Source organism: Mesorhizobium erdmanii USDA 3471 (assembly GCF_000472705.1).
GTDB lineage: Bacteria > Pseudomonadota > Alphaproteobacteria > Rhizobiales > Rhizobiaceae > Mesorhizobium > Mesorhizobium erdmanii.
Genome location: NZ_KI421455.1, coordinates 344,393 through 426,044 on the forward strand (window position 1 = coordinate 344,393; position 81,652 = coordinate 426,044).

Consider the following 81,652-nt stretch of genomic DNA (forward strand, 5'->3'; position numbering starts at 1 on the left):
TGCTGATCGGTCTGGACCTTGGCCTTGCCCTGGGCCTGCTGGTCCGTGGTGGCGCCGGCCTTGCCCTTGGCCTGCTGATCGGTCTGAACCTTGGCTTTGCCCTGCGCCTGCTGATCGGTTTGGGACTTCGTGTCCTGCGCGTGTTTGCCCGTCTTCGAGTCCGTCTGGCAGTTGGTCGTCCCGGAGGCACAATTCGCGTCTGATCCCGATTGGCCCGCGACCGGCTGTTGTGTCTGAGCCATCGCCGCTCCACAGCCCAGCCCGATTGCCAGCATGCTGGTCATGAGAACATGTTTCATAGGAAATCTCCCTGAGAAAAGTACGTCCCTTCGAGGGGGAAACTTCAAGCAGGAGGGTTTGTTCCGACCGTGATGCGGTTGCGGTAATAGGTAATGACAGAGGCGGCCCGCTGTCGCTGGATCCATGGAACGTTCGTGCGCCGATGGCCGTTTAGTGTCGGTGCCACCGCCATTTGGACCCGTGATCATGAAGAAGGCCTACGTCAAACCCACGCTTGTGAAACGCGCAAAACTGACCGAGCGCACGGCGCAAATCGTGGCGTCCGGGATCATACTGGGCGAGTAATCTTGCCTCTTGGCGTCCATGGCTATTTTTCCCGCATCGCTCGGCGGAAGTTCTGCGTGATCGGGGTCTCGGATCAAGATAGTAGAGTTTCGGGGCGACTTCGAGCGAAGGTCTCGGCGATCGCAAGAACCGCGGCGTGGATCGGTCCCGCGGTGAGACTGGGCATGATCGAAGCGTCAACGACAAAGAGATTGTCGAGCGCCTTGAGCCGTAGATCTGCATCAACGACCGCGTCCGGATCCTTACCCATCCTGCAAGTGCCGCAGGGATGATGGTGAGTGATGACCGACTGCGCGATGAAGTCGTCCATTTCAGCCGTATTGTTGAGGGTGCTTGGCAGGAGCTCGCGCTCTCGCCAGCCGGCCAGTTCATCTCGATGTCCGATCGTCCGGGCTGCCTCGAGCGCTTGGCGAAACAGCTCACGATCCTGACCGCTTTGTAGGTATGCGGGGTCGATGATCAATCGATCATCGAGTTCCGGCCCGCTTATCCGTACGCTGCCGCGGCTCGTTGGGTGGGTGATCCCGAATAGCAGCGAATATGCGGTGCCGGCGGCAGGCGCCTGAAAGTGTTCGGACACGATCGGCGCGACGCCGCAGCCAACGACAATATTGGGTCGACCGGTGGCGGCGAACCCGTCGGCGCGCATATAAGCCATCGATTCCGAATGTTGGAGGCGCGAGGGAGGGACCGGTTTGCGGGCAGCATAAAGGTTGCCCGCGCCAAGCAGATGGTCCTGAAGGTTTCGACCGATTTCCGGCATATCGATCAAACAGCCGACGCCCGCGGCGTCGAGGATGTCCCGCGGACCGATGCCCGAGCGCATCAGCAACGCCGGGCTTTCCAGCGCTCCGGCACACAGTACAATCTGATCCGCGAAGATTTCGACCGAACCCTGTCGCCCCACGACCTCGATGCAGCGGACCCGATTGCCCGCCAGCTTAAGCCGTCGCGCTCGGGATCCCGTAAGGATGGTCAGGTTCTTGCGGCCTCGAACGGCTTTTGTGAGCCAGGCGTCCGCCACCGTAACCCGCCGCCCGTAGCGAATGTTCAAGGAGTTCGGGGTAACGCCGATCATCTCTCCGCTATTGTGGCCCTTGAGGCGAGGCAAACCCAACGATGCGCCTGCCTCGATGAAGGCACGAGCAAGCGGACTCACTTCGTCCGCCGGCATATGGATCGGCAACGGCCCACCCTTGCCGTGAATGCCGTCGCCACCAAGCGGGTGGTTTTCGATAGCCTGGAAAACGGGCAGCAGTTCATCCCAACTCCATCGGCGATCGCCAGTCGCGTCGCACCAAGCCTGAAAGTCGGAAGGATGGCCGCGCATGTAGCCCATCGCGTGCAGGCAACTCGAGCCGCCGATCACGCGCCCACGCGTCCAGTGATGCACCCGGCCCGCGGTGCCGGCTTGGGGCTCCGTGCGATAGTCCCAATCGTAGCTGCGGCCCTGAAGCGCCGGCCATGCGGCGGGGTTCCAGATGTCGGGGTCCGTCGCCTCTTCGCCCGCCTCGATCAGCAGGATGCGACTGTCCGGCTCTTCACTCAGTCGCGCGGCAAGCAGCGCGCCAGCCGACCCGCCGCCGACAATGACGATATCGGAATTCGCTTTGTGCTCGACATTGGCACTGGTCATCATCACTCCATCTGCCGCTTGCTGGCTTCGACAGCCGGCATGTCTGACCCCGACGGGGTGAAGGCCCTTTCGAAAAACTCACACCTCACTGTCCATGGATCTCTTCGCTGCCGCTTTCGCCTTCAAGACATGCTGTTTGGACGCCTTGCGAGCGGCTTTCTCGTCGCCGGCGGCGATGCATTCGAATATCTCCCGCATCTCCGCCAGACTGCTTTGTGCTCTGCCCTCCAGCGACATCGATCGTCCTCGAAAGAAGCTTATCCTGGCCACCAGACCGCGGTGGACTTCCTCCAGGATCGGATTCCCGCAATTCGCCAGTATGATCGAATAGAAATCCGCGGCGGTCGTGACCTGCGCCAGACTGTCATTGCTGGATGCCGCCTCTTCGAACGCGGAAAGAGATTTCTCAAGTTCCCGCAACTGTCCGGGGGAGATTCTCAACGCACACCGTCCCGCCGCCTCGACTTCCAACAACTCTCGAACCTCGTAGATGGCGGTTGCCACCTCCCACGAAAGTGCCGGTATCGACGGTCCGCGGTTGGGTACGATCTCGATGAGGCGCTCGGCCTCCAGACTGCGCAAAGCCTCCCTTAGCGAGGGGCGGCTGATGCCGAGTTGTGCGCATAGCTGACTTTCGATGAGGCGGCTTCCCGGCTGAAACATTCCGGAGAAGATGGCGAGCCGTAACTTGTCGACGGTCTCCCGTTGCACTGTCCGTGGCGAAATTCGCAAATTCAAATCTGTGGGCATCGGTACATGGGCCTTTGGGTCGCGATCCTGAAGCGTCATACGCCACGCCGCGGAAATTTGATAGAAGGATAGCCAGATTGTCAAATCTGAAGATTGCAAGAATGTCAGACAATCTGCTTGACGCCCCCCCGGCGGATATGATCCTTTTGCTGGAGACAGGCAGCGGAGGCGAGGATCATGGACATGGCGGCGGACACACCTTCCGACCACTTCATCTCGCACGGCGTCGACATTGGCCGCATCACTTTGAACGTATGTGAGACAGGCAACGGGCCATTGATGCTTTTCTTCCACGGCATCACCTCCAACTCCGCCGTCTTCGCGCCTTTGATGGCTCGGCTGTCGGATCGGTTTAGGACTATAGCGGTCGACCAGAGGGGCCATGGTCGCAGCGACAAGCCGGAAGCCGGCTACGAGGCGAATGATTACGCGGACGACATCGCCGGCCTGATACGCACGCTCGATCGTGGCCCCGCGATCCTCGTCGGACATTCGCTCGGGGCTCGAAACTCCGTCACCGCCGCGGCGAAATACCCAGATCTGGTGCGGTCGGTCGTCGCTATCGACTTTACGCCATACATCGAGGTTGAAGTGTTGGACGCGCTGGAGGCGCGGGTGAACGCGGGGGACCAGCTTTTCGAGAATGTAGGGGCCGTCGAAGCATATCTCGCCGGCCGTTATCCGAACATACCAGCGCCCGCCATCAAGATCAGGGCCGAAAGCGGCTATCAGCCGGTCGACGGTGGATTGCGTCCCCTGGCATCGCCCTCGGCCATGGCGCAGACCGCCAAGGGCCTGCGATCGGATCTGGTGCCCGCCTACCGGGACGTGACCAAGCCCGTCCTCATCGTTCGCGGCGAGACGAGCAAGCTGGTGTCGGCGGCGGCGCTGGCGAAAACAAGTCGGCTGCGGCCCGATCTGCCTGTCGTCGTTGTTCCGGGCGCCGACCATTACGTCAACGAGGTCTCACCCGAGATCACGCTGAAAGCCATCACCAACTTCATAGACGCCTGACGGCCACACGCACCGTCTTTTTGTACGCAGCAGGATCCAGAAAATGTCCAACCTAAACAAAACTTCGGGAAAGGCGCGTCGTGCCGAGGTCGCCGGCGGCGGCTTTGCCGGCCTGACAGCCGCCATTGCTCTCAGGCAGAATGGTTGGGATGTCAGGCTGCACGAAAAGAGCTCCGAACTGCGGGCATTCGGCGCAGGCATCTATCTCTGGCACAATGGCCTTCGCGTGCTCGAAGGACTAGGCGCCTTGGACGAAGTTCTCCAGGGCTCCCACACGCCTCCGACCTACGAAACCTGGATGCACAACAAGTCGGTTTCCAAGGAGACGTTCAACGGGCTGCCCTGGCGCATCATGACGCGCAGCCATCTGCACGATGCCCTGGTCAATCGGGCCCGCGCCGTGGGTGTCGACATATCGGTCAATTCCGAGGCGATCGCCGCCGATCCGGAGGGGCGGCTGACCCTGCAGAGCGGTGAGGTTGTCGAAGCCGACCTGATCGTCGGCGCCGATGGCGTTGGCTCCAAGGTCAGGGACTCCATCGGCTTCAAACAGGACCGGTGGGTTTCGAAAGATGGTCTCATCCGGCTGATTGTCCCTCGCAAGAAAAAGGAACTCGGTCACGGCGAGTGGGACAACACCATAGACATGTGGAACTTCTGGCCGCGCGTGCAGCGCATCCTCTATTCGCCCTGCAACGAGAATGAGCTCTATCTGGGCTTGATGGCCCCGGCCGCCGATCCTCGTGGATCAAGCGTTCCGATCGATCTCGAAGTCTGGGTCGAGATGTTTCCGTTCCTGGAGCCATGCCTGATCGAAGCGGCGAAGCTTAAAACCGCCAGGTACGACAAGTACGAGACGACCAAGCTGGACAGCTGGACAAGAGGCAAGGTCGCCCTTGTCGGAGATGCCGCGCATGCCATGTGTCCGGCGCTTGCCCAGGGTGCCGGCTGCGCGATGGTCAACGCCTTCAGCCTGTCGCAGGATCTGGAAGCAGGCTCCTCGGTCGAGGATGCGCTTGTCGCTTGGGAAAAACGTATCCGCCCGATCACCGATCGCTGCCAGGCCCTATCCGGCGACTATGCGGCCAACCGTTCGCTCTCGAAGGGAAACATGTTCACGCCGGCTGCGCTGGAAGCTGCCCGCTACGACCCGCTGCGCCGTGTCTACTCATGGCCGCAGTAGGGTTCGGGCCACAATAGCGTTCGGACTGGCCGGTCAACGAATTAATCGGCGCGCGCGGAAGATGCGCGCTCCCTTCAGGAGATAAAGATGAATTATTCCAGTGCAGTCGAACGGGATTACGATGTCCGGGGGTGGTACGCGTCGGTCCAGGAGAGCCGCCATGACGGCGGCACTCCTGGCGAGACCCTGGTCAAGATCGCCACAGGCGTTGTGATACGCAATCCGTTCGCCGGAAAGTTCGTCGCCGAACTGTCCGATCTGACCGGTCCGAGTGCGGCTATCGGTCATGCGCTTGGCGAGCGCGCCGTGGCGCTGCTCGGCAACAGGCCGGTCGAAAGCTATGGCAAAGGCGGCATCGCGGGCACGTCGGGCGAACAGGAGCATGTCGTCGCCTGCATCACCACCGTATTCGGCGATCCGCTGCGCCAGCAGGTCGGCGGCGGCAAGGCCTGGATTTCGTCGGTCAGCAAGGTCGCCGTTGCCGGTACCACCATCGACATCCCGCTTGCCCACAAGGACGAGCTCTACATCCGTTCCCATTACGATGCCGTCACCTTTTCCGTACCGGACGCGCCGCGTCCGGACGAACTCCTGATCTGCGTCGCCATCGCGTCGGGTCCGCGCGTGCATCAGCGCGTCGGCGGCAAAACCGTCGCCGACCTCAAAGCCACCGCTCTTTAGTCGATCGAATTTCTGAAGGACGAATTTCATGCCCCTGAACATCAAGGACCTCAAAATTACCTCAGTGGATTTCCAGCCGCTCGGGAAATTGCGCGACGAACACGCCGGTGACAAGGGCAACGTGTTGCCTAAGCTGAAGGTCAGCGGCGTTCCGGCGGGGACGAAGGAACTGGCTGTCATCTGCCACGATCCGGACGCGCCGCTCGCCAACGGTTTCACGCATTGGGTCGTCTATGGCATCGACCCCTCGACCACGGACCTGTCGGACGCACAGGAAAAATTCCGCGTCGGCCCGAACGGCGCCGGCCACAAGCAGTATTACGGACCGCAGCCGCCCGCCGGCCACGGAGTACATCACTACTACTTCTGGGTCTATGCCCTCGATACCAAGGTCGAGGGGACGCCTACCCGGGAGGAGTTCCTGCAGAAATACGCCGACAACATCATCGAGCAGAACCGGATTGTCGGCCTCTACGAAAACAAGTGAAATCCGCAGGTCTTGGCGACCGATAACAACAACAAGAATGGTCGCCGTCGCCGCAATGGGAGAATCTGGAAATGAAAGACAACAGCGCCGCGCGCCAAACGGTCTTCGAAGAGCTGGTCACAGCGACGAAGATTCTTCTGAACGAAGGCATCATGGATACGTTCGGGCACATCAGCGCCCGTGACCCCGAACATCCCGAAAGCTTCTTCCTGGCGCAAAAGCTCGCTCCAAGCCTGATAACCGTCGACGATATCCAGCGTTTCAATCTCGACGGCGAGACGTCCGACAACCGGCCGTCCTATCTGGAGCGCTATATCCACAGCGAGATCTACAAGGCACGGCCGGACATTCAGTGCGTGCTCCACACCCATTCTCCGGCTGTCCTGCCGTACTGCTTCGTCGATACGCCGCTTCGGCCGGTCACCCACATGGGCGCATTCATCGGCGAGTCCGTCCCGGTCTACGAGATTCGCGACAAGCATGGCGACGAGACGGATCTCTTCGGCGGCAGCCACGATGTCTGTGCGGATATCGCCGAAAGCCTCGGCGGCCAGACCGTGGTCCTCATGGCCCGGCATGGCGTCGTCAATGTCGGCAACTCCGTGCGCGAGGTCGTCTTCCGCGCCTTCTATCTCGAGCAGGAAGCGAAGGCGCTCACGGCCGGCCTGCAGATCGGCAAAGTCAAGTATTTGTCGCCGGGCGAGATCAAGACGGCGGGAAAGCTTGTCGGCGCGCAGATCGACCGTGGATGGAATCACTGGTCGCAGCGTCTGAGAGAGGCTGGGCTGGCCTAGCGCCGGCCACCTTGAGGAATAGCGGGACCATCCCGGTCGTGGCCGGAGTGACCCGGGCTCGGTTTCAACAGTTCCCTGGCGCAGGAGCGCCGGACCAAGGCAACGAAACGCATCATGCCGCACGCTGAAAGCTACGACTACATCATCGTTGGGGCCGGATCAGCCGGTTGCGTGCTCGCCAATCGGCTGAGCGCCGACCCGAAATGTTCTGTGCTGTTGCTGGAGGCCGGCGGCTGGGACCGCGATCCCATGATCCACATTCCCCTCGGATGGGGCAAGATCCTGACCGAGCGCCGCCACGACTGGATGTATTTCTGCGAGCCTGAAGACAATGTGGGCGGACGCAGGGTCGAGTGCGCACGCGGGAAGGTTGTTGGCGGATCATCGTCGACCAACGCCATGGCCTATGTGCGCGGCAATCGCGGGGATTACGATCGTTGGGCGGCCTCTGGGCTCAGAGACTGGTCTTACGAGAAAGTGCTGCCCTATTTCCGCAAGCAGGAAAGCTGGGAAGGCGGCGAGAACCGGTTTCGCGGCGGCTCGGGTCCGCTCTCCACCCAGTTCTGCCGCTACAAGGACACGCTCATCGATGCCTTCGCGCAGGCCAGCGTGCAGGCCGGCTATGAACAGACGAGCGACTACAATGGCGAGCGGCAGGAAGGGTTCGGCCGCCTGCAGATGACAATCTCGAAAGGCCGGCGTAGCTCGACCGCGTCCGCCTATTTGCGCCCGGCCCTGAAGCGGCCCAACCTGACCGTCCTGACCGGAGCGATGGCTACGAAGATCACTCTGGAGGGCACACACGCCACCGGCGTCACCATCAACCATGGCGGCGGTACCCGCACGGTCGTTGCCCGCAAGGAAGTGCTGCTTGCCGGCGGCGTGATCAACACACCGCAACTGATGATGCTGTCGGGGATTGGCGCGCAGGACGAGCTTGCCGTGCATGGAATCCAGACACGGGTCAACCTGCCGGCGGTGGGCAAGAATCTGCAGGACCATGTCTCGGTCATCCTCATGTACCGTCGCCGCTCTCCGGGCGGCCCGTTCCTGCGCAACATGCGCGCCGACCGGATCGGGCTCGATTTCGCCAAGACCTACCTGACGGGACGAGGTTTTTCGGCCGACGTGCCGGGCGGCGTCGTCGCCTTCCTGAAGAGCGGCCCGGAGCGGCCATTGCCGGATGTGCAATTGCTGTTCACCGCGGCTCCGCTTGCCGCATGGCCCTATTTCAAGCCGTTCAAGGCGCCGTTCCCGGACGGCTTCGCAACGCGGATCGTGGCGACGCAGCCTGAGAGCCGGGGGGCGGTGAAACTGGCCTCGGCCGATCCCGCAGCGGCACCTCTGATCCACCAGAATTTCCTCGCCTCGCCGAAGGATTGGGAGTCGCTGCGGGCCGGCTTCCGGGTGGCGAGAAATCTCGCCGCGCAGCCCTCCATGCAGCCCTTCATTGAGGCCGAGTTCTTTCCCGGTCCGAAGTGCCAGAGCGACGATGAGATCGACGAGCATATCCGCAAGACCTCCATCACCGTGCACCATCCGGCCGGGACGTGCCGGATGGGAGCCGATGCAGCCTCGGTGGTCGATCCGCAATTGCGCGTTCGCGGCGTCGACGGCCTGCGAGTGGTGGACGCGTCGGTCATGCCCGATCTGGTCTGCGGGAACATCAACGCGGCGGTGATCATGATCGCCGAAAAAGCCGCCGACCTTATCGCGGCGTCAAATACAGCAACGGAAAGCAGGGCAGCGTGATGATCCAGCGCATCGCCATCATCGGTCTGGGGACGATGGGACCGGGCATGGCCGCCCGACTCGCCAGGGGCGGCCTTCAGGTCGTCGCCTACGATGTCGCCCCGGCGGCGATCGAGCGTGCCGGAACCATGCTGGGCATTGCAGAAGGCGTCCTCGATTCCCTTGGCATTACGCCGCCCGCGTCCGGCGCGGGAACGGTTCGCTTCACGGATGATATCGCCGACGCGGTGTCGGGTGCCGATCTCGTCATCGAGAACGTTCCCGAAAACATCTCGATAAAGGCCGATGTCTATCGCGCGATCGATGGTCTGATAGGACCGGAGACGATCGTGGCTTCGGACACGTCGGGTATCCCGATCACCAAGCTGCAGGCGCATATCTCGCATCCCGAGCGGATGGTGGGCATGCACTGGTCGAACCCGCCGCACATCATTCCGATGATCGAGGTGATCGCCGGTGAGACGACCGCGCCGCAAACCGTGGCGGCGATCCGCGATCTCATCCGTTCGATCGGCCTGCTGCCGGTGGTGGTGAAGAAGGACGTTCCCGGGTTCGTCGAAAACCGCGTGCTCTATGCGCTGCTGCGTGAGGCGGTCGACCTTGTCGAGCGCGGCGTCATCGATCCGGAAGATCTCGACACCTGCGTGTCCTGGGGCATCGGCTACAAGATCGCCGTGATCGGGCCGATGGCACTGCTCGATATGGCGGGCCTCGATATCTACAAGTCCGTCTCCTCCTTCCTCAACGCCGATCTTTCCAATCGCGACGATGTCGCACCCATGGTGCTGGAAAAGACGAACGCGTCGAAGTTCGGCATCAAGTCGGGGGAGGGCATGTTCTCCTACACGCCCGACCAGATAAAGGCGCTGCAAGGCGAACGGGCGCGCAAACTCGTCGCGGTGCGGCGCATCCTGGAAGGCCGGGAGTAGCCATGCGCATTGAACCCATTCGAGCAGCAGGCGGCCGGCCAGCCCATATCCGCCACGATGACGACCTGATCTCCGCCAAGGGCGTTTCGGTCGTCATGGCCAGGCAACTGATACTGCAGAATATCGATCTTGCGATACCGAAGGGGTCGTTCGTCTCCCTCATCGGCCCTTCCGGCTGCGGCAAGAGTACCCTGCTCAAGGTCCTCGCCGGGCTTGTGGATCCGACAAGCGGCAGCGTCGCGATCGCCGGACTTTCGCCGGTCGAGGCGGCGCGCAAGCGAATGATCGGCCTCGTCTTCCAGGACGCCAACCTGCTGCCCTGGAAGAATGCCGTCGACAATGCCTCCATGCTGCTCAGCATCGCCGACAAGTCGCTGTCGCGCGCGAAGTTGAAGGCGCGCGGGCAGGAGATGCTGGAACTGGTGGGGTTGGGCGACAGCGCCCACAAGCGTCCTCATGAATTGTCCGGCGGCATGCGCCAGCGTGTCGCTATCGCACGGGCTCTGGCGCTCGAGCCGGCGGTCCTGCTGATGGATGAGCCGTTCGGCGCCCTCGATGCCATTACCCGCGACCAGATGGGCCAGTCGCTGTTGGAGATCTGGCAGCGCACCGGCAAGACCATCGTGCTCGTCACCCATTCGATAGACGAGGCCATTCACCTGTCCCGCCATGTCCATGTGCTGGGGATCAAGCCTGGTCGGATCACCGAGAGCCTAGACGTTGATCTGCCCTATCCGCGCGATCTTTCGGTGACGGAAGATCCGGCGTTCGTCAGGCTGACTGTCCAGTTGCGAACGATGCTGCGTGCAGGCCATCAACCGGGAGCCGCGTCATGAGCGATCAACCCGTCACCAGTCTCTCCGAGCCGCGGCTGGCCTCAGGCTGGGGCGCGGCGACAGGCAGCTGGCTGCCAGCGGTCATCCTTTTGCTGGCAACGGTCATGGTGTGGGAAGCCGTGGTGCGGATTTTCGCCATATCCGCCTTTATCATTCCCGCCCCATCCGAGATCGCACAATCGCTGGTCGCGCAATGGCCAACGCTCTTGCAGGCGACGCTGGTGACGGCAGGCGAGATCCTGTTCGGTTTCGTTGTCTCCGTCTTGGTCGGTATTGCCATTGCACTGGTCATCGTGCGCTTCGACTGGCTGGGGCGGGCGCTTTATCCGCTGGTGGTGCTGTTCCAGAACGTGCCCAAGGTGGCGCTGGCGCCGATCTTCATCCTATGGTTCGGCTATGGGCTGGCACCCAAGATCGGCCTGATCCTGGTCATCGCCTTCTTCCCGGTGACATTGTCGATGTTGGCGGGCATGCAGTCGGTCGACCGCTCGCTGCTGTCGCTGATGAATTCGGTCGGCGCCAGCCGCACGCAGATCCTGTTCAGGATCCGCGTGCCGCATTCGCTGCCGAACCTGATGGCGGGAACGAAGATCGCCGCGACGCTCAGCGTCATCGGCGCCATCGTCGGCGAATTCGCCGGCGCCTCGGATGGGCTCGGCTACGTCATTCAGTTTGCCTCGACCCAGCTCGACACCGCGCTGGTCTTCGCGGCCCTGCTCCTGGTTTCGGTGCTGGGCATCGCCTTCTACTACGCAGCCGAAGTTCTCGAACGCATCATGGTGCCATGGGCACCGAAATTCAGCGGCGCCTAGGGTCCCTAGGACAGCCAGTCAACGACAGGAAGGATCGATCAATGCTGAGACGCTCATTCATCAAGGTAGCCACGCTTGCGGCGTTTGCCGGCGCGCTTGGTTTCTCCGGCGCGGCGCTGGCGGCGGACAAGGTCAGCGTCCAGCTCGACTGGGTGGTGCGCGGCAACCACGCCATGTTCTTCGTCGGCAAGGAAAAGGGCTTCTTTGCCAAGAACGACATCGACGTGGCCGAGATCCGCAAGGGTTCCGGTTCGCCCGACGCCATGCGTCTGGTCGGCAACGAGAACGCGGATTTCGGTTTCGGCGATCTTCCCACGCTCGCCGTAGCGCGGTCGCAAAATGTCCCGGTCGTGGCGGTGGCAGCCGTCAACCAGCACTCGCCGCTGGGCATCATCTCGCTGGCCAAGACGGTGAAGCTCACCAAGCCGGCAGACCTCAAGGGTCTCACCATCGGCATTCACCCAGCCGGTTCAACCTATCTCTTCTTCAAGGGCTTCCTGGCGGCCAATGGCCTGACGGAAAAGGACATGACGCTGAACAGCGTCTCGCCGCCCTATGAGAGCTATCTGCTTCTCGGCCGGGTCCAGACAGTGGTCGGCTATGTCGACGCCGAGGTTCCGGAGCTGGAGGCCAAGGCCGGCGGTCCCGGTTCGCTCAGCATCATGATGGGCGCCGACCATGGCTGGAAGGCCTACGGCTCCGGCCTGTTCACCTCCGAGAAGATGATCAAGGACAAGCCGGACCTCGTCGCCCGCTTCGTCAAGGCCTACAGGGAGGCCTTCGACTATGTCGCTGCCCATCCGGAAGAGGCGGCCGAGATCACGGCCAAGGCGGCTCCGGGCTATGCCGACAAGAAGGATGTGTTGCTGGCCCAGATCAACGCCGACATCGCGGCGACCTTCACCAGTTCGGACACCAAGGAGCACGGCCTCGGCTGGATGACGAAGACGCAGTGGGAGGAAACGCTGAAGACGCTCACCGATCAGGGCGTGCTCAAGACAGCTCTCTCGGCTGACGATGTCTTCACCGACAAGTTCCTGGCGAAGGAATAGGGTGCGCCATGCCCCGCGCGGACGGATCGATGAGCGCCTATCGGCATACCAGGCTGTCCTGCTCAGCGCCGCAGGACACGGCGCGCGCTCCCTTGGCCGCGTCGGCGCGGTCGAGCGTGATCTGCACCCGCGTGGCATATGCACGGCCCGACAGGCCGCACCACAACCGCTCGACGGGCAGGTTTTCGCGCTTGTCGTTGAGGATGGTGAATGTGCCTGTCTTGGCGTCGAACCAGAGTTCGAGGCGGGCGCTCTTGCCCGGCTCGATCGTCGCGACCCCGGCCGAATACCAGTGGGCGAAGTCGGCATTGCAGGACAGGCCTTCGTTGCCAGCATTCGAAATCGTCAATGGCACCATGTCGAGCCCGTCAGTTCCGGTGCGGACGGTGACATGGTGCAACTCAACCGCATTGGCGAAGGACGTGAACGCCAGCATCACCGGGAGAATATAACGAATCTTCACTTTGCCTGAGCTCCGTAGGGTGGGTTTGTGCAGGCAGTCTATCTCGCTTCCGCGCAATAACAATAAGAATAATGATTGGCAGTCAACCAGAGAGGGTAAAATGTTAAAGCTTCTTAAAAGCAGTGTAAGTGCATTTATATTAACCAGTGTCTTGCTTGGCGGCGCATTTGCCGGCGAAGTCAAGTCGATCGCCATCCTGACGCCCGAAGAAGGCACGGACTACGGCTGGAACCAGCAGGGTATCGACGCCGCCAAGGCAGCCGGCAAGGCCGCCGGCGTCGAAGTGGTCGTGGCCCAGGGCCTCGGCTATGGCGACGTCCGCCCGACACTGCGGGAACTCGCGTCGGACGGCGCCAGCCTGCTGATCGCCCACGCCAGCGGCTACAACACCTCGGCGCCTGAGATCGCCAAGGAATTGAAGGTTCCGGTGGCGATCGTCGATACGCCGAACGGCCTGGAGAAGGGTCTCGTCGCCGACTACACGCTGAGCGGCCACCAGGGCGCCTATCTCGCCGGTCGTCTGGCCGCCAAGATGTCGCGCTCGAAGTCGGTGGGCATCGTGGTGTCGGGCGAACCTCCGTCATGGAACTCGCAGTCGGCAGCGTTCGCGCAGGGCGTGAAGGCGGAGAACCCTGACGTCAAGATCACCTATGCGGTGATCGGCCCGGCCGCCTACAGCGATGCGGCCGGTGGCAAGCGCGTCACCGAAAGCGTGATCGCCTCGGGCGCCGACATCATCTTCGGCCAGGGCAACGGCTCCAGCTTCGGCATGCTGCAGGCGGTCGAGACGACCAAGGCCGCGGATGGCGGCAAGGTCTATTTCATCGACGTCATCGGTGACAAGTCGCCGATCGACAAGGGCTTCCTGCTGTCGTCGGTGGTGTGGAACATCGAGCCGGTCTACGCGGCGATGATCGCCGATCTGAAGGCCGACACTTTTGGCACCAAACACTATACGATCGGCCTCAAGGACGACTCCGTGAAGCTGCTGAAAACCGCTGCCATTCCGGACAATGTCTGGGCAGAAATCCAGACGCTGCGCGAAGACGTCATTTCCGGCAAGATCAAGGTCGATCCGGTCTATGACGCGGCCGCCGTCAGGGCGTTGATGACCAGCGTCGCCCAGTAAGGCGACCACGGTCAACTGTCGGAGGGGTGATCTGATCACCCCTCCAGACGATTCCAATTTTCGTGTTGGGCTTTCATGAGCAATGTTTCTTCATCGTCCGCCTTCAAGCCCGACATCGTCGCGCTCGAAGGCGTGACCAAACGCTTTCCTGGCATCGTTGCCAATGACAGCGTCGACCTGTCGATCCGTCCCGGCGAAGTGCATGTGCTGCTGGGCGAGAACGGCGCCGGAAAATCGACCTTGATCGGCATGCTGTCTGGACTGCAGCAGCCGGACGAAGGGCGCATACTGGTCGACGGCAAACCGACGCCGATAACCTCGCCGCGCCATGCGCTGGCGCTGGGCATCGGCACCGTGTTCCAGCATATGATGCTGGTGCCGACGCTGACCGTGGCGGAAAACCTCTTGCTTGGCGGGCCGTGGTGGCAACGGCCCAGAATCGAAGAGCTGGCGGCGCGTGTCGCCGAGATCACCAGCACGCTTGGCATCACCGTCAAGCTGCATGCCAAGGTATCGGAGCTTTCACTCGGCGAGCAGCAGCAGGTCGAAATCCTGCGCGCCATGGTGCGCAACAGCCGGCTGCTGATCCTCGACGAATCCACCTCGATGCTGACGCCGAAGGGCATCGAGGAACTCGGCGCGCTGATGCGGCGTCTGGTCGGGCAGGGGCTGGCGATCGTCTTCATCACCCACAAGCTCAAGGAGGCGGCGGCCTTCGGCGACCGGATCTCGGTGCTGAAGCTCGGCCGCAAGGTCGGTGAGATCCCGCCCGAACGTCTTCGCGCGCTCGACGAACAGGAGATCATTTCCGAAATCGTGGAACTGATGTTCGGCAAGCAGAAGGACGACCCCGAGGCTGTCGAGCGCCCAACCCGCACGGTTCGCACCGAGGCCGTGCCGCTGCTTCAGGTCGCCGGCCTGGCGGTCGCTTCGACCGAAAACGCGCCCGGCCTGACATCGATCTCCTTCGACATCCGCCCAGGCGAGATTCTTGGCATCGCCGGCATCGACGGCAACGGCCAGAAACAGCTGGCGGAGGCCCTGGCCGGGCAGCGCATGGCGACCGGCGGATCGGTGCGGCTCGAAGGCGTTGCCATCGAGACGCTGAGCGTCGGCGAACGCCGCCGGCACGGCCTTCGCTACCTGACCGACGACCGGCTCGGCGAAGGCACCGTCGGCACCTTCCCGGTCTCGATTAATTTCTTCCTCAAGCAGATCGGCGCGGCGCCGTTCTGGCGACACGGCGTCGAGCAGCGCTCCGAGATCGACAGGCGTGCGGCCGAGCTCGTGCGCGAATATGATGTGCGAACGCCGAGCCTGAAGACGCCCGTCGCCCGGCTTTCAGGTGGCAACATCCAGAAGGTGCTGCTGGCGCGAGAACTCGCCGAAGGGGCCAAGGTGGTGATCTTCAACAAGCCGACCTACGGGCTCGATCTCGCCAACACGCTGGCGTCGCGCCAGCGCATCCGCGACACGGCGGCGCGTGGTCTGGCCGTGCTGCTGATCTCCACCGACCTCGAGGAGTTGCTCAGCATGTGCGACCGCATCGCCGTCATCGCCAACGGCGCGCTCGTCGGCACCGTCGCCAATGCAGACGACGCCCGCACCAAGGTCGGCCGCCTGATGATCGGACTTGCCGCATGAGCATCGATACCGCACCCAGCGCCAGCGCTACCGCACTCGATGCCACGAGCGGCGCTGCCACCCGCCGCGATATCCTGCGCCGGCTGCTGATGACGCTTGGGCCGATCCTCGTCGCTCTCGTCATCGCCGGCTGCATCCTGCTTGCCGTCGGTGTCGACCCGCTCGCTTACTACGGCTATGTGCTGGAGAAGGGGCTGTTCTCGCCGCTCGGCATCCAGCAGACGCTGACGCGCATGGCGCCGCTCTTGTTTCTCGCCGCCGGGCTGATCGTGGCGTTTCGCGCCGGCATGTGGAATCTCGGCGGCGACGGCCAGTTTCTGCTTGGCGCGGTGACGGCGGCGGCCAGTGCTCCCGTGCTGGTGGAGATCATGCCAGCCTGGCTGGCGCTGTTCTGCTCGTTCCTCATCGCCATGGTGGTGGCGGTGGTCTGGTCGCTGGTGCCGGCGCTGCTGCGCGCTTACCAGGGCGTCAACGAGATCATCACCACGCTGATGATGACGTTTCTCGGCACGTCGCTCGCCAATGTGCTGGTCAAGCTGGCGTTCCGCGATCCAGGCACGACCGTGCCGCAAACCCGCACGCTGCCGGTGGAAGACAGGCTGCCGCGACTGTTCGAAACCACCATCACCAGCGGACTGCTGCTTGGGCTGGCGGCGATCATCATCGTGCATCTGGTGATGACGCGCACGGCGTTCGGCTTGAAATTGCGGATCGTCGGCGCCAATCCACGCGCCGCGGTTCACTCAGGACTCGGCGTCCCTGGCCTGACCGTCGCTGTCTTCGCCATTTCGGCGGGGCTGGCCGGGCTCGCTGGCGCCGTCGACATCATAGGCGTCCAGGGCAATGTCCGCGCCGACTGGAACCCGGCCTACGGGCTTGCCGTGATCCCCGCAGTGTTCCTCGCCCGCATGAACGGCTTTGCCGCGATCGGCTTCGTGTTCCTGCTTTCGGTGTTGTCGATCGGCGGCGAGAGTGCCGCGCGGCGGCTTGACGTGCCCAATCATTTCACGCTGGTGCTGGTCTCGATCGTGCTGATCGTGCTCGCTCTTGCCGAATATTTCGACCATCGTTTCAACCAGTCGAGAAAGGCCTGAGGCATGACCGGGCTCTTCAGCGAAGTCTTTCTCAGCGCGCTCCTGTTCGGTGCCGTCACTGCCGCGATCCCGCTGCTGCTTGCCGGGCTCGGCGAGCAGATCTCCGAGAAGGCTGGCGTGCTCAATATCGGCATCGAAGGCATGATGCTGGCCGGCGCCTATCTCGGTTTTGTCGGCGCGTTCTATTCCGGATCGCTGTGGCTGGGCTTTCTCACCGGTGCCGCGGGCGGCGCCGCGGTGGCGCTAGTCATGGCGCTGCTCTGCGTGCGCATCGGGCTGAACCAGATCGTCATCGGCATTGCGCTGACGCTCGGACTTGAAGGTCTGACGGCACTGCTCCACCACTTCCAGTTCTCACGTAGCTACCCCCGCTTGCCGGCGGCGGATGCAACGGTCATTCCGTTGCTTTCGGACATTCCGGTCATTGGGCCTGCCTTCTTCAAGCATCATCTGATCGCCTATCTGGCGGTCGCCCTGGTCTTCGGCATGGGCTACCTCTACCGGCGCACGCAACTCGGCCTCAACCTGCAGGCCGCTGGTGACAAACCGGCCGCGCTCGACGTTGCCGGCATCGACGTCATCAGGACCCGCACCATCGCCGTGCTGGCAACCGGCACGCTGGCCGGGCTTGGTGGCGCCTATCTCGCCAATGTCGGGGCGGGCCTGTTCATTCCATTCATCACCAATGGCGCCGGCTTCCTCGGCATTGTGCTGGCCATGCTGGCACGCGGCCGTCCAGTCTGGGTGCTCTTTGGTGCATTGCTGTTCGGCGTCTGCCTGTCTCTGACCACGGCCATGCAGGTGGCCGGCATCAACATACCGACCGACGTCATCCAGATGCTGCCATTCCTGGCGGTGATGATCATGCTGGTGCTGTTCGGCCGGCGGGCCAGCCTGCCGGCAGCACTTGGCATTCCATACGAGCGCGGCGCGCGCTGACAACAATCAGATGCGCGGACGGGACCCGCGCCAAAACAGGAGGCAAGAATGTCGGATACCAAGGTCTACCTGCTCGACGGCGGCTCGCTCGTTCTCGACGGGTATCATGTGTTCTGGAATCGCGGCCCTGGCGGCGAGGTGCGCTTCCCCGTCTATTCGATCCTGATCGAACATGCCGAGGGCCGTTTCCTCATCGACACAGGCTACGACTACGATCATGTGATGAAGGTGCTGCCGTTCGAAAAGCCGATTCAGGAAAAGCACCAGACCATTCCCGGCGCCCTGGCGCTGCTCGGCCTCGAACCGAAGGACATCGACGTCGTCGTCAATTCGCATTTCCACTTCGACCATTGCGGCGGTAACAAGTATTTTCCGCACGCCAAGAAGATCTGCCACCGGACCGAGGTGCCGCAGGCCTGCAATCCGCAGCCTTTCGAACATCTGGGCTATTCCGACCTGAGCTTTTCGGCGGAGGCGGCCGAAGCGCGTGGAGCAACCGGGCAATTGCTTGCGGGAACGACACGGGCGAATTCGACCTTCGAAGGTATCGACGGCGACGTCGACCTTGCCAGGGGCGTCAAGCTGATCTCGACGCCCGGCCATTCGATCGGTCATTACAGCCTGCTGGTGGAGTTCCCCAAGCGCAAGCCGATCATGTTCACGATCGATGCCGCCTACACGCAGAAGAGCCTTGAAACGCTGTGCCAGGCGGCCTTTCACATCGATCCGGTGGCGGGCGTCAATTCGATGCGCAAGGTGAAGAAACTCGCCGAGGACCATGGCGCCGAGCTGATGTATTCGCACGACATGGACAACTTCAAGACCTACCGGACCGGCACGCAATTCTACGGATGACCGTTACCATTGGGGAGACAAGACCATGCGCTATTCCGACCATGCCGAACCGGTCATCACGCTGACCGCAGGGCCGGTGAACGCCTATCCTGACGTACTGCGCGGCCTCGGCCGCACCGTGCTCTACGACTACGACCCAGCGTTCCAGCTCTTCTACGAGAAGGTGATCGGCAAGGCGCAGAAGGCCATGCGGCTGTCGAACAGGCCGGTCATCCTGCATGGCGAGCCGGTGCTTGGCCTGGAGGCTGCCGCCGCCTCGCTGATCGCGCCCGACGACGTCGTGCTCAACCTGGCCTCCGGCGTCTACGGCAAAGGGTTTGGCTATTGGGCGAAACGCTATTCGCCACACCTGCTCGAGATCGAAGTGCCCTACAACGAGGCGATCGACCCGCTGGCGGTCGCTGCAATGCTGAAGGCACATCCCGAAATCACCGTCGTTTCCGTCTGCCACCACGACACGCCGTCTGGCACCATCAATCCGATCGACGCCATTGGCGCCCTGGTTTCGGCGCATGGCGGTTATCTCATCGTCGACGCCGTTTCTTCCTTCGGCGGCATGAAGACGCATCCCGAGGATTGCAAGGCCGATATCTATGTCACCGGTCCCAACAAATGCCTCGGCGCGCCTCCCGGCCTCACGATGATGGGCGTCAGCGAGCGGGCCTGGGCCAAGATGAAGGCCAATCCCCTGGCGCCGCGCGCATCGATGCTGAGCATCGTCGACTGGGAAAATGCGTGGTCGAGGGATGAACCGTTTCCGTTCACGCCGTCCGTCTCCGAGATGAGCGGCCTCGACGTCGCGCTCGACCTCTACCTTGGTGAGGGGCCGGAGGCGGTGTGGGCGCGCCACGCGCTCACCGCCAAGGCCATGCGCGCGGGCGTCGCCGCGATGGGCCTGTCGATCTGGGCGGCCAGCGACACGATCGCGTCGCCAACCACGACCGCTGTCCGCACGCCTGAAGGCGTCGACGAGAAGGCGCTTCGCCAAGCCGCGCGGGCGCGCTACGGCGTGGTGTTCTCGTCGGGGCGCGGCGAGACATTGGGCAAGCTGACGCGCATTGGCCACATGGGACCGACCGCCCAGCCGATCTATGCGATCGCGGCGCTGACGGCGCTTGGCGGCGCCATGAACGCTGCCGGACAGAGACTTGCGGTCGGCAAGGGCGTCGACGCGGCGCTGACCGTCATCGACGCCGACGCTTGAACCATCAGATCACGGGATTGAGGGAGCATTTTTATGAGTGAACGGCTTGCGGGAAAGACGGCCCTGGTGACGGGCGCCGCACAGGGCATCGGCAAGGCGATCGCGACGCGGCTGGCGGCCGACGGCGCGACCGTCATCGTCAGCGATATCAATGTGGAGGGGAGCAAGGCGGCAGCCGCATCGATCGGCGGCAAGGCGAAGGCGATGGCCGCCGACATTTCCGATCCGGCATCGGTCAAGGCACTGTTTGCCGAAATACAGGCACTGACCGGCGGCGTCGATATCCTGGTCAACAACGCCAGCATCGTGCCGTTCATCGCCTGGGACGACGTCGACCTCGACCATTGGCGCAAGATTATCGACGTCAACTTGACGGGTACTTTCATCGTTACCCGCGCGGCGACGGACCAGATGCGGGCGATGAACAAGGCTGGACGCGTGATCAGCATCGCCTCCAACACTTTCTTCGCCGGCACGCCCAACATGGCGGCCTATGTCGCGGCCAAGGGCGGCGTCATCGGCTTCACCAGGGCGCTGGCGACCGAGCTTGGCAAGTACAACATCACGGCGAACGCGGTGACGCCGGGCCTGATCGAAAGCGACGGTGTCAAGGCAAGCCCGCACAACGAGGCGTTCGGTTTCGTCGAGATGCTGCAGGCGATGAAGGGCAAGGGCCAGCCCGAACATATCGCCGATGTCGTATCGTTCCTGGCGAGCGAAGACGCCCGCTGGATCACCGGCCAGACACTGAATGTCGACGCTGGAATGGTCAGGCACTAAACGAGATATAGCGGTTCGTCGTTTCCGTGAAACGACGAACCGCTATGGCGGCAATCGTCAAATCGATAGGCACGGGGATAGCGACCCGCCTAGGACTATGTGAATTGAATCGACTCGAACGAAGGCGGGCTTTTCCATACCCGTTCGACAAGACGATGCGCAGCCCATGGCTTGCCTGCACCTTCGGCCGGGCAGTCAGGTTTGACACAATGTCAGCAGATGCGCATGACCTCGAGCATTGAGATCATTTTGCATTTCCAGCGAGGCGCTGACATCCGGCCAGCAATTTCGCTATGATTCAATGTCCTATATGGATTTGGTAGCGGGAGAGGGACTTGAACCCCCGACCCCAGGATTATGATTCCCGTGCTCTAACCAACTGAGCTACCCCGCCAGGGCGGCGACAGGCCCGAAATCCTCCTCAAATGGAAAGGCATTTCGAGGCGTTCGCCAAGGTCGCGCGGATATAAGGTTGGGAGGGCGAGCCTGTCAAGCTTCGAAGCATTCCATATCACCGCATATTCTCATTGCCGAAAAAGCTTTGCCGTGCCGACATCTGGTTGCAACCGCCGGGGTTGAGTTCGAACGGGCACGTCGCTATGTCTCGGCCACGAGTTTTTAGAGTTTGAAACAGATGAAGCCGCGCATTGCAGTCCTCGGTTGCGGATACTGGGGCTCAAACCATATCCGCACCCTCAAGGCGCTCGGCGCGCTGCATGCGGTTTCCGACGCCAATAAGGCGCGAGCCGAAGGTTTTGCCAGCGAACAGGACTGCCTGGCGATCGAGCCTGACCATTTGTTTGGCCGGGACGATATCGACGCCATCGTCATGGCCTTGCCGCCGCAGTTCCATGCCGACCTTGCCGTACGCGCCGCTGAAAATGGCAAGGACGTGCTGGTTGAAAAGCCGATCGCGCTGACGGTGCCGGACGCCGAGCGCGCGGTGCAGGCAGCCAAGGACAATGGCCGTGTCTTCATGGTCGGCCACGTCCTGCGTTTCCATCCCGCTTTCGAGACGCTGAAGGGGCTGATCGACAAGGGCGAACTCGGCGAGGTCCGCTACATCCATTCGCACCGGCTTGGCCTCGGCAAGTTCCACACCGAGAACGATGCGCTGTGGGATCTGGCGCCGCACGATCTGTCGATGATCCTGGCCATTACCGGCACCGAGCCGATCGAGGTGCGCGGCGAGGGGGCGGCGCTGCTCGACAGCCTCAGCGATTTCGCGCATCTGCACATGCGCTTCCCCAACGGCCTGCGCAGCCATCTCTTCGCGTCGCGGCTCAATCCATACCGCGAACGTCGGCTGACCGTGGTCGGCACCAAGGCGATGGCGGTTTTCGACGATGTCGAGCCGTGGGAGCGCAAGCTTGCCGTCTACCGCCACGCGGTCTGGCAGGACAGCGGCCAGTGGGCTTTCACCACCAACGAGCCGTCCTATGTCGCCGTCGCGCAAGGCATGCCGCTGACGCGCGAACTGGAGCATTTCATCCAGTGCATCGAGACGCGGGCTGAACCGCGCACCAGCGGCGAGGAAGCGATCAGGGTGCTGCGCATCCTGACGGCGGGCACGGTCACCCACACGAAGTCCTGAGACGTTTTGGAAGTTCTGCTCCGGCGGCCATCGCCAGAGTGGATTTCGAACAGCGCCGAGGATTTACTCGGCGGGAACCTGCGCTGGCCGAGCGGCAAGCCGGCTCAGCATGGCCTCGGCTTCGGCGCCGCGCTCGGAGCGCTCGATGAAGCCGCCGCCGAAGACACGGGCCTCGTTGCCGTCGTCGGAATAGAGCACGCAGGCCTGTCCAGGGGCGATGCCGGACTCGCCGTCGGCCAGTTCGACCGACGTCACGCCTGCGATGTGACGCAGCACCGCCGGACGCGGCGGCCGGGTCGAGCGTACCTTGGCGAACAGCTCGAGGCCGCCGGTCGGAACATCGGCGAGCGGTCCGTCGCCAAGCCAGTTCATGTTGCGCAGATAGATCTTGTGCGTCTCCAGCGCCTCGCGCGGGCCGACAACGACGCGGGCCCGTTCGGCGTCGAGATGGACGACATAGAGCGGCTCACCCGACGCGATGCCGATGCCGCGGCGCTGGCCGATCGTGTAGCGCAATATGCCCTCATGGCGGCCGAGCACGCGGCCGTCGATGTGGACGATGTCGCCCGGATTGGCGGCGGCCGGCCTCAGCTTGGCAATGATGTCGGAATATTTGCCCTGCGGCACGAAGCAGATGTCCTGGCTGTCCTGCTTGGCGGCAACCGTCAGTCCCATCTCCTCGGCAATGGCGCGGACCTGCGGCTTCGAAAGGCCGCCCAGGGGAAAGCGCAGATAGTCGATCTGCGCCTGCGTGGTGGCGAAGAGGAAATAGCTCTGATCGCGGTCGGCATCGACCGGCCGGTAGAGCGCGCGGTGGGCACCATTGGCGCCGGAACGGATATAGTGGCCGGTGGCAAGGGCATCGGCGCCCAGGTCCTTGGCGGTGGCCAGGAGATCGGCGAACTTCACCGTCTGGTTACACGAGACGCAAGGGATGGGGGTCTCGCCGGCGACATAGCTCTCGGCGAAGGGGTCGATGACCGCCTTGCGGAAGCGCTCCTCGTAATCGAGCACATAGTGGGGAATGCCCAGCGTCTCGGAGACGCGGCGCGCATCGTCGATGTCCTGTCCGGCGCAGCATGAGCCGGCCCGGTGCGTTGCCGCACCGTGATCGTAGAGTTGCAAGGTGACGCCGACGACATCATAGCCTTCGCGCTTCAGCAGGCCGGCGACCACGGACGAATCCACGCCGCCCGACATGGCGACGACGATGCGGGTGTTTTCGGGACGTCCGGGAAGGTCGAGACTGTTCATGATGCTTTCATTCTGCGTGGCGTCTCAATGCCAATGTCGAGAATATAGGTCAAGCTTTGCGGCGGCGCCAGCTTGCGGACCCATTCCCTCATAGCCTCGGATTTTCGCAAGCTAGTGTATTTCTTCGCGCTAAATCACGGCTTGAGGGCCGATGAATCAAATGCCCGCGAAAAGACTAACGCGGCGTTCACGATCCTTACCTAGTCATTAGGGTCTGCTTAGGCAATTTTTAAAGCTGTGGCGGTAACGTGGCGGGGATTGGGTCTTTGAGTTTTTTGTAGAGAGTACGATGACCGATCTGGTTAGACCTAGAGTGAAGTATGTTATCGGGCCTGACGGCAGCCCACTTACGATTGCCGATCTGCCGCCGACGAACACGCGTCGCTGGGTTATCCGGCGCAAGGCGGAAGTGGTCGCGGCGGTGCGGGGCGGGCTTTTGAGCCTCGAAGAGGCATGCCAGCGCTATAAGCTGACCACCGAGGAATTCCTGTCCTGGCAGGCGTCGATCGACGAATATGGCCTTGCCGGGCTGCGCACAACGCGCATCCAGCAATACCGGCACTAGAACCGGTCTAAATTGCATCAAAGGGCGCGGCATGCCGCGCCCTTAAGTTTTCGAAGCAACCGTCGGCGCTCAGGCCGTAAGCACCACCTTGCCGATCGGCCTGGTGGCGAGAAACGCATGGGCGGCCCCCGCCTGTTCGAGCGGAAAGCTCTTCGCCACGTGGACGATGAGCTTGTTCTGATCGATCAGCCGGCCAAGTTCCACCAGGCCTTCGCGATCAGGCACGACGGACATGCGCTCGACCCGGATGCCGCGTGCGCTAGCCTGCGCCCTGGTGGCATCATTCACGTTCAGCAAGGACACCAGCACGCCGCCGTTCCTGATTACCCGCAGCGAGCGATCGGCATGCTCGCCGCCCACCGGCTCCAGCACCAAGTCGATATCGCTGACTTGGCTGGTAAAGTCGCCCTTGGTGTAGTCGATGACCTCGTCGGCGCCGAGCTTGCGCACAAAATCGAGCTTGTTGGGGCTGGCGGTGGCGATGACGTAAGCGCCGCGCGCCTTGGCGATCTGCACCGCCAGATGGCCGACGCCGCCAGCCGCCGCATGCACCAGCACGCGCTGGCCCGATCGCAACGCGCCGTGCCTGACAAGGCCTTGCCAGGCGGTCAGGCCGGCCAGCGGCAATGCGCCTGCGTGGATGTGGTCCGCCGCCTTCGGCTTCAGCGCGATCTCGTCGGCTGGCACCGCGGCCAACTCGGCGTAAGCCGCCGCCTGCTTGGGGAAGCGCGGCATGCCGAACACTTCGTCGTCGATCTTGAGGCCACCGACGCCGGCGCCCAGCGCTACGACGGTTCCCGACATATCCCAGCCAAGGATGAAGGGAGGCTCACCGAGCAGTGGATAATAGCCGGCCCGGACAGCGCCATCGACCGGGTTGATGCCGGCTGCCCGGACGCGAATCAGCACCTCGCCGTCTTTGGGCGAAGGGTCGGGCTGATCGGCAATGACGAGAACGTCGGGTCCACCGACGGAAGCCTGAGTAACGGCACGCATGGCGAGGTCTCCTGATTGGTGAGTACCGCTATCATTTGGATAGTAATGTTCCCTTGTCCAGTATGTACCTTATCGATATATAGGTACCCCATGGATAGTGAAGATAACTCCTCCTTTGGCTACGACGCGTTCCGGCGGACATGTCCGTCGCACACCGTGCTGGAGATGCTGGCCAGCAAGTGGGTCTATCTGGTCGTCTGCGCGTTGCGCAAAGGCCGGTTGCGCAATGGCGAGCTTGCCCGCAAGCTCGAGGGCATCACGCCCAAGATGCTGACGCAGACATTGCGTGTGCTGGAACGCGACGGCCTGGTGCGGCGCGAGGTCTTCCCGGTCATTCCGCCGCGCGTCGAATATGAATTGACCGAACTCGGCCAGAACCTGGCGGGACTGCTTACCCAGATCAGGTCATGGGCGGAACAGCACGCGCCGGACATCAAGGATGCCCGGGCGCGGGCAACCGCCGCGAATGAAGGGGAGTGGGCAGCCTGAAGGCGGATGCTTCCTGCTCGAGCGAGCTTGGCCCTACTCAACCGGCTTGGCCGGGGGCCTGACTGGAAGTCGGCATATCGCGCCCGCCCAAATGGCAAGCGCACTATCTGTAGCTCGGTGTCAGCCGATCATGGCGCTGCGGCCGCCGGTTTCGGCCTCGCGAACCTTGGTGTCGCGCGATTCCAGCATTTCGGCCTTGGAAAGCTCCGCTTCAGCTTCGCCGAGTAATGATTCGGCAGCGCTTCGCTGTTGGGCGAGGTCGCTTTGCGAATTTCTGAGGTTGTCGCGGCGCAAGCGTGCCGCCTTGGCGAAGGTCGGATAGGCGAAATGATTGATGTCGGTGATGCCGGCTTTCTTTTCCTCGGCGGTGATCTGAAGCTCCAGTTCGACGGCCATGCGTTCGAACTCGGCAATCATCATGTCGAGCTGCAGCAGCTGCCGCCGCTTCTCATTCACCTGAAACTGTTTCAGCCGAACGAGGTGTTCACGTGACTTCATGATTCGGTACTCCCGGAAACGCACACCCGCACATATCGTCCAAACCACCTGGAAAGGCCCAGGCACTGCCCGTGTCCACCGGCTTTCCCCCTACTATGGGAAACAAAACCCTAAAGTTTTTTGCCGGCGGTAACCATTCGTTTACGGGCATTGTTAATCATACGGGTCAGGACTTAAGGCCGGGTAAAAATTCCGGCCGCCGAAGCGAAGGCGCGTCGATGAGTCCCTGGAGTCGCTTAGTCCAGGTTGTTAATGTGTTGCATTAGGGATTTGGGTCTGGGATTCGTTATTAGATTCAAGAGGGTGTAGAAAGAGGTTAAAAAATCTGGTACCGTCGTGGGCGGGAAATTAGATTTTGTTAACCATTTCATGGCAGCCTCTGCACAAGGCAACCACTGCTCCGGTTCCGGACGGGTCGTGAAATGGTCCGGCAGCAGAAAAGGGGAATTAAATGCGTGTTCTGCTGATAGAAGATGACAGTGCAACCGCACAGAGCATCGAACTGATGCTGAAATCGGAAAGTTTCAATGTCTATACGACGGACCTCGGCGAAGAGGGTGTCGATCTGGGCAAGCTCTACGATTACGACATCATCCTTCTCGATCTCAACCTGCCCGACATGTCCGGCTATGAGGTGTTGAGAACGCTTCGCCTGTCCAAGGTAAAGACGCCTATCCTCATCCTCTCGGGCATGGCCGGCATCGAGGACAAGGTACGCGGCCTTGGCTTCGGCGCCGACGACTACATGACCAAGCCGTTCCACAAGGACGAGCTGGTGGCGCGCATCCATGCCATCGTGCGACGCTCCAAGGGTCACGCCCAGTCGGTCATCACCACCGGTGACCTGGTGGTCAACCTCGACGCCAAGACCGTTGAAGTCGGCGGCCAGCGTGTGCATCTCACCGGCAAGGAATACCAGATGCTGGAGCTGCTCTCGCTGCGCAAGGGCACCACGCTCACCAAGGAAATGTTCCTCAACCACCTCTATGGCGGCATGGACGAGCCGGAACTGAAGATCATCGACGTCTTCATCTGCAAGCTGCGCAAGAAGCTCGACGCCGCGTCCGGTGGTCAGAACTATATCGAGACGGTCTGGGGCCGCGGCTATGTGCTGCGCGAACCCGAGGATATCCGCGTCAGCGCCTGAGCGGCGAGCGCCGCCCGATTTTCGTCATCCACGACAAAGAACCCGGCCTCGGCCGGTTTTTTTGTCGTGGTTCTGCAGTGAGAATGGGCTGCCGTCGTTTTCAGGCGGCGATTTTCAGCGCGCGAAAGCGCTCGAGCAGCTGCGGGCGATTGAACGGCTTCAGAAGATAGCCCTGGGCGCCGGCGCGCTTGGCCCGCATGATCGAGGCGATATCGAGCTCGACCAGCGAGATCAGAATCTGCGGCCTTATCGGGCTTTCCATGGCGCGCACGCGGCGGATGAGGTCAACAGCCTGCACGTCCGGCAAGGCGCCGTCGACGACGATGATGTCGGGCATGTCGGCGGCGCACATCTCCAGTGCATCAAGCCCGCTGGCTGCCTCGATGATCATCATGTCGGAACCGCCCAGGATGCGTTTTGCAACCTTCCTGATGACGCTTGAATCGTCGACGAACATGCAGCGTTTCATTTCCGGGTCCTCTTTGCCCTTGGGCAATCCGGTCGTGCGGGCATCTGCCGAGCACCCTAGACCGATCTGGTAAAGAACCCGAAAATCCATTAGGTAAAATTTTTGTCAACAAGACGCCGGGAAGGCTTTTCTTCCCATCTGCTTCGACGCAGCCGATCGAGAGAAGCTCAACGCGTCCGATCAAGCCATCACGGCAATATTACGGCGCTGAAATACTTTGCGCTCCCGGAAAATCCGCCGGATGCTCAGGCCGCCGAAAGCACGATTTCTTCCGCTGTCGCATGGATCGATATCGTCATGCCGGCCTCTCGGGCCAGAAGCAGCGTGTAGTATGGCTGCACCGAATGCGCATCGATCGGCTCTTCCGGCTTGTGGCCGGAATGCAGTTCGAGGAATTTCGGCGGCACGCGCAGCATCGGGCCGCTCGCCGAAAGGGAGATGCGCGGCTCGGTGTCGAGATTCTCGAGGGTGACGGCCAGCTTGCCGCCGCGCGGAATGGCGGCGTTGGCGACCAGGATCAGATTGAGCAGCAGCTTGACCTTGTTTTTGGGCAGCAGCGCGCGAGCTCCGTTCCAGGTCAGTTCCGGCTTTTCATTCTTGAGGAAGGCAATGGCCACCGCCTCCGCGTCGCCGGTGTCGATCAGCATGCCGGCGGAGCCCGCCGCGCCGAAGGCTATGCGGGCGAACTGCAACCGGGCCGAGGCGTTCCTGGCGCTCTGGCGGATGAGCCGCATGGCATCTTCGTCGGCGCCGCCCTCGTCAAGCAGTTCGAGCCCGTTGTTGATCGCGCCGACCGGCGAGATGATATCGTGGCAGACGCGGCTGCACAGAAGCGCCGCGAGATCAGGCGCGGAAAGGGTGAACAGATCGGCCATCGGTGAAAATCCCTGCAAAATTCCACAATTCGTGGCCAAGCGATTGATTGTCGTGCCCGCCCAACACGAATCATGCTCAAACCCGAGGCTTTCTGAATACACAGCACTCGTACGTACAGCAACAAAACCAAAATTTTCGTTGGGGCAAATGGCGCGTTCGCGCAGGCTCCGGCGCCCCGTGATCCCAAAAGCCAGCCTTCGAACCGCCATCTTCCTGTGGGAGTTAATGGTTGAAAAAGGATTACGGCATAGTTTGCCCCTAACAGTCATCCTTAACGGCCGCCTAAAGAGCCGGACCGGATGCGAGGCGTCGGCGAAAGTGCTTCATGACGGAGATTGGAAGCATGTTTTCCCGATTCTATGACCGGAGTTTCCTCCGCGTCCTCTCAATGGCGATCACGCTCATGGGCGTTCTCGTCTTTTCCACCTCAGCCCTGCGGGCCCAGGAATATACCGCTCAGGAGATTATCGATTCCGGTCATAAGTTCTTCGGCGCGACATCGGGTGGGCTTGCCACCGTCGTCGAGAAGATCTTCGCCTCCTACGGCCTGCCCAATGGCTATCTACTTGGCGAGGAGGGGTCGGGCGCGCTGATCGGCGGGCTGACCTATGGCGAAGGCACGCTCTACACCAAGAATGCCGGCGACCACAAAGTGTTCTGGCAAGGCCCATCGCTGGGCTGGGATTTCGGCGGCGAGGGGTCCCGGGTGATGATGCTGGTCTACAATCTCGATGATGTCAGCAACCTCTACAACCGCTATGGCGGCGTCGCCGGCTCGGCCTATGTGGTGGCGGGCGTCGGCTTCAATGTGCTGAAGAACAACAACGTGCTCCTGGTGCCGATCCGCACCGGCGTCGGCGCGCGGCTCGGAGTCAATCTTGGCTATTTGAAGCTGACCGAGCGGGCGACCTGGAATCCGTTCTGATTCCCATCCATCCTGACCGCAATGCCAACTTTTCCATGGGAATTGTAGACCTGTGACCCTCCACGCGCCGCGGCAAGCCCTTGCCGCAGCGCCGGATTTCCGCCATGCCAGTATGATGCGGTTCAGTCCAAGCGGTTGCCGCCGATAGCGGGTTGTCCTTTGGTTCAGTCGGTCCTGTTCTTTGCCCTTGGCTTTCTGTGCGCCGGCTTTCTGGCGCTGATGGTGGCTCCAGCCGTCTGGCGGCGTGCCGTCGCGCTGACCCGCAGGCGGATCGAGGCGTCCATCCCGTTGACGCAGACCGAAATTCAGGCCGACAAGGACCGCATTCGGGCCGAGTACGCCATGGCCACGCGCCGCCTCGAAATGAACGTCAAGGCGCTGCGCGAAAAGGCGGCCGAACAACTGGTCGAGATCAATCGAGGCCGCGAGGCGTTGAAGGGGCTGGCAGTCGAGCGCACGGACAAGAACCACGCGCTCGCTGAACTCGGCGCCAAGAACGAGGCGCTGCGGCAGCGCGAAGAGGAGTTGCACCAGCTTTCGGAGCGGCTCAAGGAAACCGAACGCAAGCTGGAGAAGCGGGCGCTCGAGCTCGAAAAGCTGGAGCACATGTACGACGATGCCAGTTTTTCCTCCTCCAGCCGGCAGATCGAGCTCGTGGCGCGGGAATCTGAGCTGCAGAAGCTTGCGGGCGACATCTCGCTGCTGCGCGGCCAGCGCAAGGAGACGGATCGGCGCCATCAGGAGATCGCGGCCGAAAGCAAGGCCGCGCGCGATGCGTTGAAGGTCGAGAAGAAACGGGTGGCCGAACTCGACAAGAAGGTCGAACGGCTGCTGGCAACGCTGGCTGATCGCGAGGACAAGCTCGATCGCCGCGAAAAGGAGCTGGCGCGTATGCGCGAAAAGGTGAAGGCCGAGGACGGTGCAACGGCCTTGCGGCTGGTCGGCAAGCCAGATGAGATGGTCAGGCATGACGAGGCCAAGAATGACGAGGCTAGGCAGCGCGATGATCTGGATCAGGCGATCGCCAAGCTCGACAACGATCGCGAGCGGCTGGAGGCCAGGCTGACGGCACTGGCGCGCGAGAACAAGCGGCTGAAGGCCGATCTCGGCGCCATGGCATCGTCGGGCTCAGCGAATGGCAGTGCCGCGCTACGCGAGCAGATGAACGAGCTTGCGGCGGAAGTCGTCCACCTGACGGCCAAGCTCGAGGGCCCGGATTCACCGATCGCCAAGGCGCTGGCGGCACCTCAGGATTCACGGTCCGGTGACCGCAGCCTTGCAGATCGCGTGCGAGCGCTGCAGAAGGCTGACGCCAACTGAAGCAGGTGCGTGGCCTTTGCGCTTGCGCTCATAGCATGGCGCCACCACGTTTAACGCCATGATCCTCTATGCCGTTCCTGCGATTGCCTTGCTGGCCGTCTGGCATTTTCACCCAGTGCTTCTTGCGATGCTCGATGCTGGAACGTCGCTATTCGGTGCTGCGGAAATGGCGCGTGATGCGCGATCAAGCTCTACCGGCGCCCCGGTGCCATTGGCTGACGACATGGAAACCTTCAGGATGGATGTCGCGCCGAGCGTGGCCGGTACGACGCGTATCGTCGAACTGTCCAAAGCAAGTCAGCGGTTCGAGAAATGATGCAGCGCGATGGCTGACGCGGCCGCCACGTTCAAGCTGTCGAAGCCTTCCGACATGGTGATCCGCACCGTGTGCAGCCGGTCGAGCAGGCTTTCTGGGAGGCCTTCGCCCTCGGTGCCGAGATAGAGCGCCAGGCGTGCGGCCGGGTCTGCGTCGCGTATCTCGGTTCGTCCGCGCGGCGACAGGGCGAACTGCTCAAAACCGCGTTCGGCGAGCATCGCGCTAAAGCCAGCGCTATCGGGGAAGGATGCGAACGGGATCTTGAGCGCGGCGCCGACCGAAACGCGGATCGCCTTGCGGTACAGTGGATCGCAGCATGTCGCGTCCATCAGCACCGCATCCGCGCCGAATGCGGCGGCATTGCGAAAGATCGAGCCCATATTGTCGTGGTTGGCGATGCCGACGAGCACTACAATCAAGGCCTGAGCGGGCAAGGCATCCAGCAATGGCCCGGCAGCTTGCGGTGTCTCCTTGCGGCCGATGGCCAGGATGCCGCGATGCATGTGGAAGCCGGCGATCGCGTCCATCACCGTGCTGGTGACGACGTAGACCGGCAGGTCCGCCGGCGCCTTGCGCAGGATCTCCGTCAGGCCGCTGAGCCGGTTCTCCAGGACAAGAACGGATTCGGCACTGAGCCGGCCGGACGACAGAAGCAGGTCTAGCACCACCTTGCCTTCGGCGACGAAACGACCTTGCCGGCCGGCGAGATCGCGTTCGCGGATATCGAGATAGCCGGCGACCCTGGGATCGCGCGGGTCGTCAATGCGAATTGGGTCCATATCCTCCGCTCAAAAATCGAGAGCGCGGCATGCATCGAAAGAGACACACAAGCCACGCTCCGGAAATCGTCAGCGAGGTAAACGGCCGCAGGCGCGTCCGGTCAAGTCCCGGCGCGGCGCAATCTCTGTGCCATCTGGGACAGGTCTTCCCTGCCGGTGCCGAAAATACCATCCAGCACGACGAGTAACTCGCGCACCGCATCGGATTTGCAGGAGTAGTAGATCATCTGACGGTCGCGGCGGGTATCCACCAGGTCGAGCGCCCGCAACTTGGCCAGATGCTGCGAGAGAGCGGATTGGCTGAGCATCACCTTTTCGGCGATCGCGCCGACCGACATTTCACCGTCGATCAGATAGCTCATGATCAACAGCCGTTTTTCGTTGCCCATCAGCATCAGAAATTCGGCAGCAGATTCTGCGTTGGCGATTAGCTTTGTCGAGACCATGAATGCCCCATGCTGTTTGCTCATCGAGGCACCATGGGGGCAATGGCGCCTGAATCCATAAAGTCACTTGCGAAAGGCAACCGACGAGTCAGCGCCATCTCCGAAAGGTAGAACATTTCTTTCAAATCTCAAGTGTTGCTTTTGATCAAATGCAATTAAGTTTCACTATCTGCCTGCCCTGCAGCCCGGCCGCTCCTCGCCATCTCGACCAGAACGGGTCGCAATTCCCGCGCCGATATCAGAGGTTGTGGAAAAAATACCCGGCAAACAATGTCTCTCGCCACCAGATCCATGCCATCGGCGTCCAAACCAGCGATGCGCCAGCCGTCGCCAGATGCCCCGCCATAACGATACGCATAAACGGCGATCGCGTCGAGATGGTCCGTGTTCATGTGTTCGATGGCGGATTGTTCGCCCGCCGCAAGCTCTTCGACGATGTGGCCGTCGGTCACGAGATCGGAGCGATCGAGCAGATAGGCCTTGCCGAAGCCGCCATTGAGGCTCGCACGTTGTGGCTCGAGGCGAAAGATCGAGAAATCGCCGAGCCCGACATAGAGGCTCGCCTTGGGATTGCGGTTGAGATAACGGCGCTCGGCACGGCCATGCGCGTCCGAGCCGCGCTCGAGCCGCGACGCCTGGCAGGTCAACGTCAGGCGCGGATGCGCCAGCGGGTCGCCCTTGCCGGGCTCGCCGAGCAGCAGGGAGCAGCGTGGATCGGCAAGCATGGCGGGCGTATGCGCCGACAGCATCGAGACCAGGATCAGCGGCGTGCCGTCGATGTCGGTGGCGACGCCGACCCGGCTTGCCAGCGGCGAGCCGGTCTGCGGCTCCAGCACCGCCAGGGCGCCGAAGCGGGCGCTGCGCAGAAGCGTCTTCGCCAGCCGGATCGCCTCGGCGTCCGTCTCCCGGATCACGTCCTTCTTTTTTTCGTCCAAGGGTCTCGCTCTGCTACGTTGATTTCCTGTTCCACTTATAAAACGACGATGCCGGCCGGGCAGGTGGTCGATGCATGTCGTTGCCCCAAAGCCGCTCTGCGGTTCCGGGCAACATTCATTACTTCGGCGCCATGCGAATGGCGCCGTCGAGGCGGATGGTTTCGCCGTTCAGCATCTGGTTTTCGATGATGTGCAACGCAAGCGCGGCATATTCGGACGGTTCGCCGAGGCGGGACGGGAAGGGCACCGCGGCGCCGAGCGAATCCTGTACCTCCTGCGGCATGCCGGCCATCATCGGTGTCTTGAAGATGCCGGGTGCGATGGTGCAGACGCGAATGCCGGAACGGGCAAGGTCGCGCGCTACCGGCAGCGTCATGCCGACCACGCCGCCCTTGGAGGCGGAATAGGCTGCCTGGCCGATCTGGCCGTCATAGGCGGCGACCGAAGCGGTGTTGACGATGACGCCTCGCTCGCCGCCCTGCAGCGGCTCGAGCCTGGAGGCGCGGTGGGCCACGAGGCGGATCATGTTGAAGGTACCGATCAGATTGACCTCGATCACCTTGCGGTATTGATCGAGGGGATGCGGGCCGTCCTTGCCGACCGTCTTCACGCCAATGGCGATGCCGGCGCAATTGATCAGGATGCGTGGCTCCCCCAGCTTGCTTGCCGTCTCGGCGAGGGCGGCGGCGCCACTGTCGGCGCTGCTGACATCGCACTGGACGGCAATGCCGCCGATGTCGGCCGCGACCTTGGCGGCGCGGTCGATGCCGACATCGAAGATGGCGACGCGGGCCCCCTTGGCGGCAAGGGCACGCGCCGTCGCCTCGCCCAGGCCGGAGCCGCCGCCGGTCACGATCGCGATCTGGCCGTTCGTGTTCATGGCGTCATCCTCTCCTCTGAAACAGGGACGGATCAGGCCCGGATCGGCGGGCCAGATCAAGCCGTTTAGACGTGCTCGGCGATCCTGGCCCGGCTGGCGTGGCCGACCTCGCCGGTGAGCCTGGCAACCGCGCCCGGCGTGATCTCGTGCGACAGAAGGCGGTCGAGATCGACAGGGCGTGGCATCGAGATCTGGCCGCGCGGGATGCGCTTGAAACCGAGCGGCCCGTAATAGGGTTCGTCGCCGACCAGGATGACGGCTGGTGAGCCGGCCTTTGCGGCCGCTTCGAGCGCGATCGCCACCAGCCGGCGGCCGATACCCAGGTTCTTGAAGGCCGGCCGCACGGCAAGCGGCCCGAGCATCAGCGCGCGGCCGGCGCCGGCGGCGATGCGGGTCATGCGCACCGAGGCAACGACAATGTCGCCGTCGACCGCGACAAAGGACAGCGCCCGCTCGTGGCCACCGGCTTCACGGATCTTGTAGGCGGCCAGTACGAAACGGCCGGGCCCGAAAGCCTCGTCATTGATGGCTTCGATTTCAGGGTCGTGCGCCGGAGTTTCCGGCAGGTATTTCACGTCGGCAAGGCTCATGGTCTTTGCGTTCCGGTAAGGAGGAAAGGTTTGCTGCAAACGGCAGCATTCGCCAGTCAGCGCTTCATCAAGCGCGGGCGCCCTTTCGTCGTCGGTCAAACCGGATCAAAGCAAAGTCGAACATGCGGAGTGTCCGCTAGCATCAATTTTCGGCCGCCGCAATTGGCCGTTTTCGTCCGCCGTCTTCGTCGAGTGACGGTCTGTTCAGCGCCTGACGTCTTCGACAGCGCAAGCTTGCGCCTACATCTGACGAAAGGATGCGAGGAGATTTGCATGGGATTGCTGGTCGAAGGCAGGTGGCAGGATCGCTGGTACGATACGGCGGACACTGGTGGCAGGTTCGTCAGGACGCAATCGCAATGGCGCGACTGGATCACCGTCGACGGAGCGCCGGCCGAAGGCCGCGCGCGCGGCTTCAAGGCCGAGCCCGGGCGCTATCACCTCTATGTCTCGCTCGCTTGCCCATGGGCGCATCGGACGCTGATTTTTCGCGCGCTGAAGAAGCTGGAAGACATCATCTCCGTCTCGGTCGCGCATCATTTCATGGGCGCCAACGGCTGGACATTCCTGGCCGAGGATGGCGCCACTGGCGACACGCTTTACGGTCTCGATTTCCTGCACCAGATCTATGCCAAGGCCGAGCCAGCCTATTCCGGCCGGGTGACGGTGCCCGTGTTGTGGGACAAGAAGCAGCTGACGATCGTCTCCAACGAATCTTCCGAGATCATCCGGATGCTCAACACGGCGTTCGACGCATGGGGCGATGCAAGCCTCGACTTCTATCCGCAGGACCTGCGGCGCGAGATCGACGGCGTCAACGCGCTGGTCTATCCCGCGGTCAATAATGGCGTCTACCGCGCCGGCTTCGCCACCACGCAGCGCGCCTATGAGGAGGCGTTCGGCGAATTGTTCGAGGCGCTGGATAAGCTGGAGGAGCGGCTGTCAAGACAGCGCTATCTTGTCGGCGACCGCATCACCGAGGCCGACTGGCGGCTGTTCACCACCCTGGTTCGTTTCGACCCGGTCTATGTCGGCCATTTCAAATGCAATCTGCGCCGCATCGCCGACTATCCGAACCTGTCGAACTATCTGCGCGACCTCTACCAAGTGCCAGGCGTTGCCGGGACCGTGAACCTGCATCACATCAAGGCGCACTATTACGCGAGCCACGAGACGATCAATCCGACACGGATCGTGCCGGTTGGGCCGGAACTGGACTATACCGCGCCGCATGACCGGGCGTGGTTCGCGATCTGAGATCTCCCCGGCGGGCAAGTCGCTATCGGAAGGTTTCCGTGTTGAGGCGAGCCTGCCTGGCAAGTTCCGCTTTCAGGAAACTCTTGCCCATGCGGCTGGAGTAGCCCAGGGCATTGATGCCGAAAACCACAAGCCCGGCAAACAGCAGGACGAAACCCCAGACGAGAGCAGGCATGGTATCGCTTCCCGGCATGGCCCCGCCCGCGACAGCAAGGCCCACGAACACCAGTGAAAGCAGGCACGAGGCCAGAGACGAAAGAAGCGTTATCTTCCAATATTCGTCTCGATTGAAAAGCCGAAGGTTCCTGTTGACGAATTTGTAAGAGGCGAAAGAGTTCGACCCGAACGTGATGGCGAAGCCGCTTGCATTGCCGAAGCTGTCCGGTAGCGACCGAAACATCATCGCTATGGCGATAAACACGGCGGTCAAGCCCACCATCATCAGACTATAAAAGCCGACATAGGGCCAAACGCTCACTGATTTTACTTGTCCGACATCCATAGAATCGCCCCCATGTATTTTCTTGGTCAATACAGCTCGGGCTTTTTTGACAGCTGAGGCAAGCTTACCAATAGGGCGACGCAGGTTCGTCCCCAAAAACCTCGGCGATGCGCCGCAGCGTTGCCGGCGTCGTGCCCTCCGGCAAGCGGTCGAGCGGGAAGAAGCCGGCCTCGGCGATCTCATGGTCGGGTGGCTTCGGCGTGGCCTGGCTGAACTGCTCGATGAAATAGAAGCCGACATGGTCGCGGCGGCTGGAGCGGCGGTTGAAATGCATCGACTTCAGCACCGGCGGTGTGGCCAGCGCAATATTGCCTTCCTCGGCCAGCTCGCGCGCCAGCGCTTCGGCCAGCGTTTCGCCGACTTCGACGCCGCCGCCGGGCAGCTGCCAGCCGGGCACATAGGTATGCCGAATGAGAAAGACGGAATTCGTGGCGCCGTCATGGACGAGGCCGCGCACGCCCAGCGTCATCGGCCGCCGCAGCACGAAATAGAGATGGAACAGCCTGGCTCGCAGCCCCGCCCAACCGGTCTGGCGGAAGGCGGCTTCGGCATCGGTCGTCATCGGGAGCAAAACCGCGAGTGGAAAGCCAAGCTTTTGTAGCAAGGCGCGCGCGCGTCGCCTATGAAGGATGCATGTTCAGGCTCGCGCATATTTCCGATGTCCATCTGGGGCCATTGCCCGATGTATCCTATCGCGATCTCGCCTCCAAGCGCGTGCTCGGCTACGTCAATTGGCAGCGCAATCGCCGCCGCCACATGCATGACGCCGTCATCGACGCCATCACCGCCGATATCAAGGCGCAGAGCCCCGACCATCTCGCCGTCACCGGCGACCTGGTCAATCTGGCGCTCGACGGCGAGATCGAGATGGCCAAGCACTGGCTGGAGACGCTGGGATCGCCGCACGACGTCTCCGTCGTTCCGGGAAACCACGACGCCTATGTGCCGGGCGCCTTCGACAAGGTCTGCCGGTCGTGGGCGGCCTGGATGAGCGGCGACGGCGTCAATACTCCGGTCGACCGCAACGCATTCCCCTATCTGCGCGTGCGTGGCAATGTCGCGCTGATCGGTGTCTCGACGGCGCGCGCCACGGCACCCTTCATGGCCAATGGCTTCTTCATGGAAGGTCAGGCGGAGCGGCTCGGCAAGATCCTGCGCGACAGCGGCGGGCAAGGACTGTTCCGCGCGATCATGATTCACCATCCGCCGGCGCGCGGCGCCGTCTCGCAGCACAAACGGCTGTTCGGGATCGCCCGCTTCCAAAAAGTCATCCGCAAGCATGGCGCGGAGCTCGTCCTGCACGGACATTCGCATCTGCCGTCGCTGTTCCAGATCGGTCCGCGCGGCGCCAGGGTTCCGGTGGTCGGCGTCGCCGCCGCCGGCCAGGCGCCGGGCGGCAAGCATCCGCCGGCACAGTACAATCTGTTCGACATCGATGGCGAAAAGGGCAATTGGCGCATCCGCCTGACGCGGCGCGGCCTGACCGGGCCGGCGATGCCGCCCGCCGATCTGCAGACGCTGGAGATCGGCGCGGAAGCCGCTATGGCCGCAGGCTGAGCCCCATCGCCACGATGCGGTCCCAGAACAGGGCGACCGACACCGCCAGGCCGACAAGCGCGCCAGCGGCGACCAGGCCAATGCCCGACATGAACGCCGACCAGCCCTTGCCGCGTTGCGGTGATCGCAGCGGCGGCTCGGCTTCCGCCACCGCGGCGCGCTTCATGCCGGCGACGGCCGGTTCCGCCCCGCCCTCCATCATCCTCTGGCGCTCGACGATGCGTTCGGCGACGTAGCGGGTCACGGAATCGGCAACCGGCTTCATGTCGGTCGATTCGGCAAGCACCACGCGGCCGATGCGAGTGTCCTTGAGGAAGCGGTAGGTACGGCGGTCGCGCCCCATCGCGACATGGCTGACGGCATCGATCCACAGGCGCGGCTGCAGGCCAGAGGACACGACGAAGTCGAAATTGTCGATGTCGGCGGGCACGTCGGCAAAGACAGGTGCGAGTTCGGCGGCCAGAAGATCGAGGCGCATGCGATGCGCCTCGCGCATGTCGACGACGACATCGTCGCGGTCGGCGAAGGCATTCTTCACATCACGGATGGCATCGGACAGTTTCCTTGACGGATCGATCTTTTCGCCTGCGTCCTTCATCGGCGTCTGCCTCGCGGGTTTGGTTAACACGGGGTTAACACAGCCGCCGGCAAAATGCACTGGCGAGGTGGAGCGAGGCGCCGGCGATGATGGGTTAGCAGGAACTCAACCGGTGGCGGCGGCGAGTTTCGGGCGGACGGACCTGGCGCGACGGTTCATGTTGCGCAGGATGATGCCGGCGATCAGATCCGGCGCTTCCTCGATCAGCATATGGCCGGCCTCCAGCACGTGATGGACATGAAAGCGTGCCGGCAGGTCATCCGCCTGGGTGAAGGGCAGCACCGCGTCATCACTGCCCCACACCACCATCACCGGCATGGCCAGCCTGTCCAACTGGTCGCGCGGGATGACGCCTTGCCGGTCGTCCCTTGTCATGGCGGCGGCGATTTCGACGAGTTTTTCCAGTTGCCCGGGCCGCTTGCGCATGTCGCGGAGCGTATCGGCGGTGTGATCGAAAGGCCGCGCCCGTGGCCCCGACATGGCGGCAAGGCAGGCGAGGATCTCGGAAAGGCTCTCCGCGCCGGCATAGCGGCGCAACAATGGCCCGTTGATTTCCGGGCCGAAACCGCCGGGCGCCAGAAGCGTCAGCGAGGCCACTTTCTCAGGCCCGGCAAGCGCTGTCAGCACCGCCACCGCGCCGCCCATCGAATGGCCGACGAGATGAACACGTTTCAGCTCTCGGGCGGAGAGATCGGCAAGAACGGCCCGTGCCGCAACCTTTGCAGGGCCGGCGCCCGGAAAGTCGAGCGAGAGGCCGTGCCCCGGCAGGTCATAGGCAAGGGTGCGCGCGGAGGGGCCGAGCAGGGCTATCACGTCGCGCCAGACATCGTGGCAACCGCCAAAACCGTGCAGCAGGGCGATGGTCTTCGAGCCAACGCCCTGTTCGGCAACATGGAGCGATGAGATCATGAACGCAGAAAGGGGTCGAATTGCGAGAAAGCCTGAATATGGCTGGATTGCTCTTCGTCCGGCGCGATGGCCAGTAAAGTTTTCGCGATTATTTTGCGAGCAATGCGTGTGATTCAAGGGGATCGCCTGGCAAAAGCCGGCAAATCAACCATTTCGGCGCTTCGCCCTCCAAGCGCCAGCGCGGTGCAATTCCATTAGTCCAAACAGTCCCGGCCTGTCGCAGATCAGCTGGCGCTGCCGAGGCCCGCGGCGTGCAAGGCGCCGACCAGCCGCTCGGTCAGATCGGCTGGATATTTCCGCTCGACAAAGGTCGCGCGCGGATTGGCGGCGAATTTCGGGAACTTTGTGTTCAATTCGTCCAGCAGCATCCTCACCAAATCGTCCTGGCCAGCGGCCTTGGCGCCGATCAGCCGCGCCGCCAGATAATGCGACTTCGTCGCCGTCGTCCGCAGTGCCATGCTGGCCGCGACAGCCTTGTTCATGTCGCCGAGCATGAACTGGCCGACGAACAGCCCGTAATCCCACCATGTCGAATGACCACTGAACGTCTGGGCCGCATGGGCGAGGATCGGCGTTCCCTCGGCGTATCGGCCGGCGAAGATAAGCCCATAGCCGTAGGCCGCGGCCATGCCGAGATCATAGGGGTTGAGTTCGGAAGCCTTGCGCATCCAGCGGATCGCTTCGTCGGTATTGCCGAGCCGCGCACTGACGTAGCCGTAGGCGCGATGCGCATAAGGGCTGGTCGGTCCCATCTGCACGCCGCGATGGGCAAATTCGACCGCCTTTTCGATCGTTGCATTGGGCGGGTAGGCATAGTGATCGGAAACTGCCTCAACCTGTAGAGACGCAAGTTCCGAATAGACCAGCGAGGACTTTGCCCCGGAATTGGCCAAGGTTTCGAGGCAGCGATAGGCGGCCTCATGGGTTTTGGCATTCTGGTCGAGATAATATTTGTCGTTGAGCAGCAGGCATTCGGTCAGGCCGTCCGGTGTGCCCGTCTGCTCGATATAATTGTAGATCGTGCCCGAGGCGGGGAGCGCCGAACTCAGCAGGTCGGCAATCCGGTCCTCGACCGCGCCAGGAGCGCTGTCGGCCGGCGCGAGATTGCGGGAAAGAAGCACCCGCCCCGATGCCGCGCTTTGCAGTTCGATCGTGATGTCGCCGGCGTTCGGGCCAGGCAGGATGTCGAAGATGAAGCTGGTGGCCTCGTTGGCGGAATCTTGCCTTGCGTCTCGGCCGATGAAGTCGATCGTATCGAAGCCGCTCAGGCCGGCACGCAGCGACGCGCCGACACGGCTGGCAGCAGTGCCGTCAGCCTTGTTGTCGATGTAAACGAGCGGCAGCGCCTCGGACATCGCCGAGGGGGCAATGCTGCCGGTGAGGCCGGCGCTCTCGAACGTGGCCGGTATCTCGCCGCCGGCCAGCAGCGCGCCGCTACCCTGACGCAGGATCAGCACCCCGAGCATGGCGATGACCACTGCGATCGCCATCCAGAAGAACCGGAGATGGCGGGCCACCGAAGGTGCGGGTGCTGCCGACGGCGCCAGCAATGCGGCTGGAACGGCATCCTCGGCCACGCCGGGGTGCTCGGATGGAGCCGCAGCCGCTTCGGTCTCTCCGGCAGGTTTTGCGGCTTCCGGCAAGCGGATCGCGTTGAGTTCGTAGGCCGGCACGTAGCCGCCGCGTGGAATGGCGATGCGGACGGGCTCGGCAATGCCTTCATTGGCGAAATATTGCTGCAGCAACTCGCGCAGCCTGCCTGCCTGCACCCGCACCACGGCATCGGTCGACGGATCGAAATCGCCGTCCTTGCCAAAGACGTCCATGGCGATGGAAAAGCCCTTGAGCCTGTCGCCTTCGCCGGCCTGTTCGCGTTCGACGAGATAACGGATCAGCTTGCGCGCGCGCTCGGATCGTCCGAACGTTTCGCTGGCAAGCAGTCGCTCCAATGTTTCGCGCACTGCGGGGGCGGCAGGCGTGGCATGCTGCAAGTGTCGATCCTCTCGAAGTCGGCACAGGTTAGGACGCGATCATATAATGCCAGCAACGCCACGCAAGTGTAGAGCCATTATGTGATCGCGTACCTAACCGGATAATTTTCCGGTGGTTAATAGCCGCCTCAATGCCGGCGACAGAACGAGTTGGCCACTCGAGGCCAAAGCCTTGTTCGGGCTTCAAAAAAATGACTGGCGCGAGTTGTCCGATCTCTCGCGCCAATCCTCTGTAAACGCTACCGCGCCTTGCCGCCGATGATGCGGTTGGCGGCCGAAGTCACCGCTTCAAGCGAGGCGGCGACGATGTTGGTGTTGATGCCGGCGCCGAACAGCTTGCCGCCGGGGTACTCCATTTCGACGTAGGAAATGGCCGAGGCATTCGAGCCGCGCTGCATCGAGTGTTCGGAATAGTCGAGCACGGACATCTCGACGCCGACATGGCGTGAGAGCGCATCGACAAAGCCGTCGATCGGGCCGGTGCCGGTGCCTGATATGGTCACTTCCTTGCCGTTGTCGAGGATGATCGCCTCGATCACACGCCGGCCCTTGACCACGGTATCGGGATAGGTGTGATGGTCGAGGAATTTCAGCCGCGCGCCGGGCTGGTCGACATAGGCTTCGAGGAAGCGCTCATAAATGCGCCTGGCCGGCACTTCCTTGCCTTCGGCATCGGTGATCGCCTGGATCGCCTGGCTGAACTCGATCTGCAGATTGCGCGGCAGATTGAGACCGTAGTCGGCCTGCAGCACATAGGCGATGCCGCCCTTGCCCGACTGCGAGTTGATGCGGATGATGGCCTCGTAGCTGCGGCCGACATCGGCCGGGTCGATCGGCAGATAGGGCACTTCCCACAGGCTGGTGTTGGCCTTCTTCAGCGCCTTCATGCCCTTGTTGATGGCGTCCTGGTGCGAGCCGGAAAAGGCGGTGTAGACGAGTTCGCCAACATAGGGGTGGCGCTCGGGAATCTTCAGCTGGTTCGAGTACTCGTAGACGTCCTTCATCCGGTTGATGTCGGAGCAGTCGATGCCCGGATCGACGCCTTGCGTGTACATGTTGAGCGCCAGCGTGACGATGTCGACATTGCCGGTGCGCTCGCCATTACCGAACAGCGTGCCTTCGACGCGGTCTGCGCCCGCCATCAGGCCGAGTTCGGTGGTGGCGATGCCGGTGCCGCGGTCGTTGTGCGGATGCAGCGAAATGATCAGGTTCTCCCTGGCGTCGAGGTTGCGGCACATCCATTCTATGCGGTCGGCATAGATGTTGGGCGTCGACATCTCGACCGTCGACGGCAAATTGATGATCAGCTTGTTGTCCGGTGTCGGCTTGACGATCTCGGTGACGGCGTTGCAGATATCCAGCGCGACTTCGAGCTCGGTGCCGGTAAAGCTCTCCGGCGAATATTCGAAGCGGTAGCCGCCGCCGGCCTTGGCCGCCATGTCGGTGATCATCTTGGCGGCGTCGGTGGCGATGCGCTTGATGCCGCCGACATCCTTTTCGAAGACGACGCGGCGCTGCAATTCGCTGGTCGAATTGTAGAAATGCACGATCGGATTGGTGGCGCCCTTCAGGGCCTCGAAGGTGCGGGTGATCAGTTCCGGCCGGCACTGCACCAGCACCTGCAGCGAGACGTCGGCAGGCACGTTGCCTTCCTCGATGCACCAGCGGGCAAAGTCGAAATCGGTCTGCGAGGCCGAGGGGAAGCCGATCTCGATCTCCTTGAAGCCCATATCGAGCAGCAGGCCGAACATGCGCGCCTTGCGCTCATGGCCCATTGGGTCGATCAGCGCCTGGTTGCCGTCGCGCAGGTCGACCGAACACCAGATCGGCGCCTTGTCGATGACCTTGTTGGGCCAGGTGCGGTCGGTGAGGCCGACGGTTGGGTAGGGCTGGTATTTGCGGGCGGCTTCCGGCATGTGGCCGGCCGCGCGTTTTACGCCCTCGGGTTCGCCAGATCGGATGTCTTCTCGTGCGTTCATCGTCTTGTTCTCCCGGCGGCTCGCTGATCGGTCTTCGGACGGATTTAGGGCGAGCGGCGCCTTATAAGATTTTCGTTCGCTAGATGGAATTGCCAAGGAGCATGCGCTTGCGCGGCGGTTCGACCGCCGGGCGCTCCTTCAGCGAACCCGGCGATCGCCGATAAGGCCGAGAAGAAGCAGGGTCGAGGCAAGCGCGCGAACGGTCTCGCCGGCAAAGCCGGTCTGACGGGAAGCGGTGGTGGCGCGCGTGTTCATGCCGGCTCTCATACAGGAGCGGCTTGTGCGAGGCAAGCAGGGGCAGTGCCTGTCGCGCATTATCGCTGGTGCGGATGCTCTTCCCCATGCGCCGCAAATGCGCCAGACTTGGCGATGGCGGGGCTGCGGTGCGCCGTCGCCGGAAGGGGGTTGTCCATGAATTTCGTGTTCTTCTCGCCGCATTTTCCCGTCAACGGCGCCGATTTCTGTGACCGGCTGAAGAGGGCCGGCGCCACCGTACTCGGGATTGGCGATGCGCCCTATGAGGCGCTGGACGGCAGGCTGAAGGCAGCACTTTCGGAGTACTACCGGGTCGCCGACATGGAGGACTACGATCCGGTGTTCCGGGCGATGGGGCACTTCATCCACAAATGGGGCCGCATCGACCGCTTCGAATCGCTCAACGAGCACTGGCTGGAGCTGGAAGCCAACATCCGCACCGATTTCAACATCTACGGCACCAAGCTCGACTTCGTGAAGAACCTGAAGCGCAAGAGCCGCATGCGCGCCTTCTTCCGCAAGAGCGGCGTCGAAACCATCGCACAGCGCAAATGCTCCGACAGGGCGGGGGCCATGACGTTCATCCGCCGCGTCGGCTACCCCGTGGTGGTGAAACCCGACAGCGGGTCCGGGGCTTCCAATACCTTCAAGATATCCAACGCCAGAGAGCTCGACCAGTTCTTCAGGGACAAGCCCGAGGATGTGACCTTCGTCATGGAGCAGTTCATCGAGGGGCTGGTGGTGACCTATGACGGGCTGGTCAACCGCGACGGCGAGGTGGTGCTGGCGGCCAGCCACCGCTACGACCAGAGCGTCATGGAGGTGGTCAACAAGGACCGCCACATGAGCTACACCTGCTTTCCCCACATCAGACCCGTGGTCGAGGAGGCCGGCCGCAAAATCCTGAAGGCGTTCGACGTGCGCGAGCGCTTCTTCCACATCGAACTGTTCGAGACCAGGGACGACCGCATCATCGCGCTCGAGGTCAACATGCGACCACCGGGCGCCTGGATGACCGACGCCATCAACTACACGTTCGACATCGATGTCTACGCCGCATGGGCCGACATGGTGGTCAAGGATGCCGCCGGCGGACCTTATGAGGGCAAGTATTTCACCGCCTATGCCAGCCGCAAGCGGCACCTCGACTATTTGCACAGCCATGAGGACGTGCTAGCCGCCCACAAGGACAAGATCGTCCACCATCAGGCGATAGAAGAGGTTTTCAGCCGCGCCATGGGAAACTACGCCTACCAGATGCGCTCGAAGGACCAGGCTGAGCTGCGCGAGGCGGTCGCCTATATCCACGCGGAAAAGGCTTGAGGCCATGGACGTCTCCTACCACAAGGCCTTCGCCCGCAACCTCGGCCGCGACATGGAGTACAAGCGCTACGGCCATGCCGGCCGTCCGGTGGTGGTGTTCCCGACCTCGCAGGGACGGTTCTACCAGTTCGAGGATTCCGGCGGGGTGGGCGCGCTTGGCGAGTTCATCGACACGGGCCGCATCCAGCTGTTCACGGTCGACGGCATCGATTCGGAATCCTTCTTCGACAAGCGTGCCGACCCATCGCATCGCATCGGCCGCCACGAGGCCTATTTCCGCTATGTGCGCGAGGAGGCGCTGCCGGAGATCTTGTCCACCGCATCAGCGGCCAATGGCGGACGCAAGCTGAAGCCGCTCTTCTCGGGCTGTTCGATGGGAGGCTACCATTCTTCGAACTTCGTGTTCCGCTTTCCCGAACTCGCCAGCGGCGTCATCGCGTTGTCGGGTGTCTATTCGGCGCGCGATTTCTTCGGCAAGACGCTGGACGGCGACATCTTCTACAACTCGCCGCTCGACTATCTGCCCGGCATCGTCGACCCGAAATTGCTGGCTCGGCTGAAGGCGCTCAGGCTGATTTTCTGCTGCGGGCAGGGCGCCTGGGAAGAGCGCATGCTGGTCGAGACGCGCCAGCTGGAACAGATCCTGCGCGACAAGTCCATTCCGGCCTGGGTCGACTATTGGGGCGGTGACGTCAGCCATGACTGGCCATGGTGGCACAAGCAGCTGGTCTATTTCTTCGGCCGCTGGCTGGATGATGACCTGATGCACAGGCTGGACTAAGGTATGCTGATATTCAGGTGAGGCCGGCCTGCAAATGGCTGATACCTGAGCTTCCGGTGCTCACGTACGAAAAGTACGCTCCGCTCCGGCCTGACGATGCAATGGATCGACCATTTGTCTGATCTGGCCGGTGGCGCCGTGCTGACCAATGGCGTGCCGCATTTCGTCGACGGAGTGATGAGAAGGCCCTTTCAAACCCCTTCGCCAAACCGCATGGCCAGGGCAGTCTCGTCCACGGTGAGCGTGCTCTGGGCCTTCCGGCGATCGGCTACCTCCTGGTGATGCGTGTCGGTAGTTTCGATCTTCGCGCCACGGGCCATGTCGCCGCTCTGGGCCTGGGCGTCCTTCTCGTGGGCGTGGTGATGGCGCGCATGTTCGGGCGCTTCAATGGCGGCAACTTGCCAGTCGATGGATGAGCCTGGCACTGCTGGCCAGTTTTAATATGACAAATGCATTCAAGTTTTTGTGGAAACTCCGGCGCGGCTGTGGCATGGCCAAACGGTGACGGAGCCTTGCTGTCCTGGCGGCTTCGTCTGGACCGCCATTGAGGGATTTGAGCCATGGATCAGTTGAGCGCGCAGACCCGCATCAGCGATGAGGCAATAAGGTCGGCGATCGAGCGTCTGCGCGCCGAGCATGGTGAGTTCGAGATCGAAACCGGCGCCGCCGATCGATGGGAGCTTCGCCTGTATTACGGGTCGCTGAGTGCGACGCTCGACGGCGACGCCATGCTCGTCCGCGTCGCGGCGGACGACGAGACCTGCCTGTCCTACATGAAGATGACGGTGGCCGGTCACGTCGCCCAGCATCTCGGCACCGCCAGCGGGTTGCGCTGGCAGGGCGATGGCCGCGACGCCGGCACGCCCGTCTTCTTCCGCGAAATCACTGTGATGTCGTCGACGCGCATCTCTCCCCGCATGCAGCGCCTACGCTTCTCCGGCCATGATCTCGGCCGCTTTGCTCATGGCGGCCTGCATATGCGGCTGCTGCTGCCACCGCCCGGCCGGCTGCCGGTCTGGCCTATGGTCGGCGCGGATGGCCTGCTTGTCTGGCCCTCGGGCGAGGACGCGCTCACCATCCGGGTCTACACGATCAGGGCGATCGATGCGGCAAGCGGATGGCTCGATGTCGATTTCGTCCTGCATCCCGGCCAGAATACGCCGCCCGCCGCCTTCGCGCGGAATGCCCGCGCAGGAGACGTGATCGGCATGATCGGGCCTGGTGGCGGCGATGCGCCGGAGGCGGAGAGCCTGCTGCTCATCGGCGACGACACCGCGCTGCCCGCCATCGGCCGGATCCTCGAACATCTGCCGCCGTCAACCCGGGCCGAGGCGATCATCGAGGTCGACGGTCCCGACGACCGGATCGCATTGCCGCAAGGGGACAATATCGACGTTACCTGGGTCTTCCGGCATGGCCGGGCGGCCGGTGCCGCCGGCTTGCTGCCGGCCGCTTTGCGCGAACGCGGCCACATGGCACTGGCGGACGGCCTCTTTGTCTGGGCCGGATGCGAATTCGCCGACTTCCGCGAGATACGCAAGATCGTGCGCAAGGAGTGGGGCTTGCCGCGCGACCAACATCTGGTCACCGCCTATTGGCGCCGCGGCGCGCCAGGCGAAAACGGCGGCGGCGACGAATAAGCCGCCGAAGCAGGTCAGTCGCGGATGCTTCTGGCCACCAGCCGCGCGACGCTCGGGCCGACGAGCAGCACGATCAGGAAACGTGCCGATTGCAGCGCCATGACGAAGGAAATGTCGACGTTCTGTGCCGCGGCGGCGATGATGGCGACACTGTCCATGCCGCCGGGGCTGGTCGCCAGATAGGCGGTCAGCGGATCGATGCCCAGGAGATGGCTGATCAGGAAGGCGAGCCCGCCGCAAAAGGCAATCAGCGCTATGATCGAGGCGATTATCTGTGGCAAAGCGCGCGTCGCATGGCGCAGGATCGGCCTGGTGAAGTTCAGACCGATCGACCAGCCGACCATGGCGTAGCTGACCGCCAGCAGCCATTGCGGCAACTGCATCTCGACGCCAAGGCCGAGATGGATGACAGTTCCGAAGATGAAGGTACCGAGAAAGAAAGGCGAGGGCAGCCGGCACAGCTTTCCCGCCAGGCCACCGACCAGCGCGATGCCGATGGTTGCGGTGAAGGCCTGGGCATCGATCGGCGGAAACCAGATGATGGGCGGGATTTCGATGCCTGACGTGTCGACCCACATCTTGGCGACGACGGCCGCCGTCATGGACACGAAGATGACGCGCAGATACTGCATGAAGGCGACGAGCCGCTGGTCGGCGCCGAATGCACCGGCCATCAGCACCATGGCGGTGGCCGCACCCGGCGATGAACCCCAGACGGCGGTGGTGCCGGGCAGGATGCGCCAGCGGCTGATCAGCCAGCCAAGCAGGCTGGAGGCCGCGACCGTGGCGATCACCACGCCGAGGAACAACGGCCATTCCCGGTAGAAGACCGGAAAGATGTCGGCCGAGATCGAAGCGGCGACGAGACAGCCGACAATGGCCTGGGCGGAGCCGAAAAGCAGGCGCGGCACCCGCACCGTGGCGCCATTGGTGCCGGCGACGATCGCCGCCAGCATCGGGCCGATCAGCAGTGCCGCCGGCAGGGCGGCGAGCTCCAGCGCACCGGCGAACAGGGCCGAGATGGTGAGCAGGATCAGCCATTGCCAAGGCCTGCCTATCCGCGCCATGCGCTCGGCGGCGGGCTGGTCGGGAGATGGCTGTTCGGCCGAGGAATCCATTTTTCGGTCTTAGACCTGGAGCGTGAAAATGCGAACCGCGGTCCGCCGAAAAAATGAAGGTTCACGCGTTCAGATATCGAGTAACAGGTTTCATATATCCGCGTCGAACCGTTGCTCGATCTCGTGGCTACCCATGCGGTCGAAATCTTCGGGAATGAGAAGCCCGGTCATAAAAACGACCCGCCGCGTCTGCGTTTCGGGCTGATCGATAGGCACGATTCTGGCCACGGCTTGCCGGCATTGGTGATAATGAACGACTCACCTTTGGCTACCTGTCGAACGAGGCGCGACAGATGGGCTTTCGCATCACGAATGTTTACCGTTCGCGTCAAAGGTTGTTCCTCAAAGACTGCCACCGTGTGGGCATCGAGCCTCCGGGTCAGCCGGTCTTGCCGTCAACCAGACCGAAGCCGCCTACAGGATGGGTTTCCACTTGGAATTCGAAGCCGGCGATGAAGGGGCGGGCCTTGGCTATGGCCGCCTGGACCTCGGGAAGCTGCAGCGAGGCCTTGTGACTTGCCTGATCCATCCACACTTCAGTCACCCAGATGGCGTCGGCGTCGACGGGGTCGGTGGCGATGATATAGCTCAGGCAGCCGGGCAGGGCGCCGGTGCTGGTACGCAGCACGTCCATGACCGCGTCGCGCTGGCCGCGCGACGCCCGCATCTTGCCGATTAGTCCGTACATTCCTTGTCTCCCCTGGGGGTTGGCGCGAAAGGAGTATGTCGGTCCAGTATGCCGGGCGCCAGTCAAGGCATCAACTGGCCGCCATTCACCTCGATGATCTGTCCCGTTATGTAGCCGCTCAACAGGTCCGACGAGAGGAAAAGATAGGCGCCGACGCAGTCCTCAGCGGTGCCGGCGCGGCCCTGCGGAATGGTGGCGACCATGGTCTTTATCTGATCGTCAGTCGAATATCGTTCGTGGAAGGGGGTGAGGATTACGCCGGGCGCCACTGCGTTGACACGGATACCGAAGCCGATCAGTTCCTTGGCCATGCCGCGCGTCACGTTGGATACGAAGGCCTTGGCGGAGCCGTACAGGCCAGCGCCGCCGGCGGCGCCGTTGCGGGCCGCGATCGACGACGTGTTGACGATAAAGCCGCCTTGCTTCTTCAGCCAGGGCATAGCCTTGCGCGAAGCAGTAAGCACAGAGCGCGCATTGAGATCCATCACGGCGTCGTAATGCGCCTCGGTCTGGTCGGCATAAGGCACGCGGCCGAGCATGCCGCCGGCATTGTTGACCAGCCCGTCGAGGCGGCCGAAATGTTGCGCGCTGTCCTCGACGACGCGTTCGACATCGGCGGCCAGGGAAAAATCGCCCTGGACGAGGAACACCTCGCCGCCGCCGTCGCGAATGGTCTTGGCCAATTGCTCGGCGGCATCGCGGCTCGAATTGTAGTGCAGCGCGACGCGGCATTTCTGCGCGGCATAGGCCAGCGCCAACGCCGCGCCTATACCGGTCGAGGCGCCGGTGACCAGCACCGCCTTGCCGGCGAGATCAGGGATGCTGAGCCCAGAGGGCGTGGTCGTCGTCGCTGGCATTTTCGTCCTCCGGGGGCCGCCTGTTTGTCGCGGGCATCGCCACCCTTGCATTCAACGCCACGGCGCTTCAAGGCCTGAGATAGACATAGCCCTGGCTTTGCAGTTCCGCGAGCTTGACGACGCCACCCTTGTCGGCGGCATGAAAGCCGGCCAGCAGGTCGGCAAGCGTAATGTCCATGCCTTGCATGGTGTTGGCGCAGGCCTGCGGCTCAAGCCCATGGCTCAGAAGGCCGGCGAAGCGGCCGGAGACAGCGGCCGATATGCCTTTCGACTTGAAGGCGGCAAGGGCCGGACCATGCACCACCAGCGTGATGTCGACATTGCCGCCGGTCCCCTCATAATGGTTCTTGATGTTGCCGAGCACGAAATTGACCTTGTCGAGATCGCTCAGGTGATAGGCGACTTTCAGCCGGGCAGGCTCCGTGGCCGCTGCCCGAGTTGCCTTCAGCCCGATCAGCGCGCCGGCCCCGGCAAGAGCCGCGTGGAACATGTCGCGTCGGCGCATGGCATCCTCCCTGGTGTCGGCTCACCGCGATTTGCGTGGCTGTGGCCGCAATACTAGCATAAATTGACGTTACGTCCTGTCGATGCGGAGGAGGGATCACATGGCGTTCCAGGGGTGGAAGACACTTACCGGTGCCGGATTTGGCGTAGTACTGCTTGGCGGGCTCGCGGGTTCTGCCTTGGCCGATAATGCGCTGAAGCTGACGGAACTCAGCCCGAAAGGGGCGGACGCCTGTTTCGGGCGGGTCTATGACGCGAGCCATCTCAAGGCGCATCCGAAGCAGAAGGTGGCGCGGATCTTCTTCTATTATGGCCATGATCCGGTCAGCCGGCCGAACGAGGAGCCGACGCCTTCCGACACTTCCTACAATGGCTTCTTGACCACCACGGTGCGCGGCGCCAAGGCGCCGCAATGGGCCGGCGGCTGGTGCAATCACGAATCCGAAGACGGCACGACCGGCGCGATCCGTTGCGGGATGGATTGCGACCGTACGCTGGCGTCGCTGAAGGTCGACGACAAGGGCCGGCTGATCCTGTCGGACCTGTCGTCCGATATCTACCTCGATCCAGACGCGGAGGATGAGCTCGGCAAGGCGGAATACAACAGGCAGGCGCTTGGCTCGGAGGATGACAATTTCCGCCTCGACCCGATGCCGGCCGCAACCTGCCAGGCCGAGTTCGCGCGCATCGATCCGATCGATCCGGCGCTCGGGGATCCGTTGCGCGTGCGGTTGAAGCCCGACCAGGCCTTCTGCTACGGCCGCGATTACGATGCGGCGCATATGGGTTCGCATCCCGATCAGCTGACGCAGTCGATCCGGGTTTTCCGCGGGCCGGTGGAACTGGCTTCCTTCGCCTCGGGTGGCGACGCGGCCAACTGGCCGGATGGCGCCGACATCGCCGTCTCGGTCACGACGCGGCAGAAGGCAGCCAAGGTCACGCAGACCTATTCCTGCCAGGGCGAAGCCGACCAGTGGCGTTGTGCCGCCAGCTCCAAGATGAGCGATTTCTCCTGCGACATCGCGCAGAAGGAAATCTTCCTCAAGCGCGGCGCCAACGGCACGATGATGCTGGCCAATCCCAACAGCAGCGTGGCTATCGTCGACCTCTGCTCGAAGGCCGCCAACGGCAAGACGAAGTCGGACGACAAGGTTTATCGGCTCGAACCAATGCCGCAATCGGCTTGTGCGCCCTGAGCACCAGCGTTTCGTCATCCTATGGCGGAGCAAGGAGCGAAGCGACGCGGCGCAGACCATAGGATCCATGCCGAGAATACTGAGCGCTGTTGCGGTGCAGAATTCTGCACGGCTGCATGCGTCGTCCTAGGTCGCGGCATGGATCCTCGGGTCTCCGCGACGGAGCTTCGCTCCTGCTCCGCCCGTGGATGACGAAGTCGAGAGGTTTCGGCTAGTTTTCTAGGGTCGTGACGGCGAACCGGCTCACGCGAAAGGCACGGCGGTCGTGCCCTTGGGCAGCTTAGCCTCATCGTCGGGCTCGACATGGATGGTCACCCGCACCGAGGGGATTTCGGCCTTCAGCGCGTCCTCGATGCGGTCGCAGATGACGTGGCTGGCGCCGACCGACATGTCGGCGTCGACGACCAGATGGAACTCGATGAAGGTGGCGCGGCCGGCGATGCGGGTTTTCAGGTCATGCACCTCCAGCGCGCCCTTGCAGTTGGCCGAGATGATGTCGCGGATGCGCATGTGTTCGTGGGTATCGACGGCGCGGTCCATCAGCCCGTTCATCGACGAGCCGATGACGTGCCAGCCCTGCCACAGGATGTTGAGCGCGACGATGACGGCGAGCGCCGGATCAAGGATCTGCCAGCCGGTCAGGATTGCTCCGACCAGGCCGCCGAAGACGCCGATCGAGGTCACGACATCGGTCATGATGTGGTTGCCGTCGGCGACCAGCGCCGGCGATTTCTCGGCCCGGCCGGCGCGGATCAGCGTCCAGGCCCAGAAGGCATTGATGACCGTGGCGATACCGTTGACGGCAAGGCCGTTCCAGGGCTTTTCCAGCGGCGCCGGGGCTTGCCAGGAGCGCCAAACCTCGTTGAGAATCAACAGTGCGGCGACGACGATCAGCACGCCTTCGAGCACGGCCGAGAAATACTCGGCCTTGTGGTGACCGAACGGGTGATCCTGGTCGGCCGGCTTGTGGCTGACCTGGATCGCCCAGAAGGCAGCGACCGAGGCAATGACGTTGACGATCGATTCCAGCGCGTCGGAATAGAGCGCGACAGAGCCGGTGATGTACCAGGCAGCAAGCTTCAGGCCGAGCACGACAGCGGCAATGATGATCGACCAGAAGGCAAGGTTGGCAACCTTGCGCTTCGCGGCCGCCCTGGCCGCGGTCGCCATCGTGTTCTCGACTTCTGCCATATCGGTCAGGCTGCCTTTTCCTTGGCCTTGCGCGGCAAATGGGCGACGATGTTCTCGATGATGCGCATGCCGGCATTGTGGCCGAGCGTCATGATCGACTCCGGATGGAACTGGACAGCGGCGATCGGCTCCTTGCGGTGTTCGAAGGCCATGATGATGCCGTCCTCCGTCTCGGCGGTGACGATGAAGTCGTCGGGCAGCCGCACCGGATCGGCGAAGATCGAGTGGTAACGGCCGACAGTGACTTCCTTGGGGAGGCCTGAGAAGATGATGCCGGGCTTGGAGACGCGGATGCGCGACGGCTTGCCGTGCATGGGAATATGCAGCTGGCGCAGTTCTCCGCCATAGGCTTCGGCCAGAGCCTGCAGGCCAAGGCAGACGCCGAAGATCGGCAACTCGCGGGCACGTGCCTTTTTGATCGTCGCAGCGCAGTCGAAATCCTTCGGCGTGCCAGGTCCAGGCGACAGCACGACGAGGTCGGGCTTCAGCCGCTCGAACACTTCCTCCGGCACTGGCGTGCGCACGGTCGAGACGTTGGCGCCGGTCTGGCGGAAGTAGTTGGCCAGCGTATGGACGAAACTATCCTCATGGTCGACGAGCAGGATGTTGACGCCGTCGCCGACGCGCGCGGTGGTACGCTCGGTGCTGGCGGAATTGCCCGACTTGGCGTCGCGGATGGCGGAGAGCATGGCGGATGCCTTCAGTTCGGTTTCGGCTTCTTCTTCCTCGGGAATGCTGTCGAACAGCAATGTGGCGCCGGCGCGCACCTCGGCGATGCCATCCTTGATGCGGATGGTGCGCAAGGTCAGGCCGGTGTTCATGTCGCCGTTGAAATTGACCATGCCGATCGCCCCGCCATACCAGGCGCGCGGGCTCTTCTCGTTCTGCTCGATGAAGCGCATTGCCCACAGTTTCGGCGCGCCGGTGACGGTGACCGCCCAGGCGTGTGAGAGAAATGCGTCGAAGGCATCCATGCCTTCGCGCAGCCGCCCTTCGATGTGGTCCACGGTGTGGATCAGGCGCGAATACATCTCGATCTGGCGGCGGCCGATGACGCGCACCGAACCAGGCTCGCAGACCCGCGACTTGTCGTTGCGGTCGACGTCCGAGCACATTGTGAGCTCGGATTCGTCCTTCTTCGAATTGAGCAATTTCAGGATCTGCTCGCTGTCGGAAATGGCGTCGTCGCCGCGCTTGATGGTGCCGGAGATCGGGCAGGTCTCGACACGGCGACCATTGACGCGCACGAACATTTCGGGCGAGGCGCCGATCAGATACTCGTTTTCGCCGAGATTGATGAAGAAGGAATAGGGCGAGGGGTTGATCGACTTCAGCTTGCGCGAAATCTCGGAGGGCTGGGTCTCGCAGCGTTCGTAGAACATCTGGCCGGGCACGACCTCGAACAGGTCGCCGCGCTTGAACGAATCCATGGCGCGCCGCACCAGATTGGCATATTCGCCCGGCTCATGGTCGCCGCGCGGCGGGATGCGGTCGGCGGTCTTGAACGGCTCGGCGATCTCGTCGCGGGCCAAGCCTTCGGTCGAAAAACCCTCGCCGGAATAGTCGTAGCGGTCGGTCCAGGCCTTGGCCGAATAATGGTCGACGACAAGGATCTCGTCGGGCAGGAACAGGACGAGGTCGCGCTGGCTTTCCTTGCGAACGAGCGTGTAGTCGACCGGATCAAACTGGAAGGCGAGGTCGTAGCCGAAGGCGCCATAGAGGCCGAGATTGGCGTCCTCCTCGGTCTTGAACAGGGCCGTGATGGCGCGCAGCACGGTGAAGACGGAAGGGACGCGGCTGCGCTCCTCCTCGGTGAAGACACGGCCCGGCTTGGCGACGTCGAGGCGGATCAGCGTCTTCGACATCTCGGCGATGGTCACGTCGGTCAGGCCGCCGAGGGCCTTGCCGATGACCGGCAGCAGCGCCTCGCCGCGCTGGTTCAGCGCTTCGATGCGCATGGCGCGGCCACGCGCGGAGATGACCAAAGGCGGATCGATGATGGCGGTGTCCCAGCGCGTGTAGCGGCCGGGATATTCGTAATTCGAGGAAAAAACCGCACCCCGGCGCGAGTTCAAGCCATCGACATAGGCGTCGATCGCGCCCGCATAGGGCCGGTCGTGGCGCTCACGCGTAATGGTGATGCCACCCGCGGTCACGAAGCTTTCAGCGCCGTTTTCCAGAACCTTCATCGTCATTGCCGTCTCCATCAGCTTGTTGGGGCAACGGACCCGGGACTGGCTTTTAAAAAACAAATGGCCGCCCGGACTTTCCGTTGCGGCCACCCTCTCTTTTCACGCACGCGCGTTCGAACAGGCCCGCTGTCAGCAGGCCCACCACCAAATGGTCTTGGTCGAACGCATGTTCATGGCGAAATCCATAGCGGCGAAAGACCGGATGCGCAACAGGTTTGAAAAGTCTCTTCAGTGGCTGCCGCTTCCCGGTCTCTGGCACATCGCCACCGCCGATGGCGTTGCCTAGACTATGCCTTCAACATCCAGAGAACGGGAAAACACCAATGACCGATCAGGCCGAGCGCGCGCGGACGTTCCATTCCCTTCACGTCAAGGGCAATCCGATCGTTCTCTACAATGCCTGGGATCCGGGCTCGGCCAAGATCGTCGAGAAAGCGGGCGCCAAGGCCATCGCCACCGGCAGCTGGCCGGTCGCGGCCGCCTTCGGCTATGCCGATGGAGAGAAAATCCCGCTGGAGCTGGCGCTCGACAACATCAAGCGTATCGTGGCGGCGGTCGACCTGCCGGTGACGATGGACCTCGAAGGCGGCTATGCGGTCGAACCGGAGGTCGTTGCCAAGACGGTGACACGCGCCTTGCAGGCCGGCGCCATCGGATTCAATTTCGAGGACCAGATCGTTGGTGGTAGCGGCCTGCACGATATTTCTGTCCAGGTGAAACGCATCGAAGCCGCCGCCAACGCGGTCAAGGCCTCTGGCATCCCGGCCTTTCTCAACGCCCGCACCGACATCTTCCTCAAGGCCAAGCCCGATGCGCATGACGGCGTGCTGCTCGACCAGGCGATCGAACGGGCGCATGCCTATCAAAAGGCCGGGGCAAGCGGCTTCTTTGCTCCGGGACTCGGCGACGAGCGGCTGATCGAGGCGCTGTGCAAGGCAGTTGCGCTGCCGGTCAACATCATCGCGCTGGCGCATGTGCCGCCGCGCCAGCGGCTGGCCGAACTCGGCGTCGCCCGCATCAGTCATGGCCCGGTGCCTTACCGGCAGATGGCGGAGTGGCTGGAGGCCAAGGCGCGGCTGGCGATTTCTGGGTAAGTGGTTCTGCACGGGCAGCCGGTAAGGGATGACGCGCAGCCCTCCCGATTTCGTCATTCCTGGGCGGAGCAGGAGCGAAGCTCCGTCGCGGAGACCCTGGAATCCATTCCGTGACCTTCCTTGCGGGTGCAGCGGAGCAGATTCTGCACCGCAGCGGTGCGTTGAGGTCGCGGCATGGATCCTCGGGTCTGCGCCGCGTCGCTACGCTCCTTGCTACGCCCGTGGATGACGAAGCGTTGGATGGCTCTGCTAATTGTCAAGGTCTGTAGGCCAGCCTCGCGCCAGGCTCTTGCGCGGATTGATCATTCAATCCTCCAGCGTCCCCGACCGGGCATCGGCACTCTTGCTGTCGCCGACCAGTTTCAGCAGGTCCTCGCCGACACGGATGATGCGGCGCGAGCGGCGGGTCAGGATGATGCCGTCCTGCGGCGCGAACACTTCCGCGCGGCCGTCGGTCTCGCCCGGCGCGTGGACGATGGCGGCGAGGCGTGCGCCCCTGGCGACGCGGTCGCCGGGCTTGACGTCGTAGAGCACGGCGCCCGCCCGGGGCGCCGGCATCATGTCGATGTTTTCCAGGGGGGCGACGACACCCTTGAAAGGGCCGGGTGCGGCAAGCGCGTTGTCCGATATCACGCCGCGCGCCACCAGCAGCCGGTAGAGGCCTTCTGCGTCGGCTTTGGCGAGGGCGCCATCGACATCGAGGATACCGCGATATTCGACCGTGGTGGCGACGCGACGGTCGAACTTCGCCACCTCGGCGGGCACGTTCTGGTAGGGCATGATCGAGGCACCCTCGAAGGTGCCGTCGGTGTCCTCACCCCACAACACCACGGCATCGACGCCCATGGCGGCGGCGCAATCGGCCATGGCCGGCCACAGGCTGGTGTGGATGTAGAGATAGGCAAGGCCCTCGTCGTCGCAGTGCAGGTCGAGCACGATGTCGTGGCCGAGCGACAGCTGCACCAGGCGTGACTTCAGCCGCTGGTCGGCGCCGCCGAAGGTCGTGTCGGGCAACAGCTTGGCATCGGGGGCGGCAAGCAGCGGGAAGCCGCGGTTGAAATTGGTGCGGGTGCCCAGGTGAAAGCGGCCTTGGTGCTCGCCAAAATGATATTGCGCGCGGCCGATCGGATTGGCCCAGGGCACGATGGTGACGTTGCCCTTGATACGGCCTTCGGCCTGCGCCTTGTTCAGCGCCGGCATCAGCGCGTCGATGGCGACGACGCCCGGGAGTTCGCCGGCGTGGAGGGCCGCCTGCAGATAGGCCGAGGGCGCCGCCTTGTCGCTACCTGCGAAGCGCAGCACCGGGAATTCGTAGGAAACGCCGTCGCTGTCACCGGCGATGCGTTCGATCGATTTCTGCATGACATCCTCCCTCAACGGTCACCAGACATGCCCATTTGAGGGTGCCGATGTCGATTGGTCCAGCCTGCCGCGCTATGGGCGCAAGATTTCCGTCGCTTGGCGAATGGTCGTCTATTCAGCCGCCGCCTGAAGCGGAACGGGTGCCCGCCGGTCAAGCGTTTGCGACAGCACCGCGACGGCAACCGCCAGCAAGGCGAGCATCGCGCCGACCAAGGGCAGATGGGCATAGGACACGCCGGCGGACAGGGCGACGCCGCCGATCCAGGCGCCGCTGGCATTGCCGACATTGAAGGCGCCCTGGTTGAGCGTGGCGGCAAGGTTCGGCCCTTCCGAGGCGGCTTCGACGACGCGGATCTGCAGCGGCGGTACGACGACGAAGATCAGCAGGCCCCACAGGAAGACGATGCCGATGGCGACGCTGGCGATGGCGCCGAATTGCATGAAACCGACAAACAGCACGGCCATCAACAGTAGCGTGCCGATGACGGTCGGCATCAGCTTCCAGTCGGCCAGCCGGCCGCCGATTATGTTGCCGATCGTCATGCCGGCGCCGAACAGCAGGAGCACCCAGGTGACATCAGATGTGGACAAACCGGACACATCGGTCAGACAGGGTTTTATGTAGGTGAAGACGGCAAACAGGCTGGCCGAGGCGAGCGAGGCGATCAGCATCGCCAGCCAGACCTGGAGCTTGCCGAGTACGCGCAGCTCGCCGCGCAGGCCGCCGCCGCTCGGCTCGGCAACGTCCGATGGCACCAGCCAGGCGATCGCGGCGACCGAGATCAGGCCGATGCCGACAACTGCGACGAATGTGGCGCGCCAGCCGAAAGCTTCGCCAAGGGCCGTGCCGGCGGGAACGCCCAGAATGTTGGACAGCGTCAGTCCGGCGAACATCAGCGCCATTGCGCTGGCGCGCTTGTTGCGCGGCACCAGGCTGGCGGCGACGACCGAACCGATGCCGAAGAAGGCGCCGTGGCCAAAGGCGGTGAAAACGCGCGCGGCCATCAGTGTCCAATAGTCAGGTGCGATGGCGCAGAACAGATTGCCGACGACGAACGACGCCGTCAGCCCAATCAGCACCGGCTTGCGCGGCAGATGCGCTGTGGCCATGGCGACGACCGGCGCGCCGAAGACGACGCCGAGCGCATAGCCGGTGACCAGCAGGCCGGCCGACGGGATCGACACGCCAAGGTCGGCGGCGACCTCCGGCAACAGGCCCATGATGACGAATTCGGTGGTGCCGATGCAGAAGGATGCAATGGCAAGCGCGAGGATCGGCAAGGGCATGGAGCATCCAGACTGAATCGGTTCAATCTGAAATTGAACGAAGCACGCAACGGCGCACAAGCGTCATTGCCGCAATGCAGCAATGCAGAAAGTCCGGAGCTTGCCGGCAAGCCGCTAGACCAGCGGCTTCAGCTCCTGGGCGATGGTGGGCAGCAGTTCCGAGACGGTGGGATGGATGTGCATGGCGCGCGCCAGCGTGTCGACCGGCGCCTTGGCGTACATCAGATCGAGCACGCAATGCACCGCCTCGTCGCCGCCGGGGCCAAGCACCGAGCAGCCAAGGATCTCCCTGCTGTCGGCATCGACGAGGATCTTCATGAAGCCTTGCGTCTCGCCCTTTTCGACGGCGCGGCCGACGCGGGTCATCGGCCGCTGGCCGACCAGCGCCCGGCGTCCGGACTTCTTCACCGCCGCCTCGGTCATACCGCAGCGGCCGAGCGGCGGGTCGATGTAAAGCGCATAGGCCTCGATGCGGTCGCTGACCTTGCGGGGATCATCGTCGAGCAGGTTGGCGGCGACGATCTCGTAGTCGTTGTAGGAGGTGTGGGTGAAGGCGCCCTTGCCGTTGCAGTCGCCCATCGCCCAGATGCCGGGAACGTTGGTGCGCAACTGGTCATCGACAATAACGGCGCCACGTTTGTCGACTTCGACGCCGGCTCTGTCGAGGCCGAGGTCGTCGGTGTTGAGCGTTCGGCCGAGCGCCAAGAGCACATGCGAACCGACCACCGGCGCTTTGCCGGCCGAGAAGGTCACCGCGATGTCCTTGCCATGTCTGGCGAAGCCGATGTCGTCGGCGCCGACATGGACGGCGATGCCTTCGTTCTCCAGGATCGACTTGATGGTGGCCGAGACGTCCTCGTCCTCGCGGCCGGTGAGGCGCGGGCTCTTCTCGATGACGGTGACGTCCGAGCCGAAGCGGCGGAATATCTGCGCGAATTCGAGCGAGATGTAGCTGCCGCCGACGACTATGAGGTGGCGCGGCAGGACGTCGAGATCCATCATCGAGGAATTGGTCAGGTAGTCGATGTCATGGATGCCGGGCAAATCGGGCACGGAGGCACGGCCGCCGGTGTTGAGGAAGATCTTTTCGGCGGTCAAAAGGTCGTCGCCGACGCGCACCGTATTGGCGGATTCGAAGCGCGCATGGCCGCGATAGAGCGTGCAGCCCTTCATGCCGGCGATCCACGTCTCGAGATTGCCGCGGGAATCGTTCGTTACCTTGTCCTTGCGCGCCTTGATCCTGGCGTAGTCGACGCCAACGGGGCCGGAGAACGTCACGCCATAGTCGGCGGCGCGCCGCGCCAGATGCGCGGCATAGGCGCTGGCGACCATGGTCTTGGTCGGCATGCAGCCGGTGTTGACGCAGGTGCCGCCGACCAGCTTGCGCTCGATCAACGCCACGCTCATGCCGGCCGATGTCAGCCGGCCGGCCAATGGCGATCCGGCCTGGCCGGCGCCGATGATAATGGCGTCGAAGGTTCTTGCCGTCATGCCACCGCCGCCACGATCAGCAGGCCGCCGATGATCGCCACCGCATCCTCGATGAAGGCGGCGGGCGGGTCCTTGCCGAAGGCGGCCGCCAGCCGGCCGCGGGCTTCCGCGCCGCCAAGCGTGCCGATAACGGCGCCGATGGCGCCGGCGATCAGGCAGACGATGGTGGCGCCGCCAGCCGCGCCGATCACCGCGCCGGCGAAGGCGCCCATGATGATGCGGGCGGCGAACTGCTGCGGCACTTTACGGCTTGGCGTCGAGGGCAACTGGTCGGTGACGAGTTCGACGATGGCGAGGATGGTGAAGATGCCGACGGCGGCCCAATGGCTCATGAAGCTCGCCCAGGTGCCGGCAACCGGCAGCCAGCCGAGCCAGGCGCCCCAGGCGACGGTCGCCGGCGCGGTCATGGCGCGCAGGCCGGCAATCACGCCGATCAGAAGTGCGAGAATGTAAAGCATGGAAGATCCCCCTCGATCACCAGGCCAGCACGGCCTCAAGACGGCAGGCTACCATAGGTCCGATATTTGACCAGTACTTGGATTGGCGCTTTTGTGCTGTCCGCGACTATGCTTTGCAACGACGTCGATTTGGAGACCCCGCCATGGCTGGAAGCGAGCGCTCGAAAATGGCGGCCGGGGAATGGTACTCTTGCCTCGATGACGAGCTGGAGGCGTTGCGTGTCACGGCGCGCGACGCGGTGTTCGAGCACAACATGTTGCCGCCGCGCGAGCGCGGCAATCTCGGACCGGGCCTGAAGGCATTGCTCGGCGGCGTCGGCGAGGGCGCCCGCATCGAGGCGCCGTTCCACTGCGCCTACGGCTTCAACATCTTTGTTGGCGATGGCGTTTTCCTCAATGCTGGCTGCACCATCCTCGATACGGCAAGCGTGCGCATCGGCAAGGGAACGCTGCTTGGTCCCAATGTGCAGATCTATTGCGCAGAGCATCACAACGAGATGGCAGGCCGGCAGGCGGGACTGGAGATCGCGAGACCCGTCGAGATCGGCGCCCATGCCTGGATCGGCGGCAGCGCGGTCATCCTTGGCGGCATCAGCATCGGCGATGGCGCCATCGTCGGCGCCGGCGCGGTGGTGACGCGAGACGTGGCCGCGAACACCACAGTGGTCGGCAATCCGGCGCGACCGGTCAAGCGGGACTGAGTTTCCATTCCAAGCAATCAGGTGTGCGCCACGCGCGTGTCCTGATCGGCCCGCCTGGAAAATTCGCGCCGGTACCGCGCCGGCGATGTCCGGAGCCGTGCGGCGAAATGCTGGCGCAGCGAGGTAGCGCTGCCGAAGCCGGCCTCGAAGGCCACGATGTCCATCGATTTCTCCGTCGCTTCCAGCAGGCGCTGTGCCAGTTCGATCCTCTGGTTGGTCAGCCAGTCGCCAAAACTGGTGCCGATCGATTTCTGGAAGCGGCGGGTAAAGGTGCGCCGGGTCAGGCCGGCGGCCTCGGCGACGCTGTCGAGGCTGTGCGTTTCGCCGAGCGCGGCGCGCACGGCGTCGAGCGCCTGGGTGAAACGGTCGGCGTCGGCGCTCTTTGCCACCGGGCGCTCGATGAACTGCGCCTGACCTCCCTGGCGGTGCGGCGAGAGCACGACGTGCCGGGCGAGCCGCAATGCCACTTCCGCGCCATAGCGGGTGCGCACGATATGCAGGCAGCAGTCCAGTCCGGCGGCGACGCCGGCCGAGGTGACGATGTCGCCATTGTCGACATAGAGCACATCGGGATCGACCGAAATGTCGGGGTGCAGGGCCTGCAGCTGGTCCGTATAAGCCCAATGCGTAGTCGCCTTGCGGCCCGAAAGCAGGCCTGCGGCGGCGATGGCAAAGGTGCCGAGGCAGAGCCCGACGACCAGCGCCCCGCGCCGGTGCGCGCGGCCGAGCGCTTCGTCGAGAGGCCTGGCTAGAGGGGCTTCGAGATCCCTCCAGCTCGGGATGATGACGATGTCGGCATCGTCGAGCGCGGATAGCCCGTGCGGGACAAGGATGCTCAGCCCGGCATCGGTCTGGATCATGCCTTGTTCGACCCCGCAGACACGGAAGTCGAAGCGCGGCAGGCCGAGCCTGGTGCGGTCGGCGCCGAAGACAAGGCAGGGCACGGAGAGGTGGAACGGGCTGATGCCGTCGAAGGCGAGGACGGCAATGATTGGAGCGGTCATGGGCTGCTTCCCGTGGCGAGAAAACGAATTGTCCTAATTCTTTCGAACGATGTCAATCGGGCCACTTTTGATGGATCATCGACCGGTCTATCTTCGGCCCATTGCATTCTATCCGGAAAGGAAAACACCATGTCTGACAGAGCCAACACCACGCCGCGCCGTGCGCTGATCGTGATCGATGTCCAGAACGACTATGATGGCGGCAACCTGGCCATCCAGCATCCGCCGTTCCGCGACAGCGTCGTCAATGTGGCGCGCGCCATGGATGCCGCGGCGGCCGCGGGCATCAAGGTCGTGGTCGTCAAGCAGATGGCGCCGGAGACGTCACCGATCTTCGCCAAGGGCAGCCATGGCGGAGAACTGCATCCGGAAATCGCCAAGCGTGGCCGTGACCATTATGTCGAGAAGATGCTGCCTTCCGCCTTTACCGGCACCAACCTTGAAGAATGGCTGCGCGCCAACGCCGTCGATACGCTCACGGTCGTCGGCTACATGACGCATAATTGCGACCTGTCGACGATTATCCACGCCGTGCATATGGGCTTTGCCGTCGAGTTCCTGTCGGATGCGACCGGTTCTGTGCCCTACGCCAACAGCGCCGGCTATGCCTCAGCCGAGGAGATCCACCGCGTGGTGACCATTATCCTGCAGTCGCGCTTCGCCGCGGTGCTGAAGACCGCCGAATGGGTCGAGTGCCTGAAGACCGGCGCCTTGCCGGAGCGCGACACGATCCATGCATCCAACCAGCGGGCGCTGGCGCGCAACGCGGCGTAAAATCCCTGGAAACAGAAAGGGCGCCGCATCGTTGCGGCGCCCTTTGGTATTTTTGGGAGTTAAAGGATTTTAGAACAGGCCTTCGATCTGGCCGGCCTCGTTGAGGAAGATCTTTTCCGAAGACGGCTTGCTCGGCAGGCCGGGCATGGTCATGACCTCGCCGCAGATGATGACGACGAAGCCGGCACCCGCCGAAAGCCTGACCTCGCGCACCGGGACGGTATGGCCGGTCGGCGCGCCGCGCAGGTTCGGGTCGGTCGAGAAGGAGTACTGGGTCTTGGCCATGCAGACCGGCAGATTGCCGTAGCCGGCGTCTTCCCAGGCCTTGAGCTGGTCGCGCACCGACTTGTCGGCGATCGCTTCCGAGCCGCGGTAGATGCGCTGGACGATGGTGTTGATCTTCTCGAACAGCGGCATTGCGTCGGGGTAGAGCGGCGCGAATTGCGAGGCGCCGGATTCGGCCAGCGCCACCACCTTGTTGGCGAGTTCCTCGATGCCGGCCGAGCCCTTGGCCCAATGCTTGCACAGAATCGCCTCTTCGCCCATCGAGGCGACATAGTCCTTCATCGCCTGAATCTCGGCGTCGGTGTCGGAATAGAAGTGGTTGATGGCAACCACCGCCGGCACGCCGAACTGCCTGATGTTCTCGATGTGGCGGCCGAGATTGGCGCAGCCCTTCTTCACCGCCTCGACGTTTTCCTTGCCGAGATCTTCCTTCTTGACGCCGCCATTCATCTTCATGGCGCGCACGGTGGCGACGATGACGGTGGCCGCCGGCTTGAGGCCCGCCTTGCGGCACTTGATGTCGAAGAATTTCTCGGCACCGAGGTCGGCGCCGAAGCCAGCTTCGGTGACGACATAGTCCGCCAACTTCAGTGCCGTCGTGGTAGCGACGACCGAGTTGCAGCCATGCGCGATGTTGGCGAACGGGCCGCCATGGACGAAGGCCGGGTTGTTCTCCAGCGTCTGCACGAGGTTCGGCTGCATGGCGTCCTTCAACAGCACGGCCATGGCGCCGTCGGCCTTGAGGTCGCGGGCAAAGACCGGCGTCTTGTCGCGGCGATAGGCGACGATGATGTCGCCAAGGCGCTTTTCCAGGTCCTTCAGGTCGGTGGACAGGCACAGGATCGCCATCACTTCCGAGGCGACGGTGATGTCGAAGCCGGCTTCGCGCGGATAGCCGTTGGCGACGCCGCCGAGCGAGCAGATGATTTCGCGCAACGCCCGGTCGTTCATGTCCATGACGCGGCGCCAGGCGACACGGCGGGTGTCGATGCCGAGTTCATTGCCCCAGTAGATGTGGTTGTCAATCAGCGCCGAAAGCAGATTGTGCGCGGTGGTGATGGCGTGGAAGTCGCCGGTGAAATGGAGGTTCATGTCCTCCATCGGCACCACCTGTGCATAGCCGCCGCCGGCGGCACCGCCCTTGACGCCGAAATTCGGGCCGAGCGAGGCTTCGCGGATGCAGACGATCGCCTTCTTGCCGATGCGGTTCAGGCCATCGCCGAGGCCGACGGTGGTGGTCGTCTTGCCTTCGCCGGCCGGTGTCGGGTTGATGGCGGTGACCAGGATCAGCTTGCCGTCCTTGTTGCCCTTCACCGACTTGATGAACTCGGCTGATACCTTCGCCTTGTCGTGGCCATAGGGCAGCAGATGCTCGGTCGGGATGCCGATCTTCTGGCCGATCTCCTGGATCTGCTTTTTCTTGGCGCCACGCGCGATCTCGATGTCGGACTTCACTTCGGCCATGACGGCTTTCCTCTGGATTGGACGGTGGAGGGGACGATGGGGTTGATCTCTATCGCAAGCAGGTTGGAACCGGGAGCGCGGGCATCTAACCCTGTCGCTGCCGTGACGTCAACTTTCATGCAACTATGTTTCCTCTAGAGAAAATTCCTCTGCGGCCGGCCGACCTGTCCTCGGTTCTTGCTGGCTCCGCTTGCCGCGCCGTATAGAAGCCAGAGCGACGGGGTTTCCGCCGTCTCAAAACAGCCGCACAATGCACGGAATGCGACAGAGGCGACGGCGCAAATCCGCCATCGCCTGGGCCGAAGCTCAAAGTGTCACTGCGTCAGCACGTTGCTGATTTCGACCATGTTGGAGCGCACGCGCAAGATATAGAAGCCCATCGTCGTCAGGTGCGTCGGCAGCAGCCAGCCGTCCTCGCGGCCATTGGCGATGATGAAGGGCTGGATGCGCAGCGCCGAGACGAATTGCGCGTCCATCGTGTCCCACAGGCTCTGCAGGTGCTTTTCCTTGAGGACGTCCTCGAAGTCGGCCTGGGCGCCCTTCATCAGGCCGTAATAGGCATAGAGCTGGCCATAGGCGAACCAGTAGCGGTCGTCGGCGCGGGTGTCGAACCAGCCATTGTTATGGTTCTCGGCGCGCTCCTTGAGGATGGCCGAGGTCGAGCCGATATCCGATGCAATGCGATCGATATACTGCTTGAGGTTGTCGGCACGGGCATCGAACGTGGCTTGGCAAGTGGCGAGGCGGGCGTTGAACGAGCGCAGCTTGCGCACCGCATCACGATAATAGCTCGGCGTCGGCGTCTTTGGGCCAAACGGGCTGACGCCGAAGTACCAGGTGAATTCGTCGAACTGCAGATTTCCGCGCGCGTCCTGCAGGTCGGCATCGATCTGTGAGGTCGTGCGGACGCGGCCGAGATTATCGGCGAGTTCGGTCGCCGTGCGCCGCACCGCCTGGTTGATGCCGCGCTGGAACGACGCCTTGTTGTCCATCCATGGTGTGTCGTCCCAGTTGATGCCGAACAGGCCAAGCTTGTAGAGGATCATCGACGAGATCCAGGCATTCTGATTGACATTGAAATCGGTCAGGTCGGCGGCCACCTGGGCAATGCCGGAGTTGCCGCAGGTCTTGGCCGTGTCGGTGCCGGTGCCGGCGGCGACCTGCTCACCGGCCGAAACATTGCGCTTCTCGAAGGTGTAGGTGTCCGGATAGTTCGGGTCGAATTTGTTCCACCATTGGGTGGCGTAGAAGAAGTTGGCGTAGAGGCCGATCAGCACCAGCAGGGCAAGGCCGACCACGGCCTTGAGGATCCAGCCACGCTGCGCGTACCAGCGTCCGGCCCACAGGAACGGCCACACGATGACGCCGATCAGAAGACCGATGCCGCGGCCGATCCATTGGAAAACCTTGACGAAGAAGTTCACGATCGGATCAAGCATGGCTATCGTCACCCCTCAAGCATGATGCCAAAAAGTTGCAGACTTTCTGGGCAACACCATGCGTCAAAACAATAAATCAGAACGAAATCATGGTTCATTTCGGTCTAGTCAGTCAGGCCGTAGAGGCGTGTGCGAAACGCCACCTTGTCCTTCAAATATGTGGTTTTCAGAACGTCCACAACATGCGATCGCCAGGCGTCGCTGAAGCCGTCATAATCCTTGTAGAAGCCGTCCTTGTTGAAGATGTAGCGCGAGACGAAGTCCGACGGCACGAAATCCGAGATCAGCCGATTGGTCAGCCAGGCGTCGGGATGGTCCGGCTTGGCGCGGATCACCAGGAAGCGCTGCTGGGGAAACACGTCCTCGATCTTGAGGTGGCCAAGCTGGGCGATCTCGCGCTTGGCGGCGTTGAGGAAGGGAAAATTGCCGTCCCTGGTGATCAGGTCGGCATGGCTCTGGATCCAGGTCTGCAGCCAGACCTTATCGACATCGGTCAGATTGCGGTCCGGCTCGGCGTCGCGGATCAGCGCGCGCACCACCATCTCGGCCCGGTGCTCGAGATAGCCTGATGCCTCGATCCAGGAGGCGCGCGGCAGCTCGATGCGGCCAGTCGAGGCCAGGAATTTGAACACCTTGTCGGCGTCCTTGATCGAGAGGTAGCTGACCTGCCACGGCCGCGAGCGGCGAAACCCGGGGGCGGCCGGATCGCTGATCACCGTCGTCATGTCGGGGTCGACGAACACGTAGAGACCGCCGAAATGGCTGGTCCAATAAGCATTGTGGCGGAAGATCACCTGGTCGGGCACCAGCGCGTTCTCTCTGATATCGCCACAGATCTTCGCCAACTCCACCATGCGGTTCAGCATGGTATCGTCGCGCCAGGCATCGGGCTCCTGCTTCAGCCGGTCGACGAGCTTGCCGAGTTCGGCGGCCTTGCCCAGCACATCCTCCGCCGACAGCACCTTGAACTCGACCTGGTTGATCGACAAAAGGTCCTCGATGTCGTTGACCTTGGGAACGGAGTCCTCGATCTCGCCGTAGATGACGTCCTTGATGGTCAGCGCGTCGATGGCGCGCTGGTTCTTGGACATGAACTCGAACATCAGCAGCGAGGTATTGGAGAAGGCGGTGTGCACCACCGGCAGGTCGATCTGCGACGGTGTCAGGATGATGAAGCGGCGATTGACCTCGTTGGGGTCGAGATAATCATAGTCGCCGCACTCCTCGGCCACTTCGGGCGAGAAGCCGGTGCGGTCGATCTGGAAGCTCTTCAGCTTGGTGGGATTGAGGCCGAAGGCGGCAAGCGCCTTGTTGTAGCGATCGATCAGATGCGGCTCGTCGATGGTGAGCAAGCGGCCGTAGATCAGCTCGTTATCGCGCAGAAGGTCGGGTTTTTTGGCGGAGGTCATTGCGCACCTTTAGGCATTCCAACTGCCCTTCTTCTTCATCGCCTCCATCTCGCGCGCTGCCCTTTCGCGCAGCCTTGCGTCGCGCAGGAGTTTTTCCACCGCGGCGTCGTCGGACTTGTCGGAATAGCGGAACTCGGAATCGGCGTAGCGGTTGATCTCCTGCATGACCATGTCAAGCGAGAACGGCCCGCGCAGATCCTCGATCATGGCTTTCTTCTCGTCATACCCCTTGTGCATGAAGGCTTCCGGCTGTTCGAACCAGTCGTCGGGAAGTTCGATGTCCATGGCGCGCATCTTGATGGCGTCGGTGACGTTCTTGATGGCGCGGCCGGTGAAGCGGGGCTCGGCATCCTTGATCAGGTGGAGGTAGGTGCCGATATCGGCCATGGTCTTGGGCGCGCCGTTCTCCTTCATGTAGCGCTCGTAGACTTTCATCAGGCCGTCCTCTTGCGGCTTTTCGTGCTCCTCATAGGCTTCGGTCACGGCGCGCTGGATTTCCTGCGCCGCATAGAGCTCGTGCTTGCCCAGGGGGATCTCGTGGTTCTTGCCGGCGAGCAGCACGAAGATGTCGATATAGTCGTCGCGGGTCTGCGGTCCGTCGACCAGCCAACGGGCGCCGGCGCGCTGGCGCAGCGCGTCGTCGACATTCTCGGGATAGTTGGAAAACATGCCGAACGAGCAGTTGCCGCGCACCACGGTGGCGGCGCCGGCGAAGGCATCCATCAAAACGCCGGTGATCTCCTGCTGGCCAGCCGAGGCGCGGTCGTCGGAGCGGCGCGCCGCCACCTGGTCGATGTCGTCGATAGTGCCGAAGCCGATGATGCGCGGGTTCAGGACATTGTTGATGAACTGGCGGCAGTTCTGGCCGGATTTGCCCTGATAGGACGAGATCTGGTCGACGCCGAAATTCTCGTAGGCGAAGGGGTAGCCGGCGACCTGGCAGTAATCGTTGACGAGGCCGGCGATCATCTGGATCAACGTCGTCTTGCCGGTGCCGGGCGCGCCGTCGCCGATGAAGGTGAACAGGAAGCCGCCGAGCTCGACGAACGGGTTCAGCTCGCGTTCGAAATCATAGGCCATCAGCATCTTGGCGAGCTTGACCGACTGGTATTTGGCGATGTGGTTGCCGACGACCTCTTCGGGCTTCTTGAAGGTCATCACCAGCGGCTTAGAGCGCTTGCCGGGCGCGACGTCGAAGCCATCGAGGGTGAAATCGTCGGCTTCGATGCGGATATGGGCGTTCTCGAACGGGCCGATGCCGTCGAAGCGGCCTTTTCTGGCCAACAGTCCGTCGATGGAGACGCGGGCGAAAGCGCGTGCCCTGGTCGCCAGGTCGGCATCGTCCTTCGAGCCGGCAATCGCCTTGTCGAGGCCGGCGAGGATCGACTTCACCGCGTCCTGCGGCGTGTCGAACAGGAAATCCGGCTCGGGAATATCGTTGGGCGCCTCGCCGTCGCTGTCGATCAGCTGGAACAGATAGGACGCAAGGCTGAAAGCCGAGATGTAGGCCGAGGCAGAGAGAAGCTTCTTGAAGGCTGAAGCTTCGTCGCCCTCGAGCGGCGCACGGGTGTTTTTCGCCTGCAGGCTTTCGAGGTCGGAGCCTTCGGCGAAGACATCCGACACGGCGAGCGCAATCGCCGTGCCGCGCCGGGCCCGAAACAGAAGCGTGTGCTGTGTAATGGTCAGCAACTGATCGTCGGGATGGACGGCGCCGACGGTCTTCGTGAGTTCGACCTCGCGCGTGCGGCGCACCGAGCCGACCGAAACGGTGGAGACGAAACGGCGGTTGGTGCCGGCCAGTGCCGTGCCGGATTCGCGCGACGGATCCTCCAGCACGACGATGCGGGTGATGAAGCTCTGCGCGGTGGCGCGGTGCTTTTCGATCGCCGCTTCCGCAATGGTGGTCAGGCCGGTGTCCATGAAGGATGCTCCGTGGTGTGACGGTCAGACATCTGAGATGACCTGTCCGTTGGACAGGATGTGAACCTTGTAGCCGCCGAAGATCTTCTGTGCCTCGCCGGCGGCGTAGAGCGCCTGGTAGGCCTCGTGCGGGATCAGCGCGTGGTTCTCGTAGCTCGACACGCCCTGGCGCGCGGCTTCCAGGTCATCGGTGTTGATGAAGAATTCCTGCGTCGTCTTTTCGCTGGAAAACAGCCCCTTGCGGCCGGGTTTCTCGCCCTTGGAGTAGACCTCCTGGATGGTCCAGGTCAAAAGCCAGGCGTTTTCCGGCTTGCGCACCTTGGCCAGCACTTCCGCCACCGTCGAATTGTTGTCGGTAATACCCGCGGAATAGAAGGGGCCGAGCACGACGCGGCGCAATTGTTTGGGGTGGAGCGGCTCGAAATCCTTGTCGAGATTGACCGCGATCGTCGCCGGAGACAGCGTATAGGCGGAGTTCTTCTCGGTGAAATCGTCGAAACGATGCGCCAGCTCGGGATTGAGCAGGCCGTCGACCGGCAGCGGGATGTCGACCTTTTCGTTGAGCTTGCCGTCCCGGTCGACGAGCTGGCGGATCATGCTCTCAGAAGAATCCTCCACCGTCACCATGTAGACCAGCGGCAGGTTGGCACTGCCGTCGAAGGTCGCCCAGTGGACGAGATAGTAGGGCCGCGCTGTTTTCGGATTGACCGAGACCTTGGCGGTTTGCGCCAGCGTGAACGGCCCAAAGGTCTGCTCGCTCTTGACGTCCTCGAGATAGAGCCGCTCGGCCATCGACTTCTGCAGCGCCTCGGGGAATTCCTTGTGGCGCAGGATGAAGTCGGCCATCTCGTCCCGCAATTCGCCGGCCTTCGGGATGTTGGCAAGCCGGCTGTCGGCCTGGCGGCGGTCGTTTTCCAGTTCGAGCAGGTTCTGGAACACCGGGAAGCCACTCTCGGCGCGCGAAATGCGGAACGTGTCCATGAAGCCAAGGCGGTTGCGCCAGCAGCCGAAGGACTTGTCGAGCCGGGCGATGTACTCGGCAACGATCCTGGCGACGATACCGTGCCGGTAGAGCGGCGAGCGGTCGTCGCGCATGAACACTTCAAGGCCGCTGAGCGCGGCCGTGATTGCCGAGAAATACCGCGCCGCCGCGTCGTTTTCGGGGGTCATTGTGTCAGCCCTGGGATTGTCGCACCGGTGCGCGCGGCAATTATGACTGCACGTAGTTGGCCGAATTGTGCTTCTTCAGCACTTCGTCGAAGCGGCGCGCGAAGGCATCGTCGGCCAGCTTCTTGCGGCGCTGGATATCGGCGCTGGCGACCATGTTCTTCTCGTGCATCTCGAGCAGATCGCCAATGTGCTTCTGCGACGCGGCGCCGATGCCGGCCATGGTTTCTTCCGCCGTGTTGTCGACCTGGCTGCCCAGCGTATTGATCTTGTGGGCGACGTCCTGCTGGGCGGCGGTTTTCAGCGAATCTTCCAGCGCCTTGTAGAGCACGATACGCTGCTCGGTATCGATGGTCAGCTTGTTGATCAGCGTCGACTGAGCGGCGATCTGGTTGTTGAGCGAATCGACGAAGGTCTGGAACATCGAGGTGTAGCGTTCGAGCGTCTGGCTTTCGGCCAGCAGTTCCTGCTCCTTGGCCTGCTTCTCATTGTATTCGGTGGCGAGCTTGGAGCGCTCGCCCTCAAGCTGCGTGCGGTCCTTCTGGCTGGTCGAGGCGGCGATCTTGTTCTCGATGTCGAGGAGCATCGGGTTGAGCTCCTCGATGCGCTTCTGCACGGCTTCGAGGTTGGTCATGGTGGTCTTGCGGCGCTCGATCACCTGCGACAGGCTGTTCTCGGAGGTTTTGTAGCGCTGGTCGAGGACCTCCTTCTGCGCCTTCAGGATGCCGACGATGGTGTCTGACTTGGCCAGCAGTTCCTGCAGATTGCCGGCCAGCGACATGTTGCGGACGCGATCGGTGCGCATGCGCTGCTTGCGCTGGCTGGAGAAGACGCCGACGAAGTTCTCCCAGCCGGTGTAGTTCTTCATGCTCTCGAACTCGGCACCGAAGACGTTGGTGGCGTCCTCGAGGCCGATGATGAGGTCGGCAATGTTGCCTTCCATCACCTTCTGCTGCTTCAGCACATCCTCGATGCGGGCGTTCTCGATGTCGAAATTGGCGTCGCCGATCTTCTTGTCGGCGGTGGCAAGCGTGTCGAGCACGGTGCCGGACTGCTCGATCTTGGCGCGCATGTCCTGGACGACCTGCTTGGTCTTGGCAATTTCGGCATCGAAATTCTGCAATGTCGCCATAGGGGCCTCCCGCTTCGGCTTCCGGTCGCTGGTTGCGAACAGCGGCGAATATATGTGGGGCATCCGGGGATTGAAAGACGTGAAGACAGTGGCAGCGTGAAAACAAAAGAATCCGCCAAGGCCTTGAAAGACAATGAAGGTGGGATCATGGCGTGATTAGCCCGGCCGGCTTGGCCTGGTTCAACTGTCATTGAACCTTTATACCGGCAAATCACCGGCGCCAGACGTCGCGGAGATGTTGCATTCGCAGGCAATTGAACCGGTTGCTGGCAAAGCCATCGCCGTCCTGCCATGCGCGCTCAGGGTTTCGGATCGGCCTTCAGATAGGCGATGACATTGGCGATGTCGTCATCATTGGTCAGGCCGCCAAACGCCATTCTGTTGCCCGGTACTTTCAGCTTCGGGGCCTTGAGATATTCGGCAAGATTTGCCTCGTCCCAGACGAGACCGGCCGCGCCCGCGGCCTTCATCGCTTCGGAATAATGGCCAAGGAAGCTCTCGGCCGTGCCGGCGGTGCGGCCGACCACACCCAAGAGATGCGGGCCGACCTTGTCGCGGTCGGTGGCTGCCTCATGGCAGGCGATGCAGCGGTTGAAGACTTTCTTTCCGAGCGCCGGATCGCCACCGGCATGAGCGCCAACAGTGGCCACAAGGAGGAGAAGGCTGGCGGAGGAAACGGCTCGAAGCATGGCTGACCCGGAGAACTCTGGCTGGGACGAGAATGGTGCAGGATAGGACTGAGCCCTTAACGAACGTTGCATCATGGCAGGATTGCTCCGACTCTTCCTATCCTACTTCAGGACAATGTAGCAGCGAGGACCACGCCGGGACGCATGACCATGCTGGTCAGGCCTGCCGTGCCAGGTCACGGCGCAGGAAATCATGCAGCCTGCACGACCGCGATCAAGCCAAGCAGCGAGGCGCTGGAGTAGGTGCAACGGTAGGACCGGTCGGCAGGCCGCCGGCATGGCACTGATCGCCGTGGTGACACTTGGCGTCCGGCTGGGCTGGCGGTTCCCGGCAAGGCCAGTCCTGGCGGCCTGACGGCGATGGCAGGGGATATTCAGGATTTCATGAAGCCGATGAAATCGTCCGGCGTGGCGCGGCCCATCTCTTCTTCCCAATGGCGGCGGCAAAGCGAGACATAGACGTCCTTGCCGATCGCCACCTGTTCGCCCTGGCGGGCAACCTTGCCATCGGCGCCGAGGCGCACGACCATCGTTGCCTTGCGGCCGCAGCGGCAGATGGTGCGCACCTCGCGCAGATCGTCGGCGATCGCAAGCAGCGCGCGCGAGCCGGAGAACAGCTTGCCCTGGAAATCGGTGCGCAGGCCGTAGCACATCACCGGAATGTTCAGCCGGTCGGCGATGCGGGCCAGCTGCCAGACCTGCTCCTCCTCGAGGAACTGCGCCTCGTCGACGAAGACGCAATGCACCGTCGTGTGGTCGTGATGCTCGGCGACACGGGCGAACAGGTCGTCGCCGTCGCGGAACATCTCGGCTTCCGTCTCCAGCCCGATGCGCGACGAGATCAGGCCACTGTCACCCTTGCGATAGTGGCCGGCGACGAACAGCATCGTCATCATGCCGCGTTCGCGATAATTGTACGACGCCTGCAAGAGCATCGTCGTCTTGCCGGCATTCATCGTCGCGTAGTTGAAGTAGAGCTTGGCCATGCTCCTCTTCTAAGCCGACTTGGCCCTGGGCGGGGAGAGGCCGCCGCCGCATCTCCCCTGAAAAAGCAGACTGGTCCCAAACTGCCCGCTCCGGAAAAAACTGTCCGGCACGACAAAAGCGTCAACCGTGTCGCTGATTGGCCAGTCCGCGCCGTTGATCGTGATTGCCTTGACGCTTGAATCCACACCAGAATGGTGTTTGGCTGGCGAAACAAGGCGGGCAGAGAAACCGTAACCACGCTTCGCCAAATTATCACAATGGGAGACTAACTATGTCGCGTATGAATTCCTTCGCCGCCGGCCTCGGCCTGGCGGCTTTGTTGTCCACGAGCGCCGCCTTTGCAGGTGACGCCGAAAGCTGCAAGACGGTGCGTCTTTCCGATGTCGGCTGGACCGACATCCAGGCCACCACGGGCCTGGCCTCGGTGCTGCTCACCGCGCTCGGCTACGAGCCGAAGACGATCCAGCTGTCGGTGCCGGTGACCATGGCGTCGCTGAAAAACAAGGACCTCGATGTCTTCCTCGGCAACTGGATGCCGTCGATGACCAACGACATCAAGGATTATACCGCCGATGGCTCGGTCGAGACCATCAGCACGAACCTTACCGGCGCCGGCTACGGCATCGTCGTGCCGACCTATGTCGCGGACGCCGGCGTCAAGTCGCTGACCGACCTCGGCAAGTTCAAGGACAAGTTCAACGGCAAGATCTACGGCATCGAGGCCGGCAATGACGGCAACCGCATCATCCTCGACATGATCAAGAACCCCAAGGACAAGCTCGACGGCTTCGAGCTGGTCGAATCCTCGGAGGCAGGCATGCTGACGCAGGCCGAGCAGTCGATGAAGAGCAATGAGTGGATCGCCTTCCTCGGCTGGACGCCGCATCCGGTGATGGGCGCCATGAAGATCACCTATCTCGACGGCATGGGCGACAGCGGCTTCGGCGCCGCGACCGTGTTCACCAATGTGCGCAAGGGCTACACCACCGAGTGCCCGAATGCCGGCAAGCTGATCGCCAACCTCAAGTTCAATCTGGACATGGAAGGCCAGATGATGGACGCCATCCTCAAGGGCGGCGACGCCCAGGCGGTCGCGACCGACTGGCTGAAGAAGCATCCGGACGCGGTCGCGCCCTGGATCGCCGGCGTGACGACCTTCGATGGCGGTGACGCCGCGGCCGCGGTCAAGAAAGCGCTCGGAAGCTGAGCCGACTGAATTCGGCAAAGCCGAACCAGGAAGGGCAGCCATCTTAGAAAAGGCTGCCCTTTTTCATATCCTGTGACAAGATGACGTTGCGCGAGCCGAGAGCAGGACGGCTCCTGGACGAAGAGGGGTGAGATGGATCCGATTTCGCAATTCATGGTCGATCACAAGATCCCGATCGGCGCCTGGGGAAAGGCCTTTTTCGGCTTCCTGACCGACAATTTCGATACTATATTCAGGGCCTTCTCCAATGGCCTCAATTTCCTGCTCGACGGGCTGGTCAACATCCTGCTGATGGTGCCGCCGGTGCTGCTGGCGCTGGTCATCGCCATCGTCGCCTGGCTGTTGCAGCGGTCGCGGCCGCTGGCCATCGGCGTCTTCCTCGGCCTGATCTTCATCATCAACCAGAACCTCTGGAAGCAAACAGTGCAGACGCTGGTGCTGGTCGTCGCCGCCGCCGCCATGGCGATGGCCATCGGCGTGCCGCTCGGCATCTGGGCGGCGCACAAGCCGAAGGTCTACCGCATCATGCTGCCGGTGCTCGATCTGATGCAGACGCTGCCGACCTTCGTCTACCTGATCCCGGTGCTGACCCTGTTCGGCCTCGGCAATGCGCCCGGCCTCATCGTCACCATCATCTTCGTCATCCCGACCGCGGTCCGGCTCACCCATCTCGGCGTGGTTTCGGTGCCGAAGTCGATCATCGAGGCCGGCGAGGCGTTCGGCGCCACCAAAAGCCAGCTGTTGTGGAAGGTGGAACTGCCCTCGGCGCTGCCCACCATCATGGCCGGGCTGACGCAGTCGATCATGCTGTCGCTGTCGATGGTGGTGTTCGCGGCCCTCATCGGCGCCGGCGGGCTCGGAACCGAAATCAACCGCGCGCTCGGCTCGCGCCGCATCGATCTCGGGCTCGAGGCGGGCCTCGCCATCGTCGTGCTTGCCATCGTGCTCGACCGAATGACCCGCATTGGCGTTGGAGGCAAGAAATGACCGTCGCCGTCGACTTCAAGAACGTCGATATCGTCTTCGGCGCCGACCAGGCCGGCTCGCTGGCGATGATCGACAAGGGCGCCACGCGCGCCGAAATCCTGGAGAAGACCGGCAATGTGCTGGGCTGCGCCGGCGCCAGCCTCACCGTGCACGAGGGCGAGATCTCGGTGCTGATGGGCCTGTCCGGCTCCGGCAAGTCGACGCTGCTGCGAGCCGTCAACCGACTCAACGTGGTGTCGCGCGGCCAGGTGCTGGTCAAGGACGGTGACAAGATCGTCGATGTCGTGACCTGCGACCAGGCCACATTGCGGCGGCTGCGCCAGAAGCAGGTGGCGATGGTGTTCCAGCAGTTCGGCCTGCTGCCTTGGCGCACGGTGGAGGAAAATGTCGGCCTTGGCCTCGAACTCGCCGGTGTGCCAGAGCCAGAGCGCAAGGAACGCGTGCAGCGCCAGCTCAAGCTGGTCAATCTCGACCAGTGGTCGAAGAAATACGCGCATGAGCTCTCGGGCGGCATGCAGCAGCGCGTCGGGCTGGCTCGGGCGTTTGCCACCGAGGCGCCGATCCTTTTGATGGACGAACCGTTTTCGGCGCTCGACCCGCTGATCCGCACCAAGCTGCAGGACGAATTGCTGCAGCTGCAGGCCGAGTTGAAGAAGACCATCATCTTCGTCAGCCACGATCTGGAAGAGGCGCTGAAGATCGGCAGCCACATCACCATCATGGAAGGCGGGCGTATCGTGCAGACCGGCGCGCCGGAAGACATCGTGCTGCGCCCCGCCAACGACTACGTCCGCGACTTCATCGCCAATGTTAACCCGCTCTCGGTACTGACGGCCTGGAACGTGATGCGCGACAGCCGCGACCTCGAGCATGGCGACAACGGTTGGGTGTGGCTGGACCGGCGCAAGACGACACGCTTCAAGATCGACGAGCACGGGCTGGTGGCGGCGGCCGAACGCGACGGCAAACCGGCGATATGGGTGTCCTGCGCCGATGTCGAGGCCCAGTCGGAGGAGGCAGCGCAAGTGTTCTGGGCCAATCCCGGCACCTCGCTGAAAACCGTGATGCTGGCCATGCACCGTTCGCAAACAGCACCCGTGGCGCTGTTCGATGATCAGTCGCGCTTCGTCGGTGCGATCGGCATCAGGGATGTGCTGAGCGCGGTGCTGCGGCGGTAAGGCAATCCTGCCTCAGGCCGCCAGCGGCAGCCGTAGCTCCGTCAGCAGCCCGCCGTCCGGATGGTTGGACAGGCGGATCTCGCCGCCGGCGGCACGCGCGATGTTTCGGGCGATGGTCAGGCCGAGCCCGAGGCCACCGGTCTGGCGGTTGCGGGATTGTTCCAGACGGACAAAAGAGCCGAACACGGCGTCGATCTGGGCCTGAGGTATACCCGGTCCTTCGTCGCGAATGGTCAGCGTAATCGTGCCGTCCGAGCGGTGCAGGCTGAGATGCGCCTTCTTGCCGTAGGTGACGGCGTTCTGCACTAGATTGGTGACACAACGCCTGAGCGCCACCGGCCGCGCGATGCAGATCAGGCCGCGCGAACGGGTGTCGTCATTGTCGAACGAGACCTCCGGATAGGGATCGGCGATCGATTCCACCAGCGACCAGAAGTCGATGCGCTCGGTCTTTTCCTCGTTCACCTCGAAAGTGGCGAAGTCGATCACCGAACTGGCGATGCTCTCGACATCGGCGAGATCGTGCGTCAGCGCTTCGCGAACCGCCGATTTGCGCAACAGTTCGAGCCGCAGCCGCATGCGTGTCATCGGCGTACGCAAATCATGCGCGAGTGCCGCGGCCAGATGTTCGCGGTCTTCGACATATTCTCGCAGCCTCGCCTGCATGGCGTTGATCGCTCTCGCCGCGGCCTGAACCTCGCGGCTGCCCGATTCGGCGATCGGCGGGCTCTTCAAATCCTTGCCGATCCTGTTCACGGCGGTTTCCATCATCCGGTAGGGCGCCGTCAGCCGGCGCAGCGACCAGATCGACATGATCACCACCAGCCCGGCAATCAGCGAATAGAGCGGCAGGCTGTCGAAGCTCAGGATCGGGCCGACGGGCGTGATCGGCTCGGTGAAATTCAGCCACTGGCCGTCGGCGAAGCGCAGCGAGGCCGTCAGCTTGTCGCTCTGGGCGAAATCGGCGGCCAGCACCAGAAGGTCGCGCTCGACCTGGCCTATGTCGGGGCCGGATACGGCGCCGCTGGCGTCGTCGGCCTCGCGCGTCGCCGGATCGCGCCGCACGCGCGCGTCGGTGACGCCGAACTTCGACAGCCGGCCAACGAGGATGTCCTCGAGTTCGGCAAGTTCGTCGTCGCCGGCGATCGAGGAGGTGACGGCGGGCGTGTCCGAAACGGTGAGGGCGTAAGCCGCGTTGTACAGGCCCGCGGCGGTTGCCTTGCGCTCCGCGGGCGTGGCGCCGCTCATCAGCTGCACCAGCGAGAAGGCGCGGTCATTGAGGCGGTAGAGGTCGACCACGTCGTTGGCGGCGGCGCGGTCGCGCGACACGATGTAGAGGGTCGCGACCTGGCTGATCAACAGGCCGGCAATGACGATCAGCAGCACCCAGACAGGCAAGGTCTGCGGCAGGAGACGTCTCATTCGAAGGTCGTCTCGGGCAGGAACTGATAGCCGCCGCTGCGCACCGTCAGGATCAGTTTCGGCGTTTTCGGGTCATCTTCCATCTTGCGCCGCAGCCTGGAGACCAGGATGTCGATGCTGCGGTCGAAGGAATAGTCGCTGTCGCCGCCGGAGAGTTCGATGAGCTGGTCGCGGGTCAGCACGCGCTGGGCGCTCTTGACGAAGGTCTGCAGCAGGTTGAATTCAGCCATGGTCAACTCGACCCTGACATCGTCGGGCGCCGTCAGCCGGCGCCGCGAACAGTCCATCGTCCAGCCGGCGAAATGGTAGATCTGCTTGCTGGTGGCGCGCTTCGGCTCGGTGGCGCCGTTGCGCCGCAGCACGGCGCGGATGCGGGCCAGGAGTTCGCGCGGATCGAAGGGTTTGGGCACATAGTCGTCGGCGCCCATCTCCAGGCCGACCACGCGGTCGGTGGTTTCGGTGACGGCGGTCAGCATGATGATCGGCGTCGTATACTGGGCGCGCAGGTCACGGCACAGTTCCAACCCGCTCTTGCCGGGCAGCATCACGTCGAGCACGATGAGATCCACCTGCGTGCGGCGCAGGATGGTCTCCATCTCGGTGCCGTCGGCGGCAACCGAAGTATGCAGGCCCCGCTTCTGGAAGAACTCCTGAAGCAGGTCGCGGATGCCCTTGTCGTCGTCGACGATCAGTATGTGTGCGTCGGATTTCACGGGTGCCCTGTCTCGATTGCTAGCCAAGTCATTCCTGGCCGGTGAGCCACACGATAGAATTCGGGCCATATGTTGGCCAGTGCCTTGGATTTCAAGGGAGAACGAATTCGACCTTCTCCACATGGAAAGCCATGGCCGTGCCGAAGCCCTTTGTTTCGACGCGTGTCACTCTCCCAAAACCGGAACCAGTTTTGGGCGGTACGCATCAGCCGGCCCGCCAGACACAATCCAGAAACAAAATTCTACAATCGGGAAAAACTCCTGAAAAGGTAGGGCGGCATAACGGTGCCGTGGCGGTCAGGTCATCGGCTGCGACGCTAGTCTCCGGGTTACGGATAAACCAATGCCAAGATTGTCGATCAGCTTATTGGGAGCGTTGCTGGGTCTCGGCCTGGCCACTGCCGCTGCCGGTCAATCGGACGCAAAGGCGCCGCTCACCCGGAGCGAACGGTGCGCCAATCTCAGCCACCAATTTGATGAAGCCCTCGAAACCCATGCCACGGCAACGCAGGTCACCGCGGCAAAGGCACTTCAGAGAAAGGGCAACCGGTACTGCGCCGCCAAGAAACAGGCACAGGGCATCCGGATGCTCGCCAACGCCCTGAAGCTGCTTGGAGTGACACCGAACGACCCGGTTCAGTGAAGCTCGTAATTCGACCCGCTAAAAAGGAAATGAAGCCATGAACAAGTCCATCCTGTCCGCCCTCGGCCTGGCCGTTGCTCTCGCCTTCTCGATGCCTGCTCTCGGCAACGCTGCTGCCACCACGACCGCTGCCCCGGCTGCGGCTACGACGACCACCGCCCCGGCTGCTGCCGCGACGACCACCGCTCCGATGAAGGCTGCTCCGAAGAAGGTCGCCAAGAAGACCGTCTGCAAGGCAACCAAGAAGCACAAGTGCCCGGTCAAGAAGGCCCCCAAGAAGGCGGCTGCCACAACCACTGCTCCGGCCACCACTGCTCCGGCCACGGCTCCCAAGAAGAAGCCCTGATCGATCCGGAGCTGCTCTATCGAGGCCGTTCCAGCCGCACTGGCTGGGGCGGCCTTCTGCCAAGTGCATGGTCGATGAGCTGAACACCAGCGGCTTACAGCCATTAACCTCGATCGCAGTTCACCTGTTTTCAACACCGGCCGTTTAGGACAGCCCGCATGAAGAAGCGGCTTTCGTCCATTTTTCGTTCCATGGTGATCGGCGGCCTCGTGGCCACCGGTGTCGCCAGGGTGCTTATTCTGTTCACCGCCAGCCCGGTGCCGGATCCGGCGAGCGGGCGCACCGAGCCCTCGCTGTTCGCGCCGGTGATTTCCAGCAATTGGGATTACATCACGCCCGTGCAGGCGTGGCTGCTCATCGTGCTGCTCGTCGTGACCTTGATCTGCATTGCCGGATGGCCGATCGCGGCATGGCTGGAACGCCGTGCGGATGCCGAAGCAAATCGCCGCGTCTTCGGCCGACAGGGCCGTTGAACCGCGTCCGACGATTTCCCACATTAGGGTGAATGACCGGGCTGCCCGCCGGCGGCCCGCACGTCAATCAAAATGGACGATCGCTGCCGCCCGTGGCAAAATGCGAGGCACAGCCCGATCGCGAGACCGTCGGCTCCCCAAATTGTAGGCTCCAATGCCTGAAATCACCACAAAACCGCGAACCAAGGTCAAGCCGCAAACCGAGCGGCCAAAGCTCTACAAGGTCATTCTCATCAATGACGATTTCACGCCGCGCGAATTCGTGGTGACCGTGCTGAAGGGCGAGTTCAAGCTCAGCGAGGACCAGGCGCACCGGATCATGATCACCGCGCACCGGCGCGGCGTCTGCGTGGTTGCGGTCTTCACCAAGGATATTGCCGAAACCAAGGCGACGCGGGCTACCGATGCCGGCAAGGCCAAGGGCTATCCGCTGCTGTTCACGACCGAGCCGGAGGAGTAGGGAAGGGCAGCGTCTTTCTCCCCGTCACTATACGGGGAGAAATGTCCGGTGTCCGAACCGGATAGATAGGTAACAGAATGGACTGATTAGATGGGTGACAGTTTTCTTGTCCGCCGGGAGGACCGGCGATGGTTTGGCGAGAGACTGGCATCATGGATGAGCGGCTCCGGTTTGTTGTGGACTGCCTTTCTGGCGAGGAGACGATGACGCAGCTGTGTGCGGCCTACGGCATCTCGCGCAAGAGCGGCTACAAATGGCTAGGGCGTTATCGGGAGTTTGGTCCGGAAGGTTTGCACGATCGGCCGCGAGCGCCGCTCAATCACG

84 protein-coding genes, 1 tRNA gene and 1 pseudogene are annotated in these 81,652 nt (G+C 62.9%); 42 read left to right on the forward strand and 44 right to left on the reverse strand.

The window, feature by feature from the left end; translation table 11 throughout:
- From A3AU_RS1000000139650 to A3AU_RS0134355, 3 genes and pseudogenes are all read right to left on the reverse strand, one after another.
- Nucleotides 1-299 (reverse strand): annotated as a pseudogene (locus A3AU_RS1000000139650) (DUF1236 domain-containing protein); the annotation flags it as partial.
- A gap of 359 nt (nt 300-658) precedes the next feature.
- The gene (locus A3AU_RS0134350) at nt 659-2,221 is read right to left on the reverse strand and encodes a GMC family oxidoreductase (protein WP_027056896.1); all 1,563 of its coding nucleotides are present in this window, start codon (nt 2,219-2,221) and stop codon (nt 659-661) included.
- 78 nt (nt 2,222-2,299) lie between these two features.
- Complete coding sequence (locus A3AU_RS0134355) at nt 2,300-3,010, reverse strand: GntR family transcriptional regulator (protein WP_244277621.1); 711 nt, start codon at nt 3,008-3,010, stop codon at nt 2,300-2,302.
- A gap of 138 nt (nt 3,011-3,148) precedes the next feature.
- On the opposite strand from A3AU_RS0134355, the gene A3AU_RS0134360 reads away from it, so the two are divergent.
- From A3AU_RS0134360 to A3AU_RS0134405, 10 genes are all read left to right on the forward strand, one after another.
- Nucleotides 3,149-3,985 (forward strand): alpha/beta fold hydrolase, encoded by an 837-nt coding sequence (locus A3AU_RS0134360; RefSeq protein ID WP_027056898.1) that lies wholly within the window; start codon nt 3,149-3,151, stop codon nt 3,983-3,985.
- 43 nt (nt 3,986-4,028) lie between these two features.
- Nucleotides 4,029-5,168 carry an FAD-dependent oxidoreductase gene (locus A3AU_RS0134365; RefSeq protein WP_027056899.1) on the forward strand — a complete coding sequence of 380 codons (1,140 nt, stop codon included), beginning with the start codon at nt 4,029-4,031 and terminating at the stop codon, nt 5,166-5,168.
- Between the two features lie 87 nt (nt 5,169-5,255).
- A complete protein-coding gene (locus tag A3AU_RS0134370) occupies nt 5,256-5,849 on the forward strand; it encodes an amino acid synthesis family protein (RefSeq protein WP_027056900.1) in 594 nt (197 codons plus the stop codon).
- 28 nt (nt 5,850-5,877) lie between these two features.
- Nucleotides 5,878-6,336: a YbhB/YbcL family Raf kinase inhibitor-like protein gene (locus A3AU_RS0134375; RefSeq protein ID WP_027056901.1), complete on the forward strand. Its 459-nt coding sequence runs from the start codon at nt 5,878-5,880 to the stop codon at nt 6,334-6,336.
- 71 nt (nt 6,337-6,407) lie between these two features.
- Nucleotides 6,408-7,130 carry a class II aldolase/adducin family protein gene (locus tag A3AU_RS0134380; protein WP_027056902.1) on the forward strand — a complete coding sequence of 241 codons (723 nt, stop codon included), beginning with the start codon at nt 6,408-6,410 and terminating at the stop codon, nt 7,128-7,130.
- Nucleotides 7,131-7,244: 114 nt separating this feature from the next.
- Complete coding sequence (locus tag A3AU_RS0134385; RefSeq protein ID WP_027056903.1) at nt 7,245-8,882, forward strand: GMC family oxidoreductase; 1,638 nt, start codon at nt 7,245-7,247, stop codon at nt 8,880-8,882.
- A complete protein-coding gene (gene fhmpcd1 / locus A3AU_RS0134390) occupies nt 8,882-9,811 on the forward strand; it encodes a 5-formyl-3-hydroxy-2-methylpyridine 4-carboxylate 5-dehydrogenase (RefSeq protein ID WP_027056904.1) in 930 nt (309 codons plus the stop codon). Before A3AU_RS0134385 ends, fhmpcd1 begins: the two co-directional genes overlap by 1 nt.
- Before the next feature lie 2 nt (nt 9,812-9,813).
- Nucleotides 9,814-10,647 carry an ABC transporter ATP-binding protein gene (locus A3AU_RS0134395; protein ID WP_027056905.1) on the forward strand — a complete coding sequence of 278 codons (834 nt, stop codon included), beginning with the start codon at nt 9,814-9,816 and terminating at the stop codon, nt 10,645-10,647.
- Nucleotides 10,644-11,459 carry an ABC transporter permease gene (locus A3AU_RS0134400; protein ID WP_027056906.1) on the forward strand — a complete coding sequence of 272 codons (816 nt, stop codon included), beginning with the start codon at nt 10,644-10,646 and terminating at the stop codon, nt 11,457-11,459. The genes A3AU_RS0134395 and A3AU_RS0134400 overlap by 4 nt, the downstream gene beginning before the upstream one ends.
- Before the next feature lie 41 nt (nt 11,460-11,500).
- A complete protein-coding gene (locus tag A3AU_RS0134405; RefSeq protein ID WP_027056907.1) occupies nt 11,501-12,511 on the forward strand; it encodes an ABC transporter substrate-binding protein in 1,011 nt (336 codons plus the stop codon).
- Nucleotides 12,512-12,548: 37 nt separating this feature from the next.
- Here the strand turns inward: A3AU_RS0134405 and A3AU_RS0134410 are convergent, their stop codons facing one another.
- Entirely contained in the window at nt 12,549-12,974 is a 426-nt protein-coding gene (locus tag A3AU_RS0134410; RefSeq protein WP_027056908.1) for a hypothetical protein, read from the reverse strand.
- 100 nt (nt 12,975-13,074) lie between these two features.
- Between A3AU_RS0134410 and A3AU_RS0134415 the strand changes: the two genes are divergently transcribed.
- From A3AU_RS0134415 to pldH, 7 genes are all read left to right on the forward strand, one after another.
- Nucleotides 13,075-14,103: a putative B6 ABC transporter substrate-binding protein gene (locus A3AU_RS0134415; protein WP_027056909.1), complete on the forward strand. Its 1,029-nt coding sequence runs from the start codon at nt 13,075-13,077 to the stop codon at nt 14,101-14,103.
- A gap of 75 nt (nt 14,104-14,178) precedes the next feature.
- Nucleotides 14,179-15,747, forward strand: a complete 1,569-nt coding sequence (locus A3AU_RS0134420) for a putative B6 ABC transporter ATP-binding protein (RefSeq protein WP_027056910.1) — start codon at nt 14,179-14,181, stop codon at nt 15,745-15,747.
- A complete protein-coding gene (locus A3AU_RS0134425; protein WP_027056911.1) occupies nt 15,744-16,841 on the forward strand; it encodes a putative B6 ABC transporter permease subunit 2 in 1,098 nt (365 codons plus the stop codon). Before A3AU_RS0134420 ends, A3AU_RS0134425 begins: the two co-directional genes overlap by 4 nt.
- Before the next feature lie 3 nt (nt 16,842-16,844).
- Entirely contained in the window at nt 16,845-17,780 is a 936-nt protein-coding gene (locus A3AU_RS0134430) for a putative B6 ABC transporter permease subunit 1 (RefSeq protein ID WP_027056912.1), read from the forward strand.
- Nucleotides 17,781-17,828: 48 nt separating this feature from the next.
- Nucleotides 17,829-18,635, forward strand: a complete 807-nt coding sequence (gene pldA, locus A3AU_RS0134435; RefSeq protein WP_027056913.1) for a 4-pyridoxolactonase — start codon at nt 17,829-17,831, stop codon at nt 18,633-18,635.
- 25 nt (nt 18,636-18,660) lie between these two features.
- Nucleotides 18,661-19,839 carry a pyridoxamine--pyruvate transaminase gene (ppaT, locus tag A3AU_RS0134440; RefSeq protein WP_027056914.1) on the forward strand — a complete coding sequence of 393 codons (1,179 nt, stop codon included), beginning with the start codon at nt 18,661-18,663 and terminating at the stop codon, nt 19,837-19,839.
- 33 nt (nt 19,840-19,872) lie between these two features.
- Nucleotides 19,873-20,619: a pyridoxal 4-dehydrogenase, SDR-type gene (gene pldH / locus A3AU_RS0134445; protein ID WP_027056915.1), complete on the forward strand. Its 747-nt coding sequence runs from the start codon at nt 19,873-19,875 to the stop codon at nt 20,617-20,619.
- A gap of 317 nt (nt 20,620-20,936) precedes the next feature.
- On the opposite strand, the gene A3AU_RS0134450 is transcribed toward pldH, so the two are convergent.
- Nucleotides 20,937-21,013 (reverse strand) — tRNA-Met (locus A3AU_RS0134450).
- A gap of 240 nt (nt 21,014-21,253) precedes the next feature.
- Here A3AU_RS0134450 and A3AU_RS0134455 point away from each other — a divergent pair.
- Nucleotides 21,254-22,213 carry a Gfo/Idh/MocA family protein gene (locus A3AU_RS0134455; RefSeq protein ID WP_027056916.1) on the forward strand — a complete coding sequence of 320 codons (960 nt, stop codon included), beginning with the start codon at nt 21,254-21,256 and terminating at the stop codon, nt 22,211-22,213.
- 63 nt (nt 22,214-22,276) lie between these two features.
- Here the strand turns inward: A3AU_RS0134455 and mnmA are convergent, their stop codons facing one another.
- Nucleotides 22,277-23,467: a tRNA 2-thiouridine(34) synthase MnmA gene (gene mnmA / locus A3AU_RS0134460; RefSeq protein ID WP_027056917.1), complete on the reverse strand. Its 1,191-nt coding sequence runs from the start codon at nt 23,465-23,467 to the stop codon at nt 22,277-22,279.
- A gap of 289 nt (nt 23,468-23,756) precedes the next feature.
- Between mnmA and sciP the strand changes: the two genes are divergently transcribed.
- Nucleotides 23,757-24,032, forward strand: coding sequence for a CtrA inhibitor SciP (gene sciP, locus A3AU_RS0134465; protein ID WP_006203587.1), 276 nt, complete (start codon nt 23,757-23,759; stop codon nt 24,030-24,032).
- 69 nt (nt 24,033-24,101) lie between these two features.
- Here sciP and A3AU_RS0134470 read toward each other — a convergent pair whose 3' ends face one another.
- Entirely contained in the window at nt 24,102-25,028 is a 927-nt protein-coding gene (locus A3AU_RS0134470; RefSeq protein WP_027056918.1) for an NADP-dependent oxidoreductase, read from the reverse strand.
- 90 nt (nt 25,029-25,118) lie between these two features.
- Here A3AU_RS0134470 and A3AU_RS0134475 point away from each other — a divergent pair, with 90 nt between their 5' ends.
- Nucleotides 25,119-25,517 carry a winged helix-turn-helix transcriptional regulator gene (locus tag A3AU_RS0134475; RefSeq protein ID WP_027056919.1) on the forward strand — a complete coding sequence of 133 codons (399 nt, stop codon included), beginning with the start codon at nt 25,119-25,121 and terminating at the stop codon, nt 25,515-25,517.
- 120 nt (nt 25,518-25,637) lie between these two features.
- Here the strand turns inward: A3AU_RS0134475 and A3AU_RS0134480 are convergent, their stop codons facing one another.
- A complete protein-coding gene (locus A3AU_RS0134480; RefSeq protein ID WP_027056920.1) occupies nt 25,638-26,015 on the reverse strand; it encodes a flagellar export protein FliJ in 378 nt (125 codons plus the stop codon).
- A gap of 451 nt (nt 26,016-26,466) precedes the next feature.
- Between A3AU_RS0134480 and ctrA the strand changes: the two genes are divergently transcribed.
- Nucleotides 26,467-27,162, forward strand: a complete 696-nt coding sequence (gene ctrA, locus A3AU_RS0134485; protein WP_006203583.1) for a response regulator transcription factor CtrA — start codon at nt 26,467-26,469, stop codon at nt 27,160-27,162.
- 100 nt (nt 27,163-27,262) lie between these two features.
- On the opposite strand, the gene A3AU_RS0134490 is transcribed toward ctrA, so the two are convergent.
- Complete coding sequence (locus A3AU_RS0134490; RefSeq protein ID WP_013893382.1) at nt 27,263-27,631, reverse strand: response regulator; 369 nt, start codon at nt 27,629-27,631, stop codon at nt 27,263-27,265.
- A gap of 245 nt (nt 27,632-27,876) precedes the next feature.
- A complete protein-coding gene (gene chpT / locus A3AU_RS0134495) occupies nt 27,877-28,506 on the reverse strand; it encodes a histidine phosphotransferase ChpT (RefSeq protein WP_027056921.1) in 630 nt (209 codons plus the stop codon).
- Nucleotides 28,507-28,895: 389 nt separating this feature from the next.
- On the opposite strand from chpT, the gene A3AU_RS0134500 reads away from it, so the two are divergent.
- The 3 genes from A3AU_RS0134500 to A3AU_RS0134510 all read left to right on the forward strand — a co-directional run bounded on the left by A3AU_RS0134500 (nt 28,896) and on the right by A3AU_RS0134510 (nt 31,068).
- Nucleotides 28,896-29,432 (forward strand): DUF1134 domain-containing protein, encoded by a 537-nt coding sequence (locus tag A3AU_RS0134500; RefSeq protein WP_244277619.1) that lies wholly within the window; start codon nt 28,896-28,898, stop codon nt 29,430-29,432.
- Between the two features lie 159 nt (nt 29,433-29,591).
- Nucleotides 29,592-30,752 carry a coiled-coil domain-containing protein gene (locus A3AU_RS0134505; protein ID WP_027056923.1) on the forward strand — a complete coding sequence of 387 codons (1,161 nt, stop codon included), beginning with the start codon at nt 29,592-29,594 and terminating at the stop codon, nt 30,750-30,752.
- A gap of 58 nt (nt 30,753-30,810) precedes the next feature.
- The gene (locus A3AU_RS0134510) at nt 30,811-31,068 is read left to right on the forward strand and encodes a hypothetical protein (RefSeq protein WP_027056924.1); all 258 of its coding nucleotides are present in this window, start codon (nt 30,811-30,813) and stop codon (nt 31,066-31,068) included.
- Here A3AU_RS0134510 and A3AU_RS0134515 read toward each other — a convergent pair.
- From A3AU_RS0134515 to A3AU_RS0134535, 5 genes are all read right to left on the reverse strand, one after another.
- On the reverse strand, nt 31,050-31,847 hold the full coding sequence (locus A3AU_RS0134515) for a TrmH family RNA methyltransferase (RefSeq protein ID WP_027056925.1): 798 nt from the start codon (nt 31,845-31,847) through the stop codon (nt 31,050-31,052). The two genes, A3AU_RS0134510 and A3AU_RS0134515, sit on opposite strands and share 19 nt — an antisense overlap.
- Nucleotides 31,848-31,948: 101 nt before the next feature.
- Nucleotides 31,949-32,293: an ArsR/SmtB family transcription factor gene (locus A3AU_RS0134520; protein ID WP_027056926.1), complete on the reverse strand. Its 345-nt coding sequence runs from the start codon at nt 32,291-32,293 to the stop codon at nt 31,949-31,951.
- Between the two features lie 155 nt (nt 32,294-32,448).
- Nucleotides 32,449-33,228, reverse strand: coding sequence for a HugZ family pyridoxamine 5'-phosphate oxidase (locus A3AU_RS0134525; RefSeq protein ID WP_027056927.1), 780 nt, complete (start codon nt 33,226-33,228; stop codon nt 32,449-32,451).
- Nucleotides 33,229-33,346: 118 nt separating this feature from the next.
- Complete coding sequence (locus A3AU_RS0134530) at nt 33,347-34,108, reverse strand: 3-hydroxyacyl-CoA dehydrogenase (RefSeq protein ID WP_027056928.1); 762 nt, start codon at nt 34,106-34,108, stop codon at nt 33,347-33,349.
- A 65-nt stretch (nt 34,109-34,173) separates the two neighbouring features.
- Nucleotides 34,174-34,698 (reverse strand): GNAT family N-acetyltransferase, encoded by a 525-nt coding sequence (locus A3AU_RS0134535; protein WP_027056929.1) that lies wholly within the window; start codon nt 34,696-34,698, stop codon nt 34,174-34,176.
- A 273-nt stretch (nt 34,699-34,971) separates the two neighbouring features.
- Here A3AU_RS0134535 and A3AU_RS0134540 point away from each other — a divergent pair, with 273 nt between their 5' ends.
- Nucleotides 34,972-35,955, forward strand: a complete 984-nt coding sequence (locus tag A3AU_RS0134540) for a glutathione S-transferase family protein (RefSeq protein WP_027056930.1) — start codon at nt 34,972-34,974, stop codon at nt 35,953-35,955.
- Between the two features lie 22 nt (nt 35,956-35,977).
- Here A3AU_RS0134540 and A3AU_RS0134545 read toward each other — a convergent pair whose 3' ends face one another.
- Nucleotides 35,978-36,487, reverse strand: coding sequence for an ABZJ_00895 family protein (locus tag A3AU_RS0134545; protein WP_154674728.1), 510 nt, complete (start codon nt 36,485-36,487; stop codon nt 35,978-35,980).
- Between the two features lie 34 nt (nt 36,488-36,521).
- On the reverse strand, nt 36,522-37,019 hold the full coding sequence (locus A3AU_RS0134550; RefSeq protein WP_027056932.1) for an NUDIX domain-containing protein: 498 nt from the start codon (nt 37,017-37,019) through the stop codon (nt 36,522-36,524).
- A gap of 71 nt (nt 37,020-37,090) precedes the next feature.
- Here A3AU_RS0134550 and A3AU_RS0134555 point away from each other — a divergent pair, with 71 nt between their 5' ends.
- Nucleotides 37,091-38,014, forward strand: coding sequence for a metallophosphoesterase family protein (locus A3AU_RS0134555; RefSeq protein WP_027056933.1), 924 nt, complete (start codon nt 37,091-37,093; stop codon nt 38,012-38,014).
- Here A3AU_RS0134555 and A3AU_RS0134560 read toward each other — a convergent pair.
- The 4 genes from A3AU_RS0134560 to leuA form a co-directional block, all read right to left on the reverse strand.
- Nucleotides 37,998-38,612: a hypothetical protein gene (locus A3AU_RS0134560; RefSeq protein ID WP_027056934.1), complete on the reverse strand. Its 615-nt coding sequence runs from the start codon at nt 38,610-38,612 to the stop codon at nt 37,998-38,000. The genes A3AU_RS0134555 and A3AU_RS0134560 overlap by 17 nt on opposite strands.
- Before the next feature lie 105 nt (nt 38,613-38,717).
- Nucleotides 38,718-39,521: an alpha/beta fold hydrolase gene (locus A3AU_RS0134565; RefSeq protein ID WP_027056935.1), complete on the reverse strand. Its 804-nt coding sequence runs from the start codon at nt 39,519-39,521 to the stop codon at nt 38,718-38,720.
- A 224-nt stretch (nt 39,522-39,745) separates the two neighbouring features.
- Complete coding sequence (locus A3AU_RS0134570; RefSeq protein ID WP_027056936.1) at nt 39,746-41,512, reverse strand: tetratricopeptide repeat protein; 1,767 nt, start codon at nt 41,510-41,512, stop codon at nt 39,746-39,748.
- 239 nt (nt 41,513-41,751) lie between these two features.
- Complete coding sequence (gene leuA, locus A3AU_RS0134575) at nt 41,752-43,428, reverse strand: 2-isopropylmalate synthase (protein WP_027056937.1); 1,677 nt, start codon at nt 43,426-43,428, stop codon at nt 41,752-41,754.
- 474 nt (nt 43,429-43,902) lie between these two features.
- On the opposite strand from leuA, the gene A3AU_RS0134585 reads away from it, so the two are divergent.
- Together A3AU_RS0134585 and A3AU_RS0134590 are read left to right on the forward strand one after the other, a co-directional pair.
- The gene (locus tag A3AU_RS0134585; RefSeq protein ID WP_027056938.1) at nt 43,903-45,069 is read left to right on the forward strand and encodes an ATP-grasp domain-containing protein; all 1,167 of its coding nucleotides are present in this window, start codon (nt 43,903-43,905) and stop codon (nt 45,067-45,069) included.
- A 4-nt stretch (nt 45,070-45,073) separates the two neighbouring features.
- On the forward strand, nt 45,074-45,850 hold the full coding sequence (locus tag A3AU_RS0134590; RefSeq protein ID WP_027056939.1) for an esterase family protein: 777 nt from the start codon (nt 45,074-45,076) through the stop codon (nt 45,848-45,850).
- Between the two features lie 191 nt (nt 45,851-46,041).
- Here the strand turns inward: A3AU_RS0134590 and A3AU_RS1000000140935 are convergent, their stop codons facing one another.
- Nucleotides 46,042-46,275, reverse strand: a complete 234-nt coding sequence (locus A3AU_RS1000000140935; protein WP_027056940.1) for a hypothetical protein — start codon at nt 46,273-46,275, stop codon at nt 46,042-46,044.
- A gap of 135 nt (nt 46,276-46,410) precedes the next feature.
- On the opposite strand from A3AU_RS1000000140935, the gene A3AU_RS0134600 reads away from it, so the two are divergent.
- Entirely contained in the window at nt 46,411-47,490 is a 1,080-nt protein-coding gene (locus tag A3AU_RS0134600; protein WP_027056941.1) for a siderophore-interacting protein, read from the forward strand.
- A 14-nt stretch (nt 47,491-47,504) separates the two neighbouring features.
- On the opposite strand, the gene A3AU_RS0134605 is transcribed toward A3AU_RS0134600, so the two are convergent.
- From A3AU_RS0134605 to A3AU_RS0134625, 5 genes are all read right to left on the reverse strand, one after another.
- Complete coding sequence (locus A3AU_RS0134605; RefSeq protein ID WP_027056942.1) at nt 47,505-48,608, reverse strand: AbrB family transcriptional regulator; 1,104 nt, start codon at nt 48,606-48,608, stop codon at nt 47,505-47,507.
- A gap of 167 nt (nt 48,609-48,775) precedes the next feature.
- Nucleotides 48,776-48,964 carry a type II toxin-antitoxin system Phd/YefM family antitoxin gene (locus A3AU_RS1000000137180; protein ID WP_335337271.1) on the reverse strand — a complete coding sequence of 63 codons (189 nt, stop codon included), beginning with the start codon at nt 48,962-48,964 and terminating at the stop codon, nt 48,776-48,778.
- Between the two features lie 23 nt (nt 48,965-48,987).
- The gene (locus tag A3AU_RS0134615; protein ID WP_027056943.1) at nt 48,988-49,296 is read right to left on the reverse strand and encodes a putative quinol monooxygenase; all 309 of its coding nucleotides are present in this window, start codon (nt 49,294-49,296) and stop codon (nt 48,988-48,990) included.
- A gap of 62 nt (nt 49,297-49,358) precedes the next feature.
- Nucleotides 49,359-50,153: an SDR family NAD(P)-dependent oxidoreductase gene (locus tag A3AU_RS0134620; protein ID WP_027056944.1), complete on the reverse strand. Its 795-nt coding sequence runs from the start codon at nt 50,151-50,153 to the stop codon at nt 49,359-49,361.
- Between the two features lie 67 nt (nt 50,154-50,220).
- The gene (locus A3AU_RS0134625) at nt 50,221-50,658 is read right to left on the reverse strand and encodes a DsrE family protein (protein ID WP_027056945.1); all 438 of its coding nucleotides are present in this window, start codon (nt 50,656-50,658) and stop codon (nt 50,221-50,223) included.
- 100 nt (nt 50,659-50,758) lie between these two features.
- Between A3AU_RS0134625 and A3AU_RS0134630 the strand changes: the two genes are divergently transcribed.
- Nucleotides 50,759-51,853 carry a hypothetical protein gene (locus A3AU_RS0134630; protein ID WP_027056946.1) on the forward strand — a complete coding sequence of 365 codons (1,095 nt, stop codon included), beginning with the start codon at nt 50,759-50,761 and terminating at the stop codon, nt 51,851-51,853.
- A gap of 243 nt (nt 51,854-52,096) precedes the next feature.
- Here the strand turns inward: A3AU_RS0134630 and A3AU_RS0134635 are convergent, their stop codons facing one another.
- Both A3AU_RS0134635 and A3AU_RS0134640 read right to left on the reverse strand, forming a co-directional pair.
- Nucleotides 52,097-53,044, reverse strand: coding sequence for a cation diffusion facilitator family transporter (locus A3AU_RS0134635; protein ID WP_051355547.1), 948 nt, complete (start codon nt 53,042-53,044; stop codon nt 52,097-52,099).
- Nucleotides 53,045-53,049: 5 nt separating this feature from the next.
- Nucleotides 53,050-55,239, reverse strand: coding sequence for an anthranilate synthase (locus A3AU_RS0134640; RefSeq protein WP_027056948.1), 2,190 nt, complete (start codon nt 55,237-55,239; stop codon nt 53,050-53,052).
- Between A3AU_RS0134640 and A3AU_RS1000000140065 the strand changes: the two genes are divergently transcribed.
- Entirely contained in the window at nt 55,178-55,522 is a 345-nt protein-coding gene (locus tag A3AU_RS1000000140065; protein WP_167335257.1) for a hypothetical protein, read from the forward strand. The genes A3AU_RS0134640 and A3AU_RS1000000140065 overlap by 62 nt on opposite strands.
- Before the next feature lie 37 nt (nt 55,523-55,559).
- Nucleotides 55,560-56,330: an isocitrate lyase/PEP mutase family protein gene (locus A3AU_RS0134650; RefSeq protein ID WP_027056949.1), complete on the forward strand. Its 771-nt coding sequence runs from the start codon at nt 55,560-55,562 to the stop codon at nt 56,328-56,330.
- A 306-nt stretch (nt 56,331-56,636) separates the two neighbouring features.
- On the opposite strand, the gene A3AU_RS0134655 is transcribed toward A3AU_RS0134650, so the two are convergent.
- From A3AU_RS0134655 to A3AU_RS0134670, 4 genes are all read right to left on the reverse strand, one after another.
- Entirely contained in the window at nt 56,637-57,692 is a 1,056-nt protein-coding gene (locus A3AU_RS0134655; RefSeq protein ID WP_027056950.1) for a M14 family metallopeptidase, read from the reverse strand.
- 111 nt (nt 57,693-57,803) lie between these two features.
- Complete coding sequence (locus tag A3AU_RS0134660; protein WP_027056951.1) at nt 57,804-58,979, reverse strand: MFS transporter; 1,176 nt, start codon at nt 58,977-58,979, stop codon at nt 57,804-57,806.
- Between the two features lie 114 nt (nt 58,980-59,093).
- The gene (locus A3AU_RS0134665) at nt 59,094-60,470 is read right to left on the reverse strand and encodes an FAD-containing oxidoreductase (protein ID WP_027056952.1); all 1,377 of its coding nucleotides are present in this window, start codon (nt 60,468-60,470) and stop codon (nt 59,094-59,096) included.
- On the reverse strand, nt 60,467-60,928 hold the full coding sequence (locus tag A3AU_RS0134670) for a membrane protein (RefSeq protein ID WP_027056953.1): 462 nt from the start codon (nt 60,926-60,928) through the stop codon (nt 60,467-60,469). Before A3AU_RS0134670 ends, A3AU_RS0134665 begins: the two co-directional genes overlap by 4 nt.
- A 143-nt stretch (nt 60,929-61,071) precedes the next feature.
- On the opposite strand from A3AU_RS0134670, the gene A3AU_RS0134675 reads away from it, so the two are divergent.
- Complete coding sequence (locus A3AU_RS0134675; protein ID WP_027056954.1) at nt 61,072-61,629, forward strand: sugar O-acetyltransferase; 558 nt, start codon at nt 61,072-61,074, stop codon at nt 61,627-61,629.
- A 17-nt stretch (nt 61,630-61,646) separates the two neighbouring features.
- Here A3AU_RS0134675 and A3AU_RS0134680 read toward each other — a convergent pair whose 3' ends face one another.
- Nucleotides 61,647-62,633 (reverse strand): helix-turn-helix domain-containing protein, encoded by a 987-nt coding sequence (locus A3AU_RS0134680; protein WP_027056955.1) that lies wholly within the window; start codon nt 62,631-62,633, stop codon nt 61,647-61,649.
- A gap of 129 nt (nt 62,634-62,762) precedes the next feature.
- On the opposite strand from A3AU_RS0134680, the gene A3AU_RS0134685 reads away from it, so the two are divergent.
- Complete coding sequence (locus tag A3AU_RS0134685; RefSeq protein WP_027056956.1) at nt 62,763-63,407, forward strand: cysteine hydrolase family protein; 645 nt, start codon at nt 62,763-62,765, stop codon at nt 63,405-63,407.
- A 69-nt stretch (nt 63,408-63,476) separates the two neighbouring features.
- Here the strand turns inward: A3AU_RS0134685 and A3AU_RS0134690 are convergent, their stop codons facing one another.
- The 8 genes from A3AU_RS0134690 to A3AU_RS0134725 form a co-directional block, all read right to left on the reverse strand.
- Nucleotides 63,477-65,156, reverse strand: coding sequence for a formate--tetrahydrofolate ligase (locus tag A3AU_RS0134690; protein WP_027056957.1), 1,680 nt, complete (start codon nt 65,154-65,156; stop codon nt 63,477-63,479).
- 314 nt (nt 65,157-65,470) lie between these two features.
- Entirely contained in the window at nt 65,471-66,595 is a 1,125-nt protein-coding gene (locus tag A3AU_RS0134695) for a DUF2333 family protein (protein ID WP_027056958.1), read from the reverse strand.
- 104 nt (nt 66,596-66,699) lie between these two features.
- The gene (locus A3AU_RS0134700) at nt 66,700-68,004 is read right to left on the reverse strand and encodes a DUF6638 family protein (RefSeq protein ID WP_027056959.1); all 1,305 of its coding nucleotides are present in this window, start codon (nt 68,002-68,004) and stop codon (nt 66,700-66,702) included.
- 9 nt (nt 68,005-68,013) lie between these two features.
- Complete coding sequence (locus A3AU_RS0134705) at nt 68,014-69,924, reverse strand: AAA family ATPase (protein ID WP_027056960.1); 1,911 nt, start codon at nt 69,922-69,924, stop codon at nt 68,014-68,016.
- Nucleotides 69,925-69,948: 24 nt separating this feature from the next.
- Nucleotides 69,949-71,094, reverse strand: coding sequence for a hypothetical protein (locus A3AU_RS0134710; protein ID WP_027056961.1), 1,146 nt, complete (start codon nt 71,092-71,094; stop codon nt 69,949-69,951).
- A gap of 40 nt (nt 71,095-71,134) precedes the next feature.
- Complete coding sequence (locus A3AU_RS0134715; protein ID WP_027056962.1) at nt 71,135-72,223, reverse strand: hypothetical protein; 1,089 nt, start codon at nt 72,221-72,223, stop codon at nt 71,135-71,137.
- A 299-nt stretch (nt 72,224-72,522) separates the two neighbouring features.
- The gene (locus A3AU_RS0134720) at nt 72,523-72,912 is read right to left on the reverse strand and encodes a c-type cytochrome (RefSeq protein WP_027056963.1); all 390 of its coding nucleotides are present in this window, start codon (nt 72,910-72,912) and stop codon (nt 72,523-72,525) included.
- Nucleotides 72,913-73,286: 374 nt separating this feature from the next.
- Nucleotides 73,287-73,898, reverse strand: coding sequence for a thymidine kinase (locus A3AU_RS0134725; RefSeq protein WP_027056964.1), 612 nt, complete (start codon nt 73,896-73,898; stop codon nt 73,287-73,289).
- 272 nt (nt 73,899-74,170) lie between these two features.
- Here A3AU_RS0134725 and A3AU_RS0134730 point away from each other — a divergent pair, with 272 nt between their 5' ends.
- The 3 genes from A3AU_RS0134730 to choV all read left to right on the forward strand — a co-directional run bounded on the left by A3AU_RS0134730 (nt 74,171) and on the right by choV (nt 77,271).
- On the forward strand, nt 74,171-75,106 hold the full coding sequence (locus A3AU_RS0134730; protein WP_027056965.1) for a choline ABC transporter substrate-binding protein: 936 nt from the start codon (nt 74,171-74,173) through the stop codon (nt 75,104-75,106).
- 132 nt (nt 75,107-75,238) lie between these two features.
- Complete coding sequence (gene choW / locus A3AU_RS0134735; protein ID WP_027056966.1) at nt 75,239-76,093, forward strand: choline ABC transporter permease subunit; 855 nt, start codon at nt 75,239-75,241, stop codon at nt 76,091-76,093.
- Entirely contained in the window at nt 76,090-77,271 is a 1,182-nt protein-coding gene (gene choV, locus A3AU_RS0134740) for a choline ABC transporter ATP-binding protein (RefSeq protein ID WP_027056967.1), read from the forward strand. Before choW ends, choV begins: the two co-directional genes overlap by 4 nt.
- A 12-nt stretch (nt 77,272-77,283) precedes the next feature.
- Here the strand turns inward: choV and A3AU_RS0134745 are convergent, their stop codons facing one another.
- On the reverse strand, nt 77,284-78,693 hold the full coding sequence (locus tag A3AU_RS0134745; RefSeq protein WP_027056968.1) for an ATP-binding protein: 1,410 nt from the start codon (nt 78,691-78,693) through the stop codon (nt 77,284-77,286).
- A complete protein-coding gene (locus tag A3AU_RS0134750) occupies nt 78,690-79,406 on the reverse strand; it encodes a response regulator (protein WP_027056969.1) in 717 nt (238 codons plus the stop codon). Before A3AU_RS0134750 ends, A3AU_RS0134745 begins: the two co-directional genes overlap by 4 nt.
- A 343-nt stretch (nt 79,407-79,749) precedes the next feature.
- Here A3AU_RS0134750 and A3AU_RS0134755 point away from each other — a divergent pair, with 343 nt between their 5' ends.
- From A3AU_RS0134755 to A3AU_RS1000000140690, 5 genes are all read left to right on the forward strand, one after another.
- Nucleotides 79,750-80,049 (forward strand): hypothetical protein, encoded by a 300-nt coding sequence (locus A3AU_RS0134755; protein ID WP_027056970.1) that lies wholly within the window; start codon nt 79,750-79,752, stop codon nt 80,047-80,049.
- A gap of 37 nt (nt 80,050-80,086) precedes the next feature.
- Nucleotides 80,087-80,395 (forward strand): hypothetical protein, encoded by a 309-nt coding sequence (locus tag A3AU_RS01000000136745; RefSeq protein WP_032918644.1) that lies wholly within the window; start codon nt 80,087-80,089, stop codon nt 80,393-80,395.
- 158 nt (nt 80,396-80,553) lie between these two features.
- On the forward strand, nt 80,554-80,868 hold the full coding sequence (locus A3AU_RS0134765) for a hypothetical protein (RefSeq protein ID WP_027056971.1): 315 nt from the start codon (nt 80,554-80,556) through the stop codon (nt 80,866-80,868).
- Nucleotides 80,869-81,022: 154 nt separating this feature from the next.
- Entirely contained in the window at nt 81,023-81,328 is a 306-nt protein-coding gene (gene clpS, locus A3AU_RS0134770; protein WP_027056972.1) for an ATP-dependent Clp protease adapter ClpS, read from the forward strand.
- Nucleotides 81,329-81,456: 128 nt separating this feature from the next.
- Nucleotides 81,457-81,652, forward strand: a 196-nt coding sequence (locus tag A3AU_RS1000000140690) for a helix-turn-helix domain-containing protein (protein WP_027056973.1), incomplete at its 3' end; no start/stop codon positions are given.

Coding starts and splice junctions, on each gene's coding strand:
- pldH (WP_027056915.1), top strand. CDS start 19,873: ATGAGTGAACGGCTTGCGGGAAAGACGGCCCTGGTGACGGGCGCCGCA.
- A3AU_RS0134395 (WP_027056905.1), top strand. CDS start 9,814: ATGCGCATTGAACCCATTCGAGCAGCAGGCGGCCGGCCAGCCCATATC.
- A3AU_RS0134745 (WP_027056968.1), bottom strand. CDS start 78,693: ATGAGACGTCTCCTGCCGCAGACCTTGCCTGTCTGGGTGCTGCTGATC.
- A3AU_RS0134720 (WP_027056963.1), bottom strand. CDS start 72,912: ATGCTTCGAGCCGTTTCCTCCGCCAGCCTTCTCCTCCTTGTGGCCACT.
- A3AU_RS0134350 (WP_027056896.1), bottom strand. CDS start 2,221: ATGACCAGTGCCAATGTCGAGCACAAAGCGAATTCCGATATCGTCATT.
- A3AU_RS0134370 (WP_027056900.1), top strand. CDS start 5,256: ATGAATTATTCCAGTGCAGTCGAACGGGATTACGATGTCCGGGGGTGG.
- A3AU_RS0134765 (WP_027056971.1), top strand. CDS start 80,554: ATGAAGAAGCGGCTTTCGTCCATTTTTCGTTCCATGGTGATCGGCGGC.
- A3AU_RS0134520 (WP_027056926.1), bottom strand. CDS start 32,293: ATGGTCTCGACAAAGCTAATCGCCAACGCAGAATCTGCTGCCGAATTT.
- A3AU_RS1000000140065 (WP_167335257.1), top strand. CDS start 55,178: ATGGTGATGCCACCCGCGGTCACGAAGCTTTCAGCGCCGTTTTCCAGA.
- A3AU_RS0134455 (WP_027056916.1), top strand. CDS start 21,254: ATGAAGCCGCGCATTGCAGTCCTCGGTTGCGGATACTGGGGCTCAAAC.
- A3AU_RS0134430 (WP_027056912.1), top strand. CDS start 16,845: ATGACCGGGCTCTTCAGCGAAGTCTTTCTCAGCGCGCTCCTGTTCGGT.
- fhmpcd1 (WP_027056904.1), top strand. CDS start 8,882: ATGATCCAGCGCATCGCCATCATCGGTCTGGGGACGATGGGACCGGGC.
- A3AU_RS0134705 (WP_027056960.1), bottom strand. CDS start 69,924: ATGGACACCGGCCTGACCACCATTGCGGAAGCGGCGATCGAAAAGCAC.
- A3AU_RS0134500 (WP_244277619.1), top strand. CDS start 28,896: ATGGCGATCACGCTCATGGGCGTTCTCGTCTTTTCCACCTCAGCCCTG.
- A3AU_RS0134475 (WP_027056919.1), top strand. CDS start 25,119: ATGGATAGTGAAGATAACTCCTCCTTTGGCTACGACGCGTTCCGGCGG.
- A3AU_RS0134535 (WP_027056929.1), bottom strand. CDS start 34,698: ATGAGCCTTGCCGACGTGAAATACCTGCCGGAAACTCCGGCGCACGAC.
- clpS (WP_027056972.1), top strand. CDS start 81,023: ATGCCTGAAATCACCACAAAACCGCGAACCAAGGTCAAGCCGCAAACC.
- A3AU_RS0134700 (WP_027056959.1), bottom strand. CDS start 68,004: ATGACCTCCGCCAAAAAACCCGACCTTCTGCGCGATAACGAGCTGATC.
- mnmA (WP_027056917.1), bottom strand. CDS start 23,467: ATGAACAGTCTCGACCTTCCCGGACGTCCCGAAAACACCCGCATCGTC.
- choW (WP_027056966.1), top strand. CDS start 75,239: ATGGATCCGATTTCGCAATTCATGGTCGATCACAAGATCCCGATCGGC.
- A3AU_RS0134615 (WP_027056943.1), bottom strand. CDS start 49,296: ATGTACGGACTAATCGGCAAGATGCGGGCGTCGCGCGGCCAGCGCGAC.
- A3AU_RS0134515 (WP_027056925.1), bottom strand. CDS start 31,847: ATGGACCCAATTCGCATTGACGACCCGCGCGATCCCAGGGTCGCCGGC.
- A3AU_RS0134480 (WP_027056920.1), bottom strand. CDS start 26,015: ATGAAGTCACGTGAACACCTCGTTCGGCTGAAACAGTTTCAGGTGAAT.
- A3AU_RS01000000136745 (WP_032918644.1), top strand. CDS start 80,087: ATGAACAAGTCCATCCTGTCCGCCCTCGGCCTGGCCGTTGCTCTCGCC.
- ppaT (WP_027056914.1), top strand. CDS start 18,661: ATGCGCTATTCCGACCATGCCGAACCGGTCATCACGCTGACCGCAGGG.
- A3AU_RS0134665 (WP_027056952.1), bottom strand. CDS start 60,470: ATGACGGCAAGAACCTTCGACGCCATTATCATCGGCGCCGGCCAGGCC.
- A3AU_RS0134355 (WP_244277621.1), bottom strand. CDS start 3,010: ATGACGCTTCAGGATCGCGACCCAAAGGCCCATGTACCGATGCCCACA.
- A3AU_RS0134585 (WP_027056938.1), top strand. CDS start 43,903: ATGAATTTCGTGTTCTTCTCGCCGCATTTTCCCGTCAACGGCGCCGAT.
- A3AU_RS0134365 (WP_027056899.1), top strand. CDS start 4,029: ATGTCCAACCTAAACAAAACTTCGGGAAAGGCGCGTCGTGCCGAGGTC.
- A3AU_RS0134635 (WP_051355547.1), bottom strand. CDS start 53,044: ATGGCAGAAGTCGAGAACACGATGGCGACCGCGGCCAGGGCGGCCGCG.
- A3AU_RS0134550 (WP_027056932.1), bottom strand. CDS start 37,019: ATGACGACCGATGCCGAAGCCGCCTTCCGCCAGACCGGTTGGGCGGGG.
- A3AU_RS0134650 (WP_027056949.1), top strand. CDS start 55,560: ATGACCGATCAGGCCGAGCGCGCGCGGACGTTCCATTCCCTTCACGTC.
- A3AU_RS0134385 (WP_027056903.1), top strand. CDS start 7,245: ATGCCGCACGCTGAAAGCTACGACTACATCATCGTTGGGGCCGGATCA.
- A3AU_RS0134655 (WP_027056950.1), bottom strand. CDS start 57,692: ATGCAGAAATCGATCGAACGCATCGCCGGTGACAGCGACGGCGTTTCC.
- A3AU_RS0134380 (WP_027056902.1), top strand. CDS start 6,408: ATGAAAGACAACAGCGCCGCGCGCCAAACGGTCTTCGAAGAGCTGGTC.
- A3AU_RS0134405 (WP_027056907.1), top strand. CDS start 11,501: ATGCTGAGACGCTCATTCATCAAGGTAGCCACGCTTGCGGCGTTTGCC.
- A3AU_RS0134725 (WP_027056964.1), bottom strand. CDS start 73,898: ATGGCCAAGCTCTACTTCAACTACGCGACGATGAATGCCGGCAAGACG.
- A3AU_RS0134565 (WP_027056935.1), bottom strand. CDS start 39,521: ATGATCTCATCGCTCCATGTTGCCGAACAGGGCGTTGGCTCGAAGACC.
- A3AU_RS0134420 (WP_027056910.1), top strand. CDS start 14,179: ATGAGCAATGTTTCTTCATCGTCCGCCTTCAAGCCCGACATCGTCGCG.
- A3AU_RS0134755 (WP_027056970.1), top strand. CDS start 79,750: ATGCCAAGATTGTCGATCAGCTTATTGGGAGCGTTGCTGGGTCTCGGC.
- A3AU_RS0134415 (WP_027056909.1), top strand. CDS start 13,075: ATGTTAAAGCTTCTTAAAAGCAGTGTAAGTGCATTTATATTAACCAGT.
- A3AU_RS0134630 (WP_027056946.1), top strand. CDS start 50,759: ATGGCGTTCCAGGGGTGGAAGACACTTACCGGTGCCGGATTTGGCGTA.
- A3AU_RS0134490 (WP_013893382.1), bottom strand. CDS start 27,631: ATGAAACGCTGCATGTTCGTCGACGATTCAAGCGTCATCAGGAAGGTT.
- leuA (WP_027056937.1), bottom strand. CDS start 43,428: ATGCCGGAAGCCGCCCGCAAATACCAGCCCTACCCAACCGTCGGCCTC.
- A3AU_RS0134670 (WP_027056953.1), bottom strand. CDS start 60,928: ATGCTTTACATTCTCGCACTTCTGATCGGCGTGATTGCCGGCCTGCGC.
- A3AU_RS0134360 (WP_027056898.1), top strand. CDS start 3,149: ATGGACATGGCGGCGGACACACCTTCCGACCACTTCATCTCGCACGGC.
- A3AU_RS0134625 (WP_027056945.1), bottom strand. CDS start 50,658: ATGCGCCGACGCGACATGTTCCACGCGGCTCTTGCCGGGGCCGGCGCG.
- pldA (WP_027056913.1), top strand. CDS start 17,829: ATGTCGGATACCAAGGTCTACCTGCTCGACGGCGGCTCGCTCGTTCTC.
- A3AU_RS0134605 (WP_027056942.1), bottom strand. CDS start 48,608: ATGGATTCCTCGGCCGAACAGCCATCTCCCGACCAGCCCGCCGCCGAG.
- A3AU_RS0134590 (WP_027056939.1), top strand. CDS start 45,074: ATGGACGTCTCCTACCACAAGGCCTTCGCCCGCAACCTCGGCCGCGAC.
- A3AU_RS0134470 (WP_027056918.1), bottom strand. CDS start 25,028: ATGCGTGCCGTTACTCAGGCTTCCGTCGGTGGACCCGACGTTCTCGTC.
- A3AU_RS0134540 (WP_027056930.1), top strand. CDS start 34,972: ATGGGATTGCTGGTCGAAGGCAGGTGGCAGGATCGCTGGTACGATACG.
- A3AU_RS0134560 (WP_027056934.1), bottom strand. CDS start 38,612: ATGAAGGACGCAGGCGAAAAGATCGATCCGTCAAGGAAACTGTCCGAT.
- A3AU_RS0134620 (WP_027056944.1), bottom strand. CDS start 50,153: ATGCCAGCGACGACGACCACGCCCTCTGGGCTCAGCATCCCTGATCTC.
- A3AU_RS0134710 (WP_027056961.1), bottom strand. CDS start 71,094: ATGACCCCCGAAAACGACGCGGCGGCGCGGTATTTCTCGGCAATCACG.
- choV (WP_027056967.1), top strand. CDS start 76,090: ATGACCGTCGCCGTCGACTTCAAGAACGTCGATATCGTCTTCGGCGCC.
- A3AU_RS0134555 (WP_027056933.1), top strand. CDS start 37,091: ATGTTCAGGCTCGCGCATATTTCCGATGTCCATCTGGGGCCATTGCCC.
- A3AU_RS0134685 (WP_027056956.1), top strand. CDS start 62,763: ATGTCTGACAGAGCCAACACCACGCCGCGCCGTGCGCTGATCGTGATC.
- A3AU_RS0134510 (WP_027056924.1), top strand. CDS start 30,811: ATGATCCTCTATGCCGTTCCTGCGATTGCCTTGCTGGCCGTCTGGCAT.
- A3AU_RS0134375 (WP_027056901.1), top strand. CDS start 5,878: ATGCCCCTGAACATCAAGGACCTCAAAATTACCTCAGTGGATTTCCAG.
- A3AU_RS0134600 (WP_027056941.1), top strand. CDS start 46,411: ATGGATCAGTTGAGCGCGCAGACCCGCATCAGCGATGAGGCAATAAGG.
- A3AU_RS0134425 (WP_027056911.1), top strand. CDS start 15,744: ATGAGCATCGATACCGCACCCAGCGCCAGCGCTACCGCACTCGATGCC.
- A3AU_RS0134730 (WP_027056965.1), top strand. CDS start 74,171: ATGTCGCGTATGAATTCCTTCGCCGCCGGCCTCGGCCTGGCGGCTTTG.
- A3AU_RS0134680 (WP_027056955.1), bottom strand. CDS start 62,633: ATGACCGCTCCAATCATTGCCGTCCTCGCCTTCGACGGCATCAGCCCG.
- A3AU_RS0134640 (WP_027056948.1), bottom strand. CDS start 55,239: ATGACGATGAAGGTTCTGGAAAACGGCGCTGAAAGCTTCGTGACCGCG.
- A3AU_RS0134400 (WP_027056906.1), top strand. CDS start 10,644: ATGAGCGATCAACCCGTCACCAGTCTCTCCGAGCCGCGGCTGGCCTCA.
- A3AU_RS0134715 (WP_027056962.1), bottom strand. CDS start 72,223: ATGGCGACATTGCAGAATTTCGATGCCGAAATTGCCAAGACCAAGCAG.
- A3AU_RS0134660 (WP_027056951.1), bottom strand. CDS start 58,979: ATGCCCTTGCCGATCCTCGCGCTTGCCATTGCATCCTTCTGCATCGGC.
- sciP (WP_006203587.1), top strand. CDS start 23,757: ATGACCGATCTGGTTAGACCTAGAGTGAAGTATGTTATCGGGCCTGAC.
- A3AU_RS0134690 (WP_027056957.1), bottom strand. CDS start 65,156: ATGGCCGAAGTGAAGTCCGACATCGAGATCGCGCGTGGCGCCAAGAAA.
- ctrA (WP_006203583.1), top strand. CDS start 26,467: ATGCGTGTTCTGCTGATAGAAGATGACAGTGCAACCGCACAGAGCATC.
- A3AU_RS0134530 (WP_027056928.1), bottom strand. CDS start 34,108: ATGAACACGAACGGCCAGATCGCGATCGTGACCGGCGGCGGCTCCGGC.
- chpT (WP_027056921.1), bottom strand. CDS start 28,506: ATGGCCGATCTGTTCACCCTTTCCGCGCCTGATCTCGCGGCGCTTCTG.
- A3AU_RS0134675 (WP_027056954.1), top strand. CDS start 61,072: ATGGCTGGAAGCGAGCGCTCGAAAATGGCGGCCGGGGAATGGTACTCT.
- A3AU_RS0134695 (WP_027056958.1), bottom strand. CDS start 66,595: ATGCTTGATCCGATCGTGAACTTCTTCGTCAAGGTTTTCCAATGGATC.